Origin of the sequence: Pseudomonas sp. H9 (assembly GCF_004353925.1) — a bacterium.
Taxonomy (GTDB): domain Bacteria; phylum Pseudomonadota; class Gammaproteobacteria; order Pseudomonadales; family Pseudomonadaceae; genus Aquipseudomonas.
In genome coordinates this window covers 286,577-388,426 of record NZ_SMOK01000047.1, presented here as the reverse complement: position 1 = coordinate 388,426, position 101,850 = coordinate 286,577, and the positions used below count along the sequence as shown (strand labels likewise).

Annotated in this window: 105 protein-coding genes and 1 tRNA gene (1 of these 106 running past the window's edge); 73 read left to right on the top strand and 33 right to left on the bottom strand. The window is 58.5% G+C overall.

What is annotated here, in order from left to right; translation table 11 throughout:
- Together E1573_RS26620 and E1573_RS26615 are read left to right on the top strand one after the other, a co-directional pair.
- Positions 1-211, top strand: a 211-nt coding sequence (locus tag E1573_RS26620) for an AI-2E family transporter (protein ID WP_133217515.1), incomplete at its 5' end; no start/stop codon positions are given.
- 437 nt (positions 212-648) lie between these two features.
- A complete protein-coding gene (locus E1573_RS26615) occupies positions 649-915 on the top strand; it encodes a DUF3077 domain-containing protein (RefSeq protein WP_133217514.1) in 267 nt (88 codons plus the stop codon).
- A 64-nt stretch (positions 916-979) separates the two neighbouring features.
- On the opposite strand, the gene E1573_RS26610 is transcribed toward E1573_RS26615, so the two are convergent.
- Both E1573_RS26610 and E1573_RS26605 read right to left on the bottom strand, forming a co-directional pair.
- Positions 980-1,453, bottom strand: coding sequence for a peroxiredoxin (locus E1573_RS26610; protein WP_133217513.1), 474 nt, complete (start codon positions 1,451-1,453; stop codon positions 980-982).
- An 11-nt stretch (positions 1,454-1,464) separates the two neighbouring features.
- Positions 1,465-2,025, bottom strand: coding sequence for a glycine cleavage system protein R (locus tag E1573_RS26605; protein ID WP_133217512.1), 561 nt, complete (start codon positions 2,023-2,025; stop codon positions 1,465-1,467).
- A 260-nt stretch (positions 2,026-2,285) separates the two neighbouring features.
- On the opposite strand from E1573_RS26605, the gene dapA reads away from it, so the two are divergent.
- The 17 genes from dapA (at position 2,286) to E1573_RS26520 (ending at position 14,903) form a co-directional block, all read left to right on the top strand.
- Positions 2,286-3,173: a 4-hydroxy-tetrahydrodipicolinate synthase gene (gene dapA / locus E1573_RS26600; RefSeq protein ID WP_133217511.1), complete on the top strand. Its 888-nt coding sequence runs from the start codon at positions 2,286-2,288 to the stop codon at positions 3,171-3,173.
- 17 nt (positions 3,174-3,190) lie between these two features.
- Positions 3,191-4,306: an outer membrane protein assembly factor BamC gene (gene bamC / locus E1573_RS26595; protein WP_133217510.1), complete on the top strand. Its 1,116-nt coding sequence runs from the start codon at positions 3,191-3,193 to the stop codon at positions 4,304-4,306.
- Positions 4,307-5,065, top strand: coding sequence for an MBL fold metallo-hydrolase (locus E1573_RS26590; RefSeq protein ID WP_133217509.1), 759 nt, complete (start codon positions 4,307-4,309; stop codon positions 5,063-5,065).
- 29 nt (positions 5,066-5,094) lie between these two features.
- Positions 5,095-5,805, top strand: coding sequence for a phosphoribosylaminoimidazolesuccinocarboxamide synthase (gene purC / locus E1573_RS26585; RefSeq protein WP_133217508.1), 711 nt, complete (start codon positions 5,095-5,097; stop codon positions 5,803-5,805).
- 93 nt (positions 5,806-5,898) lie between these two features.
- Positions 5,899-5,988, top strand: a tRNA-Ser gene (locus E1573_RS26580).
- A gap of 163 nt (positions 5,989-6,151) precedes the next feature.
- Positions 6,152-7,153, top strand: a complete 1,002-nt coding sequence (locus E1573_RS26575) for a site-specific integrase (protein ID WP_133217507.1) — start codon at positions 6,152-6,154, stop codon at positions 7,151-7,153.
- A 240-nt stretch (positions 7,154-7,393) separates the two neighbouring features.
- Complete coding sequence (locus tag E1573_RS26570) at positions 7,394-7,603, top strand: hypothetical protein (RefSeq protein ID WP_133217506.1); 210 nt, start codon at positions 7,394-7,396, stop codon at positions 7,601-7,603.
- Between the two features lie 39 nt (positions 7,604-7,642).
- Positions 7,643-9,658, top strand: a complete 2,016-nt coding sequence (locus E1573_RS26565; protein WP_133217505.1) for an AAA family ATPase — start codon at positions 7,643-7,645, stop codon at positions 9,656-9,658.
- A 212-nt stretch (positions 9,659-9,870) separates the two neighbouring features.
- Positions 9,871-10,188, top strand: a complete 318-nt coding sequence (locus E1573_RS26560; RefSeq protein ID WP_133217504.1) for a hypothetical protein — start codon at positions 9,871-9,873, stop codon at positions 10,186-10,188.
- A gap of 402 nt (positions 10,189-10,590) precedes the next feature.
- Positions 10,591-10,971, top strand: a complete 381-nt coding sequence (locus tag E1573_RS26555; RefSeq protein WP_133217503.1) for a hypothetical protein — start codon at positions 10,591-10,593, stop codon at positions 10,969-10,971.
- Positions 10,972-11,535: 564 nt separating this feature from the next.
- On the top strand, positions 11,536-12,012 hold the full coding sequence (locus E1573_RS26550; protein WP_133217502.1) for a hypothetical protein: 477 nt from the start codon (positions 11,536-11,538) through the stop codon (positions 12,010-12,012).
- Positions 12,009-12,278: a hypothetical protein gene (locus tag E1573_RS26545; RefSeq protein WP_133217501.1), complete on the top strand. Its 270-nt coding sequence runs from the start codon at positions 12,009-12,011 to the stop codon at positions 12,276-12,278. The genes E1573_RS26550 and E1573_RS26545 overlap by 4 nt, the downstream gene beginning before the upstream one ends.
- The gene (locus E1573_RS26540) at positions 12,275-13,267 is read left to right on the top strand and encodes a hypothetical protein (RefSeq protein ID WP_133217500.1); all 993 of its coding nucleotides are present in this window, start codon (positions 12,275-12,277) and stop codon (positions 13,265-13,267) included. The genes E1573_RS26545 and E1573_RS26540 overlap by 4 nt, the downstream gene beginning before the upstream one ends.
- A gap of 1 nt (position 13,268) precedes the next feature.
- Complete coding sequence (locus E1573_RS26535) at positions 13,269-13,580, top strand: hypothetical protein (RefSeq protein WP_133217499.1); 312 nt, start codon at positions 13,269-13,271, stop codon at positions 13,578-13,580.
- Positions 13,581-13,592: 12 nt separating this feature from the next.
- A complete protein-coding gene (locus E1573_RS26530; protein ID WP_133217498.1) occupies positions 13,593-14,012 on the top strand; it encodes a hypothetical protein in 420 nt (139 codons plus the stop codon).
- 2 nt (positions 14,013-14,014) lie between these two features.
- A complete protein-coding gene (locus E1573_RS26525; RefSeq protein ID WP_133217497.1) occupies positions 14,015-14,194 on the top strand; it encodes a hypothetical protein in 180 nt (59 codons plus the stop codon).
- A gap of 1 nt (position 14,195) precedes the next feature.
- The gene (locus E1573_RS26520; protein WP_133217496.1) at positions 14,196-14,903 is read left to right on the top strand and encodes a hypothetical protein; all 708 of its coding nucleotides are present in this window, start codon (positions 14,196-14,198) and stop codon (positions 14,901-14,903) included.
- A gap of 16 nt (positions 14,904-14,919) precedes the next feature.
- Here the strand turns inward: E1573_RS26520 and E1573_RS26515 are convergent, their stop codons facing one another.
- From E1573_RS26515 to E1573_RS26825, 3 genes are all read right to left on the bottom strand, one after another.
- On the bottom strand, positions 14,920-15,189 hold the full coding sequence (locus E1573_RS26515) for a hypothetical protein (protein WP_133217495.1): 270 nt from the start codon (positions 15,187-15,189) through the stop codon (positions 14,920-14,922).
- Positions 15,190-15,264: 75 nt separating this feature from the next.
- A complete protein-coding gene (locus E1573_RS26510) occupies positions 15,265-16,206 on the bottom strand; it encodes a restriction endonuclease (protein ID WP_133217494.1) in 942 nt (313 codons plus the stop codon).
- 207 nt (positions 16,207-16,413) lie between these two features.
- A complete protein-coding gene (locus tag E1573_RS26825; RefSeq protein WP_165957391.1) occupies positions 16,414-16,563 on the bottom strand; it encodes a hypothetical protein in 150 nt (49 codons plus the stop codon).
- Positions 16,564-16,657: 94 nt separating this feature from the next.
- Here E1573_RS26825 and E1573_RS26505 point away from each other — a divergent pair, with 94 nt between their 5' ends.
- Both E1573_RS26505 and E1573_RS26500 read left to right on the top strand, forming a co-directional pair.
- Positions 16,658-16,930, top strand: a complete 273-nt coding sequence (locus E1573_RS26505) for a hypothetical protein (RefSeq protein WP_133217493.1) — start codon at positions 16,658-16,660, stop codon at positions 16,928-16,930.
- A 39-nt stretch (positions 16,931-16,969) separates the two neighbouring features.
- Positions 16,970-17,755, top strand: a complete 786-nt coding sequence (locus E1573_RS26500; protein WP_133217492.1) for a hypothetical protein — start codon at positions 16,970-16,972, stop codon at positions 17,753-17,755.
- A 418-nt stretch (positions 17,756-18,173) separates the two neighbouring features.
- Here the strand turns inward: E1573_RS26500 and E1573_RS26495 are convergent, their stop codons facing one another.
- From E1573_RS26495 to E1573_RS26465, 7 genes are all read right to left on the bottom strand, one after another.
- Entirely contained in the window at positions 18,174-18,575 is a 402-nt protein-coding gene (locus E1573_RS26495; protein WP_133217491.1) for an ACT domain-containing protein, read from the bottom strand.
- A 239-nt stretch (positions 18,576-18,814) separates the two neighbouring features.
- Entirely contained in the window at positions 18,815-19,537 is a 723-nt protein-coding gene (locus tag E1573_RS26490; protein ID WP_133217490.1) for a DUF4198 domain-containing protein, read from the bottom strand.
- A 14-nt stretch (positions 19,538-19,551) separates the two neighbouring features.
- Entirely contained in the window at positions 19,552-21,642 is a 2,091-nt protein-coding gene (locus E1573_RS26485; protein ID WP_133217489.1) for a TonB-dependent siderophore receptor, read from the bottom strand.
- A 224-nt stretch (positions 21,643-21,866) separates the two neighbouring features.
- Positions 21,867-22,628 carry a transporter substrate-binding domain-containing protein gene (locus tag E1573_RS26480; RefSeq protein WP_133217488.1) on the bottom strand — a complete coding sequence of 254 codons (762 nt, stop codon included), beginning with the start codon at positions 22,626-22,628 and terminating at the stop codon, positions 21,867-21,869.
- 34 nt (positions 22,629-22,662) lie between these two features.
- On the bottom strand, positions 22,663-25,344 hold the full coding sequence (gene acnA / locus E1573_RS26475; RefSeq protein WP_133217487.1) for an aconitate hydratase AcnA: 2,682 nt from the start codon (positions 25,342-25,344) through the stop codon (positions 22,663-22,665).
- A gap of 68 nt (positions 25,345-25,412) precedes the next feature.
- Entirely contained in the window at positions 25,413-26,888 is a 1,476-nt protein-coding gene (locus E1573_RS26470; RefSeq protein ID WP_133217486.1) for a serine hydrolase, read from the bottom strand.
- A gap of 54 nt (positions 26,889-26,942) precedes the next feature.
- A complete protein-coding gene (locus E1573_RS26465; RefSeq protein ID WP_133217485.1) occupies positions 26,943-27,860 on the bottom strand; it encodes a LysR substrate-binding domain-containing protein in 918 nt (305 codons plus the stop codon).
- A 549-nt stretch (positions 27,861-28,409) separates the two neighbouring features.
- Between E1573_RS26465 and E1573_RS26460 the strand changes: the two genes are divergently transcribed.
- The 8 genes from E1573_RS26460 (at position 28,410) to proC (ending at position 38,181) form a co-directional block, all read left to right on the top strand.
- Positions 28,410-29,966 (top strand): ABC transporter substrate-binding protein, encoded by a 1,557-nt coding sequence (locus E1573_RS26460; RefSeq protein WP_133217484.1) that lies wholly within the window; start codon positions 28,410-28,412, stop codon positions 29,964-29,966.
- 2 nt (positions 29,967-29,968) lie between these two features.
- The gene (locus E1573_RS26455) at positions 29,969-30,910 is read left to right on the top strand and encodes an ABC transporter permease (RefSeq protein ID WP_133217483.1); all 942 of its coding nucleotides are present in this window, start codon (positions 29,969-29,971) and stop codon (positions 30,908-30,910) included.
- Positions 30,907-31,791, top strand: a complete 885-nt coding sequence (locus E1573_RS26450; protein WP_133217482.1) for an ABC transporter permease — start codon at positions 30,907-30,909, stop codon at positions 31,789-31,791. Before E1573_RS26455 ends, E1573_RS26450 begins: the two co-directional genes overlap by 4 nt.
- A 2-nt stretch (positions 31,792-31,793) precedes the next feature.
- Complete coding sequence (locus E1573_RS26445; RefSeq protein WP_133217481.1) at positions 31,794-33,437, top strand: ABC transporter ATP-binding protein; 1,644 nt, start codon at positions 31,794-31,796, stop codon at positions 33,435-33,437.
- 111 nt (positions 33,438-33,548) lie between these two features.
- The gene (locus E1573_RS26440) at positions 33,549-34,802 is read left to right on the top strand and encodes an OprD family porin (protein ID WP_133217480.1); all 1,254 of its coding nucleotides are present in this window, start codon (positions 33,549-33,551) and stop codon (positions 34,800-34,802) included.
- A gap of 194 nt (positions 34,803-34,996) precedes the next feature.
- On the top strand, positions 34,997-36,115 hold the full coding sequence (locus tag E1573_RS26435) for a succinylglutamate desuccinylase/aspartoacylase family protein (protein ID WP_133217479.1): 1,119 nt from the start codon (positions 34,997-34,999) through the stop codon (positions 36,113-36,115).
- Between the two features lie 39 nt (positions 36,116-36,154).
- On the top strand, positions 36,155-37,351 hold the full coding sequence (gene rocD, locus E1573_RS26430; protein WP_133217478.1) for an ornithine--oxo-acid transaminase: 1,197 nt from the start codon (positions 36,155-36,157) through the stop codon (positions 37,349-37,351).
- 11 nt (positions 37,352-37,362) lie between these two features.
- Positions 37,363-38,181, top strand: coding sequence for a pyrroline-5-carboxylate reductase (gene proC, locus E1573_RS26425; protein WP_133217477.1), 819 nt, complete (start codon positions 37,363-37,365; stop codon positions 38,179-38,181).
- Between the two features lie 16 nt (positions 38,182-38,197).
- Here the strand turns inward: proC and E1573_RS26420 are convergent, their stop codons facing one another.
- Complete coding sequence (locus E1573_RS26420) at positions 38,198-39,223, bottom strand: AraC family transcriptional regulator (protein ID WP_133217476.1); 1,026 nt, start codon at positions 39,221-39,223, stop codon at positions 38,198-38,200.
- 211 nt (positions 39,224-39,434) lie between these two features.
- Here E1573_RS26420 and E1573_RS26415 point away from each other — a divergent pair, with 211 nt between their 5' ends.
- The 8 genes from E1573_RS26415 to E1573_RS26380 all read left to right on the top strand — a co-directional run bounded on the left by E1573_RS26415 (position 39,435) and on the right by E1573_RS26380 (position 52,024).
- Positions 39,435-41,030, top strand: a complete 1,596-nt coding sequence (locus E1573_RS26415; RefSeq protein WP_133217475.1) for an FAD-binding oxidoreductase — start codon at positions 39,435-39,437, stop codon at positions 41,028-41,030.
- Between the two features lie 4 nt (positions 41,031-41,034).
- Complete coding sequence (locus E1573_RS26410; protein ID WP_133217474.1) at positions 41,035-42,630, top strand: glycerol-3-phosphate dehydrogenase/oxidase; 1,596 nt, start codon at positions 41,035-41,037, stop codon at positions 42,628-42,630.
- Between the two features lie 20 nt (positions 42,631-42,650).
- Positions 42,651-44,219, top strand: coding sequence for an FGGY-family carbohydrate kinase (locus E1573_RS26405; protein ID WP_133217473.1), 1,569 nt, complete (start codon positions 42,651-42,653; stop codon positions 44,217-44,219).
- Positions 44,220-44,399: 180 nt separating this feature from the next.
- On the top strand, positions 44,400-45,716 hold the full coding sequence (locus E1573_RS26400) for a phospholipase (RefSeq protein ID WP_133217472.1): 1,317 nt from the start codon (positions 44,400-44,402) through the stop codon (positions 45,714-45,716).
- 50 nt (positions 45,717-45,766) lie between these two features.
- On the top strand, positions 45,767-47,722 hold the full coding sequence (locus tag E1573_RS26395) for a DUF1302 domain-containing protein (protein ID WP_133217471.1): 1,956 nt from the start codon (positions 45,767-45,769) through the stop codon (positions 47,720-47,722).
- 47 nt (positions 47,723-47,769) lie between these two features.
- Positions 47,770-49,143, top strand: a complete 1,374-nt coding sequence (locus E1573_RS26390) for a DUF1329 domain-containing protein (RefSeq protein ID WP_133217470.1) — start codon at positions 47,770-47,772, stop codon at positions 49,141-49,143.
- 448 nt (positions 49,144-49,591) lie between these two features.
- Positions 49,592-51,031 (top strand): sodium:alanine symporter family protein, encoded by a 1,440-nt coding sequence (locus tag E1573_RS26385; protein WP_133217469.1) that lies wholly within the window; start codon positions 49,592-49,594, stop codon positions 51,029-51,031.
- A gap of 96 nt (positions 51,032-51,127) precedes the next feature.
- A complete protein-coding gene (locus E1573_RS26380) occupies positions 51,128-52,024 on the top strand; it encodes a LysR substrate-binding domain-containing protein (protein ID WP_133217468.1) in 897 nt (298 codons plus the stop codon).
- 1 nt (position 52,025) lies between these two features.
- Here the strand turns inward: E1573_RS26380 and E1573_RS26375 are convergent, their stop codons facing one another.
- Entirely contained in the window at positions 52,026-53,426 is a 1,401-nt protein-coding gene (locus E1573_RS26375; RefSeq protein ID WP_133217467.1) for an amino acid permease, read from the bottom strand.
- A 206-nt stretch (positions 53,427-53,632) separates the two neighbouring features.
- Here E1573_RS26375 and E1573_RS26370 point away from each other — a divergent pair, with 206 nt between their 5' ends.
- A complete protein-coding gene (locus E1573_RS26370; RefSeq protein WP_133217466.1) occupies positions 53,633-54,436 on the top strand; it encodes a phytanoyl-CoA dioxygenase family protein in 804 nt (267 codons plus the stop codon).
- A gap of 89 nt (positions 54,437-54,525) precedes the next feature.
- On the opposite strand, the gene E1573_RS26365 is transcribed toward E1573_RS26370, so the two are convergent.
- Positions 54,526-54,753 (bottom strand): YdcH family protein, encoded by a 228-nt coding sequence (locus E1573_RS26365; RefSeq protein ID WP_133217465.1) that lies wholly within the window; start codon positions 54,751-54,753, stop codon positions 54,526-54,528.
- Positions 54,754-54,868: 115 nt separating this feature from the next.
- Here E1573_RS26365 and E1573_RS26360 point away from each other — a divergent pair, with 115 nt between their 5' ends.
- The 5 genes from E1573_RS26360 (at position 54,869) to E1573_RS26340 (ending at position 59,571) form a co-directional block, all read left to right on the top strand.
- Entirely contained in the window at positions 54,869-55,234 is a 366-nt protein-coding gene (locus tag E1573_RS26360; RefSeq protein ID WP_133217464.1) for a 5-carboxymethyl-2-hydroxymuconate Delta-isomerase, read from the top strand.
- A 169-nt stretch (positions 55,235-55,403) separates the two neighbouring features.
- Entirely contained in the window at positions 55,404-57,041 is a 1,638-nt protein-coding gene (locus E1573_RS26355) for a phosphoethanolamine transferase (RefSeq protein WP_133217526.1), read from the top strand.
- Positions 57,042-57,136: 95 nt separating this feature from the next.
- Positions 57,137-58,270, top strand: coding sequence for a ribonuclease D (gene rnd, locus E1573_RS26350; protein WP_133217463.1), 1,134 nt, complete (start codon positions 57,137-57,139; stop codon positions 58,268-58,270).
- Positions 58,267-58,560 carry a YcgL domain-containing protein gene (locus E1573_RS26345; protein ID WP_133217462.1) on the top strand — a complete coding sequence of 98 codons (294 nt, stop codon included), beginning with the start codon at positions 58,267-58,269 and terminating at the stop codon, positions 58,558-58,560. The genes rnd and E1573_RS26345 overlap by 4 nt, the downstream gene beginning before the upstream one ends.
- A gap of 78 nt (positions 58,561-58,638) precedes the next feature.
- Positions 58,639-59,571, top strand: coding sequence for a D-2-hydroxyacid dehydrogenase (locus tag E1573_RS26340; RefSeq protein WP_133217461.1), 933 nt, complete (start codon positions 58,639-58,641; stop codon positions 59,569-59,571).
- Between the two features lie 69 nt (positions 59,572-59,640).
- Here E1573_RS26340 and E1573_RS26335 read toward each other — a convergent pair whose 3' ends face one another.
- Positions 59,641-60,234 carry a nitroreductase family protein gene (locus E1573_RS26335; RefSeq protein WP_133217460.1) on the bottom strand — a complete coding sequence of 198 codons (594 nt, stop codon included), beginning with the start codon at positions 60,232-60,234 and terminating at the stop codon, positions 59,641-59,643.
- 155 nt (positions 60,235-60,389) lie between these two features.
- Here E1573_RS26335 and E1573_RS26330 point away from each other — a divergent pair, with 155 nt between their 5' ends.
- Complete coding sequence (locus tag E1573_RS26330; RefSeq protein ID WP_133217459.1) at positions 60,390-60,839, top strand: YcgN family cysteine cluster protein; 450 nt, start codon at positions 60,390-60,392, stop codon at positions 60,837-60,839.
- A 54-nt stretch (positions 60,840-60,893) separates the two neighbouring features.
- On the top strand, positions 60,894-62,108 hold the full coding sequence (locus E1573_RS26325) for a hypothetical protein (protein WP_133217525.1): 1,215 nt from the start codon (positions 60,894-60,896) through the stop codon (positions 62,106-62,108).
- Here the strand turns inward: E1573_RS26325 and E1573_RS26320 are convergent, their stop codons facing one another.
- Positions 62,109-62,579, bottom strand: a complete 471-nt coding sequence (locus E1573_RS26320; protein ID WP_038613734.1) for an RNA methyltransferase — start codon at positions 62,577-62,579, stop codon at positions 62,109-62,111.
- Between the two features lie 72 nt (positions 62,580-62,651).
- The gene (locus tag E1573_RS26315; protein WP_133217458.1) at positions 62,652-63,023 is read right to left on the bottom strand and encodes a YajD family HNH nuclease; all 372 of its coding nucleotides are present in this window, start codon (positions 63,021-63,023) and stop codon (positions 62,652-62,654) included.
- A 126-nt stretch (positions 63,024-63,149) separates the two neighbouring features.
- Here E1573_RS26315 and E1573_RS26310 point away from each other — a divergent pair, with 126 nt between their 5' ends.
- Positions 63,150-63,428, top strand: coding sequence for a hypothetical protein (locus E1573_RS26310; protein ID WP_133217457.1), 279 nt, complete (start codon positions 63,150-63,152; stop codon positions 63,426-63,428).
- 90 nt (positions 63,429-63,518) lie between these two features.
- Here the strand turns inward: E1573_RS26310 and E1573_RS26305 are convergent, their stop codons facing one another.
- A complete protein-coding gene (locus E1573_RS26305; RefSeq protein ID WP_133217456.1) occupies positions 63,519-65,570 on the bottom strand; it encodes a S9 family peptidase in 2,052 nt (683 codons plus the stop codon).
- An 84-nt stretch (positions 65,571-65,654) separates the two neighbouring features.
- Here E1573_RS26305 and E1573_RS26300 point away from each other — a divergent pair, with 84 nt between their 5' ends.
- Genes E1573_RS26300 through E1573_RS26290 form a run of 3 tightly spaced genes read left to right on the top strand, consistent with a single transcriptional unit; the run spans position 65,655 to position 67,472 of the window.
- Positions 65,655-66,143, top strand: a complete 489-nt coding sequence (locus E1573_RS26300; RefSeq protein WP_133217455.1) for an MFS transporter — start codon at positions 65,655-65,657, stop codon at positions 66,141-66,143.
- Between the two features lie 23 nt (positions 66,144-66,166).
- Positions 66,167-66,940 carry a class II glutamine amidotransferase gene (locus E1573_RS26295; RefSeq protein WP_133217454.1) on the top strand — a complete coding sequence of 258 codons (774 nt, stop codon included), beginning with the start codon at positions 66,167-66,169 and terminating at the stop codon, positions 66,938-66,940.
- 10 nt (positions 66,941-66,950) lie between these two features.
- Positions 66,951-67,472, top strand: a complete 522-nt coding sequence (locus E1573_RS26290) for a DUF2937 family protein (protein ID WP_133217453.1) — start codon at positions 66,951-66,953, stop codon at positions 67,470-67,472.
- On the opposite strand, the gene E1573_RS26285 is transcribed toward E1573_RS26290, so the two are convergent.
- On the bottom strand, positions 67,469-68,380 hold the full coding sequence (locus tag E1573_RS26285) for a LysR family transcriptional regulator (protein ID WP_133217452.1): 912 nt from the start codon (positions 68,378-68,380) through the stop codon (positions 67,469-67,471). The two genes, E1573_RS26290 and E1573_RS26285, sit on opposite strands and share 4 nt — an antisense overlap.
- Positions 68,381-68,522: 142 nt before the next feature.
- Here E1573_RS26285 and E1573_RS26280 point away from each other — a divergent pair, with 142 nt between their 5' ends.
- Genes E1573_RS26280 through E1573_RS26265 form a run of 4 tightly spaced genes read left to right on the top strand, consistent with a single transcriptional unit; the run spans position 68,523 to position 72,205 of the window.
- The gene (locus E1573_RS26280; protein ID WP_133217451.1) at positions 68,523-69,809 is read left to right on the top strand and encodes an MFS transporter; all 1,287 of its coding nucleotides are present in this window, start codon (positions 68,523-68,525) and stop codon (positions 69,807-69,809) included.
- Between the two features lie 25 nt (positions 69,810-69,834).
- Complete coding sequence (locus E1573_RS26275; protein ID WP_133217450.1) at positions 69,835-70,587, top strand: 5-oxoprolinase subunit PxpA; 753 nt, start codon at positions 69,835-69,837, stop codon at positions 70,585-70,587.
- Complete coding sequence (pxpB, locus tag E1573_RS26270; RefSeq protein ID WP_133217449.1) at positions 70,584-71,288, top strand: 5-oxoprolinase subunit PxpB; 705 nt, start codon at positions 70,584-70,586, stop codon at positions 71,286-71,288. Before E1573_RS26275 ends, pxpB begins: the two co-directional genes overlap by 4 nt.
- Positions 71,285-72,205, top strand: coding sequence for a biotin-dependent carboxyltransferase family protein (locus tag E1573_RS26265; RefSeq protein WP_133217448.1), 921 nt, complete (start codon positions 71,285-71,287; stop codon positions 72,203-72,205). Before pxpB ends, E1573_RS26265 begins: the two co-directional genes overlap by 4 nt.
- Before the next feature lie 92 nt (positions 72,206-72,297).
- Here the strand turns inward: E1573_RS26265 and E1573_RS26260 are convergent, their stop codons facing one another.
- Positions 72,298-73,476 carry a VWA domain-containing protein gene (locus E1573_RS26260; RefSeq protein WP_133217447.1) on the bottom strand — a complete coding sequence of 393 codons (1,179 nt, stop codon included), beginning with the start codon at positions 73,474-73,476 and terminating at the stop codon, positions 72,298-72,300.
- Between the two features lie 17 nt (positions 73,477-73,493).
- On the bottom strand, positions 73,494-74,339 hold the full coding sequence (locus E1573_RS26255; RefSeq protein WP_133217446.1) for a MoxR family ATPase: 846 nt from the start codon (positions 74,337-74,339) through the stop codon (positions 73,494-73,496).
- A 240-nt stretch (positions 74,340-74,579) separates the two neighbouring features.
- Between E1573_RS26255 and cysK the strand changes: the two genes are divergently transcribed.
- From cysK to E1573_RS26240, 4 genes are all read left to right on the top strand, one after another.
- On the top strand, positions 74,580-75,554 hold the full coding sequence (gene cysK / locus E1573_RS26250; RefSeq protein WP_133217445.1) for a cysteine synthase A: 975 nt from the start codon (positions 74,580-74,582) through the stop codon (positions 75,552-75,554).
- 162 nt (positions 75,555-75,716) lie between these two features.
- On the top strand, positions 75,717-76,652 hold the full coding sequence (locus E1573_RS26245) for an aspartyl/asparaginyl beta-hydroxylase domain-containing protein (RefSeq protein WP_133217444.1): 936 nt from the start codon (positions 75,717-75,719) through the stop codon (positions 76,650-76,652).
- Positions 76,653-76,776: 124 nt separating this feature from the next.
- Positions 76,777-76,908 carry a hypothetical protein gene (locus E1573_RS27100; protein WP_256659633.1) on the top strand — a complete coding sequence of 44 codons (132 nt, stop codon included), beginning with the start codon at positions 76,777-76,779 and terminating at the stop codon, positions 76,906-76,908.
- A gap of 107 nt (positions 76,909-77,015) precedes the next feature.
- The gene (locus E1573_RS26240) at positions 77,016-77,897 is read left to right on the top strand and encodes a DMT family transporter (protein WP_133217443.1); all 882 of its coding nucleotides are present in this window, start codon (positions 77,016-77,018) and stop codon (positions 77,895-77,897) included.
- Positions 77,898-77,953: 56 nt separating this feature from the next.
- Here E1573_RS26240 and E1573_RS26235 read toward each other — a convergent pair whose 3' ends face one another.
- From E1573_RS26235 to E1573_RS26225, 3 genes are all read right to left on the bottom strand, one after another.
- Complete coding sequence (locus tag E1573_RS26235; protein WP_133217442.1) at positions 77,954-78,844, bottom strand: DMT family transporter; 891 nt, start codon at positions 78,842-78,844, stop codon at positions 77,954-77,956.
- A gap of 135 nt (positions 78,845-78,979) precedes the next feature.
- Complete coding sequence (locus E1573_RS26230) at positions 78,980-79,222, bottom strand: pyocin S6 family toxin immunity protein (protein WP_133217441.1); 243 nt, start codon at positions 79,220-79,222, stop codon at positions 78,980-78,982.
- Positions 79,223-79,237: 15 nt separating this feature from the next.
- Positions 79,238-80,404 (bottom strand): colicin E3/pyocin S6 family cytotoxin, encoded by a 1,167-nt coding sequence (locus E1573_RS26225; protein ID WP_256659632.1) that lies wholly within the window; start codon positions 80,402-80,404, stop codon positions 79,238-79,240.
- A gap of 262 nt (positions 80,405-80,666) precedes the next feature.
- On the opposite strand from E1573_RS26225, the gene aceK reads away from it, so the two are divergent.
- Entirely contained in the window at positions 80,667-82,382 is a 1,716-nt protein-coding gene (gene aceK / locus E1573_RS26220; RefSeq protein WP_133217440.1) for a bifunctional isocitrate dehydrogenase kinase/phosphatase, read from the top strand.
- Positions 82,383-82,454: 72 nt separating this feature from the next.
- Here the strand turns inward: aceK and E1573_RS26215 are convergent, their stop codons facing one another.
- Complete coding sequence (locus E1573_RS26215; protein WP_177494603.1) at positions 82,455-83,324, bottom strand: DUF6279 family lipoprotein; 870 nt, start codon at positions 83,322-83,324, stop codon at positions 82,455-82,457.
- 109 nt (positions 83,325-83,433) lie between these two features.
- Between E1573_RS26215 and E1573_RS26210 the strand changes: the two genes are divergently transcribed.
- The gene (locus E1573_RS26210; protein ID WP_133217439.1) at positions 83,434-84,270 is read left to right on the top strand and encodes a S1 RNA-binding domain-containing protein; all 837 of its coding nucleotides are present in this window, start codon (positions 83,434-83,436) and stop codon (positions 84,268-84,270) included.
- On the opposite strand, the gene E1573_RS26205 is transcribed toward E1573_RS26210, so the two are convergent.
- The gene (locus E1573_RS26205; RefSeq protein WP_133217438.1) at positions 84,271-84,654 is read right to left on the bottom strand and encodes a hypothetical protein; all 384 of its coding nucleotides are present in this window, start codon (positions 84,652-84,654) and stop codon (positions 84,271-84,273) included.
- Positions 84,655-84,817: 163 nt separating this feature from the next.
- Between E1573_RS26205 and E1573_RS26200 the strand changes: the two genes are divergently transcribed.
- From E1573_RS26200 to def, 4 genes are all read left to right on the top strand, one after another.
- A complete protein-coding gene (locus E1573_RS26200; RefSeq protein ID WP_133217437.1) occupies positions 84,818-85,243 on the top strand; it encodes a hypothetical protein in 426 nt (141 codons plus the stop codon).
- Between the two features lie 109 nt (positions 85,244-85,352).
- Positions 85,353-85,532, top strand: coding sequence for a CsbD family protein (locus E1573_RS26195; RefSeq protein ID WP_128322283.1), 180 nt, complete (start codon positions 85,353-85,355; stop codon positions 85,530-85,532).
- A 156-nt stretch (positions 85,533-85,688) separates the two neighbouring features.
- Entirely contained in the window at positions 85,689-86,675 is a 987-nt protein-coding gene (locus E1573_RS26190; protein WP_133217436.1) for a YihY/virulence factor BrkB family protein, read from the top strand.
- Positions 86,665-87,204, top strand: a complete 540-nt coding sequence (gene def / locus E1573_RS26185; RefSeq protein ID WP_133217435.1) for a peptide deformylase — start codon at positions 86,665-86,667, stop codon at positions 87,202-87,204. Before E1573_RS26190 ends, def begins: the two co-directional genes overlap by 11 nt.
- Here the strand turns inward: def and E1573_RS26180 are convergent.
- Positions 87,156-87,608, bottom strand: a complete 453-nt coding sequence (locus E1573_RS26180; RefSeq protein ID WP_165957390.1) for a GNAT family N-acetyltransferase — start codon at positions 87,606-87,608, stop codon at positions 87,156-87,158. The genes def and E1573_RS26180 overlap by 49 nt on opposite strands.
- Positions 87,609-87,892: 284 nt before the next feature.
- On the opposite strand from E1573_RS26180, the gene E1573_RS26175 reads away from it, so the two are divergent.
- Entirely contained in the window at positions 87,893-88,150 is a 258-nt protein-coding gene (locus E1573_RS26175) for a DUF2790 domain-containing protein (RefSeq protein WP_133217434.1), read from the top strand.
- Here E1573_RS26175 and ada read toward each other — a convergent pair whose 3' ends face one another.
- Entirely contained in the window at positions 88,151-89,230 is a 1,080-nt protein-coding gene (gene ada, locus E1573_RS26170; RefSeq protein ID WP_133217433.1) for a bifunctional DNA-binding transcriptional regulator/O6-methylguanine-DNA methyltransferase Ada, read from the bottom strand.
- A 112-nt stretch (positions 89,231-89,342) separates the two neighbouring features.
- A complete protein-coding gene (locus E1573_RS26165) occupies positions 89,343-90,689 on the bottom strand; it encodes a PLP-dependent aminotransferase family protein (RefSeq protein ID WP_133217432.1) in 1,347 nt (448 codons plus the stop codon).
- Positions 90,690-90,776: 87 nt separating this feature from the next.
- Here E1573_RS26165 and E1573_RS26160 point away from each other — a divergent pair, with 87 nt between their 5' ends.
- From E1573_RS26160 to E1573_RS26130, 7 genes are all read left to right on the top strand, one after another.
- Entirely contained in the window at positions 90,777-91,730 is a 954-nt protein-coding gene (locus E1573_RS26160) for a threonine dehydratase (protein WP_133217431.1), read from the top strand.
- A gap of 90 nt (positions 91,731-91,820) precedes the next feature.
- The gene (locus E1573_RS26155) at positions 91,821-92,477 is read left to right on the top strand and encodes a LysE family translocator (RefSeq protein ID WP_133217430.1); all 657 of its coding nucleotides are present in this window, start codon (positions 91,821-91,823) and stop codon (positions 92,475-92,477) included.
- Positions 92,478-92,692: 215 nt separating this feature from the next.
- Entirely contained in the window at positions 92,693-93,187 is a 495-nt protein-coding gene (locus tag E1573_RS26150; RefSeq protein WP_133217429.1) for a GyrI-like domain-containing protein, read from the top strand.
- Between the two features lie 191 nt (positions 93,188-93,378).
- Positions 93,379-93,813, top strand: coding sequence for a nuclear transport factor 2 family protein (locus E1573_RS26145; protein WP_133217428.1), 435 nt, complete (start codon positions 93,379-93,381; stop codon positions 93,811-93,813).
- Between the two features lie 57 nt (positions 93,814-93,870).
- A complete protein-coding gene (locus tag E1573_RS26140; RefSeq protein WP_133217427.1) occupies positions 93,871-94,215 on the top strand; it encodes a YciI family protein in 345 nt (114 codons plus the stop codon).
- Between the two features lie 19 nt (positions 94,216-94,234).
- On the top strand, positions 94,235-94,720 hold the full coding sequence (locus tag E1573_RS26135; protein ID WP_133217426.1) for an SRPBCC family protein: 486 nt from the start codon (positions 94,235-94,237) through the stop codon (positions 94,718-94,720).
- Positions 94,720-95,955, top strand: a complete 1,236-nt coding sequence (locus tag E1573_RS26130) for an RNA polymerase sigma factor (protein WP_133217425.1) — start codon at positions 94,720-94,722, stop codon at positions 95,953-95,955. Before E1573_RS26135 ends, E1573_RS26130 begins: the two co-directional genes overlap by 1 nt.
- A gap of 2 nt (positions 95,956-95,957) precedes the next feature.
- Here E1573_RS26130 and E1573_RS26125 read toward each other — a convergent pair whose 3' ends face one another.
- Complete coding sequence (locus tag E1573_RS26125) at positions 95,958-96,428, bottom strand: MaoC family dehydratase (protein ID WP_133217424.1); 471 nt, start codon at positions 96,426-96,428, stop codon at positions 95,958-95,960.
- Positions 96,429-96,462: 34 nt separating this feature from the next.
- Positions 96,463-97,407: an alpha/beta hydrolase gene (locus tag E1573_RS26120; RefSeq protein WP_133217423.1), complete on the bottom strand. Its 945-nt coding sequence runs from the start codon at positions 97,405-97,407 to the stop codon at positions 96,463-96,465.
- A gap of 209 nt (positions 97,408-97,616) precedes the next feature.
- On the opposite strand from E1573_RS26120, the gene fadD2 reads away from it, so the two are divergent.
- Positions 97,617-99,305, top strand: coding sequence for a long-chain-fatty-acid--CoA ligase FadD2 (gene fadD2 / locus E1573_RS26115; RefSeq protein WP_133217422.1), 1,689 nt, complete (start codon positions 97,617-97,619; stop codon positions 99,303-99,305).
- Between the two features lie 299 nt (positions 99,306-99,604).
- The gene (gene fadD1 / locus E1573_RS26110; protein ID WP_133217421.1) at positions 99,605-101,302 is read left to right on the top strand and encodes a long-chain-fatty-acid--CoA ligase FadD1; all 1,698 of its coding nucleotides are present in this window, start codon (positions 99,605-99,607) and stop codon (positions 101,300-101,302) included.
- 78 nt (positions 101,303-101,380) lie between these two features.
- On the opposite strand, the gene E1573_RS26105 is transcribed toward fadD1, so the two are convergent.
- Positions 101,381-101,850, bottom strand: the end of a protein-coding gene (locus tag E1573_RS26105; RefSeq protein WP_133217420.1) for an FAD-binding oxidoreductase. 838 nt of this gene lie beyond the right edge of the window; only the last 470 of its 1,308 coding nucleotides appear in the window; the start codon falls outside the window, past its right edge; the stop codon is at positions 101,381-101,383.

Here is a 101,850-nt window from a genome sequence, read left to right as displayed (position 1 = left end):
CATCCAGGCGCTGGATGGCAACGTGCTGGTGCCGCTGCTGTTCTCCGAAGCAGTGAGCCTGCACCCGGTGGCGATCATCTGTGCGGTGTTGCTGTTTGGCGGACTGTGGGGCTTTTGGGGGATCTTCTTTGCGATCCCGCTGGCGACGCTGTTCAAGGCCGTACTGGATGCCTGGCCGAGGCGTGATCCGGTGGTTGCGCCGTTGTTGTAAATTTATCGCGGGGCAAGCCCGCTCCCACAGAGGCCGGTGGGAGCGGGCTTGCCCCGCGATAAATTTCGGCATCAAAACAATTACCCCGGATAGCTTTCGGAACTATCCTACGCACGCTGCCGCCTTTTCGCTGTTGTAGGGAAAGTGCATCAGGGCTAATTTCCTCTGGTCGTCTTTTTTGGCGACCGGGCGTGAGAACCCGATGACATAAAGCAGCTATGTTATGGCGGCTGTGCGCGGGCAGATTTCGGTCTGGCCGAGTTTCCTATGTCCTCGGTTTCTCACCCCGCGTACAGCTGCCACCTTAATCTTGTGAGAAGGATTGAGGTGGAGGCTCCTGAATCGACAAGGAGTTACGCCATGAAAAAGTTAGTCCCCGACCCACCACTTTCTCTTGCTACCAGCCCTTACCACTCCACGAAACGGAGGGCGCAGGCATGAACAACGAATCGCGCCCTGAGACGGTTGGTATCGCAACCTTTATCAGCAGCCAGCAGCCACCTATCGATTTGTTTCAAATTGCACCGGGCGTTCCCTGTGACTACGCGCTGGAGCAGGCCTCAACCTTGCTTGGCTGCGTGCACAAATTGATCATGGCTGGTGTTATGGACGAAGACGACAGCTCGGTGTGGGCCGCCTATTACCTCAGCGGGTTCGCCAAGGCGATTATCGATGATGTGCACATGGGGCTGAGGAGAGATTGAGGCCATCGCGGGGCAAGCCCGCTCCCACAGAGTCGGTGGGAGTGGGCTTTACCCGCGATCGATTTCAGGCCTTGTTCAGGGCCTGAGCTTCAGCCAATACCGCATCCACATGCCCCGGTACTTTGACCCCACGCCATTCCTTGCGCAGCACTCCATTCTTGTCGATCAGGAAGGTGCTGCGGTCAACGCCCATGTATTCCTTGCCGTACAGCTTCTTCAGCTTGATCACGTCGAACAGCTGGCACAGGGCTTCGTCCTTGTCGCTGATCAGCTCAAAGGGAAAGGCCTGTTTGGCTTTGAAGTTCTCGTGGGACTTGATGCCGTCACGGGATACGCCAAAGACCTCGGTGTTGGCTGCCTGGAAGGCTGCGTACTGGTCGCGGAAGCCCTGGCCTTCAGTGGTGCAGCCCGGGGTGCTGTCTTTAGGGTAGAAGTAGATCACCACTTGCTTGCCCTTCAGGTCTGCCAGGCTGACGCTCTGGCCACTGGTGGCCTGGGCCTGGAAGTCGGCAACGGCTTGGTCGAGTGCAACGGCCATGTGTAGTTTCCTTACAGTGGGTTCTGTGGGCGCCAGGGTTCGATCAGCGCATCCAGGTTCAAGGCGTCGGCGAAGTCCAGGAACTGATCACGCAACCAGCTGATCTGGGTGCCGGCCGGCAGGGTCACGGTGAAGGTGGCGTTGAGCATGGTGCCGCCGGTCTGCGGTGCCTGATAAGTGTCGCAGGTCAGGTTTTCCAGATCGACGTGGTGGTCGATGAAGAACTGGCATAGCTCGTTGATGATGTCCGGGCGATAGGCCGCGCTGACATAGGCCACATACGGCAGGGCCAGCGGGCGCACTTCCAGTTCGGCGCTTCTGACCACATTCACGGTGAACGTGTGTTTCTTGGCCAGGCCCGGCAAGGCTGCCTCGAAGCGTGCCAGGGCATCCCAGCTGCCGGCCACCTGCAGCACCAACGCACTGCACTCGCCGTGGCGGGTCAGGCGTGAAGTGACCACCGAGCAGCGATTGTCGTTACTGGCCCGGCACAGAATGTTGGTCAGTTCCATGGGGTTGGCGCCCAGGGCACTGATGACAAGGAATTGTTCGCGAATGGTGGGGGTGGACATGCAGCATTCCTAAAGCGATGAGCGGTCGGTACCTGACGGGTCAGAATGGCGGGTGGGCGTGGTCCCGGGGCTCAAGATCGAGGCTTTGGGCACTGCCTGCGCAGGTTGTCGGCAGCCCGGCGGGCCGCTGTGTACCGATCAAAGAGAGAAGGGTAGCGAAAATGGTCGCTGAGGGGAATGCTCAAGCCTCCGGCTTCGCTTGTGCAAGGCCGATGGCGCCAGTACCATTACCGCTCTCTTTTTCCGGCAGGAGCAGTTTCATGATTGCGGGCAGTATGGTGGCATTGGTCACACCCATGGATGCACAAGGGCGTCTTGATTGGGACAGCCTCGACAAACTTGTAGACTTCCACCTGGAAAACGGCACCCATGCGATCGTTGCAGTCGGCACCACTGGTGAGTCCGCGACCCTGGATGTCGAAGAACACATCCTGGTCATCAAACACGTGGTCGAGCGCGTCAAGCACAGCAAGCACCCTATTCCGGTGATCGCTGGTACTGGTGCGAACTCCACCGCTGAAGCCGTGCACCTGACCCGCAACGCCAAGAGCGCTGGCGCCGACGCCTGCCTGCTGGTAGTACCGTACTACAACAAGCCGACCCAGGAAGGCCTGTACCAGCACTTCAAGCACATCGCTGAATCCGTCGACATCCCGCAGATTCTGTACAACGTTCCCGGCCGCACCTCCTGCGACATGCAGGCCGAGACGGTGATCCGTCTGTCGACCGTGCCGAACATCATCGGCATCAAAGAAGCCACCGGCGACCTCAAGCGCGCCAAGGCGATCCTTGACGGCGTGAGCAAGGACTTCATCGTGTTGTCTGGCGATGATCCGACCGCTGTCGAGCTGATCCTGATGGGCGGCAAAGGCAACATCTCTGTTACTGCCAACGTCGCCCCGCGCGAAATGGCCGATCTGTGCGAAGCCGCCCTTGAGGGCAATGCCGAGAAGGCTCGCGCAATCAACGAAAAACTCATGCCGCTGCACAAAGACCTGTTCATTGAAGCCAACCCGATTCCGGTGAAATGGGCTTTGGTTGAAATGGGCCTGATGCACAAAGGCATCCGCCTGCCGCTGACCTGGCTGAGCGAATCCTGTCACGACACGGTACGCCAGGCGATGCGCCAGTGCGGCCTGCAGTTTTAATTGAGGACGTACACCGCATGAAGCGATTGGCTGGACTTTCCGCCCTTGCCTTGATCATCTCCAGCACCAGCGGTTGTGGCTGGCTGTGGGGCGAAGAGGGTTACTTCCGTGACCGCGGCAGCGATTATCTGGAGGCCACTCAAAAGGCTCCGATGCAGCTGCCACCGGACATCAGCAACGCCAAGCGCCTTGATCCGCTGTTGCCGATCCCACGTAACGTCGCCGACGATAACGTCAAAGGCGAGTTCGAGGTTCCACGTCCGCAGCCGTTGAGCGCAGGCGCTGACATCAGCGATTTCAGCCTGCAGAAGAGCGGCAGCAGCCGTTGGGTCCTGGCCCAGCGCGCTCCGGCCGAAGTCTGGCCGGTGGCCCGGCAGTTCTTTGAAGACAACGGCTTCCGCATTGCTGAAGAACGCCCGCAAACCGGTGAGTTCAACACCACCTGGCAGCGTTTTGATGAGCTCTCCGGCGCCATGGCAAACCGCCTGGCAAGTGCTTCGAGCAGCCGTGACAACGAAGTGCGTGCCCGTGTGCGCATCGAGCCAGGTGTTCAGCGCAACACCAGTGAGGTCTATATCGTCAGCATCGAGCGCCCGGCGGGCAGCACGGCTGAGATGGACTTCCCGGCCAGTTCGCAGAACACCGGTGTCGACGCCATGCTGGTCGACGAAATGCTCGCCAGCATGACCCGCAGCGCCGAGAAGGGCGGTTCGGTGTCGTTGCTCGCCGCACGTGACTTCGACGCACCAAGCCGTGTCAGCCTGAGCGAAGACGGCAGCGGCAACCCGGTGCTGAACCTGGGCGCCGACCTTGACCGTGCCTGGTCCAGCGTGGGCCGTGCACTGGAGCAGGGCGAGTGGCGCATTGAAGACATCAACCGCAGCCTGGGCCTGTACTACATCAACCTGGCTGAAAAAGCCGAGGCCAAAGACCAGGAGCCGGGCTTCTTCGGCAAGCTGTTTGGCAGCGCGCCGAGCAAGGAAGAGCGTGAAGCACGTGCCGAGCGCTATCAGGTACGTCTGAGCAAGGTGGGTGACAGCGTCCAGGTAACCGTCGAGAAGAACATCAACACCGTGGCCCCGGCTGACGTCGCTCGCCGCGTGCTGAGCGTGATTCAGGACAACCTGGGTTAAGTGCGCTTCGCCGTACTTGGAAGTGGAAGCCAGGGAAATGGCACGCTGATCGCCAGTGACAATACCCTTGTCCTGGTTGATTGCGGCTTTTCCCTGCGCGAAACCGAGCGGCGCCTGGCGCTGCTCGGCGTTTCTGCCCAGCAGTTGAGCGCTGTGTTGGTGACCCATGAACATGCCGACCACGTGCATGGGGTCGGGTTGCTGGCACGGCGCTACAATGTACCGGTCTACCTTAGCCGTGGCACGTTGCGTGGCATGCGCAAACCGGTGGAGGCTGCAGGGTTCCTGGCGGCCGATGAGCAACTGCAAATCGGTGGCTTGCATATCCAGGCAGTAGGTGTGAGCCATGATGCACTGGAGCCGTTGCAGTATGTGTTTGACGACGGCAGCCGACGTTTCGGCGTACTGACTGACCTCGGCTCCTACGACGCAGCCCTTGTGCAACGTTACCAGGGCCTGGATGCCTTGCTGATCGAGGCCAATCACTGTCGCGACTTGCTCGGACGCGGGCCTTACCCGATGTTTCTCAAGCAGCGGGTGGGTGGCGACTACGGACATTTGAACAACCATCAGGCCGCGCGCCTGGTGTCGGAGTTGGGCTGGCAGAACCTGCAGCATCTGGTGCTGGCCCACCTCAGTAGCAAGAACAACCAGCCACAGCTGGCCCGGCAATGTTTCGTCGACACCCTTGGGTGCGACCCGGACTGGCTACAGGTGGCCAACCAGGATTGCGGGCTCGACTGGCGCGAAATCGCCTAGCCCATCTTATTTAGCAAGCGGAGCCCATCATGGAAAAACGTGAAGAACTCTACCGCGGCAAAGCCAAGTCGGTTTACAAAACTGACGACGCTGACCGCTTGATCCTGCTGTTTCGCAACGACACCTCGGCGTTCGACGGCAAGCGCATCGAACAGCTCGACCGCAAGGGCATGGTGAACAACAAGTTCAACGCCTTCATCATGCAAAAGCTTGAAGAAGCCGGTATTCCAACCCAGTTCGACAAACTGCTGGGCGACAACGAGTGCCTGGTCAAGAAGCTCGACATGATCCCGGTTGAATGCGTCGTGCGTAACTACGCTGCTGGCAGCCTGGTCAAGCGCCTGGGTGTAGAAGAGGGCATCAAGCTGGAGCCTTCGACCTTCGAACTGTTCCTCAAGAACGACGAAAAGGGCGATCCGTTCATCAACGAATCCCACGTTGTTGCCTTCGGCTGGGGCACCGCCGATCAACTGGCAAAAATGAAAGCTCTGTCGCTCAAAGTCAACGAAGTGCTGAGCAAGCTGTTCGACGACGCTGGCCTGCTGCTGGTCGACTTCAAGCTGGAGTTCGGCGTATTCCACGGCGAGATCGTCTTGGGTGACGAGTTCAGCCCGGACGGCTGCCGCCTGTGGGACAAAGAAACCCGCAAGAAAATGGACAAAGACCGCTTCCGTCAGGGGCTGGGCGACGTGATCGAAGCCTACGAAGAAGTTGCCAAACGCCTGGGCGTGCCGCTGTAAGCGGCAAGTTCACGCAAGCGCCTGATACCACGCGAATTTTTTTCGCAAACAGGCTTTGCCTTTAGGCAAACTGCTGGTATCATGCGCGCCACTGGAGAGATGCCGGAGTGGCCGAACGGGACGGATTCGAAATCCGTTGTACTGGCAACAGTACCTAGGGTTCAAATCCCTATCTCTCCGCCATACGATTGCAAAAAAGCCCTGTAAATCAATGATTTACGGGGCTTTTAGCTTGGTGCGAGATTATGCAGCAATGGCAGCATAGCGTGTGCAGGGTACGGGATAAGGTACGTCTTTTCCGTATCGCTCGATCAACCAGGGTCCGACGATCCTTGGGAGAGCAGCCATGCACATCACCTACGTCAAGCTCGAACGCAAATCGGGCACCCGGTACAAGGCCATCATCCGCGATGGCGACCGGGTAATCGCCACCAAAACCTGCAAGCTAAAGACCGATGCCACAACCTGGGCGAAGTCGCTTCTGCGCGACGAGGAACGCCTTGAAGCCCTCGGTAATCCCCACGCCCGCGTCACCCTGGCCACCTTGGCCGACGACTTCCTCAACGACTGGAAAGGCCGTGACCATGCCCTTGTAGGCAGGATCAATGCCCTTGTCGCTCTGCATGGTAAAAAGCGCCTTGTCGATATCTCCGAAGCCATCATCCGTGACGACCTCGACGCCTACGCACCAGGGCACTGTGCAGCCACTATCAATAGGCGCAAAGCCTGCTGGTCGGCATTGCTCCAGTACGCGGTGAAGAAGGGCTTCATTAAGGATAACCCGGCACGCCGTACTCCTACTCGTACCGAAGACAACGAGCGGGTACGTTGGCTGGAAGACGACGAGCGCAAGCGCTTGCTCGTCGCCTGTGATGCCTGCGCTTCACCGCTACTGAAGCCATTGGTGATCTTGGCCATGGCCACCGGTGCTCGCCTGGGCGAACTGCTGGGCCTGCGCTGGGAGCAGATCGACTTTAGCCGTCGCACTGCCGTCATCGCCCGCACCAAGAATGGTGATCCACGTACCCTGGTCTTTCCGGCACCGGCCATCGCAGTGTTGATGACGATCCGCAAGCCTAGCGGGCTGGTGTTTGATCACAACTGGGGGTTCCGCTGGCATTGGGGTCTTGCACTGAAAGCAGCCAAGCTGGACGGCCTGCACTTCCACGATCTGCGCCACGACGCGGCGAGCCAACTGGTCATGGCTGGCGCCAGCATGAAGGAGGTGGCAGAAATCCTTGGCCACAAAACCCTGGAGTCGACCAATCGCTACGCTCACCTCTCCACTGATCATAAAAAGGCGGTGGCTGATCGGGTCATGGGCGAAGTGTTCGGGAGGCTGAAATAAAACACCTGATCTGACCAGCGGTATGATCAGCAAAAATCCACTACATATATCTGGAATATGTAGTGGATTTTCTCATCTAATTGACTGTTTTTAGCAGGGCTAGGCAGAGCTTGACCGAAGTTAGTTTTGTCTAAATCTAAATGAAGTTATGCACGGTTTGCACACATAGCGATGTTTGCCCGACTGCCACGTTCGCGGTATTACGTAGTTGTGTTTTGCTTAAACCAGCGTGGAGTTTCGATGATGAGTACCCCCTGCATTTCCATTGTTTCACGCAAGCAACTGCTTGAAGCGGTCCCGGGACTAGAAGCGAAAACGCTTGCATACGCCCTGCGCAATCGGCACAACAACGGGCTGGCCGCATCCGGCGCAATTTTGCGTCCAGGTAATGCATTTTTATTTGACTTGGAAGTTTTCGTCACCTGGTTGCGTTCGCGCAAGGCGGTGTGACATGCCCACGGCTGTTAGATTGCAATACCGGGGGTATATATGATCGCTGCTACCGAAGTGGTAGAACCGTTTGGTGAACTGGTTAACAAGCCGATCTGGCTTGCCTTCGTTTTGGAATGGAATGAAGAACGCAAGAAGTTCGACAAGATACCGTCCAATGGTTATACCCCGCATGTTTCCACCACGGCCAAAAGTTGGCTGCCGCTGGCACAGGCATTGCGGATCAAGGAACAAGATAACTACCCCGGTGTGACCATGAACATGACAGGCGGTATTCACCAAGGCGACGATACCTTGGTCGGTTTCGACTTCGATAATGTCACCGAGGCCTTCGAACCGCCGTTCAACAGCTATGCCGAACGCTCCCCCTCCGGAAAAGGCGTGCGCATGTTCGCCTGGATGTCCACGGAAGAGGCGGCCACGTTTTGCGACACGACCGACGCGAGGCCGCCGCACTGCGACCACTGTGAAGTCTATTTCGGCACCAGCCCCCGGCATTTGACCGTGACCTTCGACCGGCTTAACGACAAGGCGATTACCCGGTTGAGCGCTGCCGAGCTGGCGTCGTGGAACCTCAAGTTATTCAAGGCCGTCACGCCCATGCCTGCCATCCCGGATATCGAGGTGGGCGAGCCTTTCGACTGGGTCAGCCTCGACCTGAATGCCGACCAGCGCCATCTGGTAGAAGGCACCGGTGATATCGATCGCTCCAACGTGCTGTATGGCCTGATTATAAAGGCTGGCAATGCGGACCGTTCCAGAAACGACACGCTGGCTAGCATGCTGCACACGGACCCCGTGTGGGCCATGTGTCTGGATCATCGAGGCGGTGATCCCGAGCGGGCCATGCAGTACGCCAGGGATCAGATAGACGTGGCATATCCCGAGTCGCTGGCGGGCAAGCGCGAGGCGCTGATCGGGTTCAATGCGGGCTGGGGCGCCCCGGTAGCACTTCAGCCGACCACTGATGCTCCCACAATTACCGGTACGCCTCTGCTTATCGAGCGCCCCATCACGAATGCAGCGCTGACCACACCCATTCCACCCTGGCCGAGCGTGATCGGCGGCTATCTACCGCTGGGCGTGGTCACTGAGTTCGATGGTGCCCACGGCATCGGCAAAAGCACGATAGGGCTGCACATGGCTCTCAGCGTAGCCTGTAATGTGGAGTGCTATGGGATCGCCACCCAGCCGGGCAAGGCCGTTTTCGCATCGAAGGAAGATCCCTACGAAATCATTATGCAACGTATCCAGGCATGGCTCGAAGGCTTTGACCCTGGCGAGCGTCCGGCTTTGCAGGACAAGATTCGTCGAAACCTGATGATCTACGGCTGCGACGAAACCGAGGCGTTGATGCTGACTAGCAGCGACGGGCGCATCTGTTCCATCCGTGAAGATATCGTCGAGTTGCTGGCCGAGCGCTGGCAAGGCGCGGTGCTGGTGGTGCTGGAAACCGCTTCCCTGCTGCATGGTGGTGACGAACTCAACGAGGACCTGCTAGTGCTCGTTGCAGCATTGAAGCGCATTGCCAGTCGGCTCAAGGCGGCGTTAATCCTGATTCGCCACATCAGCAAGAGCGCCGCCCGCGAAGGCATCGAAGATAGCCTGGTTGGCCGTGGTGGCGCTTCGTTTTCCGATGCGGTGCGGAGCGTGATACTGCTGAAAGAATTGACGGCCAAGGAAGCAGCGGATGAAGGCATTGACCTGCACAAGCTGGAGGTTAAATGCACCCTGCTGAAAATGATCCATACGAAAAGCAATTATGGCGAGAAGGACGATCCAATTTTCATCCTGCGCAAACCGGGCCTGTTATTTCAGCGCGTAGAGCCACGCGGGAAAACCATAGTTAACGGCGAACGGCTGCTGTTGTTTATGCGTAAGGAAGGCTTTGCGGAAGAGTGGTCGTACAGCAAGTTGAAAGGTCGGTGCACTGAAATCGCTGTGTCACAGAGCTGTCTTAAGGGGACTCTTGCCCATCTGGAGTTCGAGAAAAAAATCAAGAAAGCACAGAGCACCAAGGGCGGAAACCATGCGGTATGGGTGCTGAACCAGTGAGAGTCGGTAGAGTCGGTAGCAAGTCGGTAGCTAAATCTACTGACTGCTGGGAAAAGGGGCTACCGCCGGGGCAAATAGGCCCCGGTAGCGGTAGTTACCCTACGTACCTACCGACTCAAAAAAGGGATTTTTACCCTGCTGTGAAAAAGCCGATTTTTGCGCGTTCCACGAGCGAGTCGGTAGCAAGTCGGTAGGTAGTGAGGTGCTTTGAAATGAAATCTAAATTGCTGGTTCACCCGAGTCAGGCCCGGACCATCGACAACCCTGTGGAAATCGAACGGTTGCTCAGTCAGGGATGGCTGCTGGCAAAGCCGAAACCCAGAACGGCAACTGCAAAAAGTATGAGGGCACTGCGCACAAAACGCCGGGCAGACGGTTGGGTGAACCTCACTTTATGGTTTGCGGCGCAGGACTTGGCTGCCGTTAGGGCTGCCCGGTTGCCGGGCGAAACTTATGCGGGCCTGCTGGTGCGTTTGCTCAGAGAACAGGGTTGTTACGAAGAAAGAACCCTGGTGGACGCACACGATTAGAAAATCCTGAGGGTAATGAAGACAGCGGTAAAGGCGCTGAAAACACCGCCATTTGGCGGTATTAAGCACCACAAACGGATACCGAATCCGGTTGCGACGCCCGTGTAGCCTGGCCTGGACGGCCATGAGGTACGTTTTTTAGGTACGACAGGGTACGGATCTGGCATCTGACCGCGCAGGAGGTGCACAGAGCGAGACCCAGTATGGTGCATCGCCTGATAGGTGGATCGTCGCTCTGACGCGATTCTAGGAGGTCATGATGTGGAAAACGAGAGCTTCAACGAAGGTGGTGACGCTGTTGGACTGGGAGCGGTTCGAACCGAGCCGCGACCACCCTTACACCCCAGCCGGTACGCGGGTCTTCAATGGATTCCGTCAGCGCGGTGTCAGGGGGATTCGACTGTGAGCAGCACCACACATGAATCATCGGCCGCATACCAGCGCGCCCTGGGCTGGTCGGTGCCAAGCCAGTGGCAGCCACAGCTGCGCGCCGACCTGAACGAACTTCAGGCATACCGGGCCCTCCAGCCTGCCCCCGCACTTGTGCCTGACCCCGACAAGATCGCCGCCATGAAGGCCCGTGCCCTCCATGCGGGCAAGACGAAGGTCGACCGCAAGCGCGCCGCTGTAGCCGCTGTGGTCGAGGATCACATGCCGCAAGTGGTGGCCTGGACTGAGTCCCGGTGCAGCCGTGCCAAGTGGCTCAAGCGGGTGATGGGTGATTCGGGTAAGGGTACAGGTTGGCGTTATATCGACAACTATTTAAAAAGTCAGTCTCTCTAATATTAGACAGACATGGTATCCGCAGAAGCACTATTAACACCGGTACTTCCTGGCGTTATACATGACTCCAACACCCAGCCAGTTGGAGTATTCACAAGTGTCGAAGTCAGATGTTGCAACCGAACGCCGCCAGCCCGTTATTACTCTCGCGCCCAAGGATGTCAGGCTGCGCGAATCTGCCGGTAATGAGTTTCGTATCATTGTCCCCGCCGGTGTGCCGGTAGAACGCCTGAGCGAAAGCTCTTTTTACGCCGTCGTGGCTCACCAGTTCCTGCCGTTTGATGAACTTATCCTCATCGACGCGGGGCGCACATACTGGGCTCGATATCTTGTCCTGCAAGCTGGAATGGGGTATTGCGAAGTGTTCCAGCTGGCATTCGTAAAACTGCCTGCTATGTTGTGTGCCGTCGGTGAGAGGCTACCGTCCAACCACAGGATTGTGTACACCGGCCCTGAGACTCTTTGGTCAGCTGTTAGATGTTCAGACGGAGTCGTTGTTATAGAACGCGCCCAATCGCAAGAGTCCTGCCTTGAGCAACTGCTACAGCACGCGAGTCTGCGGCCATGAACCAAGAGCTCGTTCTTCGGCACGTTCAAGCCACGGCCATTCAGTTCATCAGCTACCGTGGCGATCCCCGTGCAATGGCCAGCTACGTCGCGGCCTCGATGGGCGAAATCGCGCCCGATATTGAACAGCTAGCCCATTACTTGCGCAAGCCGGAAACCCATGAGGAATTACTTAAATGGGACGTTGGCATGTGGCGAAACACCGCCGGTGACTGGTCGCTGGTATCACTTGCCGCGCCATCCTCAATCGAACAGATGCGATACCGGCTGGAACATTTCCCTACATCCAACACGCAATGTCGCTGGTGTTTGCAAGATGCGAAGCGTTTGGCGCATGTCGAGTTGATCCCCGAGAGAGATATCCACGGTAGCCCGGTGGAAAACTCGTGGCTGCATAAATACTGCATGCGGCCGTGGCTGACGATGCGTAATCAAGTTGCGCGTTCAGGTACTGCTAAGGAGTCTTTACTGTGAAACTTCCATTGCCTACTTATCGCCATCCCGGCAATGCGGCCCAGCTTATCGAGGTTATTTCCATGTTCGTTAACAAGATAGACGAAGCTATCAAAAGCCTGATCGCAGAAAAAAACATGCGCTTCCACGGTAAAAATCACATGATTCAGTTAATCATGCGCCGGGCTGGCATGTTTATTTGCGAGGAATCTTTCAGGGACGTGGAAGCCTATCTCGGTAACGAAGGCGCTGATGCGCTCTTGCGTGATTTTGGGTGTGAATCATGAGCGGTGATCTTGAACTCTTCGACGGCGCTGGTGATATCCAGCCCTACGACTCTGGCCAGTCTGTGCTGGCGCCACTTTCACCGACGCCTGACACCTGGGGCCTCACTGATGTCGATGTGCTGACCCCTCGGGAAATCGCCAATTACCCAGGTCAACATAGCAGCCAAACCTTGTTTGGTGCAGCGCTTCCGCCTGGAACTACGTCACAGCAAATTAACGCGATCCTGGGCGAGTTGGGTGGCGTCTACATGACCGATATGGCCAAGCTCAACTATCCATCGCATCTGGTTCAAGGGGCCATTGCGTTCATTACAGCCAACGCCACCAAGGCACCGACCAAAGTACGGCGGCAACATAGCTTTAAATTGCCAATCGACCAGGCCGGTGACTGGTTAGCTGAGTCCTTTGCTAATCATCTACAGACCCTCAGTGGCACAATCCAGCAACGCCAACAATTTCTCAATGCCTCATTGCAATGGCTTGCCCTGGCCAATAAAAAGCTCGGTGCAACACAAGCGCAACCAGTTGGAACGCTGGAAAGTGCACCCCGCTCCACAGAAGCGCTTCTTAATAGTCTAAATGACAAAGACTACGCGGCCGTCGTTAAAATCAACGAGCAGGCGCTTGCTAGTACGTTGCAGATTCTACAGCAGCGCTGGGGTGAGTTCACATATAAACAAAACATTCAGGTCGCGCAAAACTATCTGAACAGTCTACCGGTACATGAACAACGTCACTTCGACCAGTTCACGAACGTGAACGGTCTGAATTGGGTCCACATGCACAATACGGTGGAGTTTATAACCGCAATGTTCGATGCCGCCACCGGGGCGCATAACATCCCCACATCAGGCGGAGCTGTGCAAGCCGAAATAAACCAGATCGAAAGCCTAATGCGCACGCCAGCTACAAGACGCGCCTATATGAATGACCCACAACTGCAGGGTCGTCTGCGTACGCTTTACGATATACGCGACAAGGAGAAATAAAATGGCATATTCATCTACCAACCCAGCCCGTATCGCTGCTGCATTTGGACTCACGGATGCCAAACAAGTTTTTCTGTACGAGTCCACCCACGCACATGCTGCGATCGAATCGACAGCGGGATTTTTCATCGGCTGTGGCTTCGGTTCACCTTCAGCATCCTGTGTCGGCATGAAGGTGGGCGACCTGCTGGTGAATGTAAATCAAAGTGTGTCCGGCACATCGGCTATTACTTGGCACCGGGTCACGTCGCTGACTACTTCTACAGGTTTTAACAGCCCGATCACGCCCGTCTTGTCGGTCGCAAGTAGCTGAGGTCGAAAAGCCATGAACTCGAAACTCAACCTGATCGCCCGGCAAGTAAACCGGCGCGAACAACAGGCCCCGGCACCTGCGCCCGAAGTATCGGGCGTGGGCAGTGCCATCGAGGCCATGATCGAGCAGGCAGTAAACGAACGTGTGCAAGCCCAGCTTGCCGAGCAGAAGCGGATGCTGGAAGCCCAGCAGCCCAAATCGCAATACACCGACTACCGACAACTGCCACCGCTGCCGCAGGCGCGGGCACCCAAGGCCGTCGAAACCCAACTCATGCGCGACGAATTGGGCCGGGTCAATAAAATAACGGTGGGCACCATGGAGTTCTATGTGCAGCGCAACCCACGGGGTCAAGCGGTGCGTGTGGTGCCTGCCGACACCGCGCCACTGCCGCCTGCCGTTCCACCTGCTGATATCAACCGAGGTGCCTGACCATGGCAGTAGTCACGTTCGGCGACGACCCAGTAGGCGAAGCACGGGCCCTCCAGAGCCTGCTTTCCTTGTGGCTGGCAGAGCAAACGCTGCCTGAACGAGCAACACCGGCTCAGGCGCATTGCAAGTACGACGAGGATGGCAACTTGCGCACGCTGACCGTCATATTGGGAGGCGACTGAAATGGCCGCGCGTGGACGCCCGCCAGGGCAGGGCAAAGTGCCGGGCAGTGGTCGAAAAAAGGGCAGCCTTGATCGGACTTCGCGCTTGCTCATATCTGAGCGGCTGGCGTTTGATATTTTAAAAACCTATGAAAAGCTCGGCCCCGACTGGTTGCTAACGGTAGCCAAAGAACGGCCAGATTTGTTTATCAACCAGTGTCTTTCAAAACTGCTACCGCCTGCCTTCAAGGAAGATCTCGACGCAGTGAACAACAACACCCAGAACAACTACTACAATCTCAGCCCATTGGATGCAGCCCGGCGTGTGGCCTTCGCTTTGAATTTGGGTATCCGCGCACAGGACGAACAGGCACTGCAGCGTGAACCCGCGCTGATCGAAGTCACAGGTCGCACTCCAGCGCCCGAGCCTGCTTGGGTGCCGCCCGCCGAGCCAGCGCCCGAGCCGGTGGATGACCTTCAGCGTGATATGGGGCGAGGCTACGACCGGAGCCGCGAGCGCGAACAATGGGCGCAGAATATCCACCTGACCCCCGAGCAGCGCGCCGATAACCAGCTGATCCGCGAAACCGTGGAAGCCGACATTACCAACTATCGCGGCGGATCATCTGCCGAACAGTTCGACGCACTGCGCCGCCCTTCATCCAGCCAACCATCGGCTGGTGATCGGCGCCGGGCCGTCATGAGTCGTCGCGGGCGCGACCTGCTTTAAACCGTTTGTTATGCACCTACTCTTCGGGCTTGCTAGTGGACAGCACATAACCGGCGACAGTGCCGAGCAAGGCTGCCAATGTTTCAGATTGGAAATTAGTAGTTACGGCTAGAATCAATATTGCTGGGATGAAGAGGGTTACACCAATTGCTTTTAGGCTATTCGGACCAAAGCCTTGATTCTTTGCTTTCAAGCGCTTATAGACAATATTCATGCCATATATCATCACAGCTACAGAACCTAGCACCGCCAGAAGGTGAATCCAAGTCGTCTCAGGTATAGGCATAAGCTACTCCATGCTAAGTATCTTAAGGGCGCTCGGAATACGATCCGTAAATAAGGTGAGCGCTTGAGCGGTTTGTTAGTAGTTTGGCTTCGGCACTATGTCGAAGGTATATTCAAGCTGAGTGTTTATGATGCTGTCCAGAACCTTATAGGTTCCGTCATCCAGCTTAACCACAGGAAGCTTGATCGAGATCGGACCGCTTTTACTATTATGTTCGACCTCAAAAAGCCATGCCAATGCGCCATGTTGATCTTGCTCATAGGAGGCGACAGACATCGGGATCTCAGCATGCTCGGATTCCCATTCAAACTCACAATCCAGACCGACACGTATAAGCTCACCATTGTGACAATAGTAGAGGGCATCTTCACCGACAGGCCTGTACGATAATTTCCCTAAATTATCTTTGCTGGTCGCAGGGTTAAGTGAATCCTGGCTGTCATTAATTGAAGACCTGCATAACTCCAGCAATGAAATCATGGTTATTTGGTCTAAAGACCATACCTTGTCGCCAAGCTCATGATTCATTGGCTTAAGACCCAGCTTTGCAATCTCCCCCTTCCCGACATATGGCTTTACACTTCTGACTTTGATGTTCACGCTATTATACAAAAATATAAAATGTATAAAATCAAGCGGAATGCTGTCCGGCGTTAGATCCTTCAAGGTGACAAGAAATATTTTTGAGCCTGATTGAGTGGCTTTCTCTTTAATGCTAGAAGCAAAATCTTTTCTGGAGACACATATAAGATGCTGTGCCCCAACGTCATCAATTTTTCCTAGCCAGCCGCGAAAAGTATTGATATCAACTTTAGAGTTTCGATCCTGAACCTCCACAATCGTAAGCGTCTCTCTATGAGGCGGCCCGTTTCTTATTACAATGTCACATTGAGCAGTGTGACCTTGTGTTGAAGTCAATATCGGAAGAAATACGTTTTGTTCTATACGTGCCGTAGGTGAGGTAGAGCGTTCAATGATCTCTACGATTTTTTCAAGGTCATCACCTGGCTTGCTCATACTTGCTTCTCAAAGATTAACTGTGGGCACGATTTAGCGCAGCGGGTTAACGCTACCTATTTGCCACTATTTTGTCCACCAGCGGTATTTAGCTAATCCTAATCGTGTGCCCAGCCTGAGTTAGTTAGCGCACCCCAGTCCAGGCAGCAGCCGATCCGGCCATCCTTCGTCAACCCCAGCCACAACGCGGGCCACGAGGGCAAGCGTCTAGGTCTGCCCCGGCTTTGACGCCTGGACTGCAACGGCAGTGACCTGCTCTTCCTCTGCGAACAGCTCCTGCTGCCCAGGTGCAGGGCCGGGCGGCAGGTCGAAAAGGTCAGGCTCTTGGTCGTCGGGAATGGGGATGATGGTACGCATGGTAGCGTGCTCCACACTTAGCGAAAGCGCCCCTGCAAATGGGAAATCGGCGCACGTTTGAGTTTAGACTGAGCCTTTGGGGATCAGTAGCGTCATGAATCACACCCCAGCCAAAACGACCAACGGTGATGCTCCGGCGCAGGTGAGCACCTATAGTGTCATCCATAAAAAGGAGACTGATATGAAAGTCCCACTGTCAGAAAATGCAAAGCTCATGCTGGCGGATCCTAAAGCCGTTCGGGAGTTCATGACCGGACTAATTGCCCAAGACGATGCTACCCAGCCTGAGCCTGCCGAAATCCCGGTCATCACAGTGCACACCAGTGAAAAACAAAATTTCAAACTAAAGTTTGAGAAGGTGGATTAGAGCTATCTAATCCACCTGCTCAAATAAAGAAGACTGGAAATGGAAATCGCACTCCCAGCGATTATAATATTTCTCATAGTCTCGCCAGGATTTATTTTCCGTGCGCAGTTCAAAAAGGCGGAGCGTGAGACTTTCGACTACTCACCGTTCGGTAGAGTTGTCGGGCAAGCTTTCCTTTGGACCTTGGTGCTGCATGTGTTATGGCTAACAATAGCGTGGTGTTTTTTTGATTCCACGCTCGACATAAGAATACTAATGAGGCTGCTATCATCAGTGTCCCAAGATGATGCTTCTTTGTTCGATGCTGTATATAAAGACACTGTAAGAATTACATCTTATTTCCTAAGTCTGTATTTTTTCTGCTGGCTTGTCCCTCCATTTCTCCGCACGATGATCGTTAAACATCGCCTAGACCGAAAAGATTATTGGTTTGGCTGGCTGCTACGCATGGATGCCCCTTGGTACTACATGTTACAGGGTGCCGACCTAAAGCAAGAGGCAGATATCATAGCTATTTCAGCCATAGTAAATGTCGGCGATAAACCAATCCTATATTATGGGGTGTTGGTCGATTACGTAGTGGATAGGCATAACGGGGAGCTGAACAGGCTAATTTTAAGTGGCGCATTTCGGTGGGAGCTAGATAAGTTTGACAAGGCCGAGACGACAGTAGAAAGAATGAAAATAGGTGTACCCATAGATGGCAATTATCTTGTAATTAGTTACGACGAAACAATAACGTTAAACATAAAATTCTTTCAAGCGTCCATAGATACAAAGCCGCCGTCCGATCCAGGCAACGCCGACGCCCAGCCTGATCAGTGAGCACACCCAGCCCCAGTCGTGAAAATCCCGCTTTGTGCTCTGTCACAAGGTACGTCACGAGGTACGTAACGTAACTCAACCAAGTGCATTGCAGCTCTACGCAACGACTGCTAGCCTTTGAAATAGCACGCTTTGCGCTGCGTTGTGTTGCGTACCGGAGACCCCAGGGCAGGATTCGAAATCCGTTGTACTGGCAACAGTACCTAGGGTTCAAATCCCTATCTCTCCGCCATACATCGAAAAGCCCCTGAATCTAAAAGTTCAGGGGCTTTTTGTTTTTAAATTGTATTACCCATTTGTACTGCTCTCTCGCCTCACTGCCCTCCATTTGAGGCTTCCTGACCTCGTCCTTTACGCAGCTTACTTTGCCTAGTTGTGATGCGTTATCACTTGTCGGAGGTTGGCTGGGCGAAGGTTATTACCCACCAGACCGTGACAAGCCTTCCAGAACAGACATAGCTTTCTGAGCGTCGGCGACGCCCACAAAAACGTGGTCGTGGTAGTACGCAGCAATCACGTTGCAACTGATTCCGGCATTGCCCAGGGCGGCAGAGAAGGCTGCCGTCAGTCCCACCGCATCCAGCGCCGAGTGGATGGTGAGCGTAATCCACGCCGCCACGAAGTCGTATTTCAAACCCAGTGCTTCGGCGCGACTGCGCTCGACAATCAGCGTGAGGCCTTCCTGCTCTCGAAAGCTACCGATGATCTCGTCGGGGGCAAGCCCTGAAAAGTCGGCAACACTGCAAAAAACATACTCTCCCTCATTGAGGTATGGGCTCATGCCTTGCAGTAGCGCAGATAGGGATTTTTCGCCAGTCATCGATCAATTCCAGTAAAGGTGAGAGGCGCAGTCTGCCGTGTCTGGCGATATTAGTTGAATGAATACTCGTAATGTTTGATTAGATAAAGTGATTATTGATTGAACGGGGATTCACCGATTAGTGCTCAAATAGGCCTCGTTCAGTTTCCTCCTGAAGGCCCTGCCCATGTGTCAGATGGGCTTTTCCAATTTTGAGTACGCCGATAAGCGCAAGTAGACCCAGGCATGGCAAGGCTGTACTACTCGTGGTGCGGTTCACCCAGGAACGTCAGTGAGCTGAACAGGCTCTGTTGCGCCACGGGCGCTCCTTCGGGCATCGGCAGGTTGGTTTGGGCTGCGATGATATTCAAGCCTTCGTTGCGTACAGTTATCTGTGCCCGACCATTCTTGTCGGTTGTGGCGCTGACCTGGTTCGGTGCGCCTCGGTAGTCCCCTTGCAAGGGGATATCCGCTGCTGGCTTGCCATCGAGCAGCACTTGCACTTGCAGTGTCTTGCCGGGTCCTACCTGCAGTGGGTCGTTCAGGGGCACAATCGCCAGGCGCAGCATGTCCAGCTTCGGCAGATGTGCTCCACTCTGGTAGATGGCCAAGCTGTATTTCAGGCTGTGTGTCGAGGCAATCGCGTCCTTGACCTGGGTGCGGTCCTGATTGACCCATTGTTTGTCCGGGCGCTGTGACCAGGCGCCGTTGTCCAGAGCCACGGCCAAGGCCGCAGGCGGAGTGAGCGGCTGCAGAACGGCGTGGTCTGCCAAGCGTTCGACGGTGACCGGGACCATTTCACCCGCGGCGTCGAACGCCCAGGCACGTTTGATCTTTTCAGGCTTGTAGGCGTTATCTTCGGCACCGTGGCCGTACACTGCCTCGATAGTGCCGCGCCGCTGTTCGGTCCACAGGCCGTGGGCAGTGGCGTTGATGCTGACCATCATGGTCAACAAGGTGGCCAGTTTCAGTGATGAATGCATGAGCGTCCTTTGGGTCAGAGGTTTAAGGTCAGGCTTACGCTGACGTTACGTGGCTCACCGGGCAGTACCCAGGAACTGTTGTACGAGCGTTCGTAGTACTTGCGGTCAAACAGGTTGTTGAGGTTCATGCCCACGGTGATCTGTTCGCTGGCCTTGTAGTGCGCCATCAGGTCGACGGTGCTGTAGGCGTCCAGGGTGAAGTCGCTCCCGGCTTGACCGGAGCGCTCGCCGACATAGTTGAACGCTGCGCCCACATCCGAGCCGCGCAGAGCGCCGTTCTGGAATTCGTACACGCCCATCAGGCTGCCGCTGTTGCGGGCGATGCCCAGCAGGTCGCTGCCTTCGGGCAGGGCTGCGTCGCCCTTGGTGACCTCGGCATCGATGTAGGCGTAGGCGCCGATCACCCGCAAGGCGTCGGTGAGCTGGCCGCTGAACTGCAGGTCAAGGCCCTGGCTGCGTGCCTTTCCGGCGGCGATACTGTCACCGAGGGCGTCGGTGGTGATGACGTTTTCCTTGTCGATATGAAACAGGGCGATGGTTGCGCCGAGGCGGCTGTCGAGCAGGTCGAGCTTGAGCCCGGTTTCGTAGCCCAGCCCCTTCTCGGGCTTGTACACCTGTCCTTGGGTACCGATGGTGTTCGGCTTGAACGAAGTCGAGGCGTTGGCGAACACGCCGACCTGCGGCGTCAGCTGGTACAACAGCCCGATGCGCGGCGTCGCAACATCTTTCTCCTGGCTGTTGCTGACTCCGGTCGTGCGGTTTTGCGAGGTCTGTTCGACGTGCTCCAGGCGCACGCCCAGCAGCCCGCGAAGGCGCTCGGTGAAGGCGATCTGGTCCTGCAGGTTGAGGGCGTAGCTCTCGGTATGCTCGAAGAAGTCGTTGGCCCGGGTGATCGCCGGCTTGGGCTTGCCGTACACCGGGTTGTAGATGTCCAGGCCGTAGTCCGCCGACGTGGCGCTTTGCGGGTACTTCTGGCTGTTGCGGTAGTTCTCGTACTCCAGCCCGGCCAGGGTCTGATGCTGCCAGCCGCCCAGTTCGAACTGGCCATGCAGTTCGGCCTGGGTGATGTTGTCGTTCCATTCGAAGTCGCGCTCGCGGTAGAAGCGCTTGATGGTGGTGTCGACCAGGGCCTGGGGTTCGGAACTGTTGCCCTTGAGTGTGCCCTGGGTGTAGTGGTTGGCCAGGCGCAGCTTCCAGCTGTCGTTAAGGAAATGTTCCAGCGCCAGGTCGAGGGTCTGGTTGTCGTTGCGGATCTTGCCGTCATTCGGCTCGCCGAGGAAGGTCGAGCGCTTGACCGAGCCCATCTCGCCGTTGACCGCCGGGATGCCACGGTCGAACACCGACTCGGTGCGGGAAAACTCGGTGTCGATCATCAGCCGGGTATCGGGTGATAGCTGCCAGCTCAGCGATGGGCTGACGATGCGACGTTCGCTGCCAACATAGTCGCGGAAGCTGTCGTTGTCCTCGACCGCCAGGTTGATCCGGCCGAGCAGATTACCTTCGCTGTCCAGCGGCGAGTTGGCATCCAGCGTGGTGCGGTAGCGGTCCCAACTGCCTGCACTCAGGCTCAGCGTGCTGAACGCTTCGGCTTGCGGGCGCTTAGTGACGATGTTGACCAACCCGCCAGGGTCGCCACGGCCGTAGAGGCTGGCGGCCGGGCCTTTGAGCACCTCGATACGCTCGATGTTGGAGGTGTCCGGCGCGCTGTAGCTACCGCGGTTGATCGCGAAACCGTTCTTGTACAGCTCCCCTGTGGTAAAGCCGCGCACACTGTAATTGAGAAAGGTCAGGCCGCCGAAGTTGTTCTGCCGGGACACACCACCGGCAAAGTCCAGGGCGCGGTCGATGCGGGTTATGTTGAGGTCCTTGATCACCTGCGCTGGCACCACGTCGATGCTTTGCGGCGTATCGCGGATGTCGGTATCGGTGCGGGTGGCGGTGGCTGAGCGAGTGGCGCGATAGCCTTTAACCGGCCCGTCGGCGCGTTCTTCGATATAGGCGTCGGTGATCGAGGTCTCGTTCAGCAGCAAGGGTTCTGCCGCTGAGAGCGGCTGGCCGATGATTCCCAGCGTCAGCCCGGCCAGCAGCGGTGTGCGATAGTTCACCTGGAGTCTCCGTTCGTAATGGTATTACATTTCATTTTCCTTGGAGTGCGAATAATGGCTTATGTAATAACATAACGCTATCGAATAAATTAAATTGTACGCGTGGCCTCACAGACAATCAGGGAATTGCGTCAGCGCTCTCTAGAGGGCCCAGCCTGCAAGACTGGGCTCTAGAGGCGTGTTTTGAAGGTAGAGGCGGGCGGTAGTTGTGGTGACCTGGGCGCTTATAGCTTCAGGCTGCTGTGGCGCGTCGGTGCAACGGTCACGTCATGTTGGCCATTATCCGCCAACACCGCCTGGATGAAGCCCTGCGCTTTCATTCGTTCCACGAATTGCTGCACATAGGCCGCACCTGCTTCACGCCCCTGAGGCACTGCCATCGCCTGACGGATCGAAGTGAAGGCGTCTTGCAACACGCGATAGCGGCTGTCGACTTCAGCAATTTTTTGCAGCGGCTGCCTGACACCAGCGGCTGCATCCAGGCCCGATTGACAGAACAGATCCACTGCCGAGGCTGAAGTTTGTGCGCGCTCCAACTGTGCATGTTTCAAGGTGCGTGTCAGGAACAGATCGTAAGCGGCGCCTTGCCCGACTGCGAGTCTCAAGCCGGGCTTATCGAGATCGACAACACTTGTATACGCAGAGTCGGTAGCGACGAGATAAGTGCCTTCAATGATTACGTAGGGCTCGCTGAAGGCGATCTGCTCCTCTCGCAGCGGATCGATGGCCAAGAACGCAATGTTCCAGGCCCCGGTTTCCAGCGCGGAGAATACTTTGCCTGCGGCATCGAATGTGAGCATCTCCAGCACCACCCCGAGTTCGCTAGCCAGCGCCTTTGCCAAAGCTACGGATACGCCTTGTGGCGACCCGTCCGGCCCTTGCTGGGCCAATACCGGGTTACCGTAATTGATTGCCGCACGAAGTCTGCCGGTTGGGGCCAAATCATTCATGACCTGTGGTGTAACGGATAGATTGCGCGTGTTCATGACAACATCACTGGAGGCCGGTGGAAGATTATTTTCATTTAGTTGGCCGTGCGCAGGTGCGCTCCACCACTTTGCGAACGACGAAGGGCAGTACACCGCCGTTGTTCAGGTAACGAATCTCCTGAAGCGAATCGATGCGAGCAATCAACTCGATGCGCTGCTGTTCGCCTGTCGTTCTGTTGATGATCAAGGTCACAGTGTTTTCACCGACCATAAGCTCATCCAACCCCATGAAATCGAGCTGCTCATCACCTTGCAAGTTCAGGCTCTCAACACGCAGGGTAGATTTGAACAGCAACGGGATCACCCCCATTCCGATCAAATTGCTGCGATGGATGCGCTCGATACTTCGAGCGATAACTGCTTTAACGCCTAGCAACGCCTGGGCCTTGGCAGCCCAGTCACGGCTTGAACCGGCGCCATAGTTGATGCCAGCGAATATCACCATCGGCGTCTGCCGGTCCGCATAGCTTTTCGCTGCCTGGTACAAGGGCAAACATTCACTACGGTCAGCATTCCAGGCCCAGGCACCTTGACCGGCTTGCTCATCACCCAGGAGCAGGTTCTTGACGCTTTTGTTGGTGAACGCACCACGCAGCATCACTTCATGGTTGCTGCGCCGCGTGGAATATTGGTTGAGGTCTTGAGGTGCCTCTGCGCGCTCCAACAGCCACTGCCCCGCCATGCTGTTAGCCGGGATGGCACCGGCTGGGGAAATATGGTCGGTGGTAATGTTGTCGCCCAACACCATTAATACGTGTGCGCCCTTGATTGCCAGGCTGGTTTTCGGTTCGGCCTGGATCCCGGCGAGGTAGGCAGGGCGGCGCAGGTAGGTCGAGTCAGGGTTCCAGGGAAATTGCACACTGCCATTGGCAGTTAACGCTTGCCACTGGCGTGGCCCGTCCCAGATCGTCGCGAGGCGTTGCTGGAAAAACACAGGCTTGACCACTTCGGCGACTTGGGCGGCGACTTCGGCATCGCTGGGCATCAGGTCTCGCAGATAAACCGGTTTGCCACTGCAACTTTGGCCCAGGCTCTGCGATTCAAGGTCGATGTCGATGGTCCCGGCGATGGCATAGACCACGCACAGTGCTGGAGAGGCAAGATAACCAGCCGGCACTTTCGGGTTGACCCGGCCTTCGAAGTTTCGGTTACCGGACAGTACTACAACTCCCTTCAGGCCTTGATCGGCGAAGGCTTCGACGTGTTCTTCAAGCTTCCCCGAGTTGCCGATGCAGGTCATGCAACCGAACCCCACGAGGTCGAATCCGAGGGCCGAGAAGTCTTCGAGTAGCCGAGCCTCGGCCAGATAGTCGGCCACCACTTGTGAGCCAGGTGACAATGAGGTCTTGACCCACGGTTTGCGCGTGAGTCCCAGTTCGCGGGCTTTGCGTGCGAGCAGGCCGGCCTGGATCATTTGCGAGGGGTTTGCGGTGTTGGTGCAACTGGTGATGGCTGCCATGACCACGGCGCCGTGGCTGATCGCCTGCTCAAACGAGGGCTCGAAAAACTGTTGTCCAGCGATCAGACTTTCCCCGCCCATGACTTCACTGCGAAACGACGCCCCGGCATTCGCCAGACTGCGCCGCTGATGAGGCTGATGCGGCCCGGCGACACAGGGCTCGACAGCGGCGAGATCGAGCTCGATCAACTCGTCGAACTGTGGTTCGGCGAGATGCTCATGCCGCCATAACGGTTGTGCCCTCATGTAACTCACGATTTTTTCGCGCAATGCCGCAGATCGTCCGCTCAACTGCAGGTACGACAGGGTTTCGGCGTCGAACGGGAAGAACACCACCGTGGCGCCATATTCAGGCGCCATATTGGCAACAGTGCCGCGAGCCGCCCAGTTCAGTGTGCAAAGCCCAGGCCCGGTAAATTCGACAAATTTGCCCACGACCGAGCGCTTGCGCAAAATTTCGGCAACATGCAATGAAAGGTCAGTGGCGGTTACACCCGCTCGCAGCCTATTGCTCACACGAATACCGATCACCTGGGGAAAGCTGATCGGAACAGGTTCTCCGACCATTGCCGCCTGACCTTCGAGACCACCCACGCCCCACCCTAATACACCGATGGCGTTGATCATCGGCGTATGGCTGTCAGTGGCGACCATATCATCCGGATGGAGCATCCGCTGACCGTCTGCCATTTCGGTTTCCCATACCACCTGAGCCAGTGCTTCCATGTTCATCTGATGGATGATGCCGGTGCCCGGAGGGATGACATCGAAGTTGTCGAGGCTCTTCTGCGCCCACTTGATGAAGCGATAGCGTTCACTGTTGCGGCGAAAGTCGATGTCCAGGTTCTGCTCCAACGCATCCGCTTGCGCATAACGCTCGACAATCATCGAGTGGTCGATGGTCAGTACGGCGGGAATCAATGGATTCATCGCTTGCGGGTCGCCACCCAGCTCCGCCACCACATCACGCATGCCCGCGAAGTCAGCCAGTGCTGGCAGGCACGTAGTGTCATGGAACATCAGGCGGTTGGGCTGGAATGGCACCTCGCAGTCAGGGCCCTGGCCGATGGCACGCATCAGTACCGAGGGCAGCGCTTGGGGCGAGCAACGCGCAACGTTCTCCAGGAGGATGCGTATCGAGTAAGGCAGCTTCGACACCTGTGAGGGAGAAAGTAGTTTGTGCAAATCGACATAAGCGAATGTCTGGTTGTCGATGACCAGATGGTTGAGCACGTCATGGGTAGATCCGGTCATGTCTCGCAAAGCTCCTGGCGGGTGAAGAGGTAGCGCACTGAGATGAGGTGTTGAGTCACGTGTGTCGTTCAGACATGCCGCCAACGGCCACGCAGCAGTGGCTGAGCAAGCGCTCCGCTGTTCACATTGACCGTGCGTTCCCAAGTCAGTCCCTCTTCTGTAAAGGCGCAGCGGACGGTGTCACGGAAGGCACTGGCGACATAGATCCATTGCATTTCCAGAGTGCTCGGGTCGAGCCAACGGGCACCGGCAACCACGGCTTCGTCGGTGAGGGTGTAACCATGGTGCAGCTCGCTGCCAGGCATATCGGTGGTGCCCTGATGCCAGCGGTTCAGGCCGTTGACGATACGGTGTGTGCCGGTGCTGTCGGTCAGCTCGATGGCTAGCGTGTCTGCTGTAAAGGCAAACGTCAGTCGAGTGACGCCAAGGTCGTTGTCTTCCACCTCGGCCTCGACAGTGGCCGTTGTGCTAAACGGTGAGGCCGCCAGGGAGTCGAGCGCTGGAACCTGGCGCATTGCATCGAGGCGTTGCTGCAGACGTTTGTCCGCTTCACCTGCCGGTTGGCGGGTGTCGAGAAATGCCGCCGGGAAGTGCCGCTCTATGTGCGGAATAATCTGCGCTGAGTTCTTCATCGCACCGACCAGCGCCAGAGTTGCGCCGGAGCTCGGGAAAACGATCGCCATTTGTACGAAAACGCCGACGGCGCAGTAGGCCCCCTGGGGTTTGATAGCCCAGTGGTAGCCATACTTGCTGTCCTGCCCGCCTTGTGGGCGAGTCGCGGCTTGCACCCAATCGCTCGACAAGATACGACGCCCCTCCCAAACCCCGTCCTGCGCATGCAGGATGCCGAGCTTGAGCATGGATGCTGGCGTGGCGGTCAGCCCATTGCCACCTGGGTTGATCCCGTCGGGGCCGATGGCCCAGTGTTCGTCGGTGATGCCCAGCGGTTCGAACAGGCGCGGGCGCAGGTAATCATGCAGGGTCTGGCCACTGACCTTGCTGACGATAGCCGACAGCATGTAGCTGGCAGCACTGGTGTAGACGTACTGAGTGCCGGGCTCGTTGACCAGCGGGATCTTGAAGAATTCGGTAATCCAGCTGCTGTCGATAGAGCGCCACACTGATCCTGAGGTGTTGGACTGATGACCTGTGCGCATGGTCAGCAGGTGTTCGACGGTCATGCTCGGCAAGCGAGGGTCGGTGTGCTTCGGCAAATGCTCTGGAAAAAACGAGACGACGGTGTCGCTGAGTTGTAGCAGGCCTTCGTCGACCGCCAGGCCAATGGCGCATGCGGTAAAGCTCTTCGCGACTGAATGAAGGATTCGAGGGCGGTCTGCGGTGTAGGGCCACTTCCAGCCTTCGGCCGCGACGTTGCCGTGGCGGTGCAGGATCATGCCATGCAGATCCAGCCCGGCATCCGCGACGTCGTCGAGAAAGGCGATGAGCCGATCGGGATCGACTCCGGTCTCGCTGGCCGTCGCGCGGAGCAGTCCGTCATGGGCTGTTGGAACAGAGTCGGGCAACGCGTCACGCAGTGCAGGCATGAGTGCAGGTCTCTTTGGCGTTAAGTGAGTTGATAAGTGGGCGCAGGCGTTGGTTCAGCCTTTGGTTCGATGGACCAGACGCGAATAGGAAATCAGCATGCTGGTCAGTTCCTGCGTGACCTGGGTGAACGGTGAAGAGCGGCGGCTGATCATGCAGACATCACGCGAGGCCAGTGGCTCGTGGATCGGGATGGTGATCAGTGACGAAGAAAACAGCTTCATTGTGGGCAGCATGCGCGGTTCAATGGTCAGGTAATCTGACTCGGAGACGATATGGAGGATCTCCAGCAATGAGTCAGCGGTGATGGCGATCTTCGGCGGTGGCAAGCCTTGCGCCCTGAACAACTCGATCAAGCGGTTCTCGGCCCCGCCCACCACACCAGCGGGCCGTACGCTGATCCATTGGCAGTCGGTTAACTCACGCACCGAACGGGCCTGCGCTTGTGGATGGCCCTTGCGCGCAATGATGCTGGCATCCGAGCTGTAGAGTCGCTCGATGGTCAGGTCGATGTCGGTGACATTGGGGGCCAATGGGCACAGGGCGAAGTCGAGGCGGCCATCGCGGATTTTCTCGATCAGCATCTTCGTCGAACCACTGGCAACGTGAACCTGCACTTTGGGAAACTTACGTGTGAAGCTGCTGAAGACCGGCATCAGTAGCTCGGCCAACGGCTCTGCGGTGACGCCCAGGGCAATCTGCCCTTCAGGTTCACCTTTCCAATGCTGAACGTCTTGCAAGGCACGATCGCAGTCCAGGGTGATCGAGCGGGCGCGGATCAGGAAACTTTCGCCGGCCGGGGTCAGGTTGATGCCCTGATTGGAGCGGGCCAGCAGGATGACCCCCAGTTCTTTTTCAAGGGTCTGTATCGATTGCGTCAAGGTACTCTGGGCAACACCCAATTGCCGTGCTGCCGAACGAAAGCTGCCTTTGTCGACGACCGAACAGAAGGCACGAAGGTGAGTCAGCGTCATGGGGCATTAGCCTCCGGAGAAGTGGGCAAGGCGATGATCGATTTGCCCGAAGCTTATCCGAACCGATGCCCGTAAGGCGTACCGCTCCAGGTGATCGTGATCGAAAAAAGTGATCGTTCACGGACGACCCGGGCATTGTCTTGATTGGCCATCAGACCAGTGAACGGTGGGTGCAGCCCTGCTGTAGGAGCGGGCTTGCCCCGCGATGCAATGTGCCAGACAAACCGCAGTCGCAGGGCAAGCCCGCTCCTACAGCAAGCGCGCTCTTATCGAGGGACAGTGGGTGGCCGGAAATACCGAACACGATCATCCGATACGTTCTTCTCAACCACCTCATCACCCCCCTAAGATCCGCCCCATCAACGTGAACCACTTCGGATCGACTCATCGCAGCGCTGGACACACACGAAAACAACAACGACAGCAAAAAAGAAACCTCCACCGGACAGGCGTCCGGCAGAGCCAAAACAAGAAAAACAACATGTGCCCGGCCGTACCTTTGTTTTGAGGTCCTGCCAGCGTCCGGGCCGACAGCCAAAGGTTCCTGATATGAACAAAGCTTTTCTTCTGGCCGGTGGCCTCTCAGCAGCACTGACAGCCAACGCCTGGGCAGACAACACGCTGACGGTGGCGTTGAACGCTGATATCCGCAGCACTAACCCGGGTGTTAACCGTGACACCAACTCGGATGCGGTGATCCTGCATCTGACCGAAGGGCTGGTGGCCTTTCGCGAAGATGTCAGCGTCGGACCGCTGCTGGCCAAGGATGTACAGGTATCCGAAGACGGTTTGCGCTACACCTTCCATTTGCGTGAAGGCGTGAAGTTTCAGAATGGTGCGCCGTTGACGTCCGCCGAAGTGTTGTGGACCTGGCGCCGCTACCTGGACCCGAAAACGCAATGGCGTTGCCTCGGCGCGTTCGATGGCAGTAGCGGCACCAAAGTGGTCGATATTGCCGCTCCCGATCCCCTGACCGTGGTGTTCACCCTCGAAAAACCCAGCGGCCTGTTCCTGGCCAACTCGGCCTTGCCGGAGTGTGGCGGCAGCGGCATCCTGCACCCCGACTCGGTCGTGAATGGTGCCTGGAATGCACCGATCGGCACCGGGCCTTTCAAGCTGGGTGAGTGGAAACCGGCGCAGTCGGTCGAGCTGCTGCGCTTCGACGGTTACACCCCGCGTGACGAAGCTGGTCCCGATGGCTACACCGGCAACAAGTCAACCACGGTCGATCGCATCAAGTTCATGGTCATTCCCGATGCGGCGGCGGCCAAGGCTGCGCTGTTGTCGAAGAACGTCGACATGCTGGTAGACGTCACGCCACTGGACGCCAACGAGTTGGCCCAGATACCGGGCGTGAAGATCTCGTCCAGCGGCACCATGTCGATCAATGCCTTGTTGTTTCAAACGCGTGATCCGATGCTCAAGGATGTGCGTTTACGTGAGGCCATCGCCTATTCACTGGACACCTCGCAAATCGTCGCTGCTCTGACCAACAGTCGCTCCAAGGCCAATGCCTCGATGGTGGCGGTGGGTAGCGAATACCATCAGGCCGTACAGGACCAGGGCTATGGCTTTGACCCTGTGAAGGCCCGTCGCCTGCTGGCCGAAGCCGGTTATAAAGGCCAGCCGATCAAACTCCTGGTGAACAAGCGTTATCCCGCGATTTTTGACATGGGCGTGTTTACCCAAGCCATGGCCAAGGAGAGCGGAATCAACCTTGAGCTGGAAACCCTGGAGTGGGGCACTCAGTTGGAGCGTTATCAGACGGGTAACTACCAGATGATGGCCTTCCCGTACTCCGAGCGCCTGGATCCGGCGCTGAGTTTCGACTCGGTCACCGGCGACAAGGACAAGGAACCGCGCAAAGTCTGGGACAACCCGCAAGCCCGGGGATGGCTGGCCGAGGCCATGCGTGAGTCTGACCCAAGCAAGCGCCAGGCGCTGTTCGATCGCCTTCATCAACAGATGATCCAGGATGTTCCGATGATCGTGATGTACAACGGCAACTCGATTTCGGCGCATCGCCAATATGTGCAAGGGCTTCGTCCGTGGCCGGTGTCCAAGCCTCGGCTGTGGACGGTCAATCTGCAAGCCGAGAGGTCCTGAGCATGATGCGCTTCATCCTGCAACGTCTGGCGATGTCGTTGCCGACGTTGTTACTGATTGCCTTGATGGTGTTTGCCATCATCCGCATGGTGCCGGGTGATCCGGCACTGCTGATGCTCGGCGATATGGCCGACGCTCAGAGCCTGGCGGCAACCCGTGAGGCGCTCGGTCTGGATCAGCCGATGGTCATACAGTTCATGATCTGGTTGAAAGCAGTGCTTGGTGGTGATCTGGGTTTTTCCATCACCACCAATCAGGCAGTGCTGCCATTGCTCCTCGACCGTTTCAGCGTTAGCGCGAGCATCGTTCTGGTCTCGGTGTTGATCGCGGCGCTGATCGCTGTCCCTCTGGGTTTGCTCGCAGCCTGGAAACAGAACAGTGGTCTGGACTTCAGTGTGGTTGCTGGTGCGACGTTGTTGCTGTCGATCCCCAGCTTCTGGTTGGGACTGCTACTGCTGTACGGCTTCGGGATCAAGCTGGGCTGGGTGCCGGTGGTGGGGTATGTCGCGTTCAACGATGCCCCTTGGCAGGCGCTCACCTACATCATCCTGCCGATTGTCACCCTGACCCTGGTCGAACTCGGCGCGATCACCCGCATGGCGCGTGCCAGTGCGGTCGAAGTGCTGCGTCTGGAGTACATCACCCATGCGCGGGCCAAGGGTCTGTCGGAGCGCGCGGTGTTGTGGCGTCACGCCTTGCGCAATGCCTTTGCACCCACGCTGACACTGATCGGTTTGATTCTCGGCAACCTGCTCGGCGGCATTGCGGTGCTGGAAACCGTGTTCACCTTGCCGGGCCTGGGGCGCCTGATGGTCGACTCGATCTATGCACGAGACTACCCGGTGTTGCAGGGCTGCCTGCTGCTGGTGACCTTTGTCTACGTGCTGGTCAACTTGTTGGTTGATCTTCTTTATCCGCTCTTCGATCCCAGGGTCAAGCTATGAACAAGCCGGTCTTTCCTCCCACCAGCACCGTTGCCGTTCCACCGGTTGCTGCACCGCGCCAGCGCTCACGCAGGCGGATGCCGTTGAACGGCATGGTCGGAAGCGGTCTGCTGGTACTGTTGATGGCCATGGCGCTGCTGGGGCTGGTGTGGACACCGTCCGATCCGCTGGCGTTGAACCTGATGGCACGTTTGCAAGCGCCTTCGTTCGAGCATTGGCTGGGCACGGACGAATACGGACGTGACGTGCTCAGTCGTCTAATGATCGGTGCGCATACCAGTCTGTGGATCAGCTGGCTGACCGTCAGCCTGGCGGTCATCGCCGGTACTTTCCTGGGGTTGCTCGCCGGCTTCCTGCGCGGCTGGGTCGATCGCATCCTGATGATGATCAACGACGCCTTGCTGGCATTCCCCGGCATCCTGCTGGCGCTCGGCTTGATGGCGATTATCGGGCCGAGTCTGTATGGCATCGTCCTCGCATTGAGCCTGGCGTATACCCCATCGGTGGTGCGAGTGGTGCGCGGCACAGTGTTGTCGCTGCGTGAGAAAGAGTTTGTCGAGGCGTCGCGGGTGATCGGCAACTCGGAGCTGTACACCATGCTGCGTCACATTGCACCTAACTGTGTGGCGCCGATTTGCGTGCTCGCCACAAGCATGTTCGGTTGGGCCATTCTCGCGGAAAGCTCCCTGAGTTTCCTCGGACTCGGTGTGCCGCCACCAGCAGCAACCTGGGGCAACATGCTTGCCGCGAGCCGCCCGTACATTGCCACTGCCAGCTGGCTCGGGTTGTTTCCTGGTGTGTTGATCGCCCTGTCGTTGTTGGCCTTTAACCTTTCCGGCGATGCGCTGCGCGATCGCCTCGACCCTCGGATGAAGAAATGATCATGGCAGCATCGGATAGTTTGTTGGCCGTGGAAAACCTGAAGATTCGGGTCGGTCAGGACGGCGCGTTGGCGGTGAACGATCTGAGTTTCACCATCGCGCCTGGTGAAATCGTCGCGCTGGTGGGGGAGTCAGGTAGCGGCAAAACCATGGCGGCGCGTGCTGCCATCGGGTTGCTGCCGCCTCCGTTGGAGCAGTGTGGTGGCGCGGTGCGTTTTCAGGGGCAAGACCTCGATGCCTTGACGCCCGAAGCGATGCGCAAGATCCGTGGCGCAAAGATCGGCATGGTGTTCCAGGAACCGATGGTGTCGCTGAACCCGTCGCTGACCATCGGCCAGCAGATGGCTGAAGGTCTGCGCTTGCACACCGACTTGAGCGAGGAAGAGATTCGCCAGCGTTCGCTGAAAATGCTTGGCCACATCGGCATCGCCGACGCCGAGCGTTGCCTGGCGGCTTACCCTCATGAGTTCTCCGGGGGCATGCGCCAGCGCATCATGTTGGCCTCGGTGATGTTGCTGCGCCCGGCGCTGTTGATTGCCGATGAGCCGACCACGGCACTGGATTGTCTGGCGCAGCTGGATGTACTCAAGTTGATGCTGGAACTGACCCGTGAGGAAAACACGGCCATCCTGTTCATCAGTCACGATCTGTCGCTGGTAGCGCGCTATGCCCATAAGGTAGTAGTGATGCGTGATGGCCGGGCAGTGGAGCAAGGCAGCATCGAACGCATTCTGCTGGCCCCGCAGGCTGAGTACACCCGGCAGTTGCTGGAGGCTTTGCCTCGACGTGGCGACCTGGTGCCGTTGCCAGCGAGCGAGCGCCCGCTGCTGGAGGTGGAAGGGGTGTGCATCGAACATCCCGGCCCGCGCAATTTCTGGGGCCGTAGCCAGTACAAACGGGTCGTGCATTCGGCCAGCCTGACCATCGCACCGGGTGAAACCCTGGCCTTGGTGGGCGGCAGCGGTTCGGGTAAAACCACGCTCGGGCGCGCGGTGGTCGGCCTGGTGAAGCCCTGCGAAGGAGCGATTCGCTTCGAAGGCGTCGACATCCTCAAGGCCGGTAATCGTGAGCATCGTCTGCACTGCCAGATGATTTTCCAGGACCCGTTTTCCTCCCTGGATCCGCGGATGAAAATCGGCGAAATCCTCGCTGAGCCGCTGCGTCATGAACACAGCCTCAATGCGCAGCAACGGCGCGAGCGTGTGCGCAAAACCTTGATCGATGTTGGTCTGGCCGAGCACTTCGTTGAACGCTTCCCACATCAACTTTCGGGCGGTCAACGCCAGCGTGTAGCGATCGGTCGCGCGTTAGTGCGTCACCCGCGACTGGTGATCGCTGACGAGCCGATCTCGGCGTTGGACATGACCATCCAGAAACAGATTCTGGAGTTGTTCGAGCGGCTGCAGGCGCAGTATGGCTTCGCCTGTCTGTTCATCTCCCACGATCTGGCGGCCGTCGAGCGGATTGCCCATCGGGTCGCGGTCATGAGCCAGGGCAAGGTGGTGGAGATCGGCGCGCGTGAAGACGTCTTCGATCGGCCGCAACACCCCTACACGCGAAAACTGCTGGCTGCTGCCAGCCCTCTGGAAAAACTTGAAGGCGGCGGCTATCGCATACGGCCCAACCCCATGCCCGCAGTGATGTAACCCGACAACCGCAACACCGACGCGCAAATCGATGATTTGCGCGAACGGCGAAGCCATGTCCAAAAAAAACAAAAACCACCCTTAACCATTGATCTGCCAGGAGCCAACAATATGAACAAATCCCTGACTCAATTAATGACCGGCCTGAGCGTTGTCGGTAGCGGCTGTCTGCCGGGTATGGCTCAGGCCGAATTCATCAAGGACAGCAGCGCATCACTGGACATGAAGAACTACTACTTCAACCGTGATTATCGCGAAGAGTCCACGCAGTCCAAGCGTGAGGAGTGGGCACAAGGTTTTATCCTCGACGTAAAGTCCGGGTATACCGAAGGTGTTGTCGGTTTCGGTGTGGACACCGTCGGCATGCTGGGGATAAAGCTCGATTCCAGTCCTGATCGCTCCGGTACCGGCTTGCTGAACCGCGGCAGCGACAAACGCGCATACGATGAGTATTCCAAGCTTGGTGTGACCGGCAAGGCACGCCTGGCCAAAAGTGAACTGCGTGTGGGGTATCTGGTGCCCAATCTGCCGACCCTGCAGCCCAACACCAGCCGACTGTTTCCGCAGTCGTTCAACGGTGCTCAACTCATTTCCAGTGACATCAAGGATCTGACGCTGAGCCTTGGTCAGCTCAATCAGGCCAAGGATCGGGACTCGACGGACTACGAAGACATGCGCCTGACAGCGCAGAACAAAGCCTACAAAAGTAGCGCGGCCAGTGATCGGTTTCGCTACGCCGGTGGCGACTACAAACTCACCCCCGACACCCTCGTGAGCTACCACTACGCTCAGCTGGAAGACATTTACGGCCAGCACTATGTCGGCCTGAAAAACAGCTTCGCTCTGGGTGTCGGTACGTTGAAGTCCGACGTGCGCTATTTCGATGCCGATAAAGACGGCGCCGGGTTGGCCGGTAAGGTCGATAACCGCGCCCTGACTACCCGGCTGAACTGGACCTGGAACGGCCATAGCATCGGCGGCGGCTATCAGAAGCAACTGGGCAGTACGCCGTTCACCTATATCGACGGCGCGGTTACCTACCTGTTTACCGAATACCAGTTAAGTAACTTTTCGCAAACCAGCGAGCGGGCCTGGCATGCACGTTATGACTACGACTTCGCCGCGCTGGGTGTACCGGGCTTGCTCTTCTCCACGCGTTACGCCAAAGGCGATCAGGCCGAAATCATCGGCTTCGATGGTGAGGGGCGAGAGTGGGAACGTGATCTGGATATCTCCTACCTGGTGCAGAGCGGACCTTTGAAGGGTGTTTCGGTGCGTTGGCGTAACGCGCAAAACAAAGGCAACTACTACAACGACACCAACGAAAACCGCTTCATCCTCGGTTACACCCTAGCCCTCTGGTAGTCGCTGTGGTGTGCACCGTCAGCCTGGTGTTCAAGCCTGGCTGACGGTGCTGACGGCCGGGGTGAAAAGGCCGTTTTTCTGGCCGATCGATTTGACCGATCAGGATAGCCGGGACTGCCCTTACGGCGATTTAGAGCCGCTCTTTATGATTGACCCAGTGGTTGTCCCACATCTGAATTTGAGAGTTTTACTTTATGGAACATCGCGAACACGTATTGCTTCAGGCGACTCATGGCAGCAATCGGCATATCGACAGCGAGCATTACGGCGCGATAGGGCAGGGCCGCAAGATTTATATCCAGGCTGCGCTGCACGCCGATGAGACGCCCGGCATGCTGGTGGCGACGCGCCTGCGCCAACACCTGGTCGCTATGGAAAAAGCGGGTCGGCTGAAGGCTGAAATCGTGCTGGTGGCCGTGGCCAATCCGGCAGGGCTGAGCCAGTACATCATGGGCGCGGCGAACGGACGTTTCGAGTTGGGCAGTGGCCGTAATTACAACCGCAATTTCCCGGTTCATCATCAACAGATTGCGCAGAAAGTCGAAGGTACGCTGGGGCAGGACATCAACCGCAATCGCGACGTCATTCGTGTCGCCTGGCATGAGTGCCTGCAGGCCTGGGAACCGGTGGATGAATACACCTCGTTGCAACGTACGCTGATGTTGCTGGCCCACGACGCGGAGGTAGTGCTTGATCTGCATTGCTCCCGTGAGGCTGCCATGCACCTGTACACCGGCGAAGAAGTCTGGAGTGAAGTGGAACCGCTGTCGCGTTACCTGGGGGCACAGGTATCACTGTTGGCCAACGACTCTCAGGCTTACTCTTTCGATGAAGCGTTGTGCTTGTTGTGGACCAACCTGCAAAAACGCTTCGCTGACCAGTTCCCGATTCCCAATGGCTCCGTCGCCGTGACCATCGAGCACCGCGGGCAACGGGATGTCTGCTTCGAGGTTGCCGAGCAGGATGCCGTTGCGATCATCGATTACCTGACCTATCGCGGTGCGATCGAGGGTTCGCCGTCACCCCTGCCACCCTTGCTTAATCCCGCTACGCCGCTGTCCGGTAGTGAGCAGTTCATTGCCCCTTCGGCCGGCATTCTGGTGCACCGGGTGCCCGTGGGTAGCCGGGTGCAGATTGGCCAGGCGCTGTTCGACATCGTCGACCCTTCGAGCGGCGAAACAACCACGCTCAGCAGCCACACCGCCGGTGTGCTGTATATGCGCCGCGAAATTCGCTACGTCAAACCAGGTGATCCCCTCGGACGGGTATCCGGCGTGGTGCCGATCCGTACCGGCAAGCTGTTGAGTGCCTGAAGGCACTGCATCCTCTTTTAATGTTTCAGGACGTCAACGATGAACTCTGTAGATACGATCGAGCTGGAAAACCGCTTCTGCGCCCATAACTACTCACCGCTGCCGGTGGTATTGGTTGAAGGGGAAGGGGTTTGGGCAACCGATGACAATGGCATGCGCTACCTGGACATGATGTCGGCGTACTCGGCGGTCAGCCATGGTCACGTTCATCCGCGTATCCGTCAGGCAGCCGTAGACCAGATCGACAAGATCAGCGTGGTTTCCCGGGCATTTTACAGCCAGCCATTGGGGGCTTTTCTGCAAGCACTGTCGCGGGTTACCGGGTTTGCCGGAGCATTGCCGATGAACAGTGGCGCAGAGGCCGTCGAGACGGCGATCAAAGCGGCGCGCCGCTGGGGTTACCGGGTTAAGGGTATCGATGCCAATCGCGCTGAAATCGTGGTGGCCGATAACAACTTTCATGGGCGTACCTCCACCATCGTCGGCTTCTCTTCCGAGGCGTCCTACAAGGCTGACTTCGGTCCGTTCTGTGAGGGATTCAAGCAGGCGAAGTTTGGCGATATCGCCAGTTTTCGCGATGCCATCAACGAACGCACCTGCGCAGTACTGATCGAACCCATCCAGGGCGAAGCGGGCATTCGTGTGCCGCCCGCAGGTTTTCTGCGTGAGTTGCGCAAGCTATGTGATGAAACCAATACCCTGCTGATCCTCGACGAGATTCAATCGGGCCTGGGTCGCACTGGAAAATGGTTCGCCTTCGAGCACGAAGAAATTCGCCCTGATGCTTTGATTCTTGGTAAGGCGCTGGGTGGAGGGATCATGCCGGTGTCGGCGTTTGTCGCCGGGCGAGAGATTCTCGATCAATTCGATCCCGGCAGCCATGGTTCGACCTTCGGCGGCAATCCACTGGCGGCGGCTATCGGACTTGAGGCGTTGAAGGTGTTGGACGAAGAGGGTCTGATTGAAAACAGCGCACGCCTGGGCGAGCACCTGAAAAACCGTCTGCAAGCCCTCAACACGCCAGTGATCCGAGAAGTGCGTGGCCGTGGTTTGTGGGTCGGCATCGAGTTGAATTGCCCGGCGAAACCTTACTGCGAGGCATTGTTGCGCGAGGGCGTGCTGACCCGTGAAACCCACGAGAACGTTTTGCGTGTCGCTCCCCCGCTTTGCATCACACTGGATGAACTGGAGTGGGGCCTGAGCCGTATCGAGCGTGTGTTCAATCAGCTGGGTTGACGGGGCGTAGCATGAGTAAACGTCAGATTGCCTTCATTGGTGCCGGAAATATGGCCTCCAGCCTGATTGCCGGCTTGCTCGCCCAGGGGATGGAAGCTTCCTTGATTCGGGCGAGTTGCCCACGATCAGAGCAGCGCGCGCGGATCCGTGCCGAACATGGCATCAAAACGTTTGCTGACAATGCCAGCGCCATCGAAGGTGCCGATGTGGTGGTGCTGGCGGTCAAGCCGCAAGTGATGAAGACCGTTTGCGATGCGTTGCGGCCGCACGTTTTGCCTCGGCAATTGGTGGTATCGGTCGCGGCTGGCATCACCTGTGCCAGCCTTGCCGGGTGGCTGGGTGACCAAGCCATTGTGCGCTGCATGCCGAACACGCCCGTGCTGTTGCGCCAGGGTGCCAGTGGGCTGTATGCCAATGCCCGGGTGACAGCCGGGCAACGTGCAGACGCTGAGCGATTGCTGTCGAGCGTCGGTATGACGGCATGGCTCGACCAGGAACATCAACTCGATGCTGTAACGGCCGTATCGGGGAGTGGCCCAGCCTACTTCTTCCTGCTGATCGAAGCCATGGCCCGTTCCGGAGAAAAGCTCGGACTACCTCGTCAGACAGCAATGCAACTGAGCCTGCAAACGGCGCTGGGAGCGGCTCACATGGCTATGCACAGCGATATTGAGGTTGCTGAGTTGCGCCGTCGGGTGACCTCGCCTGGCGGGACCACAGAGGCTGCTATCTCGTCATTTCAGGCGGGTGATTTTGCAACGTTAGTGGAGCGGGCACTGGTGGCGGCTGCGCAGCGCTCGGGCATACTCGCTGAGCAATCAGGTGCATGAATGAACACCGCACAGATTAGCCAGTCGGCTCCCGATACGTCTGTCGAAACTCTCCCGGCGGCATGCCACGCCAGCTTTTGAATGTTCGGTGAAACGAGCGCGGTTCGGTAAAGCCCAGGTACTGGGCGATGTCCTGGATCGGCAAGGTGCTGTGTAGCAAGTAGTGTTCGGCCAGTTCCTGGCGCAGGCCGTCGAGGATCTGCTGGTACGAGGTATTGGCCTGATGCAGTTGGCGTTGCAGGGTGCGTACCGATACGGCGAAATGCTCCGCCACTTGTTCTTTGCGCGGCAGGCCTTCTTTGAGCAGTTGGCGCAGGACGCTCTTCACGCGTTGTTCCAGCGACGCATCTTCAAGCGTGGCCATCAAGCTCAAGGCGTGTTCTTCCAAGGTGCGCAGCAAGTGCGCATCAGCCTGACGCAAGGGCAGTTGCAAATAAGGCACGGGCACAATGAGCGCCGAGTAGGGCTGCTCGAACAGCACTGGGCAATCGAAGAACTGCTCATAGTGAGCCCGTTCGGTGCCTGCCGGCTGCGCATGTTCGAGCCACACCGCTGCGGGAGACAGGTGGGTGTCGGCGATCCAGCGCGCATATTGCAGCCAGGAACCCAGCACGTTTTCCACCAGGTGGCGGCGGATGCGCGGGCGTTGGTGGCGGCAGGCCCAGATCAGGTGCACCTCTTCGCCTTGCAGTTCAGCGCGGCTGACACCCATATCGCCCACCAGTTTTTCGAATGGCATGATGCGATTCATTGCATCACCAAGCGTTGCGCAGTTCATGGTGATGTAGCCCAGCACGCTCCAGGAGTTGGGCAGCACGAAACGCGACGAGTTAAGGCCAAACAACGGGTCGCCGGAATGTTCGCAGAAGTAGTCGAGCAGGTGTTCATGGACTTCACTTGGCAGGCGCAGGCTGTTGTCGCTCAACTGTTGCGCCTGCAAGCCGGCCACCGCTAACGCCGGTTCAATGGCCAGGCCCAGTTGTTCTGCTTGGCGCACATACTTGAGCAGGGGCGGCACTGAGGTGTAGCCAAGGGATTGCATGATCGGGTTCCTTTGATCGAGGCAGGCTGGCGCAGGTGAAGGCCCTGAAAGGTAAGGTGAAACCACCCACAAAGTAAATGCCATGCAATCGCGTGCGGGTTGGCTCAATTGGCTACTTCGGCTGGCCGGATGCGACCGTGACAGCTCGAAGCAACTGGCTACTATAGGCGCCATAACTGTAACCAAATAAGAACCGTAAAAGGACACAGGCATGCGACGCTGGAACGGCTGGGGGGATGCAACTACGGTGGTCGAACTGCCGGCCCAGGGCGCGGGGTTTCTCGCCGCGCGGGTGGGGGCAGGTAGTGCGCTGCCCGATGCTTCGCTGGACGAGGCGCTAGCGCGGGTTCCGGCGTCGCGGCTGGCGCAGCACCCGCTGTACAGCGTGGATACCCATGACCGTTTGCTGCATGCGCGCGGGCAGAGTTTGCCTGACTGGCTCGCGCTGCGTGAAGGGCGGCTGGGGAATTACCCCGATGCGGTGGCGTTTCCGCAGACGGCCGAACAGATCCGTCAGTTGCTGGCGCTCGCCCACGACAATGACCTGTGCCTGATTCCTTACGGCGGTGGCACCTCGGTGGCCGGGCACATTAACCCGCCGACCTCTACGCGTCCGGTGGTTACCGTCTCCCTGGCCCATATGAACCGCTTGCTCGACCTCGACGAGCAGAGTTTGCTGGCCACCTTCGGCCCCGGCGCCACCGGTCCGCAAGTGGAAAGCCAGTTGCGGGCCCGAGGCTACACCCTTGGGCATTTCCCGCAGTCCTGGGAGCTGTCGACGCTGGGCGGTTGGGTAGCCAGCCGTTCCAGTGGGCAGCAGTCGTTGCGCTATGGGCGCATCGAGCAGTTGTTCGCCGGTGGCACCCTGGAGACATTCGCTGGCCCGCTGGAGATCGCTACCTTTCCGGCGTCGGCTGCCGGGCCGGACTTGCGCGAAGTGGTGTTGGGCAGTGAAGGGCGCTTCGGGATCATTTCCGAGGTCAAGGTCCGGGTCAGTGCACTGCCTGCAGATGAGCGTTTCTATGGGGTGTTCCTGCCTGACTGGAACCGTGCCCTGCAGGCCATCCGCCAGTTGGCCCAGGCCCGCGTACCGCTGTCGATGCTGCGCCTGTCGAACGCCGTGGAAACTGAAACGCAACTGGCCCTGGCCGGGCATCCACAGCAGATTGCCTGGCTGGAGAAATACCTGGCCCTGCGCGGTGCGGGCAGTGGCAAGTGCCTGCTGACCTTCGGTGTCACTGGCAACCGTCAACAGAACGCGCTGTCGCTGCGCCAGGCGCGCAAGCACCTGAAGGCCTTTGGCGGTGTGTTCACCGGCACCCTGTTGGGCAAGAAATGGGCACAGAACCGTTTTCGTTTTCCTTATCTGCGCGAAAATCTGTGGAATGCCGGTTATGTGGTCGACACACTGGAAACCGCCACCGACTGGAGCAATGTCGACAACCTGCTCAACCGCATCGAAAGCAGCCTGCGCGACGGCCTGGCAGCGGAAGGCGAGCAGGTGCATGTGTTCACCCACCTGTCTCACGTTTACGGTGAAGGGTCGAGCATCTACACCACCTACGTGTTCCGCCCGGCAGCCAGTTATGCCGCCACGCTGGCACGCTGGCAGGCACTCAAGCACGCGGCCAGCCAGGCCATCGTCGACAACCACGGCACTATCAGTCACCAGCATGGCGTGGGCAAAGACCACGCGCCGTATTTGCTGCGCGAGAAAGGCGCGTTGACGCTGCAAACCTTACAGGTGCTGAGCCAGCACTTCGACCCCGCCGGGCGCCTCAATCCCGGCACCCTGTTGCAGGAGTGACGGCATGGGCCAAGACTGGAATGCCGCATGGCGCCAGCAGGTACTGCTAACCTTGGCAGGCGAAACCTGGGACCTGATCGTCATCGGCGGCGGTATCAGTGGTGCCGGGATCCTGCGTGAAGCCGCCCGTCGTGGCTGGCGCTGCTTGTTGCTGGAGCAGCGCGATTTTGCCTGGGGTACCTCCAGCCGCTCGTCGAAGATGGTCCATGGTGGCTTGCGCTATATCGCCAAGGGGCAGTGGCGCCTGACCCGCGACTCGGTGCACGAACGCCAGCGCCTGCTCGATGAAGCGCCGGGGCTGGTGGAACCTGCGAGTTTCATGATGCCGCACTACCGTGGCGGTTTTCCCGGGCCCCGTGTCTTCGGTGGGCTGTTGACGCTGTACGACGCGCTTGCCGGGCGCCGCAACCACCGATTTCATAGTGCGCAACAGTTGGGTTTCATGGCGCCGGGGTTGAAGCAGGACAAGCTGCTGGGCGGTACCTGCTTTGTCGATGCTCTGACCGATGACGCGCGGCTGGTGATGCGCGTGTTGGCTGAGGCCCGCGCAGACGGCGCACTGGCGATCAATGGTGTGCGCGTTCAGCAGCTGTTGCGTGAGAGTGGTCGGGTCTGTGGCGTAACGATTGAAGACGTCGAGCGCGGCGAGTGCTTGCAACTGCAGTGTCGCACGCTGGCGGTAGCCACCGGCGCTTGGGCCGAACGCCTGCGCCCGAACGACGGGCACCATCAATTGCGGCCTTTGCGTGGTAGTCACCTATTGTTGCCGGGCTGGCGCTTACCGGTGGCACAGGCCTTCACCTTTTTGCATGCGCGCGATCGTCGACCGGTGTTCGTGTTTCCCTGGGAAGGCGCCACGGTGGTGGGCACCACGGACCTGGACCACACGGAAGATCTGGACCACAGCGCAAGTATCAGCAGCGAAGAGCTCGATTACCTGCTGGCCGCCTGCGCCCAACAGTTTCCTCAGGCCGAAGTAGTGGCCAGCGATGTGCTGTCGACCTGGTCGGGGGTTCGCCCGGTGGTGGGCAGTGCTGATGAGGCACGGCAGGGCACGCCGTCCAATGAAACCCGTGAGCATGTGCTGTGGATCGAGCCGGGTTGCGTGACGTTGGCCGGTGGCAAGCTCACCACCTTCCGGCCTCAGGCGTTGGAAGTCCTCAAGGCCTGTGCGCAGATGCTTGGCCGTGACGTCAGTGACGACGGTGCGCCGGTGTTTGCTGCCGCGCCGATGCTGCCGATTGCCGGGCTCAGCAGCAGTCAATGGCGCCGCCTTGCCGGGCGCCACGGTCGAGACTTGCCACGCCTGGCACAGTTGCTGGAGCAGTTGGGCTGCGCAACGGTTGGTGCCAGCGACGCTTTGTGGGCAGAGCTGGCGTTTGCCTGTGAAGCAGAACTGGTGCTGCATCTGGATGACTTGCTGTTGCGCCGCAGCCGTATCGGCCTGGTATTAGCCCGAGGGGCAGAAGACTACCTGCCAGCCATCCGTGAGCTGTGCCAGCCACGCCTTGGTTGGGACGACCTACGCTGGGAAACCGAAGAACAGCGCTATCGGGACTTGTGGCAACGCCACCACGGATTGCCGGACGCCACGCACTAATGCCCATTGAAGAGAGCTCCATGGATAACGACAAGAATAAGCGCTATGTGTTGGCAATCGACAATGGCACCCAAAGCGTGCGCGCCTTGCTGTTCGATTTGCAGGGCAACCTGTTGGGCAAGGGCAAAGTCGAGTTGCAGGCCTACACGTCGCCTCATCCCGGCTGGGCCGAGCAAGATCCGGACTATTACTGGGCCAAGCTGGGGGAAGCTTGCCAGCTGTTGTGGCAACAAACCGACATTGATCGTTCGCAGATCGTAGGCGTGTCACTGACCACCCAGCGCGGCACGGTGATCAACGTCGATGCCCAGGGCAAAGCACTGCGTCCAGCCATTCTTTGGCTCGATCAGCGTCAGGCCGAAGTTGAGGGTGGGATCAAAGGGCCATGGGGATGGTTGTTCAAACTGGTTGGTGCGCAGGGCACCGTGGATTACTTTCGCGCTCAGGCCGAAGCCAACTGGATCGCCCAACACCAGCCCGAAGTGTGGGCCGCGACCGACAAGTTTTTGCTGCTCTCGGGTTTTCTCACCCATCGCCTGTGCGGGCGTTTCGTTGATTCGGTGGGTTGTTGCGTGGGCTACCTGCCATTCGATTTCAAACGACTACGCTGGGCCGCACCTAAAGACTGGAAATGGCAAGCGCTGGCGGTGCGCCCGGAGCAATTGCCGACACTGCTCAAACCCGGCGAAACCCTGGGCCATATCAGCGCCGAAGCGAGCCGGGCTACTGGCATTCCCGAGGGGATTGCGCTGATCGCTGCAGGGGCCGACAAGGCGTGTGAGGTGCTGGGCGCAGGTGTGGTTGACCCGTCCACAGTGTGCCTGTCATACGGCACCACGGCGACGATTACCACGACACGTTCGCGTTACCTGGAAATCGTGCCGTTGATTCCTCCCTATCCAGCGTCGATACCGGACCAATACAACTGCGAAGTGATGATCTACCGCGGCTACTGGATGGTCAGTTGGTTCAAGCATGAGTTCGGCCTGCGGGAAATGCAGCAAGCCAAGGAGCAGGGGCTGGAACCGGAGCAATTGTTTGATGAGTTGGTCAATGCGGTGCCCCCAGGTTCCATGGGACTGATGCTGCAGCCGTACTGGTCACCGGGCATTCGTGAGCCGGGTGTGGAGGCCAAGGGGGCGATGATCGGCTTTGGTGACGTGCATACCCGAGCGCATATTTACCGGGCGATTCTCGAAGGGCTGGCCTACGCCTTGCGTCAGGGCAAGGAGAAGCTGGAGAAACGCTCGAAACAGTCGATTACGCGTTTACGTGTTGCAGGGGGTGGCTCACAGAGCGATGCGGCGATGCAACTGACGGCCGATATCTTCGGCCTGCCGGCAGAGCGCCCGCATGTGTATGAGGCCTCAGGCTTGGGCGCGGCGATTTGTTGCGCGGTGGGGCTTGGCCTGCATCCCGACTTTTCTACCGCGATTGCGGCGATGACACGGGTGGGGGCAGTGTTCAAGCCCCAGCCTGAGGCGCAGCAAGTGTATGAGCGGTTGTACAGCGAGGTGTACTTGCGCATGTACCGTCGGCTCAAGCCGCTGTACCAGAGCATTCGGCAAATCACCGGCTACCCAGCGTAGCAGCAGGCCCTGTAGGAGCGGGCTTGCCCCGTGATATGGCGGTTTGTCAGTTGCATCGTATTCCCCAAAAGAGCAGCGGCGTGGCGCTATTGGAGAGTTTTTTTGGCGACATTGGACAGTGTCAGGGGCAGGGCCGGTTGTTAGGCTCAGCCCTCAAGGACATCCAATAAGAACAAAAGCATGAAGCTGAAAACTCTCCTCCTGCTGCTCTGTAGCGTCGCACCTGCTGCCTGGGGTTGGTCGAACCATACGGTAGGCAGCTACCTCGCCTTGCAAAACCTGCCAGCCTTGCACGAAGCGGCGTTGGTTGAAGTCGAACCGCTGGAGCGTTTTCTTTCGCAGCAATACCCTGCCATCGTGCAATTACTGGACGAGCAGGAGCGCTTCGCCCGCCAGCACTTTGCCCAATACCCACCACGGCCCGACAACCTGAAACTGCCTGCCATGCCAGGTGACAATCCGCGCCAGGCTTTCCTCATGGCTTTGCGGGTCAATCCAGAGATCCATTTGGCGATGGCCATTCAGCCGCTGCCAGGGCAAGACCTGCCGCAACGCAAACACCTCAAGGCCGAACAGGTGATGGTCGAGCAGACCCTCTCGCCGTGGAATCGCCAGCGTTTTATTCAGTTGGCTGAGGGCGAGAAAGTCGCGCCGCTGGCGGTACTGGCCAGCGCCGCCGATGAACCGGATTACGGTCACGACATCAATTTGTTCAGTGACAACGCCGGTGAGGTGGCGGCGCTCTATGGCTTTGGCCCGCAGCCTTTTGGCGATGAGCGCTTTCAGTACAGCTCGCAGGCGCCGTTCCATATGGGCTTTTTTCATGAAAACCCGGTGGTCTATGCCGCCGCCGGTTTTCTCGAGCGCAGCTGGCCAGACTGGCGTGCCTACCAATACCTGGGCCTGGCACGGCTGGCGTTTGCCACCGGCCATTCCTACTGGGGCTACCGTTTTCTCGGCTGGGGCCTGCATCACGTTCAGGACCTGACCCAGCCGTATCACGCCAAGCCACTGCCAGGGGTGGGCCTGTTGAGTATGTTGCTGATGGAAGCCAAAGCCCTGGCCGGCTTTGCCAGCAGCAAGCACGAAGCCATTGAGCGGGTCGCCACGCGGCATATGGAAGTGGAGAAGTATCAGGCCGCCTGGCTCTATCGCCTGTTGCGCAGCGGGCAGCAGGTGCATCCGATGATCCAGGCCTACGCCGATACCGCGCAAGACGCCAGCTATCCACCGTATTCAGTGGACTACCTGCGCGAAGTGGTCAGCGCTCAGTCTGCCGACGCCGGTGCGGCGTTTGATGACGTCATCGGTCAGTGGTTGGCCAGCGCACCTGCCAGCAGCAGTTTCAGCGCGGGAAATCAGGTACAGCGCGAAGACTACGACCACCCACAACTCAACCAGCAGCTGTTCGAGTTGCTGGAGCATTTTGGTGCGCACAGCCGGATCTATGTCCGGGCAGGGCTGGCGCCATCCGCTGCAGGCAAGGCCGCACCCTAGCCGCTGACCAGACACAAAAAACAACAAGATCCGCAAAGGGAGGACACACCATGGGGATTCGAACACGCCAATCCGGCGCGATGATATCCGGGGTTGGGCTGGCTGGGGCGTTGCAGCTTTTCACACTAGAGGGGGCTCACGCCGTCGAGTTCAGTGTGCTCGACAATCAGGTCACCGGCTCATTCGACAGTACCTTGTCTTATGGCCGTTTGTGGCGGGTGCAGGGGCGGGACAAAAGCAACGATGACATCAACACCAACGATGGCAATCGTAACTTCGACACCGGGTTGGTTTCGGAGGTGTTCAAGATCACCTCGGAGCTGGAAGCCAACTACAAAAACTACGGTGTGTTCATGCGCGGCAGCGCGTTCTATGACACCCAGTTGATGGACAAGCGCAACGATTACTACAGCAACAACAACCCGTCGCAACCGAGCCAGAACTACCCCAAGGACGACCGTTTCACCGACGAAACCCGCGACATTGCCGGCAGCCGGATCGAGATGCTCGACGCCTATGTCTATGGCAGCTGGGACGTGGCGAAAATGCCGGTGACGGCACGCCTGGGGCGCCAGGTGTTCAACTGGGGTGAGGGTATGTTCTATCGCGGTGGTATCAACACCACCAACCCGGTGGACGCGGCCAGGTTCCGCTTGCCGGGCGCTGAGGTCAAGGAAGTGCTGCTGCCAGTGGAGGCGGTGAGCTTCAACATCGGCCTGACTGACAACCTGACGATGGAGAGTTTCTACCAGACCAACTGGAAGGAAACCCGTATCGACCCGGTCGGTACCTTCTACTCCCAAACCGACCTGTTCGCCGATGGCGGCAACACCGCCTACAACAACTTCAGTGGCACCGCCCTGGACACACCGGTGCCTGGTTTTGGCAACGTTATCGACCTGTATGGCGCGCTGGGTAACGATCCGTTCTTCCGGCAGGTGCTAGGCAGTACCGGCCTTTATGCCAACGGTGTGACACCAGCGTTCGGCACTACGCTGAAGGTGGCGACCATCGGCAAAGACATCAATGCCCGCAACGACGGGCAGTTCGGCTTCGCCTTCCGCTACATTGCCGAAGAACTCAACAGCACCGAGTTCGGCCTGTACATGGTCAACTACCACGCCAAGGAGCCGACCATCGCCGCTGACCTGGGCGGTTATCAGGGTATCGACATGAACGCGCTGGCCAACCTGCTGGCCGGTGTGGCCGGTAGCCAGGCCGGGGCGCTGGCGGGTGGTCTGGCGACCGCTGATGTGATGGGCAACATTCAGGCCCATCGCCGTTACGCTGAAGACATCCGCATGTACGGCTTCAGCTTCAACACCACGGTAGGGCAGGCGTCTGTGTTTGGTGAGCTGGCTTACCGGCCCAACTTGCCCATCGGAGTCGCCGCGACCAACGACCTGATCGGCGACCTAGCCAATGGCGCTGCCGCCGCCGCAGCCGGCCAGACCATCAACGTCGGTGGGCAGATGGTTCAGCTCGACAGCCAGATCAACAACGCTGAACGAGTGGAAGCCTTCAACGCCTCGTTGGGCAGCATCTACAACTTTGGCTCCGGCCTGTCGTTCGACTCGATCTTCGGCGTGTTCGAGGTAGCGTCCGAGCATTTGCGCGGCAGCAGCTTGCAATACACCGCCTATGACGGCAGCAACCGTTATTACGCCGGTAGCGGTAACTATTCCTATGTGTCTGGCGGTGAGCGTGGCGACCAGGTCAATCGCAACTCCTACAGCTATACGGCGATGTTCAACGGTACCTGGAACGACGTGTATGCCGGGGTCAACGTCTCGCCCTATGTTGTCTACAAGGAAGACTTTGAAGGTAACAGCTATCAGGCGGGCAACATCATTGAGGGGCGCAAGGCCTACACCCTGGGGGTCAAGGCCAACTACCAGAACAAGCTGGAGGCCGAGTTGCAGTACACCGAGTTCTTCGGTGGTGGCCAGAACAACACCATACGTGACCGTGACAACGTTGGCTTCAACCTCAAGTACTTCCTGTGAGCGCCGGCTTTAAGGCCTGCGGTCCGGTTTCAATTCGGAGAACGTTCATGCTTCACACACCACGACTGCTCAAGACCGGCCTGGCGCTGGTCCTGAGCCTGGCGGCTGGCGGGGCGCTGGCGGCGGTTTCGCCCCAGCAGGCCGAGCAACTGAAAACCACCCTGACGCCATTGGGCGCCGAGCGTGCGGGTAACGCTGCCGGTACCATCCCAGCCTGGGACGGCGGTATCACCCAGGCGCCGGCAGGTTATGTGCCGGGCAAACACCATATCGACCCCTTTGCCGCCGACAAGCCGTTGTTCACGATTACCAAGGCCAATCTGGAGCAGTACAAAGACCAGTTGAGTGCCGGGCAGATTGCGCTGTTCAACAGCTACCCCGACACCTTCCAGATGCCGGTATACCCTAGCCGCCGTTCCGGCTCGGCCCCGCAGTGGTTGTACGACAACACCTTCAAGAACGCCACGTCGGCCAAGCTGCTGGAGGGGGGTAACGGCTTCAGCGACGCTTATGGCGGCGTACCGTTCCCGATCCCTAAAGATGGCGTCGAAGCGTTGTGGAACCACATCACCCGTTATCGTGGCATCTATGTCGTGCGGCGAGCTTCCGAAGCGCCGGTGCAGCGCAACGGCAGTTTTGCGCTGGTGACCGCGCAACAGGAAGGGATGTTCAATTACTATCGCCCGGGTGGGCAGTACGCTGACCTGAAAAACATCCTGTTCTACTACCTGACCTTCGTGAAGAGCCCGGCGCGGCTGGCCGGAGGTGCAACGCTGGTGCATGAAACCCTGGACCAGATCGCCGAGCCACGTCAGGCCTGGATCTACGATGCCGGTCAGCGTCGTGTGCGACGCGCGCCGAACCTGGCGTACGACACGCCGATTGCCTCGTCAGACGGTTTGCGTACAGCAGACGATACTGACCTGTTCAACGGCTCACCGGACCGTTACGACTGGAAGCTGGTGGGTAAAAAAGAGATTTACATTCCGTACAACAACTACAAAGTTTCAAGCCCTGAGGTGAAGTACGCCGATCTGCTGATGCCGGGGCACCTCAATCCCAAGCACACCCGCTATGAGCTGCATCGGGTATGGGTAGTCGAAGGCACGCTGAAAGCCGGATCGCGGCACATCTATTCCAAGCGCGTGCTGTTTCTCGACGAAGACAGCTGGGGCGCAGCACTGGTAGACCAGTATGACGGTCGTGGGCAGTTGTGGCGGGTGTCGATGGGCTACCTGAAGAACTTCTACGACTTGCCGACTACCTGGAGTTCGCTGGACGTCTTCCATGATCTGCAGGCACGTCGTTACTACGTGCAGAACCTGGATAACGAAGAACAGCAGACGGTGGATTTCTCCCAGCCGATCCCTGAAGACGCCTACTTCATGCCTTCGGCGTTGCGCCAGCGTGGTACGCGGTAACACCGTCGAGTCAGGCATGTTTGCGATGGACTCTAGTGCTAGCGGGTGATGGAAAATCACCCTAAGCGTTTGGGTTCATCGCAAGTTCCTACGCAATGATCAGTTTAAGCTTACATACCCTGTGCCATTCCCCGGCCACTATCGCGTTGAGCCTGTGGGATTCTGCAACAAGCCCCGTCAGGAAGGTGGCGGCGAGTTCTGCTACTATGCCCACCTACAGCGTACGACCCATACATGCCCTTATGTGAGTTGGTCGTACAGCGCTTGGTAAAATCGACCTCATTCATCACCCAGCCGGTGGTGCCGTAATGCTTTGCTGAAACAGTGGGCGTCTCCCGTTGTGACAGGCCTTCCACATTGAAAAAGGCACGGATCGTCTGCTGACGCCGGTGCTTTACAGACTGAGCAGGGCCTTTTACCGGCCCTGCGCTTGATTTGGGAACAGACAATGACCGCCGTGATCAACGCACTCAATACCTTCTTCTGGGGGTATGTCCTGATCTATGGCCTGCTGGCTGCAGGTATCTACTTCACAGTTCGTTTGGGCTTTATTCAGTTTCGCCATTTGCCCGAGTTCTTCCGCTCGGTACTGCGCGCTCCGGCCAATGATGCGAGTGGCATCACGCCGTTCCAGGCGTTGTGTACCAGCCTGGCGTCGCGGGTCGGCACCGGTAACCTTGCGGGTGTAGCCGTAGCCATTACCCTCGGTGGACCGGGTGCAGTGTTCTGGATGTGGGTGGTGGCTTCGTTAGGTATGGCAACTGCCTATGCCGAAAGCACCCTGGCGCAGTTGTACAAAGTACGCAACAGCAATGGGGAATATCGTGGTGGCCCGGCGTTCTACATCGCCAGAGGATTAAACGCGCCTTGGGCTGCGGTGATCTTTTCGGTGTGCTTGATCATCGCTTTTGGCCTGGTGTTTGGTGCGGTGCAAGCCAACTCCATTGCCGATGCGACCCTGGGCGCGTTTGGCGTGCCCAAGCTGACCACCGGTGTGGTTGTGGCCGTGCTGGCCGGGTTGGTGATTTTCGGCGGCATCAAGAAGATCGCGCGTATTGCTGAGTGGATCGTGCCGTTCATGGCCGGAGCTTACTTGCTGGTAGCGGTCTATGTGATTATCACCAATATCAGTGAAGTGCCTGGGGTGCTGATGCTGATTGTCAAAAGTGCCTTCGGCTTGGAGTCGGCGGTCGGCGGTGTAGCCGGGGCGTTGCTTAACGGCGTCAAGCGCGGATTGTTCTCCAACGAGGCGGGCATGGGTTCGGCGCCGAACATTGCGGCTGTGGCAACCCCCAATCCGCATCACCCATCTTCGCAAGGGTTCGTGCAAGCGCTGGGCGTGTTCATCGATACCTTGCTGATCTGTACTGCTACCGCTGTCATGATTCTGCTGTCCGGCGTTGTGCCAGGGCCTGAGATGACCGGCACGCCACTGACGCAAGCGGCCATGAACGAGCACATCGGCTGGGCTGGGCAGTATTTCATTGCCATCGCGATTTTCTTCTTTGCCTTTACCTCCATCATTGGTAACTACACCTACGCCGAAAACGCCATGGTGTACCTGAAACTGAACACGCGCCTGGGCCTGACTGTGCTGCGCAGTGCTGCGTTGTTGATGGTGGTCTGGGGCGCTTACGAAAGTGTGGCCACCGTGTTCGATGCAGCTGATGCGGCAATGGGCCTGATGGCGACCATCAACCTGATTGCCATCTGCTTGCTGTCGGGTGTGGTGATCAAGCTGACCCGCGATTACTTCGCCCAGAACGCGGTGGGTACGCCGGAATTCAACGCCAAGGATTACCCGGAGCTTGAGGGGAAGATCGATGCAGAGATCTGGGGCAGTGCCCAAGGCAATGAGCCTCCGGCGGAGGCGGTGAAGGATCGGTAATCCGCTGATCGCGGGGCAAGCCCGCTCCCACAGGCACAGGCTTTTGTGGGAGCGGGCTTGCCCCGCGAATGTCCAACCTGCTGTCGGGGCTTTGCGATGATTGGCTTTACCTTGCGTCAGTTGGAGTACTTCGTAGCCGCCGCCGAGCAAGGTAGCGTCAGCGCTGCGGCGCGTGCCAAACACATCTCTCAGCCATCGGTGTCGCTGGCGTTGTCGCAGTTGGAAGCGACTCTGGGTGAAAAGCTCTTTCACCGTCAGGTCAGCCGTGGCCTGGAACTGACACCGGCCGGGCGCAAACTGCTGGAGCAGGCGCGCGACATGCTCAACCTGGCGACTGCCATCAGCGGTAACAGCCAGGAGCAGGCGCCGGTGCGTGGAGCCTTGAGCCTGATCTGTTTCCAGGACCTCGGCCCGTATTACGCACCACGTTTGTTGAGCGGCTTTCGTCAGCGTCATCCAGACGTCACCATCACCCTGTTCGAAGCCGACCTGGCCGAAGTCAATCGCCGCCTGAGCGACGGCAAGGCAGAGCTGGCGCTGACTTACGATGTGGGGCTCGACTCGCCGATTGAAAAACGCGTGCTGGCGCAGTTGGCGCCTTATGCGTTACTGCCGGCCGATCATCCGTTGGCATTGCAAGAGAAGGTTTCGCTGGTCGATCTGGCTGGCGAATGCCTGATTCTCGAAGACATCGCCAGAACCCGGGAGTACTTCCTGTCGCTGTTCTGGGCTCACGACTTACAGCCGGCAACGACGCAGTTGACCCAAACCTTCGAGATGCAGCGTGGGCTGGTCGCCCATGGTTATGGCGTGGCGTTGTCGTGCACGCGACCGGTGGGGGATTGCAGCTATGACGGCAAACCACTGGCCTGTCGGCCGTTGCTCGAAAGCGTAAGCCCACAGCCAGTGGTGTTGGCCCAGTCCAGTGCCATGCGCCCGTCTGCTGCGGCGCAGGCATTTCTCGACTGGGCAAGCGAGCAGTTTGCGGTGTGACTCAGCTTGCCGGATCAGCTGCAGGCAGCAGTGCTTTGCCTTTGCGTGCAATGCACATCCAGTAGCCCACCGACAGCAGCACCAACCAACCGATGCCAACGTACAGGGCCATGCGGGTATCGGGGAACCAGGCCAGCACACCGAAGATGAACAGCATGAACAGTGCCGCGCAGGCAGGGCCTACTGGCCAGAAGGGCACTGGGAAGTGCAGTTTGGCCACTTCGTCAGTACTCATGCCACGGCGCATGACCATTTGCGACAGCAAGATCATCAACCACACCCAGACAATCGAGAAAGTCACCACCGCTGCGAGGATCAAGAACAGGTTCTGGGGCGCCAGGTAATTGAGCAACACACCGAACAGCAGCGCGATCGCCATCACCACCACGGTCATCCACGGTACGCCAAAGCGCGACAGGCGCGAGAAACCGGCCGGTGCCTGACCGTTCTGGGCCATGCCGTACATCATGCGCCCAGCACTGAATATATCGCTGTTGATCGCCGACACTGCCGCCGAAATCACCACGATGTTCAACAAAGTGGCCGCCGATTCGATGCCCAGGCCGCTGAAGATTTGCACGAAGGGGCTGCCTTCGCTGCCGATGCGGGTCCAGGGGTAGATCGACATCAGCACGAACAAGGTGAACACGTAGAACAACAGAATGCGCAGTGGCACCGAGTTGATGGCTTTCGGAATGACGCGTTGCGGGTCTTTGGCTTCACCAGCGGTGATGCCGATCATCTCGACCCCACCGAAGGCAAACATCACCACCGTGAACGAGGCAATCATGCCGCTCAAGCCATTGGGGAAGAAACCACCGTTGCTCCACAGGTTGCTGACCGTGGCCAGTGTCTCGCCAGAGCCACCCAACTGGATGCCGAACATCAGCACGGCGGCCCCAGCCAGAATCATCGACACAATCGCGGTAACCTTCAGCAGCGACAGCCAGAATTCCATCTCGCCGAACACTTTGACGCTGCATAGATTCAAGGCGCCGATGAAAAACACGATGCCCAGTACCCAGATCCAGCGTGGCGTCTCTGGGAACCAGAAGCCCATGTAAACACCGAAGGCGGTGACGTCTGCCAGGCACACCACCAGCATGGAGAAGGCATAACTCCAGCCGGTTAAAAAGCCTGGAAAGCGTCCCAGGTACTGACTTGCATATTGGCCGAAGGAACCTGATACCGGATTGCGCACAGCCATCTCGCCCAAGGCGCGCATCATCATGTAAATGGCCGCACCACCAATCAAGTAAGCCAGCAGTACCGAAGGCCCTGCCAGTTTGATCGCCGAGGCGGAGCCATAGAAAAGCCCGGTACCAATCGCAGAACCGAGTGCCATAAAGCGGATATGACGGGTGCTCAAACCCCGCCGCAGGACGGTGTTGTTATCGTTCATCCCAGGTAACTCCTCATTGTTCTTATTGTTCAGTGGCAAGGCGCCGAAGGAGACAGGCAGGGCTATTAACCGGCCAATTGCCGGGCCTGACAATAAGGGTGGCCATACAGAATGCTGATAGTGGTGAATAGGCAAAGTGTCGTTTACCGGGCAAAGGCCGGCGTCCAATACTTTTGTTCACTACAACAAGAGAGGACTGCCCCCCGATGAAAGCCGATATCGAACAGTTTCAACGTGATGGAGCCATCGTATTACGCGGCGTTTTCAGCGATTGGATCGAGCGTTTGCGCGAAGGCTTCGAACAGAACCTGGCCGCGCCCAGCGCCTTTGCCATCGAGAACGTCGGTAGCGGGGAAGGCGGGCGTTTCTTTGAAGACTACTGCAACTGGCAGCGTATTCCGGCATTCACCGACTTTGTGCTCAATTCTCCGGCGGCGGCGATTGCCGGTGAGCTGATGCAATCGCGTGAAGTGCAGGTGTTCCATGAACATATTCTGGTCAAGGAGCCTGGCACCTCCAAGCCGACGCCCTGGCACCAGGATTTGCCTTACTACTGTGTCGATGGCTTGCAGACGGCCAGTTACTGGATTCCGCTGGATCCGGTGACTCGCCACAACACCTTGAGTGTGGTGCTGGGTTCGCATCGCTGGCCCAAGCCGGTGCGGCCGAAAAGTTGGGCCAGTAACAAGGATTTTTACGGTGCGACGGATGCCGGCTCCGGTGAAAGCGTGTTCATGGACATGCCAGACGTGGAGAACGGCGAGTATGAGATTCTCTCGCCTGAGCTTGAACCGGGTGATGCGGTGGTCTTCGATTTCCGTACCGTACACGGCGCGGCTGGTAATACCGGTGGCAACCGTCGGCGAGCGTTTTCAACACGCTTTATGGGTGATGACGTGCGTTACATTCAGCGACCGGGTCGTACCTCGCCGCCATTTCCGGGAATCGGCCTGAACACCGGTGACCGGATGCGTGAAGACTGGTTCCCGGTGGTCTGGGCCAGGTCGTAAGCCATTGTGGGAGCGGACTTGCCCCGCGACGCGGTGTGCCAGACAAACCGTGTCGCGGGGCAAGCCCGCTCCTACAGAGAACAGGGGTGTCAGGGTTTTACGTGGGCGACAATCTCGTCTTTGATCAGCAAGCGTTTTTTTCGCAGCACCGTAATCTCATCATCACTGGCACTGCTTGATTCTGCCTTGAGTACTTCGGCATCGATGGTGTTGTACTTGTCACACAACTCGCTCAACCGTGAGTCGGATTTCTTCTTGGCGTCGAACGCATCCTTGGTGATGCCCAGGTCTGCGAGTAGATCGTGCTTGGCCGGCATTTCTTCACCTCTCGGGGTTTGGGGTGGAAGTCGTGAACTATGAGAATAGCCGTGTTTGTCGGGTTTCGTGGTTGAGGTAGTCTGTTGCAACATTTCTGAGCCCAAGGCCCCTGCAATGCCTCATCTACACGTGGAATACAGTGAAAACCTGCCTGCACTGAACGTCGAGCGCCTGCTGTTACGCCTGAACCATGCCTTGGTTGGCAGCGGTCAATTTGCCGATGAACTGGATATCAAAAGCCGCGCCGTGGCGTTGGCCAGTTACCGGGTGGGCACGGCGATGAGCGAGCGGGCTTTTGCCCATATCAAACTGGCGATCCTCAGTGGCCGTTCTCCTGAAGTGAAGCGGCAATTGTCGGCCAGCCTGTTGGCGGTGCTCAACGAGGAGGTTCCAGGCACAGCGGGGGTGGATATTCAGCTGTGTGTCGAGGTGCTGGATATTGATCGGGATGCTTATTCGAAACTGCACTTGCCTGGTTAGTGTTGTAGGCATAACTAATGTGAAAAAAATGTAATGAAGAAATAGGCGTCAGCCCACTAAATGTTGGCGTCTTTTTCACAAAAAATTGATGCAAGTCTAATTAACGTTCGCTGGGTAAAAGAAGTGTGCCGCAACGGTGCGCTCAACGAATAATTACCAAGCGAGCATCATCTTGAAGATCAAACCACTGCGGGCCGAATGGGTTACGTTGTTTGCCAGTTTGTATCTGCTGGTTGCGTATAACTCGGTACTTTGGAATCACTTGTCTGGCATTGTCGAGCCCGGTTTCTCAGGCCTTTTGCTACGCTTGGCATTTGCTGTGCTGATCTTCTGCGCCTTCAACCTGGTGTTGACCTTTGTAGCGTTCCGTCGAGTGCTCAAGCCGGTATTGGTGGTGTTGTTTGTAGCCGGTGCTGGTGCTGCTTACTTCATGAATCAATACGGTGTTTTGATAGATGTGGGTATGTTGCGCAATACCGCCGAGACTAACCCGGCTGAAGTGCGTGATTTGCTCTCTCTGAAACTGGGTATCTATGTTTTATTATTAGGTGTTGTTCCGTCTTTTTTGCTCTATAAGGCACCGATTAACTTTCGCGTATGGCACCGCGAATTACTCGGTAAATTGATTGCCAGTGTTGCCTGTATCGCCTTACTTGGTGCGGTGGCATTGCTCAATTACCAGGGCCTGGCTTCGCTGTTTCGCAACCACCATGAGATTCGCCTGATGTTGGTGCCGAGTAACGTGGTGGGTGCCTCAATTGGTTATGTCGGTGAACAGCTTGGCACTGCGGCCAAGCCCTTTACCAAGATCGGTGAAGACGCCCAACGTGACCCGGCCTGGCAGCAGCACACACGTAAGTCACTCACCGTGCTGGTGGTGGGCGAGAGTGCCCGGGCACAGAACTTCGGGTTGTTGGGCTACAGCCGTGACACCACACCGCAATTGAGCAAAGAACAAGGCCTGATCGCATTCAGTGATGTTCACTCCTGTGGCACTGAAACAGCAGTATCGGTGCCCTGCATGTTCTCGGGTTTCACCCGCAAGGATTATCAGGCCAGCAAAGCCAGGAGTCAGGAAGGGCTGCTGGATGTGTTGCAGCATGCGGGCTTGAGTGTTCACTGGCGTGACAATCAATCAGGCTGCAAGGGCACTTGCGACCGTGTGCAATTTGAAGATGTCAGTAATACAAAGGATTCGGCGCTGTGTACCAACAGCGAGTGTCATGACGAGATCTTGCTGCAAGGCCTGGCCTCGATGATTGATAACCTGCAACAAGACACGGTGTTGGTTCTGCACCAGATGGGCAGCCACGGCCCGGAATACTTCAAGCGCTATCCGATGCAATATGAGCGCTTCACCCCCGTGTGCCCGAGCAATGCGCTGAACCAGTGCAGTGAGCAAAGTATTATCAATGCCTACGACAACACCCTGGTTTATACCGACCATGTGCTGGCCTCGCTGATTGATATCCTGCGCAGCAAGCAGGACAAGGTCGACACCGCCATGCTGTACCTCTCTGACCACGGCGAGTCGTTGGGTGAGTACAACCTGTTCCTGCATGGCACGCCGTATATGCTGGCGCCGGAGCAACAGAAACACGTTCCGATGCTGGCATGGTTCTCCGACAGCTATCGCCAGGAGTTCGGGGTCGACACTGATTGTTTGAACCTGGTCCGTGACAAACCGCTGAGCCAGGACAACCTGTTCCATTCCATGCTCGGCCTGTTGCAGGTGCGTACAGCGGTCTACGATCAACAATTAGACATGTTCGCCCGTTGCCGGCCGACGTTAGCAAAGCGGGCCTGAACCGCGCTGCGAGGTGGTTGAGAGCGTCTCCCACAGATTTACCGGCAACGGCCTACGCCGTATATACTGCGCGCCATTGTTTGTGGGAGAGCCTTGTGGCCATCGATATTCACTGGATTTGCGACGACAGCAGCCTGGCCGAACACTGCCTGCAATGGCGCCAACTGCCCTTCGTGGCCGTCGACACCGAGTTCATGCGGGTTGAAACCTTTTATCCGATTGCCGGGTTGATCCAGATCGGCGACGGAGCGCGTGCTTTCCTGATCGACCCCCTTCGCATCGGCAACTGGCAGCCATTGGCTGAGTTGCTGGAAGACACTCAGGTGATCAAGGTGCTGCACGCCTGCAGCGAAGACCTTGAAGTCTTGTCGCGCCTGACTGGTAGTTTGCCAGCGCCGCTGTTCGACACACAGTTGGCTGCCGGCTACCTGAACCTGGGCTTCTCCATGGGCTATTCGCGCCTGGTTCAGGAAGTGCTCGGTATCGAGCTGCCCAAGGGTGAAACCCGTTCTGACTGGCTGCAGCGCCCACTGTCGGAAACTCAGGTCAGTTACGCGGCAGAAGATGCCGTGCACCTGGCCGAGCTTTACGAACGCCTGCGTCCGCAACTGTCGGACGATAAAAACGCCTGGGTGCTCGAAGATGGCGCCGAACTGGTCGCTCAGTTGCGTCGGGAAACCGATCCCTACGAGCTGTACCGTGACGCCAAGCTGGCCTGGAAGCTCTCCCGTGCGCAGTTGGCGGTGTTGCGTGAATTGTGCGCCTGGCGTGAGCGCGAAGCCCGTTCCCGCAACCTGCCGCGCAACCGGATCCTGCGCGAAAACGCCTTGTGGCCGATGGCCAGAACCCAGCCGGACTCTTTGTCAGCGCTGGCGAAAATCGAAGACATGCACCCGCGTACCATTCGTCAGGACGGTGAGTTCCTGTTGGAACTGATCAAGCAGGCCGCCAGTCTGCCACCAGCACAATGGCCACCGGCTGTGCCCGAGCCGCTGCCGATTGAAGCCTCGGCTGTGCTCAAACAACTGCGTGCCATTGGTCAAGCCGAGGCCGAGCGCCTGGGCATTGCGCCTGAGCTGATGCTGCGCAAGAAGATCCTTGAGTCGCTGCTCAAGAGTGGTTATCCCTCTGGGCCTTATCAACTACCCGATTCGTTGCGCGGCTGGCGCCGTGAACGTATGGGGCAAGCGCTGCTCGACTGCCTGGACAGCGCTGGAGAACCGCAATGAAACGCATCTGCTCGATCTATAAGAGCCCCCGCAAGAACGAAATGTACCTTTACGTGCTCAAGGCTGACGGCCTGGAGCGCGTACCAGAAGGGTTGCTGCCATTTTTCGGCAAGCCCGTGCATGCCTTTGATCTGGTCCTCACCCCTGAGCGCCAACTGGCCCGTGAAGACATCACCAAGGTGCTGGAAAACCTTGAGCAGCAGGGTTACCACCTGCAAATGCCGCCAGCCGAGGACGAGTACATCGAGCACCTGCCCGAAGAGCTGCTGCGTCGCAACGACCCGGTCTAAGCCCGGCCTGCTTGCTGTGATACCGTCAGGGCTTTGCCTCTGGCGGCCTTCAGTGTTTCTGCCAAGGTTGTAAACAACATGCGTGTTTTGATCGCTGAACAGGATCATGCTCTTTACGCTCGCCTGCTGCGCGAGGCCGCCCCGGACCTGGAAGTGCTTACCAGTGGAGATTCGGCCGAGCTGGCTGATCAGGCGGCTCAATGTCCGGTGTGGCTGGGCCAGCCCGATTTGCTGGCAACTTTGTTGCGCCAAGGTCACCAGCCACAATGGCTGCAATCGACCTGGGCCGGAATCACCCCGCTGCTGGCTAAAGGCTTGCAGCGTGACTACCGGCTGACCCGTGCGGTCGGCATCTTCGGCCAGGTCATGGCCGAGTATGTGCTGACCTATATGCTCGGACACGAGCGCGAGGTGTTAGCCCGTCTGGTCAGCCAAGTCGAGCGCAAGTGGGATGGCCGTCTTGGGCGTAGCCTGGAAGGGCGCCGAGTGTTGATTGTCGGCACCGGCGACATCGGCCAAAGCGTTGCCGAGTTTCTGCTGCCGTTTGGCGTCAAGCTGTACGGTATCGCCAGCGAGGCCCGTGAGCAGGCGCCGTTTATCGAAGTAGCGGCGCTCAGCGAGTTGGGGCGTCTGGTAGGCGAAGTCGATTACGTGGTCAACCTGTTGCCGGATACACCAGCCACGCATGACCTGTACGATGCGGCGCTGTTTGCCCGCTTCAACCCTGAAGCGTTGTTTATCAACGCTGGGCGCGGTGTTGCCGTGGTAGACGGTGACTTGGTCGAGGCCCTGAAGCTTGGCCATTTGGCGGGAGCGGTGATTGATGTCTGCCGTCAGGAGCCGTTGCCGGCGCGCCATCCGTTCTGGACTGCCTTGGGGTTACTGTTGACCGGGCACAGTTCGGCACCGACTTCGCCAGCGGCGATGGTACGGCTGTTTGTCGAGAATCTGCGGGCGTACGAGACGGGGCAGGGGTTGCGTGGGGAAGTGGACTTTCAGCGGGGTTATTAGCTGAAAGCATCGCGGGGCAAGCCCGCTCCCACAGGTTTTTGTGGGAGCGGGCTTGCCCCGCGATCAATTTTACAAGGTGAAGTCACCCTCAGCCGCCAGTTCGCTCAGCGAACGGCGTGGGCTAGGCACTTCACGGGCCTGCAGGGCTTCTGCCAGGCTGGCTTTGTCGCCCAGTTTGCCTACGGCGACGACGGCATGCAGGGCATAGCCTTCAGGAATTTTCAGCTCTTTGCGTGTCAGTTCCTGGTCGAAGCCCGCCATGCCATGGGTGTGCCAGCCACTGATACTCGCTTGCAAGGCCAGGTGGCCCCAGGCAGAACCGGTGTCGAAGGTGTGCCACAGGGCCGGCTTTTCCTCGCTGGAACCAGGGGCAGCGAAAGTGGTCTTGGAGATCACGATCACCAGCGCCGAGGCGTGTTGCGCCCAGCTGCGGTTGAACTCATTGAGCAGGCCCAGGTAGCGCTCCCAGTTCGGCGTGTCGCGGCGTGCATAGAGGAAGCGCCATGGCTGCGAGTTGTACGCAGACGGCGCCCAGCGCGCGGCTTCAAGGAAACTCAGCAGGGTGGCTTCGCTGATCGGCTCGGCCGTGAAGGCGCGTGGCGACCAGCGCTGGATGAACTGATCGTCGATGGCATGGTCGGCAACGCGAGGGTTAGCACTCATGGTGAGTTCCTGAACGGTTGAAAAGGGGTAAGCAATCGTCGGCCAAACTACTGTGTCGTGTCGGCCCTGACAAGCGGTCTGGCATTGACGCAAGACTCGCCCTAGACTGGCGCCGCCGCACTGCGGCGCCTCTTTTGAAACAGGACACCCGTTACATGATTGCCAGCGCCGATTCCTTCTGGAAGCGTAAAACCCTCGAACAGCTCGACCGTCAGGAATGGGAGTCGCTGTGCGATGGCTGTGGCCTGTGCTGCCTGCAAAAACTGGAAGATGAAGACGACAACAGCGTCTATTACACGCGTATCGCCTGCAAACTGCTGGACCTGAAAACCTGCCAGTGCAGCGACTACCCGAATCGACTCAAGGTGGTACCCGACTGCATCCAGCTGACGCCGGGCAAGGCGGATCAGTTCAAATGGCTGCCGACCACCTGCGGTTACCGCCTGATCAGCGAAGGCAAGGATCTGCCTGACTGGCACCATTTGGTGTGTGGCGACCGCAAACAGGTACACAAACAGCGTATTTCCCAGTCCGGGCGCATGTTGAGCGAGAACAGCGTCGACGAAGACGACTGGGAAGACTATCTGATTTTTCGCGCCGGCTGAGTCGCTCTGACTCGCTGGAAATCGCGTTGGGGAACAAGGAGTTTCTGTATGCGTGTGCAGTGCCATTGGCTATTGGCTCTGGGCCTGTTGGCCAGTTCGTCGGCCTGGGCAAAGAAGGTCAATCTGGATTATCACGTCCGTCTGCTACCTGAAAGCCAGCAGGCTGAGGTCCGTGTGACCCTGGCTGAAGGCTCGGCGGTGCGCAGCCTGGATTTCGATCTGGGCAAGCAGCGTGCTTACAGCGACTTTAAAGCCGACGGTCAATGGCAGGTGCAGGACGATGGCTTGCGTGGGCAGTGGCACCCCTCACCGGGCAAGAGCCAGCTGAGCTACCGTGTGCATTTGGCGCATCCCCTGAGTAACGGCAGCTACGAAACCCGGATCACCCCTGAGTGGGCGCTGTTTCGCGGTGATGAGCTGGTTCCCCCGGCGCACCTCGATCAGCAAGATGGCACCGAATTAATCGCCCGCCTGAGTTTCGAACTGCCCAGCGGCTGGAAGAGCGTCGAGACGCCCTGGCCCCGGATTGGCAAACAACGATTTCGTATCGACAACGTCTCGCGCTTGTTCGACCGACCCACTGGCTGGATGGTCGCTGGCACCATCGGCACCCGACGTGCGCGCCTGGGCGAGACTGAGGTCAGTGTGGCCGCCCCCCAAGGGCAGGGTATGCGCCGGCTGGATAACCTGACCCTGCTGACTTTCGTCTGGCCGCAATTGCAGGCCGTGTTCCCGCGCAATCCGCCGAAACTGCTGCTGGTTGGTGCGCGGGATCAACTCTGGCGTGGCACGCGGGCCGGTCACCACTCGATCTACCTGCACAGTAGTCGGCCACTGGTCAGTGAAAACGGTTCAAGCCCGTTGTTGCGGGAACTGGTGCATGTGTTTGCCCAGATCAATGATCGTCAGGCCAGTGACTGGATCGGCGAAAGCATCAATGAGTATTACGCCATTGAATTGCTGCGCCGTGCGGGGGGCGTCTCTGAAGATCGGTACCAGGCGCTGCTGGCTGCTCTTGAGCGCCGCAGCGCCAAGGTCAGCAGTTTGCGCGGCGATCAAGTTGACAGTGCAGTGACCGCGCGCGGGGTATTGCTGTTGCAGGCGCTGGACCGGGAAATCCGCCTGCACTCTCACAACCAGCGCTCACTGGACGACGTTACCCGAGCGCTGATGCGCCTGAGCACGGTGAGCACCGAAGAGTTTATCCAGCTCAGCGAAAACGTGCTGGGGCGCCAGTCGGAAGTGCTGTCGAGCAAACTGTTGCGCTGATTATTTGAACTTTGGCCCGGAACGCGTGTTCAGGCCCTTGGCCAGGCGGTCGTAGAGCACCACGTTGACGGTGGCCGCAAGGTTCATGCACCCCTGAGTCGGGATGTAGATGGTTTCTTCGCACCAGGCTCGGACGCTTGGGTCGAGGGAGCCATCTTCGGGGCCAAAGATGTAAATGGCGCGGTCTGGGTGGGTGTATTCAGGCAGCGGCCGGGCGCCGTCGACCAACTCCACCGCCACTGGGGTGCACCCCAGGGGAATGATTTTTTGCAGATCGTCGATGCCGATCAGCGGAATGTCGTAGTGCACGCGCTTGGTGTCGGTGACGAAGTCGCGCGCACGTTCATAGCGCTTACCGGTGTAGAACACCGAGTTGACGCCATAGCAACCCGCAGCGCGCATCACTGAACCGACGTTCTCCGCTGACTTGGGGTTGAACAGACCAATGCAGCTATACCGTTTGTTCGCCACGTGCCGGGGCCCTTCGCAAAAAAGAACGCGATTATACGGGCTTGCCGGCCAGCGTGGGGCAGGGGATTTTGCTCAGTCTTTTTTCAGCAGGCTGGCCAGCCCGGCGAACGGGTTGTGTGTGGCCTTGGCGGTGGTCGGGCTGCTGGTGGAGCCTTCGCTGAAGTACTGCTGGTCGGTATAGCGCGAGTGTTCGTTGTCGTGGCAGTACAGGCACAGCAGCTCCCAGTTGGAGCCATCCTGGGGGTTGTTGTCGTGGTTGTGGTCACGGTGGTGCACGGTCAACTCGCTCAGGCGCTTGCCGGAGAACTCACGGGCGCAACGGCCGCAGACATGCGGGTACATTTTCAGGGCTTTGTCGCGATAGCCCATCTCCTTGTCGCGCTTGGCGTCGGCGAGGATACGGTCGAGCCGTGCGGTGGCGGCGGCAGAGGATGAGGAACTCATGGGATTACCTTTTATCGGGCTTGTTACGGTTATACCGTGAAGTTTAGCGTGCTGGTGGTCTGTTCGGACAGGCAAAGCGCTGTGCTTGAGAGTAGCCTGTCAGAAGGTGTTTCAAGGAGACTGCGCATGCGCTGCCCGACCACTGCCATCCTGTTCCTGGCCTGCCTGCAACCGGCGCTGGCCGCTGACTTGCAGCCGCGACCGATTGCGCCGGTACCGGGAGCACCGGGGACCGCGACACCGACACCGTACCCGCAGATCACCCCCAGCAGCATTCCGCGTGCGGGTGATGCGCGTCCGGGCTCACCACTGCTGCCACAAATCAAAGTGCCGGCCCCGCCCAGAGACGAGCCTTTGCCGGGGCTGACGCCGCAGGACAGCAAAAGCAAAGCCACTTCAGACTAGTTTCAGCTTCTGTGGGAGCGGGCTTGCCCCGCGATGCGATATGACAGATAAACCGCAATCGCGGGGCAAGCCCGCTCCTACTGTGCGGTGTTATGCGATACCGAGCACTTTGAAGACGAAACTGTATTCCAGCGCTACATCCCGCAGGCCCTGATAGCGCCCGCTCATGCCGCCGTGCCCGGCATCCATTTCGGTTTTGAGCAGCAGCAGGTTGTTGTCGGTCTTGGTGACCCGCAACCGGGCTACCCATTTGGCCGCCTCCCAGTACTGCACACGGCTGTCGTTGTAGCCCGCCACCACCAGCAAGGCCGGGTAGGCCTGGGCCTTGACGTTCTCGTAAGGAGCATAAGCCTTGATCCGCGCATACACGTCGGGATCTTCCGGGTTGCCCCACTCGTCATACTCGGTCACGGTCAGCGGCAGGTCTGGATCGAGCATGGTGTTGAGCACATCGACAAACGGCACTTCGGCAATGGCTGCCTTGAACAGTTCAGGGCGTTGGTTGAGCACTGCGCCGATTAACAGGCCGCCAGCGCTGCCGCCGCTGATGACCAACTGGTCGGCGCGGGTCACGCCTTGCGCGATCAGGTGTTCAGCGCAAGCGATGAAGTCGCTGAAGGTGTTGTGTTTGTGTTCCTGCTTGCCCGCGCGGTACCAGGCTTCGCCCAGCTCACCACCGCCGCGTACATGGGCAATGGCAAAGGCCACGCCGCGTTCGAGCAAGCTCAGGCGGGCATGGGAAAACCACGGGTCGAGGCTTTCGCCGTAGGCGCCATAACCATAAAGATAGAGCGGCACGGGCTTGCCCAGGTCACTGCGCCGCTGCACCAGGCTGATCGGTACCTGAGTGCCGTCACTGGCCGTGGCCCACAGGCGCTGGCTGACGTAGGCGTCCGGGTCGAAGGGGCCCAGTACCGGGGTTTCCTTGAGTACCTGCTGGGCGCCATCGGCCAGCTCCAGCTGACGTACTTGCGCAGGGCGGTTCAGGGCCTGATAGCGCAAACGGATGCGCGTGCTGGCAAACTCCAGGCTGTCCTGCACGTACAGGCTGTAGGCGGCATCGGGCAATTCCACCCGGTACGGCGCCAGCCCTTGTGGGTGCACCTCGATGATCGGCAAACCGCCTTCACGCAGGCTCAGGCTCAGGGCACTGGCGTTCAGGCTTACACCTTCAAGCATCACTGTGTCGCGGTGCGGTACCAGCAGTTGCCACTGCGCACGGGTCGGGACTTGTTCGCTGTCGGCCTGGTACAGGGCGAAGTTGATGCCATCCTGGTTGGTACGGATGAACCAGCGCCATTGGCCGTCGAGCTGACCGTGGTCGGGGAAGTATTCGTGGCCTTCTTCACGGGCGGCCAGGCAGGTGAAGGCGTTGTCCGGCTGTTCAGCGTCGAGCACCCAGGCCTCGCTGGTGGTCTTGCTGTTGAGCAGCAGGATCAATTGACGTTCGGAGCTGGCGCGGTAGCAATGCAGGAAGAAGCGCCCGTCGGTTTCCTCGAAAACCAGTTCGCAGCCTTCGCGGCCGAGGCGATGACGCAACAATTTGTGTGGGCGGTGGGTGTCGTCCAGGGTGGCGAAGAACAGCGTCTGGCTGTCGTTGGCCCATGTCATGCTGCCGTCGCACTCCTCGAACGGCAGTTGCTCGATGGCGCCGCTGGTCAGGTCTTTGACGTACAGGGTGTAGACCTCATCGCCGCTGGTGTCGAGGCTGTAGGCCAGGCGCTGGTGGTCGGGGCTGACATTGAAGGCACCGAGTGAGAGAAAACCACCGTTGGCCAGTTGATTGGGGTCTAGCAGCAGCTCTTCCTGGCTTTCATCGACGTCATTCGAGTCGTCTGCCGGGCGCGGGCAGCGGTAATGACGCGGGTACTCTTCGCCGGCAGTGGTGCGGCTGTAGTACAGGTAAGGGCCCCAGGGCGACGGTAGCGACAGGTCGGTTTCCAGGATCCGCCCTTTGATCTCTTCGAACAGTTGTTCACGCAACTCGGCCTGGTCGGCCAGTTGCGCTTGCTGATAGGTGTTCTCGGCGTTCAGGTAGTCGATGACTTGCGGGCTGTCGCGTTCCTGAAGCCAAGCATAGGGATCAGCGCCTTCGGCCTTGTGGGCAATCGGGGCGAGGAGGGCGGTGGCGTCTGCGGACATGCGGTGATCTCTTGGCTGGGGGGCGCCTGCGCGCTGAAATGTGTTTATCATAAGCGTCTATTTGCCTAGCTTGCCACGGACACCATGACCGAGAACGACTATCTGCTCGCCTGGGGCCTCTACGCCCTGGCCGCCCTGGGTTGCCTGGCGGTGGGCTTTCGCCTGACCCGCTGGATGTGGCGCTGGTTGCGTGAACCGCTACGGGTACTGATGGCAGTCTTGCTGTTTACCCCGACCATCATCGACCCGGTCAAAGACAAGTTCGCCCCTGCTATTGCCATTACCGCGCTCGACCTGCTGTTCAAGGTCGGCAACAACGCCTTGCGCGCCGCCGCTGACCTGGCCATGTACGGCATGATCGCCTTTGCCTTGTATGGCCTCTTCGTGGTGCTGCGTTGGCCGCTGGAAAAACGTGCCAAAGCGCGCCGCGAACAGGCCGAGGCTGCCGCCCAGCGTGACAACGAGCACGCCGTGGCCGGCGAATCCTTCGGCGCTGACAGCCGCGACCGCTATCGCGACCCGCCTCCTGCGTCGCAGGGTGGCAACCGTCCGCGGGTTGAGCCGCGCTTGTAGTTTTTGCTCGGGAGCAGCCAAGCATGTGTGAACTATTGGGCATGAGTGCCAACGTGCCGACCGACATTGTCTTCAGCTTCACCGGGCTGATGCAGCGTGGCGGACGCACCGGGCCGCACCGTGATGGCTGGGGTATCGGCTTCTATGAGGGCCGCGGCCTGCGCCTGTTTCAGGATCCGGCGGCCAGCTGTGAGTCGGAAGTGGCCAACCTGGTGCAGCGTTATCCGATCAAGAGTGAAGTGGTGATCGGCCACATTCGCCAAGCCAATGTCGGCAAAGTCTGCCTGTCGAACACCCACCCCTTTGTGCGTGAACTGTGGGGGCGCAACTGGTGTTTTGCCCACAACGGTCAGCTGGGCGAGTTCAAGGGCCAGGCCAGCTTCTACCGGCCGATTGGTGACACCGACAGCGAAGCGGCGTTTTGCGACCTGCTCAACCGCGTGCGTGAGGCCTTCCCCGAGCCGGTGGCGGTTGAAGAACTGCTACCGGTGTTGGTTGAGGCCTGTGCCGAGTACCGTGCAAAGGGCGTGTTCAATTGTCTGCTCAGCGATGGTGACTGGCTGTTTTGCTTCTGCTCGACCAAGCTGGTGCATATCACCCGTCGGGCGCCGTTCGGGCCGGCGCGCCTTAAGGATGTCGACATGATCGTCGACTTTCAGGCCGAAACCACACCCAATGACGTGGTCACGGTGATCGCCACCGAAGCGTTGACCGAGAACGAAACCTGGCAGCGCTACGAGCCGGGCCAGTGGGCGTTGTGGCGCCGTGGTGAGTGCATCGCTCAAGGACAACGCTAAGGAATAGCCCATGTTCAGAAGTTACCTGCGGTTGCTGCTGTTCACCTTCGGGTTGTTGGTAGGGGTGCAGGTACCGGGCCTGATCAATGACTATGGTCAGCGGGTCGAGGCGCATCTGCTGGAATCCCGTGAGGGCCTGAAAGGTTTCGAGGCTACTGCCCGACGCTTCTTCAACGGTGACCTGCAGGCGTTGGTGCGCCATTACCGCAGTAGCGACGATCCGGTGTTCAACAGCGACGCCAACAGCATTGAAAGCCTGTTGATCCGCAATCGCCTGTTCGAGCGCGAATGGCAGATCCTTCAGGGGCCCTGGTGGCAGCGCACCTGGCATGTGTTGGTGAATGCCGACAGCCAGCTGCGTGAAGAAACCCTCAAGGGGTACAACTACCAGATTCTGCTTGCCCCCGAGGCCCTGGCCTGGGGCTTGAGTTGTGCGCTGTTGCTGGCCCTGCTGGTGGAAAGCCTGCTGTTGCTGGTTGCCTGGGTGGTGTTGGGCGGGCGGCGTAAACCGGTAGCCGAGAGCTGGCGCTAAACCAGCCTGATGCGCTCAGGCCCGGCGTTGGCGGCGTATCGTTCAAGCACGTTGCGACACAGCGCCACCACTTCATCGACCAGCTCGACCCCGGTCTGCCAGGCCACCACCAGTTCCAGGCTTGGCGGTTGCTGGGGCAATGGCAGCAGGGTCAGTTCACCCCGGGCCAGTTCTTCGCTGACCAGCGCTGGCGGCAGGGCACCGATGCCGAAACCGTCGCGCAGCAAGCGGGTAATCGCGGCCACCGAATTCACACAGTTCAAACGCGGCGCACTGACGCCTTCGGCCTGTAGCAGGCTGAGGACTTCCTGGTGCGGTCGGGAGTTTTTTGAAAAAGTTACGATGCGCTCGCGCGCCAGCTCGGACAGCGAAGCGTAATCGCGGTTGTAGATCGACTGGCTGGCGACAATCCAGCCCATGGGGTAGCGCGCCAAGTCGAGGCTGCGGATCGATTCCTGGCGCAGCAGATCGGTTTGCAGAATTACATCAAGAAAGCCTTTTTGCAGCTGTTCGCGCAAGTTGAGCGCGGTATCGGCGACTAGTTCGATTTCAACCTGCGGGTAGCGCTCCATCAATTCCGAGACCAACGGGCTCATCCAGGTGTGGATGACCGTGTCCATCACCCCCAGGCGCACACGCCCGACCTTGGCGCGGTCGCTGTCCAGCGATTGCTTGAGCGCCTTGGCGGTGTCGAGCATCTGCTCAGCGTATTCCAGCACCTTGCTGCCCTCAGGTGTCAGGCTCACCCCGCGTGAATCGCGCAGCAGCAGCTTGACCCCAAGGTCGGCTTCCAGCGCGGCGATACGGCTGGAGATCGACGCTTGGGTGGTAAAGAGCTTTTCGGCGGTCAGGCGAAAACTCTTGAGCCGGGCGACCCAGACGAAGGTTTCGAGGAACTTGAGGTTCATGGCACGCTCACTGATCAATTTTTTCTTATCCCAGACCGCTGGTTTTTCTCGTTGGACGGCAATCGGCGCCCATCGAAAAATGACAGTCAGGTTGCGACAAAGATCGCCGCCTTTAAAACAATACCAACAAGCTGAGGCAACCATGAACCCATCGGGCGTGCAGCAACAGGTCGAATCCAGGTCAGTGGCCGGTCCCTTTGACTGGTACCGCAATATCAACAAGCAGGAACGACGGACCTTCTGGAGCTGCAAGATCGGCTACGGCCTCGATGGCATGGACACCCAGATGCTCAGCTTCGTCATCCCCACCTTGATCATGCTGTGGGGCATCACCACCGCTGAAGCGGGCTTGATTCACACCAGCACCCTGATTGCCTCGGCGCTGGGTGGCTGGATCGCCGGCATCCTCTCCGACCGCATCGGCCGCGTACGCACGCTGCAACTGACGGTGCTGTGGTTTGCGTTTTTCACCTTCCTTTGTGGCTTTGCCCAGAACTACGAGCAACTGCTGATCGCGCGTACCTTGATGGGCTTTGGCTTCGGCGGTGAATGGACCGCAGGCGCTGTGCTGATCGGTGAAGTCATTCGCGCCAAGGACCGCGGCAAGGCCGTGGGTATGGTGCAGTCGGGCTGGGCCATTGGTTGGGGCCTGACCGCGATTCTGTACGCCGTGTTGTTCTCCTTGTTGCCGCCCGAAGATGCCTGGCGCGCCCTGTTCCTGCTGGGCATTGTGCCAGCGGTGTTTGTGATCTTCGTTCGTCGTCTGGTTAAAGACCCGGAAATCTACCAACAGACCAAGGCCGCGGAAAAAACCGAAGCGCCGTCGCATTTCTACGAGATTTTCGCACCGGGCATGCTGTTCACCACAATCCGTGCCTCGCTGCTGACCACCGGTGCCCTGGGTGGTTACTACGCGATCACCTCCTGGTTGCCGACCTTCCTCAAGAACGAGCGTGGCTTGAGCGTGCTGGGTACGGGTGGTTACCTGGCCATGGTCATCGTCGGTTCTTACGTCGGCTACGTGATCAGTGCCTACCTCACCGACCTGCTGGGTCGTAAAAAGAACTTCATTCTGTTCGCCGTGGGCTCGTTCATCATCGTCTTGCTGTACACCCAGATGCAGGTAAGCAACGGCGTGATGCTGTGGCTCGGCTTCCCGTTGGGCTTCTTCGCCTCGGGTATTTTCAGCGGCATGGGGTCATTTCTCACCGAATTGTTCCCAACCCGTATTCGCGGTTCAGGGCAGGGCTTTTGCTACAACATTGGCCGTGCACTGGCAGCATTCTTCCCGCTGCTGATCGGTATGCTCAGCCAGAAAATTCCCCTGGGCCTGGGTATCGGTGCATTTGCCGCAGTGTCGTACGGGGTGGTAATTCTGGCAGCGTTGAGCTTGCCGGAAACCCGCGGCAAAGAACTTGAAGCCCACTGAGGCCGAGCCTGAAGGAGTCACAGACGTGAGCCGCCTATTACTGAATTGCGATATGGGTGAGAGTTTCGGCAGCTGGACCATGGGCCTGGACGCCCAGGTCATGCCCTTTGTCGATTGTGCCAATATCGCCTGCGGTTTCCATGCCGGCGACCCGGGCATCATGCGCAAGACCGTGGCCCTGGCCACGGCCAACCAAGTGCGCATCGGTGCTCATCCGGCCTATCAGGACCTGGCGGGTTTCGGCCGCCGCTCCATGGCCTGCAGTGCCGAGGAAATTCGTGACCTGCTGCATTACCAGATCGGTGCGCTGGACGGCATCTGCCGCACCCAGGGCACCCGTGTGGCCTACGTCAAACCCCATGGCGCGTTGTACAACGACATGATGGCCGAGCCGTTGAAGCTGCGGGCAGTGCTCGAAGCGGTGGCCAGCTACGACCGGCAGATGCCGTTGATGCTCATGGCGACGGCGGATAACAGCGCTGCGCAGGCGTTGGGCGATGAATACGGCGTGACCTTGTGGTTCGAGGCGTTTGCCGATCGTGCCTACAATGCGGCTGGTCGTCTGGTGTCTCGGCGCCTGCCGGGTGCGGTGCATCATGACCCGGCACGTATTGTCGATCAGGCCTTGCGTCTGGCCCGGGGCGAGCCTTTGATCGCCGCAGACGGCAGTGAGCTGTACCTGCAGGCACAGACGCTGTGCGTGCACGGAGATAACGAAAGTTCGGTGGCAGCAGTTCAGCAGATTCGTCAGGCCCTTGATGCGCTGGTGGCGTCATGAACTACCGCATTGAGACGGTGGCCATCGACTGCCTGATGGTGCGCCTGTTCGACGCCATTGATGAGGCCAACATGCCGTGGATGCTGGCTGTCAGTCAGCGTCTGCGGGTGGTGCTCGGCGAGCGGCTGATTGATCTGGTGCCGTCGTACACCACGGTGATGGTGCATTTCGACTTGCTGCACCTGTCGCCGGAGCAAGCCCGGGTACTGGTTCGCGAAGCGCTGGAGAATCTGCAGCCAGACAATGGCAGCGGTGGGCGGCAGCACGAAGTGCCGGTGTGGTACGACCTGAGTGTCGGCCCGGAGCTGAGCCTGCTGGCCGAGCGCTGTCGCACCTCGGTGGCCGATATTGTCCGTCGCCACAGCGAACGTGAGTATCAGGTATTTGCCCTCGGTTTTGCTCCCGGCTTTGCCTTTATGGGGTTGGTGGAAGAAGCCTTGGCCACGCCTCGTCTGGCCACCCCACGTAAGCGCGTGGCGGCAGGTAGCGTGGGCATTGCCGAGCGCCAGACGGCCGCATACCCGGCCGTGTCGCCTGGTGGCTGGAACCTGATTGGCCGTACACCGAGCAAACTGTTCGACCGCGAGCGTGACGGTTACAGCTTGCTGCAGCCGGGCGATCGGGTGCGCTTCGTTGCGGTGGATCACGCTACCTTCATCAACCTGGGCGGCGACGATACTCCGCTGGAGGCTTCGGCATGAGCCGCTTGTCGATTGAGGCCAGCACCCCGCTGTGCCTGTTGCAGGACGCTGGACGCTTTGGTGTACGCCACTTGGGCGTGACTCAGGGCGGGGCGCTGGACTGGGTCTCGATGCGCTGGGCCAACTGGTTGCTGGGCAACCCTGCCGATGCGGCGGTGGTGGAAGTCACCCTCGGTGGTTTCAGCCTGGTCGCTGAACAAGATTGCTGCCTGGCCCTGGCGGGGGCTGATCTGGATGCGCGCATTGACGGTGAACCACTCAAGCCTTGGGGCAGTTTTACCCTCAAGCAAGGTCAGCGTTTGCGCCTGAATCAACCGTTGCAGGGCGCGCGCGCTTACCTGGCGGCGCCGGGTGGTTTCGATGCGCCGCAGGTGTTGGGCAGTTGTGCCAGCGTGGTGCGTGAGGAGCTGGGTGGCCTTGATGGTCTGGGTTCAGCCTTGGCCAAAGGCCAGGAACTGGCGTATCACGGGGTCGCCCCAGCCTTGAAGGCAGTGCCCGACGCCTTGCGGCCAGACCTGAGCGACAACAGCCCGCTCGACCTGGTGCTGGGTGCGCAGATCGGCGACTTCAGCGGTACCAGCCTATTTGAAGCGTTCAACCGTGACTGGACCCTCGACAGCCGTGCCGACCGCATGGGCATGCGTTTGCTGGGGCCGGCTTTGCAGTATCAGGGCGCGCCGATGATTTCCGAGGGAATTCCCTTGGGGGCGGTGCAGGTGCCGCCGGACGGGCAGCCGATTGTATTGCTCAATGATCGCCAGACCATTGGCGGCTATCCGCGCCTGGGAGCGTTGACGCCACTGGCCTTGGCCAGGCTGGCGCAGTTGTTACCGGGAAGTGTGGTCAGGTTCAGGCCGGTGGTGCAGGAACTGGCTTGGCAACAACAGCGGGATTTTTTGCTGCAGTTTGAAGACTGAGTCGCAGTCCGGTGGGAGCGGGCTTGCCCCGCGATAGCGGTGTGTCAGTCACATCGTAATCGCGGGGCAAGCCCGCTCCCACAGAGGGTGCTTTATTTGGACAGGAAACGCATGCCTTCTTCCAGGCCGCTCAAGGTCAGTGGGAACATCCGGTCTTCGACCAGCTCGCGCACGATGTTGGTCGAGGCGGTGTAACCCCAGGTGTCTTTGGGGTACGGGTTGATCCAGATAAGCTTCTTGTACTTCTCCATGAAGCGCTGCATCCACACATAACCGGCTTCTTCGTTCCAGTGCTCGACGCTACCCCCCGGTTGGGTGATTTCGTAGGGCGCCATGGCCGCGTCGCCGACGAATACCACTTTGTAGTCGGCACCGTATTTATGCAGCAAATCCATGGTCGAGGTGCGTTCTGAAGTACGGCGCATGTTGTTCTTCCACACCGACTCGTACACGAAGTTGTGGAAGTAGTAGTACTCCAGGTGCTTGAACTCGGTCTTGCAGGCCGAGAACAATTCCTCGCAGATTCTCACGTGCGCATCCATCGAACCGCCGATATCGAACAACAGCAGCAATTTGACGCTGTTGCGTCGCTCTGGGCGCATCTGAATGTTCAGCAGGCCGGCATCGCGGGCGGTGTGGTCGATGGTGCCATCGATGTCCAGTTCTTCAGCGGCGCCCTGACGGGCGAATTTGCGCAAGCGGCGCAGCGCGAGCTTGATGTTGCGCGTGCCCAGCTCAACCTGATCATCCAGGTTTTTGTATTCGCGCTGATCCCAGACTTTGACGGCCTTGCCCTGGCGCTTGCCAGCATCGCCCACACGAATGCCTTCGGGGTTGAAACCACCTGAGCCGAACGGGCTGGTACCGCCAGTGCCGATCCATTTGTTGCCGCCGGCATGGCGTTCCTTCTGTTCTTCCAGGCGCTTTTTGAACTCTTCGATGAGCTTGTCCAGGCCGCCGAGAGACTGGATTTGCGCGCGCTCTTCGTCAGTCAGTGAGCGTTCGAACTCCTTGCGCAACCAATCTTCGGGAATCAGGGCTTCCAGGTGCCGGTCGAGGTTCTCCAGGCCTTTGAAGTAGGCGGAGAAGGCACGGTCGAACTTGTCGAAGTGACGCTCGTCCTTGACCAGGATGGCCCGCGACAGGAAGTAGAACTCGTCCATGTCGGCAAAGGTCACCCGCTGCTTGAGTGCATTGAGCAGATCAAGCAGTTCTCGCACCGACACAGGCACCTTGGCCGCGCGCATTTCATTGAACAGATTGAGCAGCATGGCAATTGCCTCCCGACTCAGCGGTTACCGCGACGGCTCATGAACGCCAGGCGTTCCAGCAGTTGCACGTCCTGTTCGTTCTTCACCAGGGCGCCAGCCAGTGGCGGGATAGCTTTGGTCGGATCGCGTTCACGCAGCACGGCTTCGCCGATGTTGTCGGCCATCAGCAGTTTGAGCCAGTCGACCAGTTCGGAAGTGGACGGCTTTTTCTTCAGGCCCGGGACTTTGCGTACATCAAAGAACACGTCCAGCGCTTCGCTGACCAGGTCTTTCTTGATGTTGGGGTAGTGCACATCGACAATCTGCTGCAGGGTGTCGCGATCCGGGAAGGCGATGTAGTGGAAGAAGCAGCGGCGTAGGAAGGCGTCTGGCAGTTCTTTTTCGTTGTTCGAGGTAATGATGATGATCGGGCGCTGTTTGGCTTTGATCGTCTCGTCGGTCTCGTAAACGTAGAACTCCATCTTGTCCAGTTCCTGCAACAGGTCGTTGGGGAACTCGATATCGGCCTTGTCGATTTCGTCGATCAGCAGGATCACCCGCTCTTCGGATTCGAACGCCTCCCAGAGCTTGCCTTTCTTCAGGTAGTTGCGCACGTCATGGACTTTGTCGACGCCCAGTTGCGAATCGCGCAGGCGGCTCACCGCATCGTATTCGTAGAGGCCCTGATGCGCCTTGGTGGTCGATTTGATGTGCCAGGTGATCAGCTTGGCGCCAAAGGATTCGGCCAACTGTTCGGCGAGCATGGTTTTACCGGTGCCGGGTTCACCCTTGACCAGCAAAGGCCGCTCCAGGGTGATCGCCGCGTTGACGGCCAGTTTCAGGTCGTCTGTGGCGACGTATGAGCGGGTGCCTTCGAACTTCATGAACCGATCCTCTACCGTAGCGCCGGGGTACGCAGCCCCTGGCGGAAAAATTGTTATGCACGACTATAACGCGGGGCCCGTGCGACTGGGAACGCAAACGCTCTATTCAGTCTCTGAATGGAGCGTCACTTGATGACTTGGTCAGCCCCAGAACGTTGCAGAAGGTGTCAGGGGTGGACTCGCCCAAGAGGCAGGCTTACCCTTGAAGTTTTCTGCTCCGGTGCTAAAAGGACCCCCGTCATGAGCCGTATCTTTGCTGACAATGCGCACTCCATCGGCAACACGCCGTTGGTTCAGATCAACCGCATCGCCCCGCGTGGGGTTACCATCCTGGCCAAGATTGAAGGGCGCAACCCGGGTTATTCAGTCAAATGCCGGATTGGCGCGAACATGATCTGGGACGCGGAAGGCAGCGGTAAGCTCAAGACCGGTATGACCATCGTTGAACCTACCTCGGGTAACACCGGTATTGGCCTGGCGTTCGTCGCCGCAGCCCGTGGATACAAGCTGATGCTGACCATGCCGGCGTCGATGAGCATCGAACGTCGCAAGGTGCTGAAGGCGCTGGGCGCGGAGCTGGTGCTTACCGAACCGGCCAAGGGCATGAAAGGTGCCATCGAGAAAGCCGCTGAAATCGTTGCCAGCGACCCGTCCACCTATTTCATGCCTGCCCAGTTCGATAACCCGGCCAACCCGGCGATTCATGAGAAGACTACCGGTCCGGAGATCTGGAACGACACCGATGGCGCGGTGGATGTGCTGGTGGCCGGCGTGGGTACAGGCGGCACCATTACAGGTGTATCGCGCTATATCAAACAGACCCAGGGCAAAGCCATCCTCTCGGTGGCGGTCGAGCCCTTGGTGTCGCCAGTGATCACCCAGGCGCTGGCCGGTGAAGAGATCAAGCCCAGCCCGCACAAAATCCAGGGTATCGGTGCCGGTTTTGTACCCAATAACCTTGACCTGAGCATGGTCGACCAAGTCGAACTGGTCAGTGACGAAGAGTCCAAGGCGATGGCCCTGCGTTTGATGCAGGAAGAGGGGATCCTTTGCGGAATTTCCTGCGGTGCGGCAATGGCAGCGGCAGTGCGCCTGGCAGAGAAGCCGGAAATGCAGGGCAAGACCATTGTGGTGATCCTGCCTGACTCTGGTGAGCGTTACCTGTCGAGCATGCTCTTCAGCGACCTGTTCACCGACCAGGAAAACCTGCAGTAACGGGCTTTGCGGCTGACCCGGCGCAAAAAAATGCGCCGGTGTTTATTGCACAATCCTTAATACTGAATGCTGGCAGCGGTTATTTTTACCGGGGCCGGATCGGTTTATGATGCTCGATTAATCTGGCAGCGATAGCCGGGTCGAAATTCCAAGGAGTGATGCATGACTTTTTCCTTTGTCGCCAAGGCAGGTGTATTGCTGCTGTTTTTCGGCAGCACGCTGTACGTACACCTGCGCGGCAAGGCACGCTTGCCAATGCTGCGCCAGTTCGTCAACCATTCGGCGCTGTTCGCCCCTTATAACGCCTTGATGTATCTGTTCTCTGGCGTGCCCTCCAAACCTTACCTGGACCGCAACCGTTTTCCAGAGCTGGATGTGCTCAAGGAGAATTGGGAAGTCATTCGCGAAGAGGCCATGCACCTGTTCGACGAGGGCTACATCCGTGCGGCGGAGAAAGACAACGACGCCGGCTTCGGTTCCTTCTTCAAGAAGGGTTGGAAGCGTTTTTACCTGAAGTGGTACGACAAACCGTTGCCATCGGCTGAGGTGTTGTGCCCGAAAACCGTCGAGCTGGTCAACAGCATTCCAAACGTCAAGGGCGCGATGTTTGCGCTGTTGCCCGGCGGCAGTCACCTGAACCCGCACCGTGATCCGTTCGCAGGTTCCTTGCGTTATCACCTGGGCCTGTCGACGCCAAACTCTGACAACTGCCGTATTTACGTCGATGGTCAGGCCTACGCTTGGCGCGACGGTGAAGACGTGATGTTCGATGAAACCTACGTGCACTGGGTGAAAAACGAAACCGAAACGACCCGGGTGATCCTTTTCTGTGACGTCGAGCGCCCGCTCAACAGCCCATTGATGACCCGCATCAACCGTAAGGTCAGCGCCTTCCTCGGCCGCGCTACCGCGCCGCAGAACACCGACGATGAGCGTGTGGGTGGAATCAACCAGGCGTATGCCTGGAGCAAGCGCTTCAGCAACGTCATCAGCGGTAAGGTCAAGCAGTTCAAACGTGCCAATCCCAAGGCTTACCGGGTGCTGCGCCCGGTGTTGGCGGTGGTGGTGGCTTATCTGTTGTATCGCTGGTTGTTCTGATACAGCATCGCGGGGCAAGCCCGCTCCCACAGGGATGGTGATAATTCTACTGTGGGAGCGGGCTTGCCCCGCGATAAACTCACCGCTATAGTCAGATCCACTTCATCTCACCGAAGACCTGCTCATGCCAGCTTCTCCTCTCAGCACCGTATTCGCTACCGCGCCCGACGCGGTGGTAGTCGTGTGCGGGAGTCAGCAGCCAGCCATGATCAGTCACTACCCACCACCTGTCAGTAGCGTGGTAGTGCTGGGCTAAGCGGCCATTCGCTGCATCCCGTCACATCTGAACCCTACTGAATACGGTTGGCTGTCCACACTGGGCGGCACCGTTCGGCTTATTTGCCCGAATTACAGGTGGCATTCATGTTTGTTTTTTCGAAAGACTCCGTGGCCTCGGCGGCCACTACCAGCCTGTTTGTCCTGCTTTGGAGTAGCGGGGCGATTGTGTCCAAGCTGGGCCTTGCCCACGCCAGTCCCTTTGCATTCCTGCTGATGCGCTCGGCTTTGGCCTTGTGCGGTTTGTTGTTGCTCGCACCATTGCTCAAGTTGCGCTGGCCGCGCGGGCGGGCGGCAGTGTGGCAGGCGCTGGCGACCGGGGCGGTGCTGCTCGGTGCCTATCAGATCTTCTATTTGCTGGCGCTGAACACGCACGTGACCCCGGGCGTCATGGCCACGGTCATGGGGGTGCAACCGATCCTTACCATCGTCTTGATGGAGCGCCAGCGCTCCTGGAGTCGCTTGTTCGGCCTGGGGCTTGGCTTGAGTGGGCTGATCATGGTGGTCTACCAAAGCATCAACCTGGGTGGGGTTTCCCTGACCGGGATGCTTTTCGCCTTGCTGGCACTGGCGAGCATGACGTGGGGCTCGATCATGCAAAAGCGCATTACCAGTAACCCGATGGGGACGTTGCCGCTGCAATACTTTGCCGGCTTGCTGATGTGTGCGGTGTTTGCGCCGTTCCAGCCGCTGCAGGCCGAGTTCACCGGCAGCTTCATTGGTGCCTTACTGTGGATGGGGCTGGTGGTTTCGCTGTTGGCAACCTTGCTGCTGTACCGGCTGATTGCCCGTGGCAACCTGGTCAATGTCACCAGCCTGTTCTATTTGGTGCCAGCGGTGACGGCATTGATGGATTACCTGATCTTCGGTAATCGTTTGGCGGCATTGAGCCTGCTGGGTATGGGCTTGATTGTGATCGGGTTGTTGTTTGTGTTCCGGAAGCCAGAGACGGTGGCGGTGCGGGCGTAGCATTTTCGCGGGGGCAAGCCCGCTCCTACCTGGTGGGAGCGGGCTTGCCCCCGCGATCAGCTGCGAACCACGGCAGGCTTGAGCACCAGCCACAAGGCCACAGCAATCAACAGCCCGCCATACAAATGTGCCATCGACAGCGGCTCATCCAGCAGCCAGGCGCCCCACAACACGCCGAAGGCCGGGATCATGAAGGTCACGGTGCTGGCCTTCACCGGGCCGATTTCGCTGAGCAGGCGGAAGTAGAGGATGTAGGCATACGCGGTACACACCAGCCCCAACCCCAGCAACGACAACCACACCTGCCAGCCGCCCCAGCTCGCTGGTGGCTGAGTCATCACGCTGTAAGCAAACAAAGGCAGCAGTAACAAGGTCGCACCCATCATGCTGCCCAGCGCCGACAGGCGGCTGTCGAGGCCGCCGCGCTGGTCGAGCCAGCGCCGTGCCAGAAAGCCGGAAAAGCCGTAACAGGTGGTTGCGGCCAGGCACGAAAGAGCGCCCTGCAGCAGTTGCTCGTCAAACGCCACCGGTCCTGCACCGCTGAGTATGCCGACACCGAACAAACCCAGAAAAATGCCGCTGAGCTTGGTAAGGGTCATGGGTTCACGAAAAAACAGCGCGCCAATCAATACGCCCATCAGTGGCGTGGTGGCATTGAAAATCGCCGAGTAGCCGGCTGGCAATACTTGTGCAGCCACTGAATAGAGCGTGGCCGGGATCGCTGAGTTGATCATGCCCAGCACCAGACAGGCCTTGAGCTTGCCATTGAAGTCCCAGCGCACTCGCAACAGAGCAAGTATGACCAGCAGGCCCAGACAGGCAATCGACACCCGAAAAAACGCACTGGGGAGGGTACCGAGCACCGGCGCAATGATGCGCATGAACAGAAAACTGGCCCCCCACACAGCAGCAAGTATCAACAGGCGGGTGATGGCGATGGGGCTCATGGGCTTCTCTGAATCCTACAGGGCGGGGCGCGAGTTTACGCCAGAACCCGCTGTGGGCCTCTCCCTTTCTTGCGCTGGAATTCCTGAGTCGGCGAGTTTGGCCAATACCGCCGTATCGCCAGGTTTTCCCGCAGGCTAAGCCATTACGCTTATGCAGATGTCAAACTCGCGTGGTATGGATTTGCCAAGAATCGTCTCGATTTGCGCAATCTGCGTAGTTGTAAGGTCTACAACACCCTCTTTTACGCCAGCTTGAAGGGACTTCCAGCCGACGACCTCTAACACTGCTTGGTTGAATTCTTGAGCTACATCCAGTTCGAATTGCACGAATTCATCTTCGTGGCCGTCAGGGAAAAAGCCTTCAATACATAGATACATACCGACTCCAGATGTTTATTTAGGTGTTGTTCTACCCGGTTTGGCTGGTTTTGTCTGTTCGCCTGTTTGGGGGTCGAACTCGCCTAAGTGCTTACCTTGTTTGCTGTAGATTTCAACTGCCCCATGCTGACTGTCCCATTCATAAATTTTCCCTGAACTATCCACCCAGCGGTGACGCTTGCCACCGCCTCCTTGGACCATGGTTTTTTGTTTTGCGCGCCTGGCATCCGGAAAGGCTGAAAGCTCCTTGGGGGCTGGGTGATAACTATGGTCACCTGGGACGCTCAGCGAAATGTAGATCGGCTGTATTCCAGTATCGGGAAACCAGATAATCGCGTCTTGGTAGTTTATTGGATGTACAGGATTGATCAGAATTTTATCGGCCTGTTCAGTTGGAGGGTACACCCATGTTCCCGGTTTCAACGAAGCACCTTCCAAGGAAGGAATACCCAATACTGCGTTAGGATCAGTTGCAGGGGTCCATATGACCTCTATGCCGCTTTCAAGGCTTGCAACGAGTTGCTCGCCTCGCGGTTGTGCTGTGATCACAGGCACCAACTGCCACTCTTTTTTTGTTCCGGTGTAATACCCGTACACGCTCACAGCACCGCCTGGCAGATGTTTCATATTGACGCGCACACGGGTGTTCGCTTGAGTCAGATGGGCATATTGCTCAGATGTGTAGAATGCAGTGTCGGTAGAAATGTCGTCAGGTATTAACAGTGTGGCGAAGCCTGCAACTGTGGTACCAGTCAATGCAAGGGTTCCTCGTAGACGGCTTGTAAGGGCTGCTGCGCTCCCTGAGCCACCAATCCAACGTAGCGGCAGGCTTCCTGTGGCCATCGTTGAGCCAGTGCCTAACACTGCGAAGGTACCGTATTGCTTGAGCAATTCGGCGGGTATAAAACCCCGCGGGTTACTGTGGTTGATCACCCCATTTGGTAATGTGCAGGACTTTGCGAAAACATAGCCCTTGGGCAGATGGTTGTGCTTGTCTAGGTCTGCTTCCTGTTGTTTTTTTAAATGCGCCTCCCATCGGAGGTTGGCGTTTACTTCATTCTCCATATTTTTAGCTGCTACTGCGGCGCCAGCGTCCTGTAAGGCTTGGATTTGTTCCTTGGTGGGTTCTCGTCTTAGGGGAGGTAGAAAATCCGGCGTATCCGGAAAGCCGAGTTTCTTCATTAGCGCGCCTTTTTCGATTTGGGAAAATTTCGATCTGCCCCTTTAACCGAATGACTATTACATTAGAGCGCTAGTCGCTGTCTGTCGGACGCTTCCCAAATGCCAAATTTGCGTTGAAGGTATCCGCAATTGCAGTCCTCCTTTCCTTACGTTGAAACTCCCGCGCCGCTGAGTTTGGCCAATACCGCCGTATCGCCAGGCTTTCCCTGCCCACGGCGACTGGCTAAGCTCAGGCTTCGACATTCCCGTAGAGGTTTGATGTATGCCCCAGCACTGGCCGGCCGCCGCTATCGCCCGGATGATCCTCGATGGCTTCGATGATTACCGTGAGCATTTTCGCCAGATCACCATCGGCGCCCGTGCCCGCTTCGAGCAGGCGCAGTGGCAGCAGACGCAGAGCGCGTCGGCAGCGCGTATCAATCTGTATGAGGAAAAGGTCAGCGAAGTCAGTGGCTGGTTACATGAGGCGTTTGACGCTGAAGTGCTGCTGGAGGTGACACAGTGGCCGTTGGTTAAAAGCGCTTACATCGGCCTGATTGATCCACGGCTGGACGATGAGTTGTCGGAGACGTGGTACAACTCGATCTTCTGCAGCCTGTTCAGCCATGACCTGATCAGCGACGGCTGTATGTTCATTCACACTACCCGGCCTTCGTTGCGCAGCCACGAGCGGGCAGCGCAAACGCGTACGTACCGCCCTCGCAGCGGCCTGGCCAGTGTGTTGACGCAAATCTTCAACGACTATTGTTTCGACGTTGCCTATGGGGACCTTGAGGGCGACCTGGCCCGGCTTGAAGGGCAGTTGCGCGAAAACTTGCCGGACTGGGTCTGCAAGGACCCGGCGTTGGCCGTGGAGTTGTTTTCGCCAGTGCTGTATCGCAATAAAGGGGCTTATCTGGTCGGGCGTATTTACACCCAGGATGAGCAGTGGCCACTGGTGATCCCTTTGTTGCATCGCGAGGGGCATGGTATCGAGATTGATGCGCTGATTACCGACGAAGCCGAAGTGTCGATTATCTTCTCTTTCACCCGTTCCTATTTCATGGTGGATGTGCCGGTGCCGGCTGATTTTGTCAGCTTTCTCAAGCGCATTCTGCCGGGCAAGCATATCGCCGAGCTGTACACCTCTATTGGCTTCTATAAGCATGGCAAATCGGAGTTCTACCGCGCGCTGATCAATCATCTGGCCAACACGGATGACCGCTTCATCATGGCTCCAGGTGTGCGTGGCATGGTCATGAGCGTGTTTACCCTGCCGGGTTTCAACACCGTGTTCAAAATCATCAAAGACCGCTTCTCGCCGTCCAAAAGCGTTGATCGGGCCACGGTAATCGAGAAGTACCGCCTGGTGAAAAGCGTTGATCGGGTCGGGCGTATGGCCGATACCCAGGAGTTTTCCGATTTCCGCTTCCCGTTGAGCAAGTTTGAACCCGAGTGCCTGGCTGAGCTGTTGGAAGTGGCGCCTTCGACGGTCGCCGTGGAAGGTGACACCGTGCTGGTGCGCCACTGCTGGACCGAGCGGCGCATGACCCCGCTCAACCTGTATCTGGAGCACGCCAACGACGCTCAGGTGCGTGAAGCGCTGGAAGACTATGGCCTGGCCATCAAACAACTGGCAGCGGCCAATATCTTCCCGGGCGATATGTTGCTGAAGAACTTCGGTGTCACCCGCCATGGTCGGATTGTGTTCTACGACTACGACGAAATCTGCTTTCTCACCGAAGTGAACTTCCGTTACATCCCGCCGCCACGCTACCCCGAAGACGAAATGTCTGGCGAGCCGTGGTATTCGATCGGCCCGCACGACGTGTTCCCTGAAGAGTTTCCCCCGTTCCTGTTTGCCGACAGTGGGCAGCGTCGGCTGTTCAGCCAGTTACATGGTGAGTTGTACGATGCGGATTACTGGAAAGGCCTGCAGGAGGCGATTCGCGGCGGCAAGGTGATCGACGTATTCCCGTATCGGCGCAAACCAAGGTAGGAGCGGGCTTGCCCCGCGATGCGATGTGACAGATAACCGCAATCGCGGGGCAAGCCTGCTCCTACAGGTCAGTTAGCCTTTCATGCACTTGAGTTCGCTGAAGTCTTTGCGCACCTGGCTGAGCTTCAACTCCAGGTGCTGACGTTGCTGCTCGCTGCTCTGCGCCATCAGGTCAACCAGCAGGTGGCGGGCTGCCAGTTCGGTGCGCTGATAAGCCTGGCGGTACTCCGGGGTCCACAGGCTATCGCGGTTTTTCAGCAGTTGTTCGAGGCGAGGCTCGAAAGCGGTGCTGTTGCGCTGATCCATGGCAGCACTGAATTGCGCCTGCCAGTTGGCCCGATTGGCGATCCATTGACGGTTCTGTTCGCCCAGGCTTTGTGACCAGAGCATGATCCGCACCTGTTGCTGTGTGCTCAGCTCACCCAACCAAGGCGTCAGGCGCTTTTCCATACGTTCTGCTCGCGCCTCGATCTGCCGGGCCAGGGGTGTTTTGACAAACTTGGCCTGACGCTCGCGAATGTCTTCAGCAAAGGCCTGGCGCATCTCGCGCACCTGCTGATCATCCATCGCCTTGAGCAACTGCGCTGCAGAGGGGGTGACCTGGTCCGCCACTTTAGCGATCGCCTGCTTTGCCTCCTGGGTACGGGCTTGTACCTGCTGATCGGTCACCTGGCCGTTGGCAACCATTTGTCGGACTTCGTCGATCCAGGTCAGGTACCCCGGCAATTGTGTACGGCAATGCCAGGCCAGATGTTGCTTCAAGCGCTGATTGAGCCAGGCCTTTTGCTGGCGGCTCATGTTCAGGTAATCATCGAGTGTCCAGGGCACCAGCACATCGAGGTTGCGGTAGGCCAGGTCAATACGGCTACAGGCCACGGCCAGCAGGGCCGTGACAAGCAGGAGCAGGCAGAGGCGCAGGTACTTGGACAGGCAGGCGTGCATGGCGAGTCCTTGCAGTGACGTGCTTGTGTGTATAGATCAGCATGGCTCATTGCGGTTCCTTTTGCCGGTTGGGTGTAGAATGCCGGGCTCGCAATGAGGATTTCCGGAAATGGCTTTAGTTGGGCGTTACAACAGTTTGCAAATCGTGAAACACACGGACTTCGGCCTGTACCTGGACGGCGGCGCGGATGGCGAAATCCTCCTGCCTAACCGTTACATCCCCAAGGACACGCCCACCGAGGTCGATGACTGGTTGAATGTCTTCGTCTACCTGGACAGTGAAGACAAGCTGATCGCCACCACTGAAAAGACCAAACTGCAGGTCGGCGAGTTCGCCAGCCTCAAGGTCAAGGAAATCAACAGCATCGGTATTTTCCTCGACTGGGGCCTGCCCAAGGACCTGTTGATGCCGTACTCCGAAGAAAAGCGCCAGATGCGCCAGGGCGAGTACTGTGTGGTGCATGCCTACCTGGACAAACGCACGCGGCGGATCACCGCCACCGCGCGTCTGGACCGGTATCTGGACAAAGTGCCGGCCAACTACACCACGGGCCAGGAAGTCGACTTGCTGGTGGTCGAAGAAACCCCGATGGGTTTCAAAGCGATCATCAACAACAAGCACTGGGGCTTGATCCACAAGAACGAGGTGTTCAAGTTCCTGCGTTCGGGCAAGCAGGAGAAGGGCTACATCAAAGAGCTGCGTAGCGACGGCAAGATTGCCTTAAGCCTGCAGCCGGTGGGGCAGGCCCTGGCCAGCAGCTTGAACGAGAAGATTCTGAGCAAGCTCAAGGATGCCAATGGCGTGCTGCCGGTCAGCGACAAGAGCGACCCTCAGCTCATCAGCGACATGTTCGGGGTCAGCAAGGGTAACTTCAAGAAGGCGATCGGTGCCTTGTACAAGGAAGGCCACATCGTCATCCACGCTGACCGCATCGAACTGGTCTGATCAGGCCTGGCGAAAGCCTGCAAAGTTCAGGTTTTCGCCACCTGGGCGTACGTCCTGAAGCCATGCATCGCGGTCGGCGCTCAGGGCCAGACTGATGGTGGAGCGACGCTTGCCAGGGTGGCGAACTTCCATCTTTTCCAGATGCGCCTTCAGGAAATTCACCGGCACTTTCAAGTGCTGCAACTCGTCGGTTTCAGGCGTGTGCAGCAGCAGGTTGACCCAGTCAGCCGCGCCTTTGCGCAATACCAGCTTTACCGGCACATCGAACCACCACAGGCTGCGCTTGGTATCAAGCACGGCAAACAAGGTGTTGTCGCTGGCAAGCACCGGTTTATCCAGCTCCAGATTGCGACGGGCGATAGCGGCGGGTTTGTCGAGTTTCATGCAGGTTCCTACGGGTGACGCTTGAAAGGCCGACTATTGTGCTGGCATCGCGAAGAAACATAAAGCGGCGCGCGCGTGCCGGGAACTTCTCTACAGCTTTGATCTCAATTTGATGGCGCATTTAAGTGCTGTCGTTGTTGACGAGCCCCAAGGAAGATGACCGATGAAAGTAGTGTTGGCCCTGTTGATGTTGCTCAGCAGTTACGCGTATGCCGGTTGCGGCAGTATCCGTGACGCTGACCAGCGCAACTATTGCTATGCCAGAGACGGCGGAAGCGGCTGTGGTTCCATCCGCGATTCTGACCTGCGCAATGCCTGTTACGCCGAAACCCGTGGCAGTGGCTGTGGCTCGATTTCCGACAGCGACCAACGCAACTATTGCTATGCCAAGCAGCGCGGCAGTGGCTGTGGTTCCATCCGCGATTCTGACCTGCGCAATGCCTGCTATGCCGAAACCCGGGGGAGCGGCTGCGGTTCGATTTCCGACAGCGACCAACGCAACTATTGCTATGCCAAGCAAGGCAAGGGTGGTTGCGGGAGCATTCGAGACAATGACCTGCGCAACCAGTGCCAGGCGTTAAAACCTTGATAGACCAGCGATTTCGCCGCCGGGAAAATAATTGAAACTCTGCCAAGCGGCCATGGGTCCACTGACTGTCAATGCTGACAGCCCGTTTTTCCACTTCAGGAGAACACCCATGAGTGGCACTAAAGATAAAGTCAAAGGTATGGCCAACGAAGCGGTTGGTAACATCAAGCAAGGCATCGGCAAGGTCACCGACAATGATCGTCTACGCGCCGAAGGCAAGGCCCAGGAGATTAAAGGCGAAGCCCAGCAAGTGGCCGGCAAGGTCAAGGATGCAGTGAAAAAGCCTTGATTATTGTAGGAAGAAATTGCGCAGCGGCCGCCGAGGGTGGCCGTTGTGTTATCTGCAGCATTCAATAGCAACTTCGCGTCGATCGTCGTTTAGACTTTACTGCAGACGCTAGTAAAGAACCGTGGCCATGACCCTCAATTGGCGAAAGGAGACGCTATGATTTTCCCCGACCTGCGCGGTTTGCCTTTGCATCGCGTGCTGGTGCGTACCGTCAAAGAGTTTCTCGATGACGAGATGTCGACCTATGCCTCGGCATTGGCCTACCAGATGTTGTTTTCGCTGTTTCCCTTCCTGTTGTTCCTCATTGCCCTGATCGGTTTTCTGCACCTGCCAGATTTCTTCTCCTGGTTGCGTTTGCAGTCTGAGCTGGTCTTGCCGCCTCAGGCCCTGGAGCAGGTCAATCCGGTGATCGACCAGTTGCAGCAGTCCAAAGGCGGTTTGCTTTCGGTGGGTATCGTCATTGCCCTGTGGACGGCTTCGGCGGGCGTGCGGCTGATGATGGGGGCTATGAACGCCGCCTATGACGTGGTCGAGGGTCGGCCGGTATGGAAGCGTATTCCGCTGTCGATCATCTACACCGTGGGCATCGCCGGCATGTTGTTGGCAGCGGCTGCGTTAATGGTGCTGGGGCCGCAGGTCATGGAGTGGATTGCCGCTCAGATCGGCATGCAGGAGTTCATCGTGACCGTATGGACGATACTGCGCTGGCCAGCGATCATCATTCTGATGATGGTGGCGGTGGCACTCATCTACTACGTGATGCCCGATGTCAAACAGGAATTTCGCTTTATCACCCCAGGTTCAGTGCTGGCAGTGGTGGTCTGGATTGTCGCGTCGTTAGCCTTTGGCTATTACGTGAAAACCTTCGCTGACTACAACGCGATGTATGGAAGTATCGGGGCAATTATCGTTTTGCTACTGTACTTCTATATTTCTGCTGCCGTGTTGTTGTTAGGCGCTGAGATGAATGCAGTCATTGAGCATATGTCTACGGAAGGTAAGAATCCGGGTGATAAACAAGTAGGCGACTCAACCGTCGAACATGATAAAAAGCATGTTTCCGGGTTGGGCCGCGATCACTCGCTCGACCACCCGGCCACGCCGGAAGGTGAACCCTTGAGTCGTACATCCCATGATTCGTGACATTCTGAAAATGGGCGATGAGCGCCTGCTGCGCATCGCGCCACCCGTTCCGCAGCACCTGATCGGCAGCGCCGAGCTGAAACAACTGATTGCCGATATGTTCGAAACCATGCGCCATGTGGGCGGTGTTGGCCTGGCTGCGCCGCAGATTGGTGTCGACTTGCAGTTGGTGATCTTTGGCTTCGAACGCAGCGAACGTTACCCGGACGCGGAGCCAGTACCGCAGACCATTCTGCTCAATCCGCTGATCACACCCTTGGGCAGCGAAGTGGAAGACGGCTGGGAAGGCTGCCTGTCGGTGCCGGGGCTGCGCGGTGTGGTGCCGCGCTTTCGTACCATTCGTTATGAAGGCATCGACCCGCAAGGGCAACTGATCGATCGCATCGCCGAGGGCTTCCATGCGCGGGTTGTGCAGCATGAGTGCGATCACTTGATTGGGCGCTTGTACCCGTCGCGCATCCATGATTTCGGCAAGTTCGGTTACACCGATGTGCTGTTTCCCGGGCTTGATCCTGCCGGTGACGACTGAAGGCGAGCCATCGCCACCAGCGGTTTGCTGCGCTGGTAACGCTCGAAGCGTTCCGCCAGCGTGGCAGGCAAGTCTGTGCAGGGGCTGAAGCCCTGGCGCTGATAGAAGGGCGTCAGGTCCGGGTGGCAGAACAGCCAGACGGCACCTTCGCAGTGCTGTAAGGCCGCTTCGATCAAACGGTGGGCAATGTGTTGCCCTCTGAAGGCTTGCGCCACCCATAACCCCGTCAGCCAGTGGCCACCGGGTACTGCGGTCAGGCATAACGCTGCGATAATTTCCTCTGCCCGTGCCACCCAGAGTTGTCCTTGAGCGGCTGCGCGCATCGGCGAGCCCTGGCTTTTGTAGAATTTATTCAGCAGGGGCCGTTCGGGTTCGGTCAGCAGGCAGTAGCGTAAGGTGGTCATGGCAATGTCGCAGCAGCGGCTCTGGTCCGGGCTTTTACACGCAGATGCACCGGCTGTCGAGGGAGAGAATCCCGGCGGATTGTTGCAGATTCTGTAACAGTGAATGTTAAGTTCAGGGATTTAACCGTCTTTGGCAACTAGTAAACTATGTTTGTCCCCACAAGAAACAACAGCGGGACCGGTACTTCGTGTTATGTCCTAATGTTCGATGTAACAACTTCTCCGCGCCTAAGTTGGCCAATGAAGTCAATCGATTAGTTTGATTGCTTTGCAGGCTTATTATTATGAAAAGTTTACTTGTACTTGCGCTTGTTGGTGTGTCTTCTTTGGCGATGGCTGATGAGGTTAAAACAGCCAGCACGCAACCTGTTTATGAACAGTACGATTACTCGACCAACCTGGATATTGCCAAGGTGATCAGTTTGTCGACGCTTCCCAATGTATGTGAAGTTGTGCCGGCAACCATGGTTTACGAAGATCATCAAGGGCAGCGTCATACCCTTGAATACCGTGCCATGGGCAATGGCTGCACCAACGGCTGATCAGCCGGCACTTTTGTCTGACTGACGTTCACGCTCCAGCAGTTGGCGCTTACGCTCAACGCCCCAACGGTAACCCGAGAGGTTGCCGTCGCTGCGCACCACTCGGTGGCAGGGAATGGCCACGGCCAGGGCGTTGGCAGCGCAGGCCTGAGCCACGGCGCGCACCGCTTTGGGGGAGCCAATCCGTTGGGCAATCTCGGCATAGCTGGCGGTCGTGCCCGCCGGAATGCTGCGCAATGCCTGCCAGACCCGCTCCTGAAAGGCCGTGCCACGCAGGTCTAGCGGTAAATCCAGATCGACCCCCGGCACCTCTATCAAGCCCACCACTCTGGCCACCAGGCTTTCAAACCCGGCGTCGCCGCCGAGCAAGTCGGCCTTGGGAAACTTGTCTTGTAAATCATCCAGTAACGCTTGCGGGTCATCGCCAAGCAGAATCGCGCAGATCCCGCGTTCGCTTTGCGCCACCAGGATTGCACCCAGCGAGCATTGGCCAATGGCAAAGCGGATCGTGGTATTGGTGCCTCCCGCCCGATAAGCCCCCGGCGTCATGCCCAAGCGGGCATTACTCGATTCGTAAAAACGGCTGTTGGAGTTGAAACCCGCTTGATACAGCGCATCGGTAATGGTGCTGGCGCTGTGCAGTTGGGTGCGCACTTTCCGAGCCCGGTGAGCGCAGGCATACGCCTTGGGCGTTACCCCAGTGATGGCCTTGAACACCCGGTGAAAGTGATAAGGGCTCATGCTCAGGTGTTCGGCCAGTTGATTGAGGCTGGGGGCGGATTCGGCACTTTCGATCAACTGGCAGGCTCGGGTGACCTGCGCCCGATGCTGCTCGGCCATCAGCGTCTGGTCGGCTGCACGGCGTTTGCTTGGGCGATAGCCTGCGGCTTCAGCTTCGGCTGCGGTGTCGAAGAACTCGATATTGTCGATACGCGGCAGACGCGAGCTGCTACTGGGTCGACAGTACACACCGGTGGTACGCACGGCGTACACAAACGCCTGGTCGGCTGCCGGGTCGCGGGCCAGGATCGCTTGCCAGCGTGGATCGGTTTCGCTGATGCGGGGTTTGTCGTGGTTCATACCGGGACGCTCTGGGTGAGAAGTGGTAGGCCCAGCGTAAGCGGTTCGGGTGCGATGAAAACTCCGGGTCTTGCGTTCGAACTCGGGGGCTCGGCCTGGCTGAGCAATCTACTCATACTGCCTCCATGGCCTGGGCTACCCGTACCAGGGCCTGTTTCAGTTGTGCCCGGCTGCTGGCGGCCGACAGGCTGATGCGCACGGCCGATTGTTCGCTCGGTTTAACCGCGAAAACATCCACCGGTACCACTTCGACCGCGTTGGCCCGGCAACGCTGCACCAGCGTCTGAGCCGGTACCGGGCAACGCAACCAAACATGCGGTGACGGATGCTGCGCATACAGCCGGTCACTCCCCAACAGCCGACGCGCCAGGCGCCAGCGTTGTTCAATCTCTTCGCGTTGCCAGGCCAAGCGGCGGCTTGCCGTACCGTCGCTGATCCAGCGACAAGCAATCTGCAGATTCAGCGGCGATACCTGCCAGTGAGTGGCCTGGGCATGGGGATCAACTTTGGCCAGCAGCCGTGGGTCGGCAACGATCCAGCCCAAGCGCAGCCCGGCCGCCACGGTTTTCGACAAACTGCTGATCAGTATTCCCTGTTGCCCAAGTAATGGCCACAGCGGCGGCTGATCGCTCAGCGCACCATACACGTCATCCTCGATCAGCAGCAGATCATGTCGCCGCACCACCTCGGCAATGGCGTGCTGACGTTCACGCCCCATACAGGCACCGGTGGGGTTCTGCAGGCTCGGCGTGAGCACCACCACCCGTGCCCCTGTTGCCCGTGCAACCCGGTCAAGGTCATCGGGGAGAATGCCTTGGTCGTCCTGGGCGACACCGTGCAGAGGCAGGCGTAGCTGTCGGCAAGCGGCTTTAATGCCCGGCGCGGTCAGGGCTTCGACCAGTACGGGCTCACCGGCCTGGCACAGCGACAGCAGTAAACTGAACAGTCCCTGCTGGGCACCGCCACACAGCAGCACTTGGCTGGCGCTCAGGTGCAGGCCGCGATTGGCCAGCCAGGCAGCGCCTTGTGCCTGGGCCATCAACAGTGCCTCGGCGCTCAGGTAGTGTTCCAGGCTGCGTAACTCACCTTCCTGCAACAGCGCCTGCACGGTGTGTTCGATGTCGCGATTGTCGGGATCGATCACCGGCACGTTGGTCGACAAATCGATCAGCTGAGCCGACCCGTTGTTCTGTTTGAGGTGAAACAGCGTCGCCTCTTTGCTGCCGGCCAGCACATAAGTACCGCGCCCGACCTCGCCACTGACCAGATGTCGCACCGCCGCTTCACGATAGGCTTGTTGAGTGGTACTGGGGTTGAGCCCCAGCGCCCAGGCCAGGCGCCGCTGTGGTGGCAGGCGTTCCCCCACCTTCAGGTCGCCACGTTCGATGGCATCGGCAATGGCATCGACCAGCGCCAGATAACGCGGTTGTTCGGTGTCGGGAAGGGTGGGGGTCCACATTTATTGTTGGCCATGCAATATAAGGTTTTACCCATACAATGCCCCGGCGCTAGGATCAGGTCAAACCCACTGCGACCGAGGTGTTCCATGTTCGACTTGAGTGCCCTGCGTGAAGCTGCCCGCCTGGTGCATGCCAGCGTGCCCGCTACTGCTCAATATGCCTGGCCAAGGCTGGCCGAGCGGCTGGGGTGCGAGGTGTGGGTCAAACATGAGAACCATGCGCCAACGGGTGCGTTCAAGGTGCGGGGCGGCCTGCTCTATGTGCAGTGGCTGCTTGAGCAGAAGCCGCAGGTGCGAGGCCTGGTTACGGCTACCCGTGGCAACCACGGCCAGAGCATGGCCCTGGCTGCACGTACGGCCGGGTTGCCGATAATCATCGTGGTGCCGCAAGGAAACTCCCGCGAAAAAAACGCGGCCATGCGTGCGCAAGGCGCCGAGCTGATCGAATACGGCGCTGATTTCGATCAGGCCCGCGAAGAGGCCGCACGCCAGGCGCAGTTGCATGACTATGAAATGGTGCCGTCCTTTCACCCGCAACTGGTGCGCGGAGTCGCCACCTATGCGCTGGAACTGTTTGATGCAGTTGCCGACCTGGATTGCGTGTACGTACCGATTGGCATGGGGTCGGGTATTTGCGGGCTGATTCAGGCGCGCAACCTGCTGGGGCTGCGTACCGAAATTGTTGGCGTGGTCTCCAGCGAAGCCGACGCCTTTGCCTTGAGCTTCGAGCAAGGTCGCATCGTCACCACCGCCACGGCCAATACTTTTGCCGACGGCATGGCCTGCCGCATGCCAGTGCCCGAAGCCTTCGACATCATCCACCAGCACGCTGCGCGAATCGTCAGGGTCAGCGACGACGAGATTGCTCAGGCCATGCGCATTTACCACGAAGATACGCACAACACCGCAGAAGGTGCGGGTGCGGCGGGGCTGGCGGCGTTGATGCATGAACGTGAGCGTCAGCGGGGGCGCAAGGTGGCCGTGGTGCTCAGTGGCGCCAATGTTGATCGGCAGCGTTATGCGCAGGTGTTGGCGGGCTGAAGTGCAGGGCAATTTTTTCCAATACAACGCAAGGTGTTTCCCGCTTTAATGGCGCCTGCTTTCAACACCCCCGCCTTTAACGGAACGCCCATGCCTTTCTCCAATGGATTTTTGCTCAGCCTGTCCCTGTGTCTGGATATCGGTATCGCCAATATCGCCATGATTACCCTGGCGATGCAGCGTGGATTTATGCAGGGCTTGTGGCTTGGCTTGGGTACTTGTGTCGGTGATCTGTTGTTTGCGATCGCGGCGCTGGCAGGCATGACCGTGTTGCTGCAGTTTGAGACCGTACGCTGGGTGTTGTGGGTGGGCGGTTCGGTGATGCTGGTGTGGTTCGCGGTGAAGATGTTCCTGGCTGCCTGGCGTGGAGAAGGGCAAGTGCAGCCCGGCCAAGTGGTGGTGGAGTCGTCCTGGCGTGAGTTTTTGCGCGGGATTTTCCTGGCCATGTCGTCGCCTAGCTCGATTCTCTGGTTCGCAGCCGTCGGTGGTGTGCTGATTTCGCGTTCCGGGGGTGGCAGCCTGGCGGACGCCAGTCTGTTCTTGACTGGCTTCTTTGCCGCCGGGGTGCTCTGGTGTATGTCGTTGTGCTTCATAGCCAGTCATGGTGGGCGACTGTTAGGTAACCGCCTGCTGACCTGGTGCTACCTGCTGTCGGCGGCGATTTTCTGCTATTTCGCGGTTTATGTGATTGTGTCGGGTTACCGTGAGTTCATCCTCGCCGTGCCGGCGGCCACAGCGGGACTATAATCAGTCGGGGTACCCGTGTGCAGGTGCCGTCAGGCCGGAGGATCTTTGACATGAAAGGTCTTGATGCGAAAAAAATGGCCAAGAAAAAACCTCTGAAAACCGCTGAAGAAAAACGTGCCGCCAAACGCGCCAAACGCTCGGCCGCTAGTGGTTTTCTTCCATGACAATGACCCGGAGCCCCGCAAGGGGCTCCTTGTTCACATAAGGCAAAGGATATGTCGACCCCGATTGATGCTGCTGTGCACCCCGTACGTTTTGAACACTCCGATGCCTTCACAATTGCGGGTATTGGCGGGCGCTTCACGGCGGCTACGATCAGTAGCATTCCTGAGTTATGGCAGCGTTTCGAACCGCATATAGGCCGGGTGCCTGGGCAGGTTGGCACTTACACTTATGGCGTGTGCTGTAACGCTGACGGTAAAGGTCACTTTGATTACATCGCTGGCGTACAGGTTGCCGATGGCGATGTAGTACCCGCTGACTTCCAGCAGGTTCACCTCAAACCGCAACGCTATGCGGTGTTCGAACATCACGGCAGCCTCGACAATCTCAAGGCAACTTTCCAGGCCATCTGGAACGACTGGTTGCCCGCTTCTGGCGAGCAGGCCGCCCACGCCCCGGAGTTTGAGCGCTATGGCAAGGACTTCGATCCATTTGACAGCCGTAGCGTGATGGAAATCTGGCTGCCACTGCAAACACGGCCGAACTAACGCAAATCCGGTAGGAGCGGGCTTGCCCCGCGATGCGATGTGACTTACAGACCGTGATCGCGGGGCAAGCCTGCTCCTACTGTGAAAAATTCTCACTGCCCCTGTCGATTCCTGGCCTCGTCATTCGACCATCTTTGAACGCGCCGATTACTTCGGCGCCCGAAGCTTGTCGAAGCACTGAGGACATGACCATGAGCAATGCTGCCGAGAGTGAAATCCGCCAACTGATCGAAGGCTGGATCCCCGCCGTCCGCGTGCGGGACATTTCAGCTATCACAGCTCCCTATGCCGATGACATTGTGGCCTTCGACGCCGTCAAAGCCTTGCAGTTCAAGGGCAAGGCCGCCTATCAGGCCCACTGGCAGGCCTGCATGGAGCATTGCCAAGGCGACATGATTTTCGAAATAGAACAGCTGCAGATCCATGCAACTCCAGACCTGGCACTGGCACATTGGCTCAATCTCTGTGGGCCTGCCCGCGAAGAGGGGGGGGAAGACAAGAGCTGCTACATGCGCGTGACGGCCGGGTACAAGCGCATCGATGGGCAATGGAAAGTCATTCACGAGCACTGGTCGGCGCCCTTCGACATGGAGACTGGCGCCGCGCTGTTCTCACTCAAGCCTTGACCTGAGCAGCTTGAGGGTTATGCCGAATTGCACTGTGCCGCTGCGCTGGAGACGACGATGAAATACCTATGCCTGGTCTATTGTGAAGAAGGGCTGTTGCACAGCCTGCCCGACAGTCCCGCCGATGCCGAGTGCATGGCCTATGCCGAATCGATCCAGGGCAGTGGGCGGATGCTGGCGGCCGAAGCGCTCAAGCCGGTGCAAACCGCAACCACCGTGCGGGTGCGTGGCGGGCATATGAGCCTGACCGACGGACCATTTGCCGAGACCAAGGAGCAATTGGCGGGCTTTTACCTGGTAGATGCCCGTGACTTGAACGAAGCCCTGAACATTGCCAAGGGCATTCCTGCCGCCAGGGTGGGCAGCATCGAAGTGAGGCCGATCCGCGAGTTGCAACCCTAAAGTGCAGGAGAACCACAAGATGAGCTTTCAACCACCCGGGGCAGCGCAACATGAGCTGTTTCTTTCCCGTTTGATCGACGCGCCGCGCAGCAAGGTGTTCCGGGCCTGGACCGAACCCGATCTGTTGGCTCGTTGGTGGGGCCCCAACGGCATGACCACGCCCTTGTGCGAAATGCAGTTGTGGGTGGGTGGTTTGTTTCGCACAGTGATGCAGGCGCCCGATGGCGCCGAGTACCCCAATCAGGGCGTGTTTCTGGAAATCGTCAGCCCTGAGCGGATCGTCTTCACCGATGCCTTCGGGCCGGGCTGGGTGCCATCGAACAAGGCCTTCATGACGGCTGTGGTGACCTTTGAAGATGTCAAAGGCAAAACCCAGTACACCGCACGGGCCTGGCACTGGAATGCCACCGATTGCCTGGCCCATGAAGAGATGGGCTTTCATCGCGGCTGGGGTGAAAGCCTGGATCGGCTGGTGACCTTGGTGACCACTCAGATGCCGGGCTGATGACGAATACGGGCCAGGTACGGGCCGAAGTCGAGTCGGTGTACAAGCACGAGTCGCGCCGCATTCTGGCGACCTTGATTCGCTTGCTGGGTGATTTCGACTTGGCCGAGGAGGCCATGCACGAAGCGTTTTTTGTTGCCGTCGAGCGCTGGCAGCGCGATGGCATTCCGGCCAATCCGCGCGCCTGGCTGGTGTCTACCGGGCGCTTCAAAGCCATTGATGGCTTGCGTCGGCGTGCGCGCTTCGACCGCTCTCAGACGCAATTGATCATGGCGCTAGAGGCGCAGCAGGAGGATGAGGTGACAGCCGAGGAGCTGGAGGACGATCGTCTGCGCCTGATTTTCACCTGTTGCCATCCTGCGTTGGCCGACGATGCCCAGGTGCCGTTGACCTTGCGTGAAGTCTGCGACCTGACCACCGAAGAAATCGCCCGGGCCTTTTTGCTCAGCCCGGCAACCATTGCCCAGCGCATCGTGCGGGCCAAGGCCAAGATCCGTGATGCGCAGATTCCGTATCAGGTACCGTCGCTGGCGGAATTGCCTGAGAGACTGGATAACGTCTTGCGCGTTATTTATCTGGTATTCAACGAGGGCTATTCGGCGTCCTCGGGCGACAACTTGATGCGCAACGACCTGAGCGATGAAGCCATCCGCCTGGGGCGGCTGTTGCAGCAATTATTGCCTGACCCGGAAGTCCTCGGCTTGTTGGCATTGATGCTGCTGCAGGCGTCGCGGCAGGCTGCGCGCAGCGATGCCAATGGCGAAATGATCCTGCTGGACCAACAGGATCGCAGCTTGTGGAACCGTCAGTTGATTGCCGAGGGCAGCCAATTGGTGCAGCAGGCGCTGCGCAGCCAGCGTTTCGGGGTGTACACCTTGCAGGCAGCGATAGCCGCCGTGCATGCCGAAGCGGCTAGTGCACAAGAAACCGACTGGGAAGAAATCGTGGGTTTGTATGATGTGTTGTTGCGTGGTTGGCCTTCACCCGTGGTGGAGCTCAACCGTGCTGCGGCACTGGCCAGCCGCGATGGGCCCCAAGCCGGGCTGTTGGCCGTGGAGGCGATTCTGGCGCGAGGCCAGTTGCAGGATTATCACCTGGCCCATGCCGCCCGTGCCGAACTCTGTCGGCAATTAGGGCGGCTGGATCAGGCGCGCGATGCCTACCGCACGGCATTGGGCCTGACGCAGCAGGGGGCCGAGCGGCGCTTTATCGAACGGCGCCTGAGTGAGCTATAGCATCAACCAACGCTGATTGCTGGCGGGCTGACCAGGTCGACGGTTTGTTGCTTGCGCGGCGCCAGGATCTGCGCTTCACCGTCAACCACCAACTCGTCGTGCTGATTGAACACGCGTGTGGCAATGCGCACTTTGAACTTGGGCAGCTTTTCGAGGATTTCCAGGCGGACGGTGAGGGTGTCGCCAATTTTCACCGGTTTCTGGAAGGTCATTTGCTGACCCAGGTAGATGGTGCCCGGGCCAGGCAGCTCGCAGGCCACCGCAGCGCTGATCAGCGCGCCACTGAACATGCCGTGAGCGATGCGCTCCTTGAACATGCTCTTGGCGGCGAACTCGGAATCCAGATGCACCGGGTTGTGGTCACCGGACATGGCAGCGAACAGCTGGATATCACGTTCTTCGACGGTCTTGCTGAAGCTGGCGGTCTGGCCGACTTCGAGGGCTTCGTAAGGCGTGTTGGTGACCTGGGTCATCATTGGTTTCCTGCAGGGGACAAGGGCGCGGTCATCATTCGCTGCGGGCAGGTCGGCACAGGGCCAACGTTTGCTCCAGCCAGGCGATGATGGCGGCCGTGACCTCGTCACGGTTGGTTTCATTGAGCAGTTCATGTCGCGCTTGCGGGTACAGCTGCAACTGCACATGCTGATTGCCAGCCAGGCGCAATGCACCGGCCAGATCTTTGAGACGCTTGCCGGCACTGACCGGATCACATTCACCGCCCATGACCAGAATCGGCAGGTTCGGATCGATCTGTTTGAGGTTGGCCGGCTGGCTGATTTGCTCCAGGCCCATCAGCAAATCGATCCACAAACGGTTGCTGCAGCGAAAGCCGCACAGCGGGTCGTTGACGTAGCGATCGACTTCAGCGCTGTCGCGGCTGAGCCAGTCGAATGCCGTTCGGTTTGGTTTGAACGCTTTGTTGAAGGATCCGAACGACAACCAATCGATCAGCCCACTATGCCCCAACGGCCCCTGGCGCCAGGCTTCCAGGCGGGCAATCAGGCAGGCGGAGCGGTACAGCGCCGGGGGCTGGAAGTTCGAACCGCTGAGAATTGCCCCTTGCAGGCTGGCACCGTGGTGCATCAGGTACGCCTGGGCGATGTAGCTGCCCATACTGTGGCCGAAAAGGAACACCGGTGTACCGGGAAACTGCTGGCCGATGTGCTGGTTGAGCAAACCCAGGTCGTTGACCACCGCGCTCCAGCCATTGTGGCGGGCGAACAGCCCCAACGTACCGAGTTCAGCGGTACGGCCATGACCGCGCTGGTCATGGGCAAGCAAGGCAAAGCCTGCTGCGCTCAGGGCCTGGCCCAGGCGTTGGTAGCGACCGGCATGTTCGGCCATACCATGGGCCAGCAGCACCACCGCCTTGATTGGCGTGCTCGGCAGCCATTGGTAGACATACAGGCTGCAATGATCGCTGGCCGGTAACCAGAACGCATCGTGGTGCATGGCGAGTCCTTGTGCGCACAGATGAGAAAGTCAGCTCAGTGTATAACTCAAGCACGCAATCGAAGAGCAGCGACAAACTAGATTCACAATGTTAATGACAGCGCTTGGCATATTTGCCACCTGCGGCATACCTGTTAACGTCGGCACAACACCCTCTATGCCAAGTAGGCGAGAGGGCAGAAGCGGCTCAGGTATGAGGATAAGAATAAATGCAGGCTGATTTCTGGAATGACAAGCGCCCGGCGGGTGTTCCTTCGAACATTGACATGAATGCTTACAAGTCTGTTGTCGAAGTATTCGAGCGCTCTTGCAAGAAGTTTGCTGACCGTCCGGCGTTCAGCAACCTGGGGGTAACCCTGACGTATGCCGAGCTGGACCGCTACTCGGCGGCCTTTGCCGCGTATCTGCAGCAATACACTGACTTGGTGCCGGGCGACCGCATCGCGGTGCAGATGCCCAATGTGCTGCAGTACCCGATTGCCGTGTTCGGCGCGATGCGTGCCGGGCTGATTGTGGTCAACACCAACCCGTTGTATACCGCGCGTGAAATGCGCCACCAGTTCAAGGACTCCGGCGCCCGAGCCTTGGTGTACCTGAACATGTTCGGCAAACTGGTGCAGGAGGTGCTGCCTGACACCAGCATCGACTTTCTGATTGAAGCGAAGATGGGTGACATGCTGCCTGCCGCCAAAGGCTGGCTGGTCAACACCATTGTGGCCAAAGTCAAAAAGATGGTGCCGGACTACCAATTGCCCCAGGCGATTTCCTTCAAGAGTGCGCTCAGCCAAGGGCGTGGCATGGTGCCGAAACAGGTGGCCCTGAGCCTCGATGATATCGCTGTGCTGCAGTACACCGGCGGCACCACCGGCCTGGCCAAGGGCGCAATGCTGACTCACGGCAACCTGGTGGCCAACATGCTCCAGGTACTGGCGGTGTTCTCTCAGCATGGCGACGACGGTCAGCGCCTGATCAAAGAAGGTCAGGAGGTGATGATTGCGCCACTGCCGCTCTACCATATCTATGCCTTTACCGCGAACTGCATGTGCATGATGGTGACCGGCAACCACAACGTATTGATCACCAACCCACGGGACATTCCCGGCTTTATCAAAGAGCTGAAAAAGTGGAAGTTCTCAGGGTTGTTGGGGCTGAACACCTTGTTCGTGGCGCTGATGAATCATCCGGAGTTCAAGAACCTGGACTTCTCTGCACTTAAAGTCACCAACTCCGGTGGCACCGCGCTGGTTACCGCCACGGCCGAACGCTGGGAAAGCCTTACCGGCTGCCGCATCGTTGAAGGCTATGGACTGACCGAAACCTCACCGGTGGCAAGTACCAACCCCTACGGGAAGCTTGCCCGCCTGGGCACAGTGGGGATTCCGGTGCCGGGGACGGCATTCAAAGTGATCGACGATGCTGGCAACGAGCAGCCCTTGGGCGAGCGGGGCGAGTTGTGCATCAAGGGGCCTCAAGTCATGAAGGGCTACTGGCAGCACCCAGAGGCCACTGCCGAGGCGCTGGACAGTGAAGGTTGGTTCAAGACCGGTGACATCGCGGTGATCGAACCAGATGGTTTTACCCGGATCGTTGACCGTAAAAAAGACATGATTATTGTGTCGGGATTTAACGTGTACCCGAACGAGATCGAAGAAGTGGTCATGGGCCACCCGCAAGTGGCCAATTGCGCAGTTATCGGTATCCCCGACGAACGCTCCGGCGAAGCCGTGAAGTTGTTTGTGGTGCCGCGCGAGGGTGGTGTGAGCATTGAAGAGCTCAAGGCCTACTGCAAGGCCAATTTCACCGGTTACAAAGTGCCCAAACACATCGTGTTACGTGATTCTTTGCCAATGACCGCAGTAGGCAAAATCCTGCGCCGCGAACTGCGCGATATCGCCTAAAGGCCCTGTAGGAGTGGGCTTGCCCCGCGATTGCGGTTTATCAGTCACACCGCATCGCGGGTCAAACCCGCTCCTACAAACGCGGCCTTTAGTCTTTTTACTCTAAAAATGACTACGCATCGATCAAGAGTCATTTTTGTGACTATCCGGGCTGCTTTAGCTCTAGGCGACCCAATTTAAAGCTGCTACTCTCGGCCCGCTTTCTGATGATCTGGTTTGCAATAAACCGTAATCTTATATCAATAATAATCGCATCGACTGCGTTGAAGAATTCGCTGGTGCTGAAGGAGTGGGCTTCCATGATCGAAAATTTTTGGAAGGATAAGTACCCAGTCGGGGTTGCGGCACAGATCAACCCTGACGAGTACCCGAATATCCAGGCAGTATTGAAACAGTCCTGCCAACGCTTTGCTGACAAACCAGCCTTTAGCAGCCTGGGCAAAACCCTTACCTACGGCCAGCTGTACGAGTTGTCTGGGGCATTCGCCGCCTACCTGCAGCACCATACAGACCTGCAACCCGGCGATCGTATCGCTGTGCAGCTGCCCAATGTGTTGCAGTACCCGGTTGCGGTGTTCGGCGCCCTGCGTGCGGGCTTGATCGTGGTGAACACCAACCCGTTGTATACCGCGCGGGAAATGGAACACCAGTTCAATGACTCCGGCGCCAAGGCGCTGGTGTGCCTGGCAAACATGGCACACCTGGCCGAGAAGGTAGTGCCCAAGACTCAGGTCAAGCACGTTATTGTCACCGAAGTGGCCGATTTGCTGCCACCGGTAAAACGCCTGTTGATCAACAGCGTGATCAAGTACGTGAAGAAAATGGTCCCGGCTTATCACTTGCCCAAGGCCCTGAAGTTCAACGATGTGTTGAGCAAAGGTGCAGGCAAACCGGTGAAAGAAGCCAACCCGGCCAGCAACGATGTGGCTGTGTTGCAGTACACCGGTGGCACCACTGGGGTGGCCAAGGGCGCCATGCTGACCCACCGCAACCTGGTGGCCAACATGCTGCAGTGCCGGGCACTGATGGGCTCCAACCTCAACGAAGGTTGCGAGATCCTGATTACGCCGCTGCCGCTCTATCACATCTATGCCTTCACCTTCCATTGCATGGCAATGATGCTGATCGGCAACCACAACATCCTGATCAGCAACCCGCGCGACCTGCCGGCGATGGTCAAGGAACTGTCGAAATGGAAGTTCAGCGGCTTTGTCGGCCTGAACACGTTGTTCGTGGCCCTGTGCAACAACGAAAACTTCCGCAAGCTGGATTTCTCGGGACTGAAGATCACCCTGTCGGGTGGCATGGCCCTGCAGATGAGTGTTGCCGAACGTTGGAAAGCGGTGACCGGTTGCGCCATTTGCGAAGGCTACGGCATGACCGAAACCAGCCCGGTGGCGGCGGTCAATCCGGCCGAGCAGAACCAGATTGGCACCATCGGTATTCCGGTGCCTTCGACCCTGTGCAAAATCATCGATGATGCGGGCGTAGAACTGCCGTTGGGTGAGGTTGGTGAACTGTGCATCAAAGGCCCACAGGTAATGAAGGGCTACTGGCAGCGTCAGGACGCCACCGCCGAGATCCTCGACAGCGAAGGTTGGTTGAAGACCGGTGACATCGCCTTGATTCAGCCTGATGGTTACATGCGCATTGTCGACCGCAAGAAAGACATGATTCTGGTGTCGGGCTTCAACGTTTACCCGAACGAGCTGGAAGACGTGCTGGTGACGCTGCCGGGTGTACTGCAGTGCGCCGCTATCGGTGTACCTGACGAGAAGTCCGGTGAATTGATCAAGGTATTTATCGTTGCCAAGCCGGGTGTAACGCTAACCAAAGAGCAGGTCATGGCGCATATGCGTGCCAACGTGACCGGCTACAAGGTGCCGCGCTTCATCGAGTTCCGTGATGCACTGCCGACCACCAACGTCGGCAAGATCCTGCGTCGTGAGCTGCGTGATGAAGAGCTGAAAAAGCTGGGAATGAAGAAAACCGCTTAAGGCAATGATCGCGGGGCAAGCCCGCTCCCACAGGTACTCACTGTGGAAGCGGGCTTGCCCCGCGCTGCTTTTCTGGCCTTAACGCAATTTCTCAAGCATCTGGTAGTACCACATCCCCGCTGCCAGTATCGGGTTGCCCAATACATCGCCCATCGGCACTTTAATGTGCTTGCAGCCTGCAAAGGTATCGAATTTCTCCAGCGTCCCAGTCAACGCTTCGGCCATGATTTCACCCATGATGTGGCTGGTGGCGATACCGTGCCCGGAGTAACCCTGGCAGTACCAGACGTTGTCTGAAAGCTTGCCCAGCTGCGGGATGCGGTTGACCACGATACCCATGGCGCAGCTCCACTGGAACTCGATCGGCACGCCTTTGAGCGCCGGGAAGGTGCGCTCGATGCAGGGGCGCAGTTCGCCGGCGATATCCCGCGAGTCTCTCCCCGAATAGTTGGCGCCGCCGCCGAACAGCAGACGGCCATCGGCGGTCAGTCGGTAGTAGTCCAGAACAAAGCGGCAGTCATACACCGCCAGGTCATGTGGGTTGATTT

What these genes read in the sequence shown, in the direction of transcription:
- def (WP_133217435.1), top strand. Translation starts at nt 86,665, where the DNA reads ATGATTCGTGACATTCTGAAAATGGGCGATGAGCGCCTGCTGCGCATC.
- E1573_RS26610 (WP_133217513.1), bottom strand. Translation starts at nt 1,453, where the DNA reads ATGGCCGTTGCACTCGACCAAGCCGTTGCCGACTTCCAGGCCCAGGCC.
- E1573_RS26230 (WP_133217441.1), bottom strand. Translation starts at nt 79,222, where the DNA reads ATGTATCTATGTATTGAAGGCTTTTTCCCTGACGGCCACGAAGATGAA.
- E1573_RS26130 (WP_133217425.1), top strand. Translation starts at nt 94,720, where the DNA reads ATGACGAATACGGGCCAGGTACGGGCCGAAGTCGAGTCGGTGTACAAG.
- E1573_RS26540 (WP_133217500.1), top strand. Translation starts at nt 12,275, where the DNA reads ATGAGCGGTGATCTTGAACTCTTCGACGGCGCTGGTGATATCCAGCCC.
- E1573_RS26510 (WP_133217494.1), bottom strand. Translation starts at nt 16,206, where the DNA reads ATGAGCAAGCCAGGTGATGACCTTGAAAAAATCGTAGAGATCATTGAA.
- dapA (WP_133217511.1), top strand. Translation starts at nt 2,286, where the DNA reads ATGATTGCGGGCAGTATGGTGGCATTGGTCACACCCATGGATGCACAA.
- E1573_RS26290 (WP_133217453.1), top strand. Translation starts at nt 66,951, where the DNA reads ATGTTCAGAAGTTACCTGCGGTTGCTGCTGTTCACCTTCGGGTTGTTG.
- E1573_RS26255 (WP_133217446.1), bottom strand. Translation starts at nt 74,339, where the DNA reads ATGAAGTTCGAAGGCACCCGCTCATACGTCGCCACAGACGACCTGAAA.
- E1573_RS26465 (WP_133217485.1), bottom strand. Translation starts at nt 27,860, where the DNA reads ATGACGCTGACTCACCTTCGTGCCTTCTGTTCGGTCGTCGACAAAGGC.
- E1573_RS26145 (WP_133217428.1), top strand. Translation starts at nt 93,379, where the DNA reads ATGAGCAATGCTGCCGAGAGTGAAATCCGCCAACTGATCGAAGGCTGG.
- fadD2 (WP_133217422.1), top strand. Translation starts at nt 97,617, where the DNA reads ATGCAGGCTGATTTCTGGAATGACAAGCGCCCGGCGGGTGTTCCTTCG.
- E1573_RS26405 (WP_133217473.1), top strand. Translation starts at nt 42,651, where the DNA reads ATGGATAACGACAAGAATAAGCGCTATGTGTTGGCAATCGACAATGGC.
- E1573_RS26455 (WP_133217483.1), top strand. Translation starts at nt 29,969, where the DNA reads ATGATGCGCTTCATCCTGCAACGTCTGGCGATGTCGTTGCCGACGTTG.
- aceK (WP_133217440.1), top strand. Translation starts at nt 80,667, where the DNA reads ATGCCCCAGCACTGGCCGGCCGCCGCTATCGCCCGGATGATCCTCGAT.
- E1573_RS26495 (WP_133217491.1), bottom strand. Translation starts at nt 18,575, where the DNA reads ATGACTGGCGAAAAATCCCTATCTGCGCTACTGCAAGGCATGAGCCCA.
- E1573_RS26195 (WP_128322283.1), top strand. Translation starts at nt 85,353, where the DNA reads ATGAGTGGCACTAAAGATAAAGTCAAAGGTATGGCCAACGAAGCGGTT.
- E1573_RS26415 (WP_133217475.1), top strand. Translation starts at nt 39,435, where the DNA reads ATGCGACGCTGGAACGGCTGGGGGGATGCAACTACGGTGGTCGAACTG.
- E1573_RS26825 (WP_165957391.1), bottom strand. Translation starts at nt 16,563, where the DNA reads ATGCGTACCATCATCCCCATTCCCGACGACCAAGAGCCTGACCTTTTC.
- E1573_RS26265 (WP_133217448.1), top strand. Translation starts at nt 71,285, where the DNA reads ATGAGCCGCTTGTCGATTGAGGCCAGCACCCCGCTGTGCCTGTTGCAG.
- E1573_RS26315 (WP_133217458.1), bottom strand. Translation starts at nt 63,023, where the DNA reads ATGAGTTCCTCATCCTCTGCCGCCGCCACCGCACGGCTCGACCGTATC.
- E1573_RS26180 (WP_165957390.1), bottom strand. Translation starts at nt 87,608, where the DNA reads ATGACCACCTTACGCTACTGCCTGCTGACCGAACCCGAACGGCCCCTG.
- rocD (WP_133217478.1), top strand. Translation starts at nt 36,155, where the DNA reads ATGAACTCTGTAGATACGATCGAGCTGGAAAACCGCTTCTGCGCCCAT.
- E1573_RS26165 (WP_133217432.1), bottom strand. Translation starts at nt 90,689, where the DNA reads ATGTGGACCCCCACCCTTCCCGACACCGAACAACCGCGTTATCTGGCG.
- ada (WP_133217433.1), bottom strand. Translation starts at nt 89,230, where the DNA reads ATGAACCACGACAAACCCCGCATCAGCGAAACCGATCCACGCTGGCAA.
- E1573_RS26200 (WP_133217437.1), top strand. Translation starts at nt 84,818, where the DNA reads ATGAAAGTAGTGTTGGCCCTGTTGATGTTGCTCAGCAGTTACGCGTAT.
- E1573_RS26480 (WP_133217488.1), bottom strand. Translation starts at nt 22,628, where the DNA reads ATGAACACGCGCAATCTATCCGTTACACCACAGGTCATGAATGATTTG.
- E1573_RS26150 (WP_133217429.1), top strand. Translation starts at nt 92,693, where the DNA reads ATGTCGACCCCGATTGATGCTGCTGTGCACCCCGTACGTTTTGAACAC.
- acnA (WP_133217487.1), bottom strand. Translation starts at nt 25,344, where the DNA reads ATGACCGGATCTACCCATGACGTGCTCAACCATCTGGTCATCGACAAC.
- pxpB (WP_133217449.1), top strand. Translation starts at nt 70,584, where the DNA reads ATGAACTACCGCATTGAGACGGTGGCCATCGACTGCCTGATGGTGCGC.
- proC (WP_133217477.1), top strand. Translation starts at nt 37,363, where the DNA reads ATGAGTAAACGTCAGATTGCCTTCATTGGTGCCGGAAATATGGCCTCC.
- E1573_RS26530 (WP_133217498.1), top strand. Translation starts at nt 13,593, where the DNA reads ATGAACTCGAAACTCAACCTGATCGCCCGGCAAGTAAACCGGCGCGAA.
- E1573_RS26605 (WP_133217512.1), bottom strand. Translation starts at nt 2,025, where the DNA reads ATGTCCACCCCCACCATTCGCGAACAATTCCTTGTCATCAGTGCCCTG.
- E1573_RS26135 (WP_133217426.1), top strand. Translation starts at nt 94,235, where the DNA reads ATGAGCTTTCAACCACCCGGGGCAGCGCAACATGAGCTGTTTCTTTCC.
- E1573_RS26280 (WP_133217451.1), top strand. Translation starts at nt 68,523, where the DNA reads ATGAACCCATCGGGCGTGCAGCAACAGGTCGAATCCAGGTCAGTGGCC.
- E1573_RS26235 (WP_133217442.1), bottom strand. Translation starts at nt 78,844, where the DNA reads ATGAGCCCCATCGCCATCACCCGCCTGTTGATACTTGCTGCTGTGTGG.
- cysK (WP_133217445.1), top strand. Translation starts at nt 74,580, where the DNA reads ATGAGCCGTATCTTTGCTGACAATGCGCACTCCATCGGCAACACGCCG.
- E1573_RS26240 (WP_133217443.1), top strand. Translation starts at nt 77,016, where the DNA reads ATGTTTGTTTTTTCGAAAGACTCCGTGGCCTCGGCGGCCACTACCAGC.
- E1573_RS26520 (WP_133217496.1), top strand. Translation starts at nt 14,196, where the DNA reads ATGGCCGCGCGTGGACGCCCGCCAGGGCAGGGCAAAGTGCCGGGCAGT.
- E1573_RS26445 (WP_133217481.1), top strand. Translation starts at nt 31,794, where the DNA reads ATGGCAGCATCGGATAGTTTGTTGGCCGTGGAAAACCTGAAGATTCGG.
- E1573_RS26460 (WP_133217484.1), top strand. Translation starts at nt 28,410, where the DNA reads ATGAACAAAGCTTTTCTTCTGGCCGGTGGCCTCTCAGCAGCACTGACA.
- E1573_RS26435 (WP_133217479.1), top strand. Translation starts at nt 34,997, where the DNA reads ATGGAACATCGCGAACACGTATTGCTTCAGGCGACTCATGGCAGCAAT.
- E1573_RS26330 (WP_133217459.1), top strand. Translation starts at nt 60,390, where the DNA reads ATGATTGCCAGCGCCGATTCCTTCTGGAAGCGTAAAACCCTCGAACAG.
- E1573_RS26370 (WP_133217466.1), top strand. Translation starts at nt 53,633, where the DNA reads ATGAAAGCCGATATCGAACAGTTTCAACGTGATGGAGCCATCGTATTA.
- E1573_RS26335 (WP_133217460.1), bottom strand. Translation starts at nt 60,234, where the DNA reads ATGAGTGCTAACCCTCGCGTTGCCGACCATGCCATCGACGATCAGTTC.
- E1573_RS26190 (WP_133217436.1), top strand. Translation starts at nt 85,689, where the DNA reads ATGATTTTCCCCGACCTGCGCGGTTTGCCTTTGCATCGCGTGCTGGTG.
- E1573_RS26390 (WP_133217470.1), top strand. Translation starts at nt 47,770, where the DNA reads ATGCTTCACACACCACGACTGCTCAAGACCGGCCTGGCGCTGGTCCTG.
- E1573_RS26175 (WP_133217434.1), top strand. Translation starts at nt 87,893, where the DNA reads ATGAAAAGTTTACTTGTACTTGCGCTTGTTGGTGTGTCTTCTTTGGCG.
- E1573_RS26470 (WP_133217486.1), bottom strand. Translation starts at nt 26,888, where the DNA reads ATGCCTGCACTGCGTGACGCGTTGCCCGACTCTGTTCCAACAGCCCAT.
- E1573_RS26140 (WP_133217427.1), top strand. Translation starts at nt 93,871, where the DNA reads ATGAAATACCTATGCCTGGTCTATTGTGAAGAAGGGCTGTTGCACAGC.
- E1573_RS26245 (WP_133217444.1), top strand. Translation starts at nt 75,717, where the DNA reads ATGACTTTTTCCTTTGTCGCCAAGGCAGGTGTATTGCTGCTGTTTTTC.
- E1573_RS27100 (WP_256659633.1), top strand. Translation starts at nt 76,777, where the DNA reads ATGCCAGCTTCTCCTCTCAGCACCGTATTCGCTACCGCGCCCGACGCG.
- E1573_RS26440 (WP_133217480.1), top strand. Translation starts at nt 33,549, where the DNA reads ATGAACAAATCCCTGACTCAATTAATGACCGGCCTGAGCGTTGTCGGT.
- E1573_RS26260 (WP_133217447.1), bottom strand. Translation starts at nt 73,476, where the DNA reads ATGCTGCTCAATCTGTTCAATGAAATGCGCGCGGCCAAGGTGCCTGTG.
- E1573_RS26515 (WP_133217495.1), bottom strand. Translation starts at nt 15,189, where the DNA reads ATGCCTATACCTGAGACGACTTGGATTCACCTTCTGGCGGTGCTAGGT.
- E1573_RS26490 (WP_133217490.1), bottom strand. Translation starts at nt 19,537, where the DNA reads ATGCATTCATCACTGAAACTGGCCACCTTGTTGACCATGATGGTCAGC.
- fadD1 (WP_133217421.1), top strand. Translation starts at nt 99,605, where the DNA reads ATGATCGAAAATTTTTGGAAGGATAAGTACCCAGTCGGGGTTGCGGCA.
- E1573_RS26535 (WP_133217499.1), top strand. Translation starts at nt 13,269, where the DNA reads ATGGCATATTCATCTACCAACCCAGCCCGTATCGCTGCTGCATTTGGA.
- E1573_RS26345 (WP_133217462.1), top strand. Translation starts at nt 58,267, where the DNA reads ATGAAACGCATCTGCTCGATCTATAAGAGCCCCCGCAAGAACGAAATG.
- E1573_RS26310 (WP_133217457.1), top strand. Translation starts at nt 63,150, where the DNA reads ATGCGCTGCCCGACCACTGCCATCCTGTTCCTGGCCTGCCTGCAACCG.
- E1573_RS26525 (WP_133217497.1), top strand. Translation starts at nt 14,015, where the DNA reads ATGGCAGTAGTCACGTTCGGCGACGACCCAGTAGGCGAAGCACGGGCC.
- E1573_RS26160 (WP_133217431.1), top strand. Translation starts at nt 90,777, where the DNA reads ATGTTCGACTTGAGTGCCCTGCGTGAAGCTGCCCGCCTGGTGCATGCC.
- E1573_RS26205 (WP_133217438.1), bottom strand. Translation starts at nt 84,654, where the DNA reads ATGAAACTCGACAAACCCGCCGCTATCGCCCGTCGCAATCTGGAGCTG.
- E1573_RS26560 (WP_133217504.1), top strand. Translation starts at nt 9,871, where the DNA reads ATGAAATCTAAATTGCTGGTTCACCCGAGTCAGGCCCGGACCATCGAC.
- E1573_RS26615 (WP_133217514.1), top strand. Translation starts at nt 649, where the DNA reads ATGAACAACGAATCGCGCCCTGAGACGGTTGGTATCGCAACCTTTATC.
- E1573_RS26305 (WP_133217456.1), bottom strand. Translation starts at nt 65,570, where the DNA reads ATGTCCGCAGACGCCACCGCCCTCCTCGCCCCGATTGCCCACAAGGCC.
- E1573_RS26360 (WP_133217464.1), top strand. Translation starts at nt 54,869, where the DNA reads ATGCCTCATCTACACGTGGAATACAGTGAAAACCTGCCTGCACTGAAC.
- purC (WP_133217508.1), top strand. Translation starts at nt 5,095, where the DNA reads ATGGAAAAACGTGAAGAACTCTACCGCGGCAAAGCCAAGTCGGTTTAC.
- E1573_RS26120 (WP_133217423.1), bottom strand. Translation starts at nt 97,407, where the DNA reads ATGCACCACGATGCGTTCTGGTTACCGGCCAGCGATCATTGCAGCCTG.
- E1573_RS26215 (WP_177494603.1), bottom strand. Translation starts at nt 83,324, where the DNA reads ATGCACGCCTGCCTGTCCAAGTACCTGCGCCTCTGCCTGCTCCTGCTT.
- E1573_RS26395 (WP_133217471.1), top strand. Translation starts at nt 45,767, where the DNA reads ATGGGGATTCGAACACGCCAATCCGGCGCGATGATATCCGGGGTTGGG.
- E1573_RS26295 (WP_133217454.1), top strand. Translation starts at nt 66,167, where the DNA reads ATGTGTGAACTATTGGGCATGAGTGCCAACGTGCCGACCGACATTGTC.
- E1573_RS26225 (WP_256659632.1), bottom strand. Translation starts at nt 80,404, where the DNA reads ATGAAGAAACTCGGCTTTCCGGATACGCCGGATTTTCTACCTCCCCTA.
- E1573_RS26300 (WP_133217455.1), top strand. Translation starts at nt 65,655, where the DNA reads ATGACCGAGAACGACTATCTGCTCGCCTGGGGCCTCTACGCCCTGGCC.
- E1573_RS26450 (WP_133217482.1), top strand. Translation starts at nt 30,907, where the DNA reads ATGAACAAGCCGGTCTTTCCTCCCACCAGCACCGTTGCCGTTCCACCG.
- E1573_RS26365 (WP_133217465.1), bottom strand. Translation starts at nt 54,753, where the DNA reads ATGCCGGCCAAGCACGATCTACTCGCAGACCTGGGCATCACCAAGGAT.
- E1573_RS26500 (WP_133217492.1), top strand. Translation starts at nt 16,970, where the DNA reads ATGGAAATCGCACTCCCAGCGATTATAATATTTCTCATAGTCTCGCCA.
- E1573_RS26565 (WP_133217505.1), top strand. Translation starts at nt 7,643, where the DNA reads ATGATCGCTGCTACCGAAGTGGTAGAACCGTTTGGTGAACTGGTTAAC.
- E1573_RS26210 (WP_133217439.1), top strand. Translation starts at nt 83,434, where the DNA reads ATGGCTTTAGTTGGGCGTTACAACAGTTTGCAAATCGTGAAACACACG.
- bamC (WP_133217510.1), top strand. Translation starts at nt 3,191, where the DNA reads ATGAAGCGATTGGCTGGACTTTCCGCCCTTGCCTTGATCATCTCCAGC.
- E1573_RS26385 (WP_133217469.1), top strand. Translation starts at nt 49,592, where the DNA reads ATGACCGCCGTGATCAACGCACTCAATACCTTCTTCTGGGGGTATGTC.
- E1573_RS26125 (WP_133217424.1), bottom strand. Translation starts at nt 96,428, where the DNA reads ATGACCCAGGTCACCAACACGCCTTACGAAGCCCTCGAAGTCGGCCAG.
- E1573_RS26340 (WP_133217461.1), top strand. Translation starts at nt 58,639, where the DNA reads ATGCGTGTTTTGATCGCTGAACAGGATCATGCTCTTTACGCTCGCCTG.
- E1573_RS26420 (WP_133217476.1), bottom strand. Translation starts at nt 39,223, where the DNA reads ATGCAATCCCTTGGCTACACCTCAGTGCCGCCCCTGCTCAAGTATGTG.
- E1573_RS26155 (WP_133217430.1), top strand. Translation starts at nt 91,821, where the DNA reads ATGCCTTTCTCCAATGGATTTTTGCTCAGCCTGTCCCTGTGTCTGGAT.
- E1573_RS26400 (WP_133217472.1), top strand. Translation starts at nt 44,400, where the DNA reads ATGAAGCTGAAAACTCTCCTCCTGCTGCTCTGTAGCGTCGCACCTGCT.
- E1573_RS26285 (WP_133217452.1), bottom strand. Translation starts at nt 68,380, where the DNA reads ATGAACCTCAAGTTCCTCGAAACCTTCGTCTGGGTCGCCCGGCTCAAG.
- E1573_RS26410 (WP_133217474.1), top strand. Translation starts at nt 41,035, where the DNA reads ATGGGCCAAGACTGGAATGCCGCATGGCGCCAGCAGGTACTGCTAACC.
- E1573_RS26575 (WP_133217507.1), top strand. Translation starts at nt 6,152, where the DNA reads ATGCACATCACCTACGTCAAGCTCGAACGCAAATCGGGCACCCGGTAC.
- E1573_RS26570 (WP_133217506.1), top strand. Translation starts at nt 7,394, where the DNA reads ATGATGAGTACCCCCTGCATTTCCATTGTTTCACGCAAGCAACTGCTT.
- E1573_RS26550 (WP_133217502.1), top strand. Translation starts at nt 11,536, where the DNA reads ATGAACCAAGAGCTCGTTCTTCGGCACGTTCAAGCCACGGCCATTCAG.
- E1573_RS26505 (WP_133217493.1), top strand. Translation starts at nt 16,658, where the DNA reads ATGAATCACACCCCAGCCAAAACGACCAACGGTGATGCTCCGGCGCAG.
- E1573_RS26380 (WP_133217468.1), top strand. Translation starts at nt 51,128, where the DNA reads ATGATTGGCTTTACCTTGCGTCAGTTGGAGTACTTCGTAGCCGCCGCC.
- E1573_RS26375 (WP_133217467.1), bottom strand. Translation starts at nt 53,426, where the DNA reads ATGAACGATAACAACACCGTCCTGCGGCGGGGTTTGAGCACCCGTCAT.